The 112,628-nt window shown below is 71.2% G+C and carries 100 protein-coding genes, 4 tRNA genes and 3 pseudogenes; 53 read left to right on the top strand and 54 right to left on the bottom strand.

Features of this window, described 5'->3' with window-relative positions; translation table 11 throughout:
* Positions 1-53 precede the first annotated feature (53 nt).
* Positions 54-731 carry a vancomycin high temperature exclusion protein gene (locus tag CIB93_RS01590; RefSeq protein ID WP_096623233.1) on the bottom strand — a complete coding sequence of 226 codons (678 nt, stop codon included), beginning with the start codon at positions 729-731 and terminating at the stop codon, positions 54-56.
* A 196-nt stretch (positions 732-927) separates the two neighbouring features.
* Between CIB93_RS01590 and CIB93_RS01585 the strand changes: the two are divergent.
* The 5 genes and pseudogenes from CIB93_RS01585 (at position 928) to CIB93_RS01565 (ending at position 8,050) form a co-directional block, all read left to right on the top strand.
* A pseudogene (locus tag CIB93_RS01585) lies at positions 928-1,872 on the top strand (sirohydrochlorin chelatase).
* A 53-nt stretch (positions 1,873-1,925) separates the two neighbouring features.
* A complete protein-coding gene (locus CIB93_RS01580; protein WP_096623229.1) occupies positions 1,926-3,293 on the top strand; it encodes a deoxyguanosinetriphosphate triphosphohydrolase in 1,368 nt (455 codons plus the stop codon).
* A gap of 136 nt (positions 3,294-3,429) precedes the next feature.
* Positions 3,430-4,689 (top strand): NAD(P)/FAD-dependent oxidoreductase, encoded by a 1,260-nt coding sequence (locus tag CIB93_RS01575; protein WP_096623227.1) that lies wholly within the window; start codon positions 3,430-3,432, stop codon positions 4,687-4,689.
* 93 nt (positions 4,690-4,782) lie between these two features.
* Entirely contained in the window at positions 4,783-6,729 is a 1,947-nt protein-coding gene (gene dnaG, locus CIB93_RS01570; protein ID WP_096623225.1) for a DNA primase, read from the top strand.
* Positions 6,730-6,958: 229 nt separating this feature from the next.
* Entirely contained in the window at positions 6,959-8,050 is a 1,092-nt protein-coding gene (locus CIB93_RS01565; protein WP_096623223.1) for an RNA polymerase sigma factor, read from the top strand.
* Positions 8,051-8,068: 18 nt separating this feature from the next.
* Here the strand turns inward: CIB93_RS01565 and CIB93_RS01560 are convergent, their stop codons facing one another.
* From CIB93_RS01560 to CIB93_RS01545, 4 genes are all read right to left on the bottom strand, one after another.
* Positions 8,069-9,997, bottom strand: a complete 1,929-nt coding sequence (locus CIB93_RS01560; protein ID WP_096623221.1) for an ABC transporter ATP-binding protein — start codon at positions 9,995-9,997, stop codon at positions 8,069-8,071.
* Entirely contained in the window at positions 9,997-11,730 is a 1,734-nt protein-coding gene (locus tag CIB93_RS01555) for an ABC transporter ATP-binding protein (protein ID WP_096623219.1), read from the bottom strand. Before CIB93_RS01555 ends, CIB93_RS01560 begins: the two co-directional genes overlap by 1 nt.
* Positions 11,731-11,858: 128 nt before the next feature.
* Positions 11,859-13,310: an FGGY family carbohydrate kinase gene (locus CIB93_RS01550; protein WP_096623217.1), complete on the bottom strand. Its 1,452-nt coding sequence runs from the start codon at positions 13,308-13,310 to the stop codon at positions 11,859-11,861.
* A gap of 64 nt (positions 13,311-13,374) precedes the next feature.
* On the bottom strand, positions 13,375-13,677 hold the full coding sequence (locus CIB93_RS01545) for a hypothetical protein (protein WP_096623215.1): 303 nt from the start codon (positions 13,675-13,677) through the stop codon (positions 13,375-13,377).
* 181 nt (positions 13,678-13,858) lie between these two features.
* Between CIB93_RS01545 and CIB93_RS01540 the strand changes: the two genes are divergently transcribed.
* From CIB93_RS01540 to CIB93_RS39510, 5 genes are all read left to right on the top strand, one after another.
* Positions 13,859-13,931: transfer RNA gene (locus CIB93_RS01540), tRNA-Asn, on the top strand.
* A 5-nt stretch (positions 13,932-13,936) separates the two neighbouring features.
* Positions 13,937-14,009, top strand: a tRNA-Asn gene (locus CIB93_RS01535).
* Positions 14,010-14,239: 230 nt separating this feature from the next.
* Positions 14,240-14,313: transfer RNA gene (locus tag CIB93_RS01530), tRNA-Ile, on the top strand.
* A 1,070-nt stretch (positions 14,314-15,383) separates the two neighbouring features.
* Complete coding sequence (locus tag CIB93_RS01520) at positions 15,384-17,066, top strand: peptide chain release factor 3 (RefSeq protein WP_257001960.1); 1,683 nt, start codon at positions 15,384-15,386, stop codon at positions 17,064-17,066.
* Between the two features lie 236 nt (positions 17,067-17,302).
* The gene (locus CIB93_RS39510) at positions 17,303-17,683 is read left to right on the top strand and encodes an SMI1/KNR4 family protein (RefSeq protein ID WP_107470930.1); all 381 of its coding nucleotides are present in this window, start codon (positions 17,303-17,305) and stop codon (positions 17,681-17,683) included.
* Here the strand turns inward: CIB93_RS39510 and CIB93_RS01510 are convergent.
* Entirely contained in the window at positions 17,677-18,006 is a 330-nt protein-coding gene (locus CIB93_RS01510) for a hypothetical protein (RefSeq protein ID WP_096623399.1), read from the bottom strand. The genes CIB93_RS39510 and CIB93_RS01510 overlap by 7 nt on opposite strands.
* A gap of 156 nt (positions 18,007-18,162) precedes the next feature.
* Between CIB93_RS01510 and CIB93_RS01505 the strand changes: the two genes are divergently transcribed.
* Positions 18,163-18,633: a DUF3592 domain-containing protein gene (locus CIB93_RS01505; RefSeq protein WP_096623211.1), complete on the top strand. Its 471-nt coding sequence runs from the start codon at positions 18,163-18,165 to the stop codon at positions 18,631-18,633.
* Positions 18,634-18,960: 327 nt separating this feature from the next.
* Here the strand turns inward: CIB93_RS01505 and CIB93_RS01500 are convergent, their stop codons facing one another.
* From CIB93_RS01500 to CIB93_RS01485, 3 genes are all read right to left on the bottom strand, one after another.
* Positions 18,961-19,692, bottom strand: coding sequence for a spermidine synthase (locus CIB93_RS01500; protein WP_096623209.1), 732 nt, complete (start codon positions 19,690-19,692; stop codon positions 18,961-18,963).
* A gap of 32 nt (positions 19,693-19,724) precedes the next feature.
* Complete coding sequence (locus CIB93_RS01495; RefSeq protein WP_096623207.1) at positions 19,725-21,410, bottom strand: ribonuclease J; 1,686 nt, start codon at positions 21,408-21,410, stop codon at positions 19,725-19,727.
* A gap of 687 nt (positions 21,411-22,097) precedes the next feature.
* Entirely contained in the window at positions 22,098-22,499 is a 402-nt protein-coding gene (locus CIB93_RS01485) for a MerR family transcriptional regulator (protein WP_096623205.1), read from the bottom strand.
* A gap of 378 nt (positions 22,500-22,877) precedes the next feature.
* Between CIB93_RS01485 and CIB93_RS01480 the strand changes: the two genes are divergently transcribed.
* The 6 genes from CIB93_RS01480 (at position 22,878) to CIB93_RS01455 (ending at position 32,213) form a co-directional block, all read left to right on the top strand.
* On the top strand, positions 22,878-24,380 hold the full coding sequence (locus tag CIB93_RS01480; protein WP_096623203.1) for a SulP family inorganic anion transporter: 1,503 nt from the start codon (positions 22,878-22,880) through the stop codon (positions 24,378-24,380).
* 1,048 nt (positions 24,381-25,428) lie between these two features.
* Entirely contained in the window at positions 25,429-27,552 is a 2,124-nt protein-coding gene (betT, locus tag CIB93_RS01475; protein WP_096623201.1) for a choline BCCT transporter BetT, read from the top strand.
* Between the two features lie 268 nt (positions 27,553-27,820).
* Positions 27,821-29,353 carry a sodium-dependent transporter gene (locus CIB93_RS01470; RefSeq protein ID WP_096623199.1) on the top strand — a complete coding sequence of 511 codons (1,533 nt, stop codon included), beginning with the start codon at positions 27,821-27,823 and terminating at the stop codon, positions 29,351-29,353.
* A complete protein-coding gene (locus tag CIB93_RS01465) occupies positions 29,353-29,490 on the top strand; it encodes a methionine/alanine import family NSS transporter small subunit (protein ID WP_096623197.1) in 138 nt (45 codons plus the stop codon). Before CIB93_RS01470 ends, CIB93_RS01465 begins: the two co-directional genes overlap by 1 nt.
* Positions 29,491-29,702: 212 nt before the next feature.
* Positions 29,703-30,704, top strand: a complete 1,002-nt coding sequence (locus CIB93_RS01460) for a DUF389 domain-containing protein (RefSeq protein WP_096623195.1) — start codon at positions 29,703-29,705, stop codon at positions 30,702-30,704.
* A gap of 243 nt (positions 30,705-30,947) precedes the next feature.
* Positions 30,948-32,213 carry an MFS transporter gene (locus CIB93_RS01455; RefSeq protein ID WP_096623193.1) on the top strand — a complete coding sequence of 422 codons (1,266 nt, stop codon included), beginning with the start codon at positions 30,948-30,950 and terminating at the stop codon, positions 32,211-32,213.
* A gap of 13 nt (positions 32,214-32,226) precedes the next feature.
* Here the strand turns inward: CIB93_RS01455 and CIB93_RS01450 are convergent, their stop codons facing one another.
* Both CIB93_RS01450 and CIB93_RS01445 read right to left on the bottom strand, forming a co-directional pair.
* The gene (locus tag CIB93_RS01450; protein ID WP_096623191.1) at positions 32,227-33,699 is read right to left on the bottom strand and encodes a carboxyl transferase domain-containing protein; all 1,473 of its coding nucleotides are present in this window, start codon (positions 33,697-33,699) and stop codon (positions 32,227-32,229) included.
* Positions 33,689-35,188 (bottom strand): acyl-CoA synthetase, encoded by a 1,500-nt coding sequence (locus tag CIB93_RS01445; RefSeq protein ID WP_096623189.1) that lies wholly within the window; start codon positions 35,186-35,188, stop codon positions 33,689-33,691. Before CIB93_RS01445 ends, CIB93_RS01450 begins: the two co-directional genes overlap by 11 nt.
* A 403-nt stretch (positions 35,189-35,591) precedes the next feature.
* On the opposite strand from CIB93_RS01445, the gene CIB93_RS01440 reads away from it, so the two are divergent.
* On the top strand, positions 35,592-36,023 hold the full coding sequence (locus CIB93_RS01440) for an Lrp/AsnC family transcriptional regulator (RefSeq protein ID WP_096623187.1): 432 nt from the start codon (positions 35,592-35,594) through the stop codon (positions 36,021-36,023).
* Positions 36,024-36,040: 17 nt separating this feature from the next.
* On the opposite strand, the gene CIB93_RS01435 is transcribed toward CIB93_RS01440, so the two are convergent.
* From CIB93_RS01435 to CIB93_RS01425, 3 genes are all read right to left on the bottom strand, one after another.
* Complete coding sequence (locus tag CIB93_RS01435; RefSeq protein ID WP_257001959.1) at positions 36,041-37,645, bottom strand: GAF domain-containing protein; 1,605 nt, start codon at positions 37,643-37,645, stop codon at positions 36,041-36,043.
* A 40-nt stretch (positions 37,646-37,685) separates the two neighbouring features.
* Positions 37,686-38,723 (bottom strand): rod shape-determining protein, encoded by a 1,038-nt coding sequence (locus CIB93_RS01430; RefSeq protein WP_096623185.1) that lies wholly within the window; start codon positions 38,721-38,723, stop codon positions 37,686-37,688.
* A 149-nt stretch (positions 38,724-38,872) separates the two neighbouring features.
* Positions 38,873-39,439 (bottom strand): hypothetical protein, encoded by a 567-nt coding sequence (locus tag CIB93_RS01425; RefSeq protein ID WP_179499916.1) that lies wholly within the window; start codon positions 39,437-39,439, stop codon positions 38,873-38,875.
* Positions 39,440-39,563: 124 nt separating this feature from the next.
* Between CIB93_RS01425 and CIB93_RS01420 the strand changes: the two genes are divergently transcribed.
* Positions 39,564-40,427, top strand: a complete 864-nt coding sequence (locus CIB93_RS01420) for a hypothetical protein (RefSeq protein ID WP_096623181.1) — start codon at positions 39,564-39,566, stop codon at positions 40,425-40,427.
* A gap of 46 nt (positions 40,428-40,473) precedes the next feature.
* Here the strand turns inward: CIB93_RS01420 and CIB93_RS01415 are convergent, their stop codons facing one another.
* Complete coding sequence (locus tag CIB93_RS01415) at positions 40,474-40,914, bottom strand: MarR family winged helix-turn-helix transcriptional regulator (protein ID WP_096623179.1); 441 nt, start codon at positions 40,912-40,914, stop codon at positions 40,474-40,476.
* Positions 40,915-41,061: 147 nt separating this feature from the next.
* Here CIB93_RS01415 and CIB93_RS01410 point away from each other — a divergent pair, with 147 nt between their 5' ends.
* The 3 genes from CIB93_RS01410 (at position 41,062) to CIB93_RS01400 (ending at position 43,586) form a co-directional block, all read left to right on the top strand.
* Entirely contained in the window at positions 41,062-42,081 is a 1,020-nt protein-coding gene (locus CIB93_RS01410; protein WP_096623177.1) for an NADP-dependent oxidoreductase, read from the top strand.
* 230 nt (positions 42,082-42,311) lie between these two features.
* Entirely contained in the window at positions 42,312-42,740 is a 429-nt protein-coding gene (locus CIB93_RS01405; RefSeq protein ID WP_096623175.1) for an organic hydroperoxide resistance protein, read from the top strand.
* A gap of 84 nt (positions 42,741-42,824) precedes the next feature.
* Positions 42,825-43,586, top strand: a complete 762-nt coding sequence (locus CIB93_RS01400; RefSeq protein ID WP_096623173.1) for an EI24 domain-containing protein — start codon at positions 42,825-42,827, stop codon at positions 43,584-43,586.
* A 62-nt stretch (positions 43,587-43,648) separates the two neighbouring features.
* On the opposite strand, the gene CIB93_RS01395 is transcribed toward CIB93_RS01400, so the two are convergent.
* Positions 43,649-45,571, bottom strand: a complete 1,923-nt coding sequence (locus tag CIB93_RS01395) for an FAD-dependent oxidoreductase (RefSeq protein ID WP_096623171.1) — start codon at positions 45,569-45,571, stop codon at positions 43,649-43,651.
* 118 nt (positions 45,572-45,689) lie between these two features.
* Positions 45,690-46,310, bottom strand: coding sequence for a TetR/AcrR family transcriptional regulator (locus CIB93_RS01390; RefSeq protein ID WP_096623169.1), 621 nt, complete (start codon positions 46,308-46,310; stop codon positions 45,690-45,692).
* Between the two features lie 173 nt (positions 46,311-46,483).
* Between CIB93_RS01390 and CIB93_RS01385 the strand changes: the two genes are divergently transcribed.
* Positions 46,484-48,964 (top strand): glycoside hydrolase family 3 protein, encoded by a 2,481-nt coding sequence (locus CIB93_RS01385; RefSeq protein WP_096623167.1) that lies wholly within the window; start codon positions 46,484-46,486, stop codon positions 48,962-48,964.
* On the opposite strand, the gene CIB93_RS01380 is transcribed toward CIB93_RS01385, so the two are convergent.
* The 3 genes from CIB93_RS01380 to CIB93_RS01370 form a co-directional block, all read right to left on the bottom strand.
* Positions 48,952-50,121, bottom strand: coding sequence for an amidinotransferase (locus CIB93_RS01380; protein ID WP_257001958.1), 1,170 nt, complete (start codon positions 50,119-50,121; stop codon positions 48,952-48,954). The genes CIB93_RS01385 and CIB93_RS01380 overlap by 13 nt on opposite strands.
* A gap of 2 nt (positions 50,122-50,123) precedes the next feature.
* Positions 50,124-50,309 (bottom strand): hypothetical protein, encoded by a 186-nt coding sequence (locus CIB93_RS01375; RefSeq protein WP_096623165.1) that lies wholly within the window; start codon positions 50,307-50,309, stop codon positions 50,124-50,126.
* A 120-nt stretch (positions 50,310-50,429) separates the two neighbouring features.
* Positions 50,430-51,368 (bottom strand): SGNH/GDSL hydrolase family protein, encoded by a 939-nt coding sequence (locus CIB93_RS01370; protein WP_096623163.1) that lies wholly within the window; start codon positions 51,366-51,368, stop codon positions 50,430-50,432.
* Between the two features lie 372 nt (positions 51,369-51,740).
* Between CIB93_RS01370 and CIB93_RS01365 the strand changes: the two genes are divergently transcribed.
* Positions 51,741-52,235 carry a DUF3145 domain-containing protein gene (locus CIB93_RS01365; protein ID WP_015608304.1) on the top strand — a complete coding sequence of 165 codons (495 nt, stop codon included), beginning with the start codon at positions 51,741-51,743 and terminating at the stop codon, positions 52,233-52,235.
* 84 nt (positions 52,236-52,319) lie between these two features.
* Here the strand turns inward: CIB93_RS01365 and fabF are convergent, their stop codons facing one another.
* The 5 genes from fabF to CIB93_RS01340 all read right to left on the bottom strand — a co-directional run bounded on the left by fabF (position 52,320) and on the right by CIB93_RS01340 (position 57,221).
* Positions 52,320-53,585 carry a beta-ketoacyl-ACP synthase II gene (fabF, locus tag CIB93_RS01360; protein WP_096623161.1) on the bottom strand — a complete coding sequence of 422 codons (1,266 nt, stop codon included), beginning with the start codon at positions 53,583-53,585 and terminating at the stop codon, positions 52,320-52,322.
* A gap of 76 nt (positions 53,586-53,661) precedes the next feature.
* Entirely contained in the window at positions 53,662-53,910 is a 249-nt protein-coding gene (locus CIB93_RS01355) for an acyl carrier protein (protein ID WP_096623159.1), read from the bottom strand.
* 64 nt (positions 53,911-53,974) lie between these two features.
* Complete coding sequence (locus CIB93_RS01350; protein WP_096623157.1) at positions 53,975-55,006, bottom strand: ketoacyl-ACP synthase III; 1,032 nt, start codon at positions 55,004-55,006, stop codon at positions 53,975-53,977.
* 11 nt (positions 55,007-55,017) lie between these two features.
* Positions 55,018-55,932 carry an ACP S-malonyltransferase gene (locus tag CIB93_RS01345; protein WP_096623155.1) on the bottom strand — a complete coding sequence of 305 codons (915 nt, stop codon included), beginning with the start codon at positions 55,930-55,932 and terminating at the stop codon, positions 55,018-55,020.
* 89 nt (positions 55,933-56,021) lie between these two features.
* Positions 56,022-57,221 carry a CdaR family transcriptional regulator gene (locus CIB93_RS01340; RefSeq protein WP_096623153.1) on the bottom strand — a complete coding sequence of 400 codons (1,200 nt, stop codon included), beginning with the start codon at positions 57,219-57,221 and terminating at the stop codon, positions 56,022-56,024.
* Positions 57,222-57,437: 216 nt separating this feature from the next.
* Between CIB93_RS01340 and CIB93_RS01335 the strand changes: the two genes are divergently transcribed.
* Both CIB93_RS01335 and CIB93_RS01330 read left to right on the top strand, forming a co-directional pair.
* Positions 57,438-58,094, top strand: a complete 657-nt coding sequence (locus CIB93_RS01335; RefSeq protein ID WP_179499915.1) for a pirin family protein — start codon at positions 57,438-57,440, stop codon at positions 58,092-58,094.
* 158 nt (positions 58,095-58,252) lie between these two features.
* A complete protein-coding gene (locus CIB93_RS01330; protein WP_096623151.1) occupies positions 58,253-59,524 on the top strand; it encodes an aminotransferase class I/II-fold pyridoxal phosphate-dependent enzyme in 1,272 nt (423 codons plus the stop codon).
* A gap of 61 nt (positions 59,525-59,585) precedes the next feature.
* Here CIB93_RS01330 and CIB93_RS01325 read toward each other — a convergent pair whose 3' ends face one another.
* Positions 59,586-59,903, bottom strand: coding sequence for a hypothetical protein (locus CIB93_RS01325; RefSeq protein ID WP_096623149.1), 318 nt, complete (start codon positions 59,901-59,903; stop codon positions 59,586-59,588).
* Between the two features lie 202 nt (positions 59,904-60,105).
* Here CIB93_RS01325 and CIB93_RS01320 point away from each other — a divergent pair, with 202 nt between their 5' ends.
* A complete protein-coding gene (locus CIB93_RS01320; RefSeq protein ID WP_096623147.1) occupies positions 60,106-60,540 on the top strand; it encodes a VOC family protein in 435 nt (144 codons plus the stop codon).
* 48 nt (positions 60,541-60,588) lie between these two features.
* Here the strand turns inward: CIB93_RS01320 and CIB93_RS01315 are convergent, their stop codons facing one another.
* The 4 genes from CIB93_RS01315 to CIB93_RS01300 all read right to left on the bottom strand — a co-directional run bounded on the left by CIB93_RS01315 (position 60,589) and on the right by CIB93_RS01300 (position 63,720).
* Entirely contained in the window at positions 60,589-61,359 is a 771-nt protein-coding gene (locus CIB93_RS01315; protein ID WP_096623145.1) for a hypothetical protein, read from the bottom strand.
* Positions 61,343-62,572 (bottom strand): hypothetical protein, encoded by a 1,230-nt coding sequence (locus CIB93_RS01310; RefSeq protein ID WP_096623143.1) that lies wholly within the window; start codon positions 62,570-62,572, stop codon positions 61,343-61,345. The genes CIB93_RS01315 and CIB93_RS01310 overlap by 17 nt, the downstream gene beginning before the upstream one ends.
* Before the next feature lie 70 nt (positions 62,573-62,642).
* The gene (locus CIB93_RS01305) at positions 62,643-62,912 is read right to left on the bottom strand and encodes a DUF397 domain-containing protein (protein WP_096623141.1); all 270 of its coding nucleotides are present in this window, start codon (positions 62,910-62,912) and stop codon (positions 62,643-62,645) included.
* Complete coding sequence (locus tag CIB93_RS01300; protein ID WP_096623139.1) at positions 62,896-63,720, bottom strand: helix-turn-helix transcriptional regulator; 825 nt, start codon at positions 63,718-63,720, stop codon at positions 62,896-62,898. The genes CIB93_RS01305 and CIB93_RS01300 overlap by 17 nt, the downstream gene beginning before the upstream one ends.
* An 84-nt stretch (positions 63,721-63,804) precedes the next feature.
* On the opposite strand from CIB93_RS01300, the gene CIB93_RS01295 reads away from it, so the two are divergent.
* On the top strand, positions 63,805-64,266 hold the full coding sequence (locus CIB93_RS01295) for an ATP-binding protein (protein ID WP_096623137.1): 462 nt from the start codon (positions 63,805-63,807) through the stop codon (positions 64,264-64,266).
* A 118-nt stretch (positions 64,267-64,384) separates the two neighbouring features.
* On the opposite strand, the gene CIB93_RS01290 is transcribed toward CIB93_RS01295, so the two are convergent.
* From CIB93_RS01290 to CIB93_RS01280, 3 genes are all read right to left on the bottom strand, one after another.
* Positions 64,385-65,914: an FG-GAP-like repeat-containing protein gene (locus tag CIB93_RS01290; RefSeq protein WP_096623135.1), complete on the bottom strand. Its 1,530-nt coding sequence runs from the start codon at positions 65,912-65,914 to the stop codon at positions 64,385-64,387.
* Positions 65,915-66,111: 197 nt separating this feature from the next.
* Entirely contained in the window at positions 66,112-66,924 is an 813-nt protein-coding gene (locus CIB93_RS01285) for a serine hydrolase (protein WP_096623133.1), read from the bottom strand.
* Positions 66,925-66,941: 17 nt separating this feature from the next.
* Complete coding sequence (locus CIB93_RS01280; RefSeq protein WP_096623131.1) at positions 66,942-67,433, bottom strand: GNAT family N-acetyltransferase; 492 nt, start codon at positions 67,431-67,433, stop codon at positions 66,942-66,944.
* Between the two features lie 86 nt (positions 67,434-67,519).
* Here CIB93_RS01280 and CIB93_RS01275 point away from each other — a divergent pair, with 86 nt between their 5' ends.
* Together CIB93_RS01275 and CIB93_RS01270 are read left to right on the top strand one after the other, a co-directional pair.
* Positions 67,520-68,032: a MerR family transcriptional regulator gene (locus CIB93_RS01275; RefSeq protein ID WP_096623391.1), complete on the top strand. Its 513-nt coding sequence runs from the start codon at positions 67,520-67,522 to the stop codon at positions 68,030-68,032.
* Positions 68,032-69,045, top strand: coding sequence for an aldo/keto reductase (locus CIB93_RS01270; RefSeq protein ID WP_096623129.1), 1,014 nt, complete (start codon positions 68,032-68,034; stop codon positions 69,043-69,045). Before CIB93_RS01275 ends, CIB93_RS01270 begins: the two co-directional genes overlap by 1 nt.
* A gap of 66 nt (positions 69,046-69,111) precedes the next feature.
* On the opposite strand, the gene CIB93_RS01265 is transcribed toward CIB93_RS01270, so the two are convergent.
* From CIB93_RS01265 to CIB93_RS01235, 7 genes are all read right to left on the bottom strand, one after another.
* Positions 69,112-70,344, bottom strand: a complete 1,233-nt coding sequence (locus CIB93_RS01265) for an acyltransferase (protein WP_096623127.1) — start codon at positions 70,342-70,344, stop codon at positions 69,112-69,114.
* On the bottom strand, positions 70,341-71,399 hold the full coding sequence (locus CIB93_RS01260) for an alpha/beta hydrolase (RefSeq protein ID WP_096623125.1): 1,059 nt from the start codon (positions 71,397-71,399) through the stop codon (positions 70,341-70,343). The genes CIB93_RS01265 and CIB93_RS01260 overlap by 4 nt, the downstream gene beginning before the upstream one ends.
* Positions 71,400-71,542: 143 nt before the next feature.
* Positions 71,543-72,232, bottom strand: a complete 690-nt coding sequence (locus CIB93_RS01255; RefSeq protein ID WP_096623123.1) for a response regulator transcription factor — start codon at positions 72,230-72,232, stop codon at positions 71,543-71,545.
* Positions 72,229-73,590, bottom strand: coding sequence for a sensor histidine kinase (locus CIB93_RS01250; RefSeq protein ID WP_096623121.1), 1,362 nt, complete (start codon positions 73,588-73,590; stop codon positions 72,229-72,231). Before CIB93_RS01250 ends, CIB93_RS01255 begins: the two co-directional genes overlap by 4 nt.
* Before the next feature lie 221 nt (positions 73,591-73,811).
* Positions 73,812-74,675 (bottom strand): DUF4429 domain-containing protein, encoded by an 864-nt coding sequence (locus CIB93_RS01245; protein ID WP_096623119.1) that lies wholly within the window; start codon positions 74,673-74,675, stop codon positions 73,812-73,814.
* Between the two features lie 77 nt (positions 74,676-74,752).
* Positions 74,753-75,970 carry an alpha/beta hydrolase gene (locus CIB93_RS01240; protein WP_096623117.1) on the bottom strand — a complete coding sequence of 406 codons (1,218 nt, stop codon included), beginning with the start codon at positions 75,968-75,970 and terminating at the stop codon, positions 74,753-74,755.
* Between the two features lie 206 nt (positions 75,971-76,176).
* Entirely contained in the window at positions 76,177-76,836 is a 660-nt protein-coding gene (locus tag CIB93_RS01235) for a TetR family transcriptional regulator (RefSeq protein WP_096623115.1), read from the bottom strand.
* 116 nt (positions 76,837-76,952) lie between these two features.
* Here CIB93_RS01235 and CIB93_RS01230 point away from each other — a divergent pair, with 116 nt between their 5' ends.
* Positions 76,953-78,572, top strand: a complete 1,620-nt coding sequence (locus CIB93_RS01230; protein WP_096623113.1) for an MFS transporter — start codon at positions 76,953-76,955, stop codon at positions 78,570-78,572.
* 168 nt (positions 78,573-78,740) lie between these two features.
* A complete protein-coding gene (locus CIB93_RS01225) occupies positions 78,741-79,133 on the top strand; it encodes a peptidase inhibitor family I36 protein (RefSeq protein WP_096623111.1) in 393 nt (130 codons plus the stop codon).
* Positions 79,134-79,212: 79 nt separating this feature from the next.
* Here the strand turns inward: CIB93_RS01225 and aceE are convergent, their stop codons facing one another.
* Positions 79,213-81,945, bottom strand: a complete 2,733-nt coding sequence (gene aceE, locus CIB93_RS01220) for a pyruvate dehydrogenase (acetyl-transferring), homodimeric type (RefSeq protein WP_096623109.1) — start codon at positions 81,943-81,945, stop codon at positions 79,213-79,215.
* Between the two features lie 504 nt (positions 81,946-82,449).
* Here aceE and CIB93_RS01215 point away from each other — a divergent pair.
* The 6 genes from CIB93_RS01215 (at position 82,450) to CIB93_RS01190 (ending at position 87,285) form a co-directional block, all read left to right on the top strand.
* Positions 82,450-82,887: a DUF3052 domain-containing protein gene (locus CIB93_RS01215; RefSeq protein WP_003969400.1), complete on the top strand. Its 438-nt coding sequence runs from the start codon at positions 82,450-82,452 to the stop codon at positions 82,885-82,887.
* A 259-nt stretch (positions 82,888-83,146) separates the two neighbouring features.
* The gene (locus CIB93_RS01210; RefSeq protein ID WP_096623107.1) at positions 83,147-83,605 is read left to right on the top strand and encodes a peroxiredoxin; all 459 of its coding nucleotides are present in this window, start codon (positions 83,147-83,149) and stop codon (positions 83,603-83,605) included.
* A 137-nt stretch (positions 83,606-83,742) separates the two neighbouring features.
* The gene (locus tag CIB93_RS01205) at positions 83,743-84,318 is read left to right on the top strand and encodes a TerD family protein (RefSeq protein WP_096623105.1); all 576 of its coding nucleotides are present in this window, start codon (positions 83,743-83,745) and stop codon (positions 84,316-84,318) included.
* Positions 84,319-84,558: 240 nt separating this feature from the next.
* Positions 84,559-85,134, top strand: a complete 576-nt coding sequence (locus CIB93_RS01200; protein WP_096623103.1) for a TerD family protein — start codon at positions 84,559-84,561, stop codon at positions 85,132-85,134.
* A 70-nt stretch (positions 85,135-85,204) separates the two neighbouring features.
* Entirely contained in the window at positions 85,205-86,368 is a 1,164-nt protein-coding gene (locus tag CIB93_RS01195; protein ID WP_096623101.1) for a DUF475 domain-containing protein, read from the top strand.
* A gap of 182 nt (positions 86,369-86,550) precedes the next feature.
* Positions 86,551-87,285, top strand: a complete 735-nt coding sequence (locus tag CIB93_RS01190) for a Tellurium resistance (RefSeq protein ID WP_096623099.1) — start codon at positions 86,551-86,553, stop codon at positions 87,283-87,285.
* 57 nt (positions 87,286-87,342) lie between these two features.
* Here CIB93_RS01190 and CIB93_RS01185 read toward each other — a convergent pair whose 3' ends face one another.
* Positions 87,343-88,338: a TerD family protein gene (locus CIB93_RS01185; protein WP_096623097.1), complete on the bottom strand. Its 996-nt coding sequence runs from the start codon at positions 88,336-88,338 to the stop codon at positions 87,343-87,345.
* A gap of 211 nt (positions 88,339-88,549) precedes the next feature.
* Between CIB93_RS01185 and CIB93_RS01180 the strand changes: the two genes are divergently transcribed.
* The 4 genes from CIB93_RS01180 (at position 88,550) to CIB93_RS01165 (ending at position 93,933) form a co-directional block, all read left to right on the top strand.
* On the top strand, positions 88,550-89,734 hold the full coding sequence (locus CIB93_RS01180; protein ID WP_096623095.1) for an HpcH/HpaI aldolase/citrate lyase family protein: 1,185 nt from the start codon (positions 88,550-88,552) through the stop codon (positions 89,732-89,734).
* Between the two features lie 10 nt (positions 89,735-89,744).
* The gene (locus tag CIB93_RS01175; RefSeq protein ID WP_179499914.1) at positions 89,745-92,309 is read left to right on the top strand and encodes a phosphoribosyltransferase; all 2,565 of its coding nucleotides are present in this window, start codon (positions 89,745-89,747) and stop codon (positions 92,307-92,309) included.
* Positions 92,306-93,172, top strand: coding sequence for an HAD family hydrolase (locus tag CIB93_RS01170; protein ID WP_096623093.1), 867 nt, complete (start codon positions 92,306-92,308; stop codon positions 93,170-93,172). The genes CIB93_RS01175 and CIB93_RS01170 overlap by 4 nt, the downstream gene beginning before the upstream one ends.
* A gap of 101 nt (positions 93,173-93,273) precedes the next feature.
* Positions 93,274-93,933, top strand: coding sequence for an O-methyltransferase (locus tag CIB93_RS01165; RefSeq protein ID WP_096623091.1), 660 nt, complete (start codon positions 93,274-93,276; stop codon positions 93,931-93,933).
* 114 nt (positions 93,934-94,047) lie between these two features.
* On the opposite strand, the gene CIB93_RS01160 is transcribed toward CIB93_RS01165, so the two are convergent.
* From CIB93_RS01160 to CIB93_RS01150, 3 genes are all read right to left on the bottom strand, one after another.
* Positions 94,048-94,266, bottom strand: a complete 219-nt coding sequence (locus CIB93_RS01160) for a zinc ribbon domain-containing protein (RefSeq protein WP_096623090.1) — start codon at positions 94,264-94,266, stop codon at positions 94,048-94,050.
* Between the two features lie 275 nt (positions 94,267-94,541).
* A complete protein-coding gene (locus tag CIB93_RS01155; RefSeq protein WP_179499913.1) occupies positions 94,542-95,843 on the bottom strand; it encodes a hypothetical protein in 1,302 nt (433 codons plus the stop codon).
* A 255-nt stretch (positions 95,844-96,098) separates the two neighbouring features.
* Positions 96,099-96,899 (bottom strand): DUF4097 family beta strand repeat-containing protein, encoded by an 801-nt coding sequence (locus CIB93_RS01150; protein WP_096623088.1) that lies wholly within the window; start codon positions 96,897-96,899, stop codon positions 96,099-96,101.
* 224 nt (positions 96,900-97,123) lie between these two features.
* On the opposite strand from CIB93_RS01150, the gene CIB93_RS01145 reads away from it, so the two are divergent.
* Both CIB93_RS01145 and CIB93_RS37600 read left to right on the top strand, forming a co-directional pair.
* Positions 97,124-97,198: transfer RNA gene (locus CIB93_RS01145), tRNA-Val, on the top strand.
* A gap of 131 nt (positions 97,199-97,329) precedes the next feature.
* Positions 97,330-97,494 (top strand): hypothetical protein, encoded by a 165-nt coding sequence (locus tag CIB93_RS37600; RefSeq protein ID WP_179499912.1) that lies wholly within the window; start codon positions 97,330-97,332, stop codon positions 97,492-97,494.
* Positions 97,495-97,529: 35 nt separating this feature from the next.
* Here CIB93_RS37600 and CIB93_RS01135 read toward each other — a convergent pair whose 3' ends face one another.
* A complete protein-coding gene (locus CIB93_RS01135; protein ID WP_096623084.1) occupies positions 97,530-97,961 on the bottom strand; it encodes a nuclear transport factor 2 family protein in 432 nt (143 codons plus the stop codon).
* Positions 97,962-98,240: 279 nt separating this feature from the next.
* Here CIB93_RS01135 and CIB93_RS01130 point away from each other — a divergent pair.
* Positions 98,241-98,687: pseudogene (locus CIB93_RS01130) on the top strand (inositol monophosphatase family protein); the annotation flags it as partial.
* Between the two features lie 12 nt (positions 98,688-98,699).
* Here CIB93_RS01130 and CIB93_RS01125 read toward each other — a convergent pair.
* Positions 98,700-99,323 carry a histidine phosphatase family protein gene (locus CIB93_RS01125; protein WP_096623082.1) on the bottom strand — a complete coding sequence of 208 codons (624 nt, stop codon included), beginning with the start codon at positions 99,321-99,323 and terminating at the stop codon, positions 98,700-98,702.
* A gap of 133 nt (positions 99,324-99,456) precedes the next feature.
* On the opposite strand from CIB93_RS01125, the gene CIB93_RS01120 reads away from it, so the two are divergent.
* From CIB93_RS01120 to CIB93_RS01105, 4 genes are all read left to right on the top strand, one after another.
* Entirely contained in the window at positions 99,457-99,675 is a 219-nt protein-coding gene (locus tag CIB93_RS01120; protein WP_096623080.1) for a hypothetical protein, read from the top strand.
* Between the two features lie 98 nt (positions 99,676-99,773).
* On the top strand, positions 99,774-100,118 hold the full coding sequence (locus CIB93_RS01115; RefSeq protein ID WP_096623078.1) for a hypothetical protein: 345 nt from the start codon (positions 99,774-99,776) through the stop codon (positions 100,116-100,118).
* Positions 100,119-100,289: 171 nt separating this feature from the next.
* Positions 100,290-100,754 carry a hypothetical protein gene (locus tag CIB93_RS01110; RefSeq protein WP_096623076.1) on the top strand — a complete coding sequence of 155 codons (465 nt, stop codon included), beginning with the start codon at positions 100,290-100,292 and terminating at the stop codon, positions 100,752-100,754.
* A gap of 124 nt (positions 100,755-100,878) precedes the next feature.
* The gene (locus CIB93_RS01105) at positions 100,879-101,103 is read left to right on the top strand and encodes a DUF2277 domain-containing protein (RefSeq protein ID WP_096623074.1); all 225 of its coding nucleotides are present in this window, start codon (positions 100,879-100,881) and stop codon (positions 101,101-101,103) included.
* A 31-nt stretch (positions 101,104-101,134) separates the two neighbouring features.
* Here CIB93_RS01105 and CIB93_RS01100 read toward each other — a convergent pair whose 3' ends face one another.
* Positions 101,135-102,052 carry a DedA family protein gene (locus CIB93_RS01100; protein WP_096623072.1) on the bottom strand — a complete coding sequence of 306 codons (918 nt, stop codon included), beginning with the start codon at positions 102,050-102,052 and terminating at the stop codon, positions 101,135-101,137.
* A gap of 220 nt (positions 102,053-102,272) precedes the next feature.
* Between CIB93_RS01100 and CIB93_RS01095 the strand changes: the two genes are divergently transcribed.
* Positions 102,273-103,034 (top strand): superoxide dismutase family protein, encoded by a 762-nt coding sequence (locus tag CIB93_RS01095; protein ID WP_096623385.1) that lies wholly within the window; start codon positions 102,273-102,275, stop codon positions 103,032-103,034.
* 254 nt (positions 103,035-103,288) lie between these two features.
* On the opposite strand, the gene CIB93_RS01090 is transcribed toward CIB93_RS01095, so the two are convergent.
* The 3 genes from CIB93_RS01090 to CIB93_RS01075 all read right to left on the bottom strand — a co-directional run bounded on the left by CIB93_RS01090 (position 103,289) and on the right by CIB93_RS01075 (position 106,471).
* On the bottom strand, positions 103,289-103,738 hold the full coding sequence (locus CIB93_RS01090; RefSeq protein WP_096623070.1) for a DoxX family protein: 450 nt from the start codon (positions 103,736-103,738) through the stop codon (positions 103,289-103,291).
* A 90-nt stretch (positions 103,739-103,828) separates the two neighbouring features.
* A complete protein-coding gene (locus tag CIB93_RS01085; protein WP_257001955.1) occupies positions 103,829-105,742 on the bottom strand; it encodes an alkaline phosphatase D family protein in 1,914 nt (637 codons plus the stop codon).
* Positions 105,743-105,826: 84 nt separating this feature from the next.
* Positions 105,827-106,471: an HNH endonuclease family protein gene (locus CIB93_RS01075; RefSeq protein WP_096623068.1), complete on the bottom strand. Its 645-nt coding sequence runs from the start codon at positions 106,469-106,471 to the stop codon at positions 105,827-105,829.
* Positions 106,472-106,703: 232 nt separating this feature from the next.
* On the opposite strand from CIB93_RS01075, the gene CIB93_RS01070 reads away from it, so the two are divergent.
* Positions 106,704-107,438, top strand: coding sequence for an ABC transporter permease (locus CIB93_RS01070; RefSeq protein WP_096623066.1), 735 nt, complete (start codon positions 106,704-106,706; stop codon positions 107,436-107,438).
* 16 nt (positions 107,439-107,454) lie between these two features.
* Here the strand turns inward: CIB93_RS01070 and CIB93_RS01065 are convergent, their stop codons facing one another.
* Together CIB93_RS01065 and CIB93_RS01060 are read right to left on the bottom strand one after the other, a co-directional pair.
* Complete coding sequence (locus CIB93_RS01065) at positions 107,455-108,117, bottom strand: HAD-IA family hydrolase (RefSeq protein ID WP_096623064.1); 663 nt, start codon at positions 108,115-108,117, stop codon at positions 107,455-107,457.
* Positions 108,118-108,373: 256 nt separating this feature from the next.
* The gene (locus CIB93_RS01060) at positions 108,374-109,486 is read right to left on the bottom strand and encodes a peptidoglycan-binding protein (RefSeq protein ID WP_096623062.1); all 1,113 of its coding nucleotides are present in this window, start codon (positions 109,484-109,486) and stop codon (positions 108,374-108,376) included.
* 175 nt (positions 109,487-109,661) lie between these two features.
* Between CIB93_RS01060 and CIB93_RS01055 the strand changes: the two genes are divergently transcribed.
* Complete coding sequence (locus tag CIB93_RS01055; RefSeq protein WP_096623060.1) at positions 109,662-111,749, top strand: MDR family MFS transporter; 2,088 nt, start codon at positions 109,662-109,664, stop codon at positions 111,747-111,749.
* 50 nt (positions 111,750-111,799) lie between these two features.
* Here CIB93_RS01055 and CIB93_RS01050 read toward each other — a convergent pair whose 3' ends face one another.
* A complete protein-coding gene (locus tag CIB93_RS01050; RefSeq protein WP_096623058.1) occupies positions 111,800-112,288 on the bottom strand; it encodes a GNAT family N-acetyltransferase in 489 nt (162 codons plus the stop codon).
* A 105-nt stretch (positions 112,289-112,393) separates the two neighbouring features.
* Between CIB93_RS01050 and CIB93_RS38560 the strand changes: the two are divergent.
* A pseudogene (locus tag CIB93_RS38560) lies at positions 112,394-112,522 on the top strand (serine protease); the annotation flags it as partial.
* Positions 112,523-112,628: the final 106 nt, after the last annotated feature.

The following is a 112,628-nucleotide window of genomic DNA, read 5'->3' as shown; positions in this document are numbered from 1 at the left end:
GCGGCGGACGGGGCGCACCGCCGCCCGCCGTCAGGGTGTCCCGGCTTCCGCCGTCAACGGCCCCCGGCGGCCAGCGCCTCCGTCACGCCCGGTTCCTCGGGCCCCAGGAACCGCGGGTCGGGCCGGAACAGGGCGTCCAGGGCCGCCTTGCCGGAGGCGGCCAGCTCCCGGGCCCCGCCGTAGTACCAGGTCGCGTCCCGTGGCTCGTCGACCGCGACCCCGTACGCGTCGATCCCGGCGGAACGGCACAGCGTGACCGCCCGGTGGATGTGGAAGCCCTGGGTCACCAGCACGGCCCGGTCCACCCCGAAGATCTTCCGGGCCCGGACACAGGAGTCCCAGCTGTCGAACCCGGCGTAGTCGCTCACGATCCGCCCGTCGGGCACCCCGCGCTCGGTGAGATACGTGCGCATCGCGTCCGGCTCGTCGTACTCCACTCGGCTGTTGTCCCCGGTGACCAGGACGACCTTCACCTTCCCCGTCCGGTACAGCTCGGCCGCGGCGTCCAGGCGGTGGGCGAGATACGGGGTCGGGCGGCCCTTCCACAGCCCGGCGCCGAACACCACGGCGACCTCCCGCTCCGGGGCGTCGGCCGTCGTCCCCACCCGGTCACCGGCGCCGAGGCGCATCCAGGTGGCGGGCACGAGCGCGAGCACGCAGGCGACCATCAGCCCCTGTACGAGCCGACGCCGACCCCGTCGGCCGAGCCTTTTCCGTACCTTCGCGCGCACAAGCGCCCCCTGATCATTCGTCCGTTCGTCGTGTCCCCCACCTGACCTGACGACCGGAGGGCCGCAATGGTTCGCCCGGAACCCCAGCTGTGGCGTCCGGCACCGCACACCACTCCCGCCGCATCCGTGAGGCGGCGGAAAACCCCTGTGACCCTCGCGCAACGGCCCGGCAACGTCCGCCCGGCACCATCGGTCCATGACGGAGTCGGCCAAGCAACTGCCTCGCCAGTCCTCCCCGCCCCCCGGGCCTGTCCTCGACAGCACGGCGCAACTCCTCACCCGTATCACCGCCTAGCTCGGCACCCAGCTCAGCCTCGTCTCCCGGAACGGAACCCGCAGGCCCATGCACCGCACCCGGCAGTCCCACCGCCCCGCCCCGGGCGAGCACGGCGGTTCGCCCGCCCCCACCCTGGTCGCCGTCGCGCACGGCAGCCGCGACCCGGCGGCCCTGGGCACCGTGCTGGCCCTCCTGGACCGGGTCCGCGAGCTGCGCCCCGGCCTCGACGTCCGGCTCGGTCACATCGAGCTCAACGCGCCCCTGCTCCCGGACACCCTGAACGGCCTGCGCGGGGCCGACGCCGTCCTCGTACCGCTGCTCCTGGGGCGCGGCCACCACGTCAAGCACGACCTGCCCGCGGCGACCGCCGCCGCCCCCGCCGTACGCACCCGGATCGCCGCCCCCCTCGGGCCGCACCCGCTGCTGGTGGAGGCGCTGTACGGACGGCTCGTCGAGGCGGGCTGGGACCCCGCGGACCGGGGCGGCCGGGGTGCCGCCGTGGTCCTCGCCGCCGCCGGGTCCCGCGACCCCGACTCAGCCCAGGACACCCGGCGCACCGCCCGGATGCTCGCCGAACGTCTCGGGGTCCCGGTCGTCCCGGCGTACGCCTCCGCCGCCGCCCCCACCGTTCCCGCAGCGCTGCGCGCGCTGGCCGACCGGGGCCGCCACCGGACCGCCGTCGCCTCGTACTTCACCGCCCCCGGCCGCTTCGCGAGCGCCGCCGCCACGGACGCCGCACCCCGCATCGCCGCCGCTCCCCTCGGCGCCCACCCCGCGTTGGCCCGCCTGCTGCTGCACCGCTACGACCAGGCGGTCTCGGCGACCGCCCCCGCCGACGCGGTGAGGTTGCTCGCTTCCGCCTGACTTGCGGGCCCGCTCACCCGCCGTTGTCGGTCGCGGTCGCTACTGTCGGGACCATGGACGGCACACAGGGCGCGCACGGGGCAGATCAGACACACGGCACGCACCGGGCATCCGGGGTGCGCGGGGCGCAGGGCGGAGGACCGGTGAGCCCCTACGGCCCCGCCGACACCGAGCGCTTTGACACCGAGCCGGACAAGCGCCCCGGCCGCACCGCCTTCCAGCGCGACCGGGCCCGGGTCCTGCACTCCGCCGCGCTGCGCAGGCTCGCCGGGAAGACCCAGGTGGTCACGCCCGGCACCCGCTCCCTCGCCTGGGACGCCAGCCCCCGCACCCGGCTCACCCACTCCCTGGAGTGCGCCCAGGTCGGCCGGGAGCTGGGGGCCGTCCTCGGCTGCGACCCGGACCTCGTCGAGACGGCCTGCCTCGCCCACGACATGGGCCACCCCCCGTTCGGCCACAACGGCGAACAGGCCCTGAACGACTTCGCGTCCGACTGCGGCGGCTTCGAGGGCAACGCCCAGTCGCTGCGCCTGCTGACCCGCCTGGAGCCCAAGCGCTTCGTCCGCGACCCGCGCACCGGCGAGCTGGTCAGCGTCGGCCTCAACCTGACCCGGGCCGCTCTGGACGCCGCCACCAAGTACCCCTGGCCGCGCGGCGCGCACCCCACCGCCCCGCACTCGGCGAAGTTCGGGGTGTACGAGGACGACCTCCCGGTCTTCGCCTGGGCCCGCGAGGGCGCTCCCGAGGACCGCACCTGCTTCGAGGCCCAGGTGATGGACTGGTCCGACGACGTGGCGTATTCGGTGCACGACTTCGAGGACGGCCTGCACGCCGGGCACATCGACCCCAACTGCCTCGAAGCGGAGCCGGAGCGCGAGGAGATCTGGGGCGTCGCCATCGGCCGGTACGTCCCCGCCGACACCGACCCGCAGGAGCTGGCCGAGGCCCTGGACCGGCTGATCGACCAGGAGTGGTGGCCGCATGGCTACGACGGCTCCGCCGTGGCCCAGGCCCGCCTGAAGGACGCCACCAGCCAGCTCATCGGCCGTTTCTGCACCGAGGCCGAGACCGCCACCCGCGCGGTGTACGGCCCCGGTCGCCTCGGCCGGTACGGCGCGCAGCTGGTCGTCCCGCGCACCGTCCGCCACGAGTGCGCGGTGCTCAAGGCGGTCGCCGACCGGTACGTCATGCAGCGCGCCGAACAGGAAGCCATCCGCGCCGACCAGCGCATCGTCATCGCCGAGCTGGCCGCCGCCCTCACCGCCCGCGCCCCGGAGGGCCTGGAGCCGCACTTCCGCGCGCTGTTCGACCAGGCGCCCGACGACCACGCCCGCAAGCGGGTCCTCGTCGACCAGATCGCCGCGCTCACCGACGCCTCCGCACGATCCCTGCACGCCGCGCTCACCACACGCCACCGCTGACCGGCAGACTGGAAGGGGCCGGACATCTGACCACTGGGTGTGACCTGTCCGGGGCACACCCTCTTTCGCCATCACGCTGCGTGCGGGACGCTCGCAGCCGGGGGCGCAGCGCAGCACAGTACTGAGGAGGCATCAAGTGGTCGACGCACATCGGACGTTCGTCATCGTCGGAGCAGGACTCGCAGGGGCGAAGGCGGCCGAAACACTGCGTGCCGAAGGATTCACCGGCAGAGTGATCCTCATCGGCGACGAGCGCGACCACCCCTACGAACGCCCGCCGCTCTCCAAGGGCTACCTGGAGGGCAAGTCCGAACGCGACAGCGTCTTCACCCACGAGCGCCCCTGGTACGCGGGCGCCGACATCGAGCTGCACCTCGGCCAGCCGGTCACCGCGCTCGACCGCTACGCGAAGACGGTGCAGCTGGGCGACAACACCGTCATCCACTACGACAAGCTGCTGCTGGCCACCGGCTCCGAACCGCGCCGCCTCGACATCCCCGGCACCGACCTGGCGGGCGTCCACCATCTGCGCCGCCTCGCCCACGCCGACCGGCTGCGCAACGTGCTGGCCGCCCTCGGCCGCGACAACGGCCACCTCGTCATCGCCGGAGCGGGCTGGATCGGCCTGGAGGTCGCCGCCGCCGCCCGGGGGTACGGGGCCGAGGTGACCGTCATCGAGGCGGAAGCCACCCCGCTGCACCAGGTCGTCGGCCCCGAAGTGGGCCAGATCTTCACCGAACTGCACAGCGCGCACGGCGTCCGCTTCCACTTCGGCGTCCGCCTCACCGAGATCACCGGCCAGGACGGCATGGTCCTCGCGGCCCGCACCGACGACGGCGAGGAGCACCCCGCCCACGACGTGCTCGCCGCGATCGGCGCCGCCCCGCGCTCCGCCCTCGCCGAGGCCGCCGGACTGGAGATGGCCGAGCGCGCCCACGGCGGCGGCATCGCGGTGGACGCCTCGCTGCGCACCTCCGACCCGCACATCTACGCCGCCGGGGACGTCGCCGCGGCCGCGCACCCGCTGCTGGGCACCCGGCTGCGCGTCGAGCACTGGGCGAACGCCCTGAACGGCGGACCGGCCGCCGCCCGCGCCATGCTCGGCCAGGACGTGACGTACGACCGCGTGCCGTACTTCTTCTCCGACCAGTACGACGTGGGCCTGGAGTACTCCGGCTGGGCCCCGCCCGGCTCCTACGACGAGGTGATCATCCGGGGCGACGCCGGGAAGCGGGAGTTCATCGCGTTCTGGCTGAAGGACCGCCGCGTCCTCGCCGGGATGAACGTCAACGTGTGGGATGTCACGGAGACGATCCAGGAGCTGATCCGGGCCCGGCAGCAGCACGACCCGGAGGCCCTCGCCGACCCGTCGGTCCCGCTGGGCTCCCTGCTCTGAGGACGGCGCCCGGGGGGGCGGGCCCGGAGCCCGCACCCGGGCGGCCCGCCCGCCGTGCGTCCGGCTGTCCGAGCCCACCCGTAGACTTCACGCGTGGCTGGCAGGATCAATGACGACGACGTGAAGGCGGTACGGGACGCGGTCCCGATCGACTCCGTCGTGTCCGAATACCTCCAGCTGCGCAACGCGGGCGGCGGAAACCTCAAAGGCCTCTGCCCCTTCCACGACGAGAAGTCCCCCTCCTTCCAGGTCAGCCCCGGCAAGGGCCTGTTCCACTGCTTCGGCTGCCAGGAGGGCGGCGACACGATCGCCTTCGTGATGAAGATCGATCATCTCTCCTTCTCGGAGACGGTCGAGCGCCTCGCCGCCAAGGCGGGCATCACCCTGCGCTACGAGGAGGGCGGTTACAACCCCTCCCACCAGCGCGGCGAACGCATCAGGCTGATCGAGGCCCACAAGGCGGCCGCCGAGTTCTACGTCGCCCAGCTGGACGGCCCCGAGGCCGAGATCGGCCGGAAGTTCCTCGCCGAGCGCGGCTTCGACCAGGCCGCCGCCGCCCACTTCGGCGTCGGCTACAGCCCGGCCGGCTGGGACCACCTCACCCGCTATCTGCGCGGCAGGGGCTTCAGCGACAAGGAGCTGATCACCTCCGGGCTCTCCCAGGACGGCCGCCGCGGCCCGATCGACCGCTTCCGCGGCCGGCTGATGTGGCCGATCAGCGACACCGCGGGGGAGATCGTCGGCTTCGGCGCCCGCAAGCTGCGCGACGACGACAACGGCCCGAAGTACCTGAACACCCCCGAGACCCCGATCTACAAGAAGTCCCAGGTGCTGTACGGCATCGACCTGGCCAAGAAGGACATCGCCAAGGCCAGCCGGGCCGTCGTCGTCGAGGGCTACACCGACGTCATGGCCTGCCATCTGGCCGGGGTCACCACTGCCATCGCCACCTGCGGCACCGCCTTCGGCAACGACCACATCAAGATCCTGCGCCGCCTCCTCATGGACAACGGCAGCGCCCGGGTGATCTTCACCTTCGACGGCGACTCGGCGGGCCAGAAGGCCGCCCTGCGAGCCTTCGAGGACGACCAGAAGTTCGCCGCCGAGACCTACATCGCCATCGCCCCGGACGGCATGGACCCCTGCGACCTGCGGCTCGCCAAGGGCGACGACGCGGTGCGCGACCTGGTCGAGCCGCGCACCCCGCTCTTCGAGTTCGCCCTGCGCCAGATCGTCGGCCGCTACGACCTGGAGACCCCGGCGGGCCGCGCTGCCGCGCTCGACGAGGCCGCCGCCGTCGTCGCCAAGATCAAGACCAGCAGCGTGCAGCGCGAGGTAGCCGTCCAGCTCGCCGGGTTCGTCGGCATCCTCGACCAGGAGTTCGTCGTCCGCCGCGTCGCCCAGCTCGCCCGCTGGGCCCGCGACCGGGGCGGCGACCACGGGGACCGAGGCGGCCGAGGCGGCCCCCAGGGCGTACGCGGCGGACCCCAGGGCCAACGCGGCGGGGCACCGCAGCACACCGCTCCGGCCGCCCCCGCAGGCTTCTCCGGCCCAGCCCTCAACCTCCGCAGCCCCGCCCACCGCACCGAGCGCGAGCTGCTCAAGCTCGCCCTCCAGAAGCCCGCCCTGGTCTCCCCGGCCTTCGACGCGTACGGCGTGGACGAGTTCACCGCCCCGCCCTACGCGGCCGTGCGCCGGTGCATCGAGGAGGCGGGCGGCGCCGAGCAGGGCCTTGTCGACGACCGGGCCTACCTGGGCGCCGTCCTGGACGCCGCCCCCGACGACACCGTCCGCAACCTCGTCACCGAGCTGGCCGTCGAGATCTTCCACGGCCGGACCATCGACGAGACCTACGCGGGCGTCCAGCTCGTCCACGTCCGGCTGCGCGCCGTGGACCGCCGCATCAACGACGTGCAGGGCAGCCTCGCCCGCCTCGGCAGCCATGTGGCCCCCCCGGAGCTGGCCGCCGCGCAGAACGAGGTCTGGGTGCTCCAGCAGTACGCCCAGTCCCTGCGCACCCACGGCGCCGCCGCGCTCTGACCCGGCGCACCGTCCGCCCGGTCGGGTAATCACCCGGTAACCGACCGGACTCAAAAAGTCACCGCACGCCCCTCGTGGCGGTCGTGTGTCGTACCCCACACTGGAGGGTGCCCGACACCCGGCGGTGTCCGAGCCACCCGGAGCACGCGGTCCGCGGGGAAGACCCCGAGGCCCGGCCCGGTCGGCCCCCACCCCGTCATCCGGCAGCGATCACCTGGAGGTCGCCCCCGTGCAGACCCGGACCGTGACGACCACGACCGAGCCCATCGCGGCCATCCCGGCGCAGCACAGGGCCCTGCACCATCCGGAGACGGCGGCCCGCCCGCCCGGAGACGCACCCGAGGCAGTCATGGTGGAATCGGCGCACCTCCCCGACCCCCCGGAGCCCCGCGGCCGGGCGGACTCCGGCGGCCCCACCTCCGACCTCTTCCGGCAGTATCTGCGCGAGATCGGCCGCATTCCGCTGCTCACCGCCGCCGAGGAGGTCGAGCTGGCCCGCCGCGTCGAGGCCGGGCTCTTCGCCGAGGAACGCCTCGCCACCACCCCGGACCTGGACTCCCGGCTCGCGGTGGACCTGGACCGCCTCGTGGTCATGGGCCGCACGGCCAAACGCCGCCTCATCGAGGCCAACCTCCGCCTCGTCGTCTCCGTCGCCAAACGCTACGTCGGCCGCGGGCTGACCATGCTCGACCTGGTCCAGGAGGGGAACCTCGGCCTGATCCGGGCGGTGGAGAAGTTCGACTACGCCCGGGGCTACAAGTTCTCCACGTACGCGACCTGGTGGATCCGCCAGGCGATGTCCCGCGCGCTGGCCGACCAGGCCCGCACCATACGCGTGCCGGTCCACGTCGTGGAGCTGATCAACCGCGTCGTCCGGGTGCAGCGCCGGATGCTCCAGGAACGCGGCTTCGAGCCGACCGCCGAGGACGTCGCCGCCCAGCTCGACCTGACCCCGGAGCGGGTCACCGAAGTCCTGCGCCTGGCCCAGGAACCGGTCTCGCTGCACGCCCCCGTCGGCGAGGAGGACGACGTCTCCTTCGGCGACCTCATCGAGGACGGCGACGCCGCCTCCCCCGTCGAGTCCGCCGCCTTCCTGCTGCTGCGCCAGCACCTGGAGGCGGTCCTCTCGACCCTCGGCGAACGCGAACGCAAGGTCGTCCAACTCCGCTACGGCCTGGACGACGGGCGGCCCCGCACCCTGGAGGAGATCGGCCGGATCTTCGGCGTGACGCGCGAACGCATCCGCCAGATCGAGTCCAAGACCCTCAGCAGGCTGCGGGACCACGCCTTCGCCGACCAACTCCGCGGCTACCTCGACTGACCGGCCCCCGCGGCCACCTCAGTCCACCTCGGCCAGGGCATCCGCGAACTGGGCGGCGTACAGCCGGGCATAGGCGCCCCCGGCCGCCAACAGCTCGTCATGCGTGCCCTGTTCGACGATGGACCCGCTCTCCATCACCAGGATCACGTCCGCGTCCCGGATCGTGGACAGCCGGTGCGCGATCACGAACGACGTACGCCCGTGGGCCAGGTGGGCCATCGCCTTCTGGATCAGCACCTCGGTCCGGGTGTCCACCGAGCTGGTCGCCTCGTCCAGGACGAGGATCACCGGCTCGGCCAGGAACGCCCGCGCGATGGTGATCAGCTGCTTCTCGCCCGCGCTGACCCCGGTGCCCTCGTCGTCGATCACCGAGTCGTACCCGTCGGGCAGCGTCCGGATGAAGCGGTCGGCATGCGCCGCCCGGGCCGCCTCCTCGATCTCCTCCCGGCTGACCTCGCGCGCAGCGCCGTACGCGATGTTCTCCGCGATCGTCCCCCCGAACAGCCAGGTGTCCTGGAGCACCATGCCGATCGATGAGCGCAGGTCGTCCCGGGACATCTTCGCCACATCGACGCCGTCGAGCGCGATCCGCCCGCCGGTCACCTCGTAGAACCGCATCAGCAGATTGACCAGCGTCGTCTTGCCCGCACCCGTCGGGCCCACGATCGCGACCGTCTGCCCCGGCTCCACACTCAGCGACAGATCCTCGATCAGCGGCTTGTCCGGCTCGTAGCGGAAGGACACCTTCTCCAGCGAGACCCGCCCCGACATCACCTCGGGCCGCTCCGCGTCCACCGGGTCCGGGCCCTGCTCCTCCGCGTCCAGCAGCTCGAAGACCCGCTCCGCCGAAGCGACGCCGGACTGCACCAGGTTGGCCATCGAGGCGACCTGCGTCAGCGGCATCGAGAACTGCCGGGAGTACTGGATGAACGCCTGCACGTCACCGATCGACAGGGTGCCCGAGGCGACCCGCAGACCTCCGACGACGGCCACCAGCACGTAGTTGATGTTCGAGATGAAGAACATCAGCGGCTGCATGAGCCCGCTGGCGAACTGAGCCCTGAACCCGGCCTCGTACAACGCGTCGTTCTGCTCGGCGAAGTCCCGCGCGGACTCCTCCTGCCGGCCGAAGACCTTCACGAGGTTGTGCCCGGTGTACATCTCCTCGATGTGGGCGTTGAGCTTTCCCGTCACCCGCCACTGCCGCACGAACTGCGGCTGCGACCGTTTGCCGACCTGCGTGGCCACGACCACCGACAGCGGCACGGTCACCAGGGCGACCAGAGCCAGCAGCGGCGAGATCCAGAACATCATGATCAGTACGCCGACGATGGTCAGCAGGGAGCTGATGAGCTGGCCCATCGTCTGCTGGAGCGTCTGCGAGATGTTGTCGATGTCGTTCGTCGCCCGGCTGAGCACCTCACCGCGCTTGGCCCGGTCGAAGTACGACAGCGGCAGCCGCGCCAGCTTCGTCTGGAGGTCCTCGCGCAGCTGGAACACGATCCGGTTGATCACGCGGATCGACAGCCGCGTCGAGACCAGCATCAGCAGCCCGGCCCCGACGTAGACCACCAGCGCCAGCAGCAGGACATCCGCCACCGCGCCGAAGTCGATGCCCTCGCCCGGTGTGAAGTCCACCCCCGAGAGCATGTCGGCCATCGAGCCGTTGCCCTCCTCGCGCAGCCCTTCGATCGCCTGTTCCTTACCGGTGCCCTCCGGCATCCCGCGTCCGACGACCCCCGCGAAGACCAGGTCGGTCGCTCTCCCGAGGATCTTCGGGCCCACCACCGAGAGCGCCACGCTGAACGTCACCGCGCCCAGCATCAGCCACAGTGAGGCCTTCTCGCGGCCGAAGCGTCTCAGCAGCCGCTTGGTCGACCCCTTGAAGTCCATCGACCGCTCGGTGGGCGCGCCCCCGGCCATCATCCGTCCGCCAGGACCGGCCATCACGCGGCCTCCGCTTCCGTCAGCTGGGAGAGCACGATCTCCCGGTACGTCTCATTGCCGTCCATCAGCTCGTGATGGGTACCGCTGCCCACGACCCGCCCCTCGTCCAGCACCAGGATGCGGTCCGCTTCGCGGATGGTGGAGACCCGCTGGGCCACGATCAGCACGGTCGCCCCGGCGGTCTCCCGCGCGAGTGCGGCCCGCAGGGCGGCGTCGGTCGCGTAGTCCAGCGCCGAGAACGAGTCGTCGAAGAGATAGATCTCCGGCCGCTGCACCAGTGTCCGCGCGATGGCGAGCCGCTGCCGCTGACCGCCCGACACATTGGTGCCGCCCTGCGCGATCGGCGCGTCGAGCCCGTGTTCCAGCCCCTCCACGAACCCCTTGGCCTGCGCCACCTCCAGCGCGTGCCACAGCTCCTCGTCGGTGGCGTCCGGATTCCCGTACCGCAGGTTCGTCGCCACCGTCCCCGAGAACAGATACGGCTTCTGCGGCACCAGGCTCACGGTCTTCGCCAGCAGCACCGGATCGATCCCGCGCACATCCTCGCCGTCGACCAGCACCTCGCCGCCCGTCACATCGAACAGCCGGGGTACGAGACCGAGCAGCGTGGACTTCCCGCTGCCGGTCGACCCGATGATCGCGGTGGTCTCCCCGGGCCGGGCCACCAGATCCACCGCCCGCAGTACCGGCTCCTCCGCCCCCGGATAGCGGAACTCGGCGCCGCGCACCTCCAGATGCCCGTGGCGCCGCAGCTCCGTGACGGGGGAGAGCGGCGGCACCACACTCGAATCGGTGCCGAGCACCTCCTCGATGCGCTCGGCGCACACCTCGGCGCGCGGCACCATCATGAACATGAAGGTGGCCATCATCACGGCCATCACGATCTGCATCAGATAGGCGAGGAACGCGGTCAGCGCACCGATCTGCATCCCGCCGCTGTCGATGCGGTGCGCGCCGAACCACACCACCGCGACGGACGACAGGTTGACCACCGTCATCACCGTCGGGAACATCAGCGCCATCAGCCGCCCAGTCGCCACCGACACATCGGTCAGTTCGGTGTTGGCCCCCCGGAACCGCCTCGCCTCGTACCCGTCACGGACGAACGCGCGGATCACCCGGTTGCCCGTGATCTGCTCACGCAGCACCCGGTTCACCCCGTCGAGCCGCTCCTGCATCGTGCGGAACAGCGGCCGCATCTTCTTCACGATGAGGCTCACCGAGACGCCGAGCACCGGCACGACCGCCAGCAGGACGGCCGACAGCGGAACGTCCTGCCCGAGCGCCATGACGATGCCGCCGACGCACATGATCGGCGCGGACACCATCAGGGTGAACGCCATCAGGACCAGCATCTGGACCTGCTGGACGTCGTTGGTGGTCCGGGTGATCAGCGAGGGCGCCCCGAAGCGCCCCAGCTCACGCGCGGAGAAGGACTGCACCCGGTCGAAGACGGCGGCCCGCACATCGCGCCCGAGGGCGGAGGCGGTCCGGGCCCCGTAGTACACGGCCCCCACGTTGCCGAGGACCTGAAGAACGCTGACGGCGATCATGAGACCGCCGAATTCCAGGATGTATCCGGTATCGCCCTTGACGACACCGTTGTCAATGATGTCCGCGTTGAGGCTGGGCAGATACAGGGTGGCGCAGGTCTGGAGCAGCTGGAGGAGCACCAGCAGCGCGATGGGTTTCTTGTACGGGCCCAGATGGGCCCGCAGGAGTTTTATGAGCACGCGGGTCTCTCGGGATCGGCGGAGGGCAGAGGCCGCCCCAGTTTCGCGTACGCCGTACTCCGAGAGCGAGCCGTTTTCCTCAAGCCGGGGTCAAACCCGGGGCGGGCGGCCGCGTGCCCACGCCGGTCTCACTCCGGGTGCGCACCCCCGAAGGCCCCGGGGTGGATCTGATCCCGGGTGGCCCGGTACTGCTGACGCACGGCCCCGCCGACCGCCAGCTCATCGCCCGGCTCCAGCACCTGGGCGGCCGCGCCCTGCCAGGCCGGGGGCGTACGCGGATCGAGGGCGCCCTGCGAGACACCGAGCGCCCAGGCGGCCTGCCGGGCCGCGCCGATCGCCGCGTACTGGGCGGGCTGCGGTACGACGACCTGCGTGCCGAACACGGCGGGAGCCAGCGCCTGTACGGCGGGCAGCTCGGCGGCGGCCCCCAGCAGGAACACGCGCCGCACCTCCACGCCCCGCCCGCGCAGGACGTCCATGGCGTCGGCCAGCGAGCAGAGCATCCCCTCGAACGCGGCCCGCGCCAGATGCTCGGGCTTCATCGACTCGCGCCGCAGCCCGCTGAGGGTGCCCGCGGTGTGGGGGAGCTGCGGGGTGCGCTCGCCTTCCAGATAGGGCAGCAACACCAGTCCGGAAGCCCCGGGCGTGGACTTCAGCGCCAGCGCGGACAGCTCGTCCAGCCCCTCCACCCCCAGCATCTCGGCGGTCCCGCGCAGCGCACGTACGGCGTTGGACGTGTGGACGACGGGCAGATGCAGCCCTGTGGCGTCGGCGAACGAGGTGATCATCCCGGTGGAATCGGCGAGCGCCTCGTGGTGCACGGCCATCACGGACCCGGAGGCCCCCAGCGACACGACCGCGTCGCCCACCGCGACCCCGAGCCCGAAGGCCGCGGCCATGATCTCGCCGGTGCCCGCGGAGATCAGCAGCCCTTCGGGCGTCGTCCCGGCGGAGTCGGCGGGCCCGAGCACCTCGGGCAGCGCGGCGGAGTGCCCGAGGGCGAGCTCCACCAGATCGGGCCGGTAGGACGCGGACCCGGCCGACCAGTACCCCGTACCCGAGGCGGCGCCCCGGTCGGTGGTCCGGCGGGCGGGCCGCCCGAGCAGCTGCCACACGAGCCAGTCGTGCGGCTGGAGCACGGCGGCCACCCGCTGGGCGTTCTCCGGCTCGGTCCGCGCCAGCCACCGCAGCTTCGCCACGGGCTGCGCGGCCTGCGGTACGGCCCCGACGGCCTCGGCCCAGGCCTGCCGCCCGCCCAGCGAGTCGACCAGATCGGCCGCCGCGACCTGCGCCCGCCGGTCGTTGCCGAGCAGCGCGGGACGTACGAGGTTGCCCTGCTGGTCCAGCGGTACGAGCCCGTGCTGCTGGGCGGCGACCCCGATGGCCTGCACCCCTTCGAGCAGCCCGCCGGAGGCCGCCTCGCCGAGCGAGAGCAGCCAGGCCTGCGGATCGACCTCGGCGGCCTTGGCCTCGACCGGATGCGCGGCATACCCCTGCCGCAGCACGGCGCCCGTGTCCGTGTCGCAGACGACGATGTGAGTGAAGGCGGAAGAACTGTCCAGCCCCGCGACTATGCCCATGGGGAGATTCTGCCGCACGCCGCGAGTTTCCCGTAACGACCGCCGCGGGCCGCGGGGCCCTGAGCTAGGTGTTGGTGGTCCCCCAGTCGTCCTCGCCGTTCTGGCTGCTGCGGTCCCGCAGCGACCGGACCCGGTCGGCGACGGAGGCGGGCACCTTGTCCCCGACCTTGTCGCTGACCGAGTGGTACGCCTTGCCCGCGATGTCCCGGCCGCTGTGCGCGGCACTCTCGGCGGCGTTGCGCACGGCGGGGTTCTCCGCGAACTGCCGGACCGACTTCTTCAACTGCTCGTAACGCTCGCGCCCGGCTCGCGTGCCGAGCACGTATCCGAGCGCCACTCCGGCGATGAACGTGAGCCGGTACCGCATGGCTGCCACCCTTCCTGCGCTTGGTGCGACGTGTGCAGCCCGCCTACCCGTGAGCACCCGAGATCATCCCGGGCGATACCGATTGGCGGAGCACCCCCCTGCTTGCGCTAATGTATGTGTCGCAGCGAACGCGCGCCGCCCGGCAGCCGCCAGGCAGGTACGATTCGAGGCACCGCAGCAATCCCCTGTAGCTCAATTGGCAGAGCAGCCGGCTGTTAACCGGCAGGTTACTGGTTCGAGTCCAGTCGGGGGAGCGCGATCCCCTGTAGCTCAATTGGCAGAGCATTCGGCTGTTAACCGGAGGGTTACTGGTTCGAGTCCAGTCGGGGGAGCGATGCGGAAGAGGACCCTTCGGGGTCCTTTTTCGCGTGCCCACTCGCCGCCTGGCGACCCCCGAGCCCCGCGGAATGACACTTTCGGGTCACCTCGCCCTCACCCGGAACCGGGCAGCACGCAGCGCCGTCCTCAAGATCAGGCGAAGTCGGCCATCCGAAGCAAGAGATCGTATGACCGGCTATGCTGCGGCAGACGGGGCGCACACTTGTACGCGCCACGCCGAAACGGGGCGGTAGCTCAGCCGGTTAGAGCAGCGGACTCATAATCCGTCGGCCGTGGGTTCGAGTCCCACCCGCCCCACACAAGCGGTCGCTGGCAGGAACGTTCCCACCAGCATCGGAGCGCCCCAACTGGGTTGGACCAGGGTGGGGCGCTTCCGCGTTTCAGGGGCCCCGCGTGAGCGGTGCGTGAGCGGCTGTGCCGGAGCCCCCCCTCGAACGGGGCGGGGCACGGGGAGCGGCCGACTCGGCCTTCCTGGCCACCTCCTGGTCGACCTGGGGCGGCAGGCCCGTGTACGTGTCGCCTGCCAGCTGGATCGTCCCGCGGTACGTGGACATGGTGGCCGCATGGAGGGCCGGGCGGAAACCGGACTCCCGTGACCCGCAGGAGCCCCGACCGATGCGGGGGTTCCTGGTCCCCCAAGCCCGAGGCGTAGCCCGCCCAGATCGACCGAGCGGCCCCTGCCTCGCGCGCGGCAGGGGCTGCTTCGTGTTCACCACTGCCGCGCACGGCGGGTCGCGAGACGATGGCGGACAACCCCCGTCGGCGCGGGGACGACGAGGTGCAGCGCGGCTGTCCGTACCCGCGGCTGCGAGCTACCCCCGCGCCCGCAGGGGTAGCTCGCAGTGCTGCCGGGCGAACTCATCGGCCTCGTGCAGGAGTCCACCCGCCGTAGTCGACGCCTTCTCCCTGAGCCGACAGCGCCGCGATCGCTGCAAAGAGCTGATCGAACAGCACGGCTGTCGCTGGGAACTGGTTCACCTGCATGCGCCACGGAATACGCTCAGAAATCGACTGCGGGTCCGTAACGGCTACACAGGCGCGGTGGGGAGCCCATGGCAACCTCCGCGGTGATTCGGGGACGCCGGCGGGGCAGGGTCTTCGAGCAGGATCGAGGGAGGCGCAGCCGGATGGAAACGGGCGGCCATGCCCGCCGTTTCGGCGTCTCCGCAGGTGAGAGGCGTCACCCTGCTGGTTCGAATCCCGCTTACCGTGCTTGCCGGGACGTTCTCGTGCAACGGACGCTGTGTGGAGGTGCGGCGAACGCGGCCCTCGGCCCATCCGAGGCGGGACGACGTGACAGCGGTGGCGGCCCGTGGGTGGCGCTCGTTGCGGCCATCATCAACCTACCTTCACGTCACGGTAGATTCGTGGACGGCGAAGATGCCGGACGGGAGACCCGAGGCGATGGAGCCGTGGGCGAACGGCTGATGAGGATCGGAGGTGGCGCGGTGAACGCCAGGAGCGAGTGGGCCGCCGGTGAGGCGGCCAGGCGGCGTACGTTCGCGGTGATCAGTCACCCGGACGCGGGCAAGTCGACGTTGACCGAGGCGCTGGCGCTGCACGCGCACGCGATCACGTCGGCGGGGGCGGTGCACGGCAAGTCCGGACGCCGCGGTGTGGCGTCGGACTGGATGGAGATGGAGAAGGCCCGTGGCATCTCCGTCACCTCCGCCGTTCTGCAATTCGCCTATCGGGACTGCCTGCTGAACCTGCTGGACACTCCGGGGCACGCGGACTTCTCCGAGGACACCTACCGGGTGCTGGCGGCGGTGGACTGCGCGGTCATGCTGATCGACGCGGCCAAGGGCCTGGAGGAGCAGACCCGCAAGCTCTTCGACGTCTGCCGCCACCGCGGCATCCCCGTGATCACGTTCATCAACAAGTGGGACCGGCCCGGCCGTGAGGCCCTTGAGCTGCTCGACGAGATCGAGCGCGAGTTCCGGCTCAGGCCCACCCCGGTGAACTGGCCGGTCGGCACGGCCGGATACCTGCGCGGTCTGGTCGACGTACGCGAGCCGGAGCGGATGCTGCGTTACACCCGCACCCCCGGCGGCGCGCACGAAGCCTCCGAAGAGGTGGTTCCCGCCGAGCGGGCGGCGTTCGAGGAGGGTGCCGACTGGGAACAGGCCGTGGAGGAGCTCCAGTTGCTGGAGGCGGACGGCGCCCAGTTCGACCGGGCCTCGTTCCTGGCGGGCGGCTCCACACCGGTGTTCTTCGGCGCCGCGGTCTCCAACATCGGCGTACGGCTCCTCCTGGACGCCATCGTCGACCTCGCCCCGCCACCGGGGGCGCGAGAACTCGAAGGCGGTGGCAGCAGGTCCGTCGACGCCCCGTTCTCCGGGCTGGTGTTCAAGGTGCAGGCGAACATGGACCCGGCCCACCGGGACCGGATCGCCTTCCTGCGCGTGTGTTCGGGCGTCTTCGAGAGAGGCGCGACCGTCACCCGCGCCGCGTCCGGGAAGCCGTTCGCGACCAAGTACGCCCACAGCGTCTTCGGCCAGGACCGCTCCATGGTCGACACCGCCTACCCGGGCGACGTCGTCGGACTGGTCAACGCCGCGGCCCTGCGCGTCGGGGACACCCTCTACGACGGTCCGCCGGCCTTGTTCCCGCCCATGCCGACCTTCGCCCCCGAACACTTCGCGGTCGCACGACCGGTCGACATCAGTCGCTCCAAGCAGTTCCGCCGTGGCATCGCCCAGCTCGACGAGGAAGGCGTCGTGCAGGTCCTCGTCAGCGACGCACGCGGCGACCAGGCCCCGGTCCTGGCGGCGGTGGGGCCGATGCAGTTCGACGTCGTCTCCGCCCGGATGGCGGGGGAGTTCTCCGCACCCGTACGCCTGGAAGTGCTGCCCTACCACCTGGCGCGGGCCACCGACGCGGCCGGAGCGGACACCCTCAACCGCTCCCAGCTCGTCAAGGGCGAGGCGCTGAGCAGAATCCGCGACAAGGCGCAGCTCGCGCTGTTCCCCGACCGCTGGCAGGCGAACTCCTTCCAGCGGCAGTTCCCCGACGCCAGCCTGGAAGCCCTTCTGGCCGCCCACGAGTAACACCCCCTCCGGATGCCGCAGGGCGGGGACGACCTGCGGCTGCCTGCCGCACGGGTTCGCGATCAAGGGGCCCGAGTACGCCGGGGTCTTCGGCACCTGCACCTGGCTCAGCGACGAACCCGCCGGGAAGGCCGCCGTCTCACTGGCGGCCGCGATCGCCGTCACCCTGATGTGCACCGCGCCGGTCAGGCGCGCCCTGCATGCGGTGACCGAACCCGACATGGCCTGGGCACTCCGTGAGAAACAGCCCTTGGAGAGGGCTCGTAGGCTGGTCAGCACACCAAACGACCGGAGGTTCAGTGTCCAGCCGTCCCGGCGTACGCGCGCTGTCAGGCCTGCTCGCGCCATGCAGACAAAGCAGCGAAGGAGCCCCCCATGATGTGGCCGGAGTAGCAGAAGCTGAACGGCGGCTCGGGATACGGCTGCCCTCGGACTACATCGCCTTCATAGAGACCTACGGGGCTGGCGGGATCGGCGGAGACTCGCTGTGGATACCCCCGCCATACCGCGCAGCCGGAGGCGACAGTGTGGTCGCCATGGCCGAACTCTTCTGGGAACAGGCCCCCGAATTCGAGGTCAAAATAGACACAAAAGAACATGAATCACGGCCTCAGTAGGCGAACTCAGGTGCCTGGTAGGGAGCCCACCAGCTCGTCAGACCCCAGATCCCCAGGGCGATCGCGGTGACCGAGACCAGGGCGGCGAGCCACGGGCGATGGAACCGGCGCAAGGCGAGCGACCAGAAGGCGAGCGCCACCAGGGCGCCCCCCGCGGCGACGAGCGGTAGGTCCACGTAGAGCACGCTGAGGTCCTGGTGACGCCCATCGAATCCGCCCTCCACATTGACCCTCGCCAGCGGTGCCCAGGCCAGCAGCGCCACTGAGGAACCCAGACCGGCGACAAGGAAACCAGCAAGACCCTTCTCCGGTACCCCGTTCATGACGGTGTCGTTCTCGGTGGCCACCACGGTGTGGAGTAGCCCAGGCGCCGCTCGGACACGGCGACCAGGTCCCCGAGCGGGTCCTTGGGACCCAGAGGCGCGACGCCGAACAGCGAGCAGATCGTGCGCAAGCCGGACAAGCCCTGGAGGAGCAGCATGCGCAAACCGTCCGCCGATCGTGTGCTGACGGCACTGATGGGTCTCGTCTCCCTGTTCGTCGGCGCGTCTCTCGCCCTGGTGGCCTACGTCCTCGCCGGCAAGATCGGTGAGGACCACCGCGCGACCCTGGACCGCCGGGTCACCGCGGTGGTCTTCGACAAACGCGTGGTGAACGAGGGCGGCGGACCGAACGGCGGCACCCGGACGGACACCCTGGTCAGATACGAGCTCGGAGACAAGCGCTATACCTCCAGGCTCAGACGCGGCAGTTCGGGCGGCGAGGTGGGGGACACCGTGGAGGTGGCCTACGACTCCGAACGGCCCGATCGCCCGTACACCGTCGCCTACGCCGAGTCCGAACCGCCGAGCGACGCGTCACGCATCACGGGTGTCGTTCTCTTCTCGCTCTTCGCCCTCGCCATGCTCGGCGGAGGGGCTCTCCTCCTCTTGACCGGCGGAGACCTCTGACCGACCGGGGCAGAGGCCGCCCCGCCGCGTGCAGCGGGTCGGCGCATGCGACGGGACGCATCGTGAAGGAGTTCATCACAGCCTCCGACCGCCCCTCGTGCCCCCGCAACCGATTCAACCGTGAGGACTCGTCGAAAGCCCCCGGTACGTGGACGGGCGGATGAAGGCGGCTCGACCGAGTGGGTACGGAAGCGCACAGGGGACACCCGGCGCAGTGACAGGGCGCGAGAGGCTATGGACGACGTCGGAGTTCCCGGACCGGCCGTTCGGAAGGCCGGACATACCGGTGACCCCACCTGCGACCAGGAGGCCGAGCAGTGAGCGCCCTCATCGACCGGTGCTGCCCTTGACGGCCACGTAGACGGTGTTGGTCGAGGTGCCGCCTCGCAGCGGGTTGGGGAACTCCACCACGTGGGCGGCGGTGTTCTGGAAGGCGCTGGCGAGGAGGGAGGCGAAGTCGTCGTCGGGCGGGTCGTTGGACCACAGGGCGAAGACGCCTCCGGGGTGGAGGAGGTTGGAGAGGGCGCTCAGGCCCTCCGGCCGGTAGAGAGCGGCATGGCTCGAGTGCAGCACATGGCGGGGGGAGTGGTCGACGTCCAGCAGGATGGCGTGGAAGAGGCGTTCCTCCGCTTGCGGGTCCAGCCCACGGCCCTCACGCACCATGGCGAAGAAGTCGCCCTGCACCAGTCGGCAGCGGTCGTCCGAGCCGAGCGCCGTGCCGAGCGGTACCAGACCGCGTCGGTGCCAGTCGATGACCTCGCCGAGGGTGTCGACGACGATCAGCGAGCGGACGCCCGGCTCCTGTAGTGCGGCGTGTGCGGTGTACCCGAGGCCGAGGCCGCCGACGGCGACATCGAGGCCGGGGCGGTGCGCGAGCGGGGCGAGGCCCAGTCGGGCGAGGGCGATCTCGCCCTCGGTGAAGAGGCTGGACATCAGGAACTCGTCCCCGAGCTTCACCTCGTACACGTCGTCCCCCGACGAGGGGTCGCGTCGGCGCCGCAGGCTGATGTCGCCGATCGGTGTCGGCTTCCAGTCGAGTTCCTCGAAGCGGGTGGTCATGGTGGGGGTCTCCTCCGGTCGGCGACGCGGTGTCAGGCGTCGATGACGACGGGGATGATCAGAGGCTTGCGGCGGTGGCTGCGGAAGGCCCAGGAGGCGACGGCGCGAGCGATGCGCTGTTCGAGCTGGTGGTGGTCGCCGATGCCCTCTTCGGCCGCCGCGGCCAGGGTCTTCTCGATGAGCGGGATCACGGGCTCGAAGGTGGTGTCGTCGTGCTCGAATCCGCGGGCGAGGAAGTCGGGTGCCTCGGCGAGCCGCCCGGTGTCGGCGTCGACGATCGCCACGATGGTGACCACGCCCTCCTCAGCCAGGACGCGGCGGTCCTTCAGGGACGCCTCGGTCGCGCCTCCGACCGTCATCCCGTCGACGTACACATAGCCGGCCGGGACCTTTCCGGTGATCGAGGCGCGCCCGTCGACGAGGTCGACGACGACACCGTCCTCGGCGATGATCACGCGGTCCGGTGCGACGCCGGTGCGGATGGCGAGGTCGGCGTTGGCCCGCATGTGCTTCCACTCGCCGTGGACGGGCATGACATGGCGGGGCTTGACGATGTTGTAGCAGTAGACCAGTTCACCCGCGCTGGCGTGGCCGGAGACGTGGACCTTGGCATTGCCCTTGTGGACGACGTTGGCGCCCCAGCGGGTCAGCCCGTTGATCACCCGGTAGATGGCGTTCTCGTTGCCCGGGATGAGGGAGCTGGCGAGCAGGACGGTGTCGCCCTGCCCGATCCGGATCGAGTGATCGCGGTTGGCCATGCGGGAGAGGGCGGCCATCGGCTCGCCCTGCGAGCCCGTGCAGACCAGGGTGATCTTGTGGTCGGGCAGCTTCTCCAGCTCCCTTGCCTCGACCACGAGACCCGGCGGCGTCCTCAGATAGCCCAGTTCGCGGGCGATGCCCATGTTGCGGACCATGGACCGGCCCACGAAGGCGACCTTCCGACCGTGCTGATGCGCGGCGTCGAGGACCTGCTGGATACGGTGGACGTGGCTGGCGAAGCTGGAGACGATGACCCGGCGCGGGGCGGTCCGCATCACGTGCTCGATCGCGGGGTTCAGCTCGCGCTCGGACGTGGTGAAACCGGGCACCTCGGCATTGGTGGAGTCGGTCAGGAACAGGTCGACACCCTCCTCACCGAGCCGGGCGAACGCGCGCAGGTCGGTGATGCGGTCGTCCAGCGGGAACTGGTCCATCTTGAAGTCACCGGTGTGCAGGACCATCCCGGCACCGGTGCGGATGGCGACCGCGAGACCGTCGGGGATGGAGTGGTTGACCGCCACGAACTCACAGCCGAAAGGCCCGAAGTCGCGCCGCTCCCCTTCCTTCACCCGCACCGTCGTGGGCTTGATGTGGTGTTCCTTGAGCTTGGCCTCAAGGAAGGCGAGCGTCAGCTTCGAGCCGATGACGGGGATGTCCCGGCGTTCTCGCAGCAGGTAGGGCACGCCGCCGATGTGGTCCTCGTGTCCGTGGGTGAGGACCACGCCGACGATGTCGTCCAGACGGTCCCGGATCGACGTGAAGTCGGGCAGGATCACGTCGACGCCGGGCTGGGTCTCCTCGGGGAACAGCACACCGCAGTCGACGATCAGCAGCTTGCCGGCGTACTCGAAGACGGTCATGTTGCGGCCGATCTCTCCCAGACCGCCCAGGGCGACGACCCTCAGCCCTCCTGAGACCAGAGGAGGGGCGGGTTTCAGATCAGGATGTGGATGGCTCATACGCTGACGCTACCGGAGAGTTACGGGGATGATCCATTACAGTGCGGGACTCCGGCCTCCTTACGGCCCACGCGAGGGGAAGAGGACTCGGGACCGTCCACGTCGAAGCCGCTGGTGATGAGGCGCTGGGGGCGCGCTCGGCCGAGGCATCACGACAGGCCTCAGCACTCGGGCCCGGGCGCGTGACCCTGTGCGGCCAGGTCGACGCCGATCGCGGTACCGCCCCTGTCGGCTCCGCGCGCCAGCACCTCGCAACGTGTCGCCCAGAGCCTGGCAGCGGCCGTCGCGGGGCTTGAGCCGATGGAGGGCTTTCTCCACCTCGACAGCACGTATCCCCTGGGGGCGTTCCACGGGGATACGTGCTCGGGAGTGTGTGAGCACGGTGCTGTCCAGGGTGATGCCTCGGCTGTTCAGCAGAGACGGACGCACGCCGGCGATCGCTACGCGGCCGGCTGTCTCAATGCGCGCGTTCACATCGGAAGGCGCAAATCTACCCTCACGAGAGGGTAGTGTGGAGTCGGTGGCGGCCTACGCGGCTGGTTCCGCCGGGGGAGCTGCGTTCGAGGCGGAGGCGGTCGTGGGGTGAGCGGCATCCCTCGGCGTCATCGATGCCGGTCACATGCCCGTAGGGGGTGAACGGTAGGAATCGGTGCGGGGAACTGCATCCAGCCCCAAGAGGTCGTGCCGTCAGGAGCTCTGGGCATCGAGCCTGCGGCGCAGTGTGGCGGCGAAGTCCTCCGCGGCCATGAGCTGGGCGCGCAGCGTCTCGCAGCGTGCGTCGGCCACCTTGCGGTACGAGTCCAGCCGCTCGTGCAGACGCTCCCGCTCCTCGGCCGTGGGTGCGTCGTCCGCTGCGATGCGGTCGACGATCTCCAGGAGGTCCCGCATCTCCTCCAGCGAGAAGTCCAGCGGCTTCATGCGGCGGATCACCATCAGGCGGCCGATGTCCGTCTCGGTGTACAGACGGAAACCTCCCTTGCTGCGGGCGGAGGGGATGACCAGACCGACTTCCTCGTAGTGCCGGATCGTGCGGAGCGACAAGCCGGTCCGCTCAGCCACCTCGCCGATCTGCATCTGCCGCTCTGCCATCTCCGCGCCTGCCTCCTCTGTAACCGGCTGCCCTTCGAACGTTCGAAGAGCAGTCAGCATACGTGTCCGGAATCACATGATCCTCAGACGTATTTACCTGCGTTTCACAAGCCGCAACTCGCACTCTGCCCTCACGTCAGGGTACGATTTGCGCAGAGCTGAGACCGCTGGGCAGACCTCGCTGTCGCTTGAGCCCCGGCCAGGGCCTCACAGGCTTATCGGGCAATGATGCCCGACTGTCAGCCACGAAGGCTGCCACCCGATCCGGCAGAGCCCCATCGACGCTGGGCTGCCGGGATTCCGCCCTCTGTGCGGAGTCGAGAACGATGCGTGCGTGTCCAGACTGGTGGATGTGTGCGCCCGAACAGAAACGGTTGCATGTCTACACCGCTGTCCGCGGCTCCCAAGCTGCGTATGTCCAGGCCGGACTGGCTCGCCTCCCCGAAGGTCTTCCGTACCGAGGTGCTGGCGGGCCTCGTGGTGGCTCTGGCGCTGATCCCCGAGGCGATCTCCTTCTCGATCATCGCGGGTGTCGACCCGGCAATCGGCCTCTTCGCCTCCTTCACGATGGCCGTGGTCATCTCGATCGTGGGCGGCCGCAAGGCCATGATCTCCGCCGCCACCGGCGCCATAGCCCTGGTCATCGCACCCTTGAACCACCAGTACGGGCTCAGTTACCTGATCGCCGCCGTCATCCTCGGCGGCCTGATGCAGGTGGCTCTGGGCGCGCTCGGGGTCGCCAAGCTGATGCGGTTCGTGCCGCGCAGCGTGATGGTCGGCTTCGTCAACGCCCTCGCCATCCTGATCTTCATGGCGCAGGTCCCGGAGATGCGGGACGTTCCGTGGGCCGTCTACCCGCTGATCATCGGCGGTCTGGCCCTCATGGTGTTCTTCCCGAAGATCACCACGGTGATTCCCGCGCCCCTGGTCGCCATCGTCACGCTGACCGTGATCACCGTCGCCGCCGGCATCGCCGTTCCCAACGTCGGTGACAAGGGCGATCTCCCGTCCTCACTGCCGGTCCCCGGTCTGCCCGACGTGCCGTTCACCATGGACACCCTGACCACCATCGCCCCCTATGCCTTCGCGTTCGCGCTGGTGGGGCTGATGGAGTCGCTGATGACCGCGAAGCTCGTCGACGACATCACCGACACCCACTCGAACAAGACCCGTGAGTCCATCGGCCAGGGCATCGCCAACGTCGTGACCGGGTTCTTCGGCGGCATGGGCGGCTGCGCCATGATCGGCCAGACCATGATCAACGTGAAGACCTCCGGAGCGCGGACCCGCCTGTCCACCTTCCTCGCCGGTACCTTCCTGATGGTCCTGTGCATCGCGTTCGGCCCGGTCGTCTCGGACATCCCGATGGCCGCTCTCGTCGCGGTGATGATCCTGGTCTCCTTCGCCACCTTCGACTGGCATTCCATCCAGCCCAAGACGCTCCAGCGCATGCCGGTCGGCGAGACCGCCGTCATGGTCGTCACCGTCGCCGCGGTGGTCGCCACCCACAACCTCGCCATCGGCGTCGTTCTCGGCTGCATCACCGCGATGGTGATCTTCGCGAAGCGGGTCGCCCACATCGCCGAGGTCTCCGGGGTCCTCGACCCGGACGGCAACCAGGTCGTCTACGCGGTCACCGGCGAGCTGTTCTTCGCCTCCTCCAACGACCTCGTCTACCAGTTCAACTACAAGGACGACCCCGACGACGTGATCATCGACCTCACCGATGCCCACATCTGGGACGCCTCCTCCGTCGCAGCCCTCGACGCCATCGAGACCAAATACGCCCAGCGCGGCAAGAAGGTCACGATCATCGGCCTGAACAAGGCCAGCGCCGAAATGCACGGCAAGCTCGCCGGCCGGCTCACCGCCGGCCACTGAGAAGACCGACAAGCCGCCCCTGACCGCCCCGGCAACGGACCGCGGGCAGGGGCGGCTTTGCCGTGCGAGGACTTGCGCCAGGCGCGCCGCGCCGTCCGCGAACCGCACACGGCCTCCGTGAGGCAGTCGCCGGCCTCCGTGTCGCAGTCGCCGGTCCGGGCATCGAAGGGCGTGCCGTCGCCACGGCCACCGGCGGGCGGCTGCCCGGGCACAGCGCGCCCGGCCCACCCGCCGTCGAGGCCGAGGCGGGGCTGCGCTGTCTGACCGGCCGGACAGGGCAGTCGTACCGTTCGGCGAGCCCTGTGACCACTTCCCGTAGCACGGTCGCGTTGTTGCGCGGCGCGGTGTCCGGGTGGACGAGCCTCCACTCCTTCCGGCCGGGCCGGAACCCCGCCGACACCGTACCGGCCGATGCGCCCCGGGCCTACGGCACTCCACTGTCCCGGGGACCGCGGCCGCCGCACCGCAGCGGTGGTGTCACGTGATGGTCGTTAGCCCGCCCGGGGTGCCTGGGGCACGAGCTCGGCGCTGCGGCGGTGCGCCCCGTGGACCGACGGCCCCCGTACGGCCATGTTGCTGACACCGAGTCGATCCGCGCGGCACCGGCTGGAGGTGAAGGAGACCCGCGATGGGTGGGTGGGCTGTGCATCCGCGGTGAGTGGCCATCGGCGGCGTGAGGTGGCAGGCCCCTGCGGTGACGCCGCCGTCGAGGCGGCCTCCGAGGAGGACCGTGCTGTGCGCGGCGCCTGGCGTGCCTTGCCGACGAAGAGCGGGCGGGCGCGCCCGGTGCCGCGCCCGTCTCCCGTTCCGCGTGTGCACGTTCCTGCTGAGCGGCAAGGAGGAGGCGCTCCGCACCGAGTCCGTCGGGGGAGTGCCGGGCCCTGGTCGTGGGTCCCGCCGTCGCCTGGGCGTACGCGCCGCCACCCCTCGGACCCGGCGTGACCATGCGCCTGGCCGCCGTCGGGCCGCCGCCCTGATCGAAGAATGACCCGGCCTCCGGCGCACCGGAGGCCGCACCATTACCGTTCTGGCAGGAAAGGAGCCGACCATGTCGGCCGTAGGAGGCAAGGGCCCTGTGCCCGACACGGACGATCCGCAGGTTGAGCCCGGTACGGAAGGGGCGGGCTCGCTCAAGCCGATGGTCTTCTACGGGTCCGCGACGCTCATCCTGGCCATCTCGATCTGGGCGATTGTCACCCCCTCCGGCGCCGAGAAGGTCATCGGCGTGGTGGTCGACAAGATCTCCGGCTGGTTCGGCTGGTACTACTTCCTCGCCGCGACCCTGTACCTCGTGTTCGTCGTCTTCATCGGGGTGTCGAAGTACGGCACGATCAAGCTCGGCCCCAAGCACTACAAGCCCGACTACGGGCTTTTCGCCTGGGCGGCGATGCTGTTCGCCGCGGGCATCGGCATCGACCTGATGTTCTTCTCCGTCGCCGGACCGGTGAGCCACTACCTGGTGCCGCCGGAAGGGGACCCCGAGTCACTGGAGGCGGCCCGGCAGGCCGTGGTGTGGACGCTGTTCCACTACGGCATCACCGGCTGGGCCATGTACGCGCTGATGGGCATGGCGCTCGCCTACTTCGCCTTCCGTTACAAGCTGCCGCTGGCCATCCGGTCCGCGATCTACCCGATCATCGGCCGTCGGATCCACGGGAGGATCGGTGACGCCGTCGACCTGGCGGCCATCATCGGTACCGTCTTCGGAATCTCCGTGTCCCTCGGCATCGGCGTGGTGCAGCTGAACTACGGGCTCAAGGTCCTCTTCGGCGTGCCTGAGGGGCTGCCCGCGCAGATCGGGCTCATCGCCCTCGCCGTGGTGATGGCCACCGTTTCAGCGGCCGCCGGGGTCGACAAGGGCATCCGTCGGCTGTCGCAGCTCAACGTGCTCCTCGCCGTACTGCTGATGTTCTACATCCTGGTGGTCGGCGAACCGTTCCGGCTGCTCAACGCCCTGGTTCAGAACGTCGGCGACTACCTCAGCGGATTTCCGTCGATGACGCTGAACACCTTCGCCTACGACCAGCCGACCGAATGGCTGGACGCCTGGACGCTGTTCTTCTGGGCCTGGTGGATCGCCTGGGCGCCGTTCGTCGGGCTGTTCCTCGCTCGGATCTCGCGAGGCCGCACGTTGCGTCAGTTCGTCGCCGCGACCCTGATCATCCCGTTTCTCTTCACCGGCCTCTTCCTGGCCGTCTTCGGCAACAGCGCACTGTTCGTGGTGCGCGACGGCAACTCCGCTTTCGGGGAGACCGCACTCAACTCCCCCGAGCAGGCCTTCTACGGCCTGCTGGAGCAGTATCCCGGGGAGATGTTCAGCGCGGGACTCGCGACCTTCGTAGGGCTGCTTCTCTACGTCACCTCCGCCGACTCCGGAGCCCTCGTCATGGGCAACCTCAGCTCTCACCTCCCGACACCGGTGACCGACGCGCGGACCTGGCTCCGCGTGTTCTGGGCGGTGACGACAGGCCTGCTCACCCTCGCCATGCTCCTGGTGGGCGGAGTGCAGGCTCTCACCGACGCCACGATCATCATGGGGCTGCCCTTCTCGTTCGTGATGTTCCTGATCATGGCGGGGCTCTACCTCGCGCTACGCTCCGACCGGATGCGCGAGGAGGCGCTGACCACCACCCTGCCGGGGTCCCTCTCCGGCCGGACAACGCAACAGGGGCCTTCCGGGGCGCGGAACTGGCGGCAGCGGCTGTCGCGGGCGATGTCGTTCCCGGGCAGGCGGGCAGCCACCAGATTCGTGGAGGACGTCTGCCGGCCGGCGTTCGAGGAAGTCGCTCAGGAACTGCGGGAGCAGGGTGTGGAGGCGGAAATCCTCTCCGGCACCGACGAGGAGAACGGCCTCCCGCACGTCGGCCTCGCCGTACCGATCGGCCCGAAGGACCAGTTCGTCTATCGGGTCTGGCCCGTCGAACGGCCGACACCGGGATTCGCCACCCGGTCGGTCAGCACCCACGACAACTACGTGCGCTTCGAGGTCCAGCTGGCCGAGGGCAATCAGGGTTACGACGTCATGGGCTACACCAGAGAGCAGCTCATCGGCGACACCCTCGACCAGTACGAGCGGCATCTGGAGTTCCTGCGGCTCCACCACGAGGCGACGTCGGGGTCGGCTCTCCCCGATCACCGCCCTGACGCCCCGGACGCTGACCAGTCGGTGTAGCGGTCGGTGCAGCAGTCGGACCTCGGCCCGGTGGCCGGGGTCGGTGTCCGGTCGGTCTCGGTGGATGGACGACCCTCTCTACGAGGTGAACCACTGCCGAGACCCTGTCCGGCCCCCTTCCTCAGGGCTCACCCTGTCCTGCTGACCGAAGAGCAGTGTGTTGTGCCTGTCATCTGCCGGGCCCTGTCACGGCGATTTCGAGGGCACTTCACGCTAACGTGCCATCAGTTTCGTTCGTAGTGCCAAGAGAAGACCCGAGGAATTGCATATGGCAGAGCAGCCACGTGAGCAATGGGGCACACGCGCTGGTTTCCTGCTGGCCGCCATTGGTTCGGCCGTCGGGCTCGGCAATATCTGGCGGTTCCCCGCCATCGCCTACGAGAACGGTGGTGGCGCCTTTCTGCTGCCGTACCTCATCGCGCTCCTTTCGGCGGGCATCCCCCTGCTGATCATGGAGTACGCCATCGGGCGCAAGTACCGCATGTCACCCCCCGCCGCTCTGCGCAGGATGGCCCGGCCGGCCGAGGTCATCGGATGGTGGCAGGTCGCGATCTCCTTCGTGATCGCCACCTACTACGCCGTCATCATCGCCTGGGCCGTGCGCTATGTGGGATTCTCCGCCGGTCAGCAGTGGGGTGATGACCCGGAGGCATTCCTCTTCGGTGATTTCCTGCGGGCACCGGATTCACCGGGATTCCTGGACGGCTATGTACCGGGCGTGTTCTGGCCGCTGATCATCGTTTGGGTGGTGGTGCTGGTCGTCCTGGCGTTCGGTATCCGGCGAGGCATCGAACGCGCCAACAAGATCTTCATTCCGTTGCTGTTCGTCCTGTTCGCCGCGCTGGTGATCAGGGCGCTCACGCTGGACGGTGCGGCCACCGGACTGGACGCGCTCTTCACGCCGAACTGGTCGGAGCTCGGCAACGGCAGTGTCTGGGTCGCCGCATACGGGCAGATCTTCTTCTCCCTGTCCATCGGCTTCGGCATCATGGTGACGTACGCGTCGTACCTGGGCCGTCGGGCCGACCTGACGGGCTCCGCGATGGTGGCGGGCTTCGCCAACAGCTCGTTCGAGATCCTCGCGGGCATCGGCGTCTTCTCGACCTTGGGCTATCTGGCGGTCGCCTCGGGGGTCGGCGTCGACGAAGTCGCAGGCGCGGGCATCGGTCTGGCGTTCGTCGCCTTCCCCGCGGTGATCTCGGAGATGCCGCTCGGCGGCCTCTTCGGTGTGCTGTTCTTCAGCTCCCTGGTGATCGCGGGACTCTCCTCGCTGATCTCCATCGTGCAGGTGGTCGTCTCGGCCGTGCAGGACCGGACCGGCATGCGGCGCAGGCCCGCGGTCCTGGGCATCGGCGGTCTGGTCGCGCTGGTGTCGATCCTGCTGTTCCCGACCGAGTCCGGTATCTATCTGCTCGACGCGTCCGACCACTTCATCAACCAGTACGGCATCGCGCTGGCAGCTCTGGTCGGGCTGATCGTGATCGTCTGGGTGCTGCGGCAGCTGCCCAGCCTGCAGCGGAACGCCGACGCCACCTCCGCCATCCGGCTCGGCCACTGGTGGCGCATCTGCCTCGGTGTCATCACGCCGCTCGTGCTCGGCTGGATGATGGTCGACAGCCTGCGGACCGAGTTCGACGAGAACTACGAGGGCTATTCGACCGGGTTCCTGCTCGCCGCGGGCTGGAGCGTCGCCATCGGAGCACTGCTGGTCGGGGTGATCCTCTCTCTGATTCCGTGGCCGGCCGGTGGCGAGGACATCGACCTGGACATGGAGTCGCCCGCCGACCGGAAGGACCGCTGATGTCTGCCAGCGCGATCGTCATGATGGTCATCGCCATGCTCATCGTCTGGGGTGGGCTGATCACCGCCATCCTCCGGCTGAGGAGCCACCCGGAGCCCCCGGAACCGATGCCGCCCGGTACGCACCCGGCCGAGTGAGCGAGCCCGGTCCCCGCCTGGTTCCGCAGTGGACCGGCTGCGACCCGTCGTCGCCCCGGAGGCCGGTCCGTTCGCCAGTCCCTCCTGGCCCCGGTGGGCAGGAGGGACTGGGCGCACTCGCGCTCAGGTAGAGGCAGACGCGGGCAGCGACATCAGCCCCCCGGGGCCGTGTCCTTGCCGTACTCACAGGGGCGGGTCCGGATACTGGGCACATGCCCAGCCAACTCCGCGACAGGGTCCTGCCGGCCCGGCAGCGCCGCGGCCTGGAAGATCTCCAGCAGGACCTGGATCCGTCGTCGGGAGACGTCCAGGCGAAGCGCTCGGCCTTCTGGACCATGCTCACGCTGTCGTCCGTCATCGCCGCGGGCGGGATCCTGACGGACTCCACGGCCACCGTCATCGGTGCGATGATCATCGCACCGCTGTCCACGCCGATCATGGGTATCGCCCTCGGCGCCGTACAGCGCCGTCGCACCACGGCCGTCACCTTCGTCACGCTCGGGTGTCTGCTGGTGATCCTGACAGGCGCGGTGGCCTCGCTCGTCGTACCCCAATCGTACGACCTCCTGACGAACAGCCAGATCTCCGGCCGGACATCTCCAGGGCTCCTGGACCTGATCGCCGCGGTGGCAACCGGCTTCGCCGGCGCCGTGGCGCTGTCCCGCAAGGACGTCGCCGCCGTCCTGCCGGGAGTGGCCATCGCCATCTCCCTCGTTCCGCCCCTCGTGGTCACCGGTGTCTGCGCGGGCCAGGCGCAGTGGTGGCTCTCCCTGGGCGCACTGGTGCTCTTCATGTCCAACCTTCTCGCCCTCGTCTTCGCCGGCATGATCGTCTTCGCTTCCCTGGGATACGCCCGGGCGGCCGGGCAGCGCGCGGAGCGGGCGCCGCGCCGCGCCTACCTCATGCTCGGACTGCTCTTCCTGGCCGTACTGCTCCCCCTGGGAGCCAACACCGTTACCACTGTGCTGCTCACCACCTGGACGGCCCGGACCAAGGAATCCGCGGAGCGGTGGCTGTCGAAGAGCCCGGGCGCGATGGTCACCAGCGTCGATGCCCGGTCCAGAACTCTGTACGTCCATGTCCGGGGCCCCAGCGACCTGCCTCCGATCGAGATTCTGCTCAGCGACCTCGAAGGGAGAATCCCCGATGGCATCCCCATCGTGGTCGACACCACACGAGGCCGACAGATCACCGCGGGGAAGGTCGGGGGCTGAGGCCGCTGAAGCCGCGTGTTCCTGGACACGACGAGGGCCCTGAGGCCGCGTGGTCCCGGACGCGGTGAGGACGCTGAAGTCTTGGGCGCGGAGCCCCTGCCGCTCGACGTCGCCGGCGACGACGCCCCCGGCCCGGCCGCCGTGGTGGCTGCGGTACGGACGTTTCGCGGCTGACGGGTTCGGAGGGGGCGGGGCGGAGAGGCCGGTCGGGGCGTCGGGGGAGGGGCGCGGCTACCATCCCCTGTGACCGAAACAACCGAACCGCCTGTACGCCGCACCCGGATACTCGCCGACCTCACCCCGCTGCGGGTCTCGCCGGACTACCGGCGGCTCTGGTTCGGGAACACCGTCTCCTGGGTCGGGCAGGGCATGACGGCGCTTGCGGTCTCGCTCCAGGTCTACGACATCACCGGGTCCGCGTTCTCCGTCGGGCTCATCGGGTTCTGCTCGCTGGTGCCGCTCATCGTGTTCGGGCTGTACGGCGGGGCCGTCGCCGACACCGTGGACCGGCGCAAGCTGGGTCTTCTCAGTGCCGCCGGGTCGTTCGTCCTGGCCCTCGTGCTGGTGGGTGCCACGGCCGCCGGGGTCGAGAACGTCGGCCTGCTGTACGCGGTGGTCGCCCTCCAGGCCGTGTGCTTCGCGCTCAACGCGCCCGCCCGCTCCTCGATGATCGCCCGGCTGCTCCCGGCCGAACAGCTGCCCGCCGCCAACGCGCTGAACTCCATGACCAGCACCACGGGCGCGCTCGTCGGGCCGATGCTGGGCGGGCTCATCGTCGGCTGGTGGGGGTACCACGCCGCGTACACCGTGGAAGCCGTCTGCTTCACCGCCTCCCTGTACGCCATGTGGAGGCTCCCCTCGATGCTGCCCGACCGGCAGGAGGGCGGGACGGGCAAGCGGGCCTCCGTACGGGACGGGCTGCGGTTCCTCGGGACCCGGCCGAACCTGCGGATGACCTTCTTCACCGACCTGTGCGCCATGGTCCTCGCCCACCCCCGCGCCCTCTTCCCGGTCATCGCCGTTCTCTGGTACGGGGGTGACGCGCGGACCACCGGAATGCTCGTCGCCGCCCCGGCCCTCGGTGCGCTCCTCGGCGGGGTGTTCTCCGGCTGGCTCGGCCGCATCCGGCGGCACGGGCTCGCGGTCCTGCTGGCCGTCGCCTCCTGGGGCACCGCCATCGCCGTCTTCGGCCTCACCCGGAACCTCTGGCTCGGGTTGCTCTTCCTGGCGCTCGCCGGGTGCGCCGACACCGTCTCCATGGTCTTCCGCAACACGATGCTCCAGGCGGCCGTCCCCGACGAGATGCGCGGCCGCCTCCAGGGCGTGTTCATCGTCGTCGTCGCGGGCGGGCCCCGGCTCGGGGACTTCCTGGCCGGTTCGGTCGCCGACCTCGCCTCGCCCGCCGTCGCCGTCACCGGCGGCGGCATCGCGTGCGTGGTCGCCGTGGCCCTGCTCGCGTCGAAGTGGCGTGCCTTCGCCCGTTACGACGCCCGCGACCCGAAGCCGTGACCGAGGCCTTCCCTCAGCCGACGACCGAGCGGGCCACCCCCAGCTCCAGCAGGTCCTGCGGGCGCAGCCACAGCTGGTCGGCCGTGGCGCCCGTCTCCGACGGCGGCCGCTTGAGGATCGCCGCCGCCAGCTCCGGGGCGATGACGGAGAAGTAACTGTCCGCCGTGACGTGGGTGTTGTCCGGCGCCGCGAGCGCCAGCGCCCCGCCCGAGCCGCCCTCGCCGATCACCAGCGTCGTCACCGGGACCCGGGCCGCCGCGATCGCCGCGAAGGTGTCCGCGATGGCCGCGCCCGCACCCGCCCGTTCCGCCTCCGCGTCGTTGGCGGCGCCCGGGGTGTCGACCAGCGTGAGGACGGGGACGCCGAGCCGGTCCGCGAGCCGGATCGTCCGGGCCGCCGTACGGTATCCGGCCGGGCGGGTCGGGGTCCCGCACTGGGCGACGTACGCGACCGGCTGCCCGTCCGCGCGCAGCCCGAAGCCGCACAGCAGCCCCGGGTCGCTGCCGCCGCACCGGTCCCCGTGCAGGGGGAGCCGTACGGCGAAGTAGTCCGCCAAGTACGCCTCCGCGCGCGGGCGCTGTGTGGCGCGGGCCCGCTCCACCGCCTCCCGGCCGGTCTCCGGAAGCCGGGTCGCCGACAGCGCGCGAGGCACTGGGGCGACGGGCAGCGCCCCGTGCGGGCCGGTGCCGGACGGCCGGGGTGCGCTGGACGTGGCGGGCGGCCAGGGTGCGCCGGGTGCACCCGACGCACCTGGCGCCGGAAGTGAACCGGGCGCCCCGTGCGGGCCCAGCGCGGTCAGCCACTGTGCCACCGTGCGCGCCAGCTCCCCGGCAGGGACCACCGCGTCCACCTGGCCCGCCGCGAACTGCCCCTCGGCGCTGTACGCGTACGGCTCCGCTTCCGGCGGCCGTACCCGGGAACCCGCGAAGCCGACCTGCGCGCCGGGCAGCGCCAGGATCACGTCCGAGCCCGCTCCCACGGTGGCCCAGCCGCCGCCGGTCGTCGGGTCGCGGACCACCGCGACCTGCGGGAGGCCGGACGCGCGCAGCCGGGTGGCTGCGGCGGCCACCCGCTGGAGCTGGGTGAGCGCGACCATGCCCTCCTGCATCCGGCTGCCTCCGGTGGCGACCAGTGAGACCAGCGGGAGGCGCCGGGTCAGGGCCAGGTCGTACGCGGCCTCCAGCCGGTCTCCCGTCAGCCGGCCCAACGAGCCGCCCAGGAAGCCGAACTCGAAGGAGAGGAGCACGCACCGCCGGCCGCCGACGGCCCCGGTCCCGTACACCACGGACTCGCTCTCGCCGGTCCGTTCCGCCGCCCGCTCCCGTGCCGCGTCGTACCCCGCCCAGCCGAGCGGTCCGTCGGCGGGCAGGGTGCGCGGCGCCGGGCGGTGCTCGGTGAAGCCCGTCGCGCCGGTCAGCAGGGCGATCGTCTCCCGGGCCGTCATCCGGGCGGGGGAGGGGGTGGTGTCGGCGGAGTCACTGGACATGGAGCGACCTCTTCATGATCTTCCCCAGGTCGTTGCGGGGCAGGGCGTCCAGGTAGTGCACGGTACGCGGGCGCTTGTGGGGGGCCAGCTGGGCGGCCACGTGGTTCGCCAACTCCTCTGTGGTGGGCGGGGATTCGGGGCTCGTCGTCACCACCCACGCCACGACCCGCTCGCCGAGGTCCGGATCCGCCTCGCCGGTGACGGCGGCCTCGCGGACCCCGGGGTGGGCGAGGAGCGCGTTCTCGATCTCGCCCGCGCCGATCTTGTAGCCGCCGCTCTTGATCAGGTCGGTGGCCCTGCGCCCGACGATGCGCACGTACCCGTCCTCGTCCACCGTGCCGACGTCACCCGTGCGGAACCAGCCGTCCGCCGTGTGCGCGGCGGCCGTGGCGTCGGGCCGGTTCAGATAGCCGGTGAACAGGTTCGGGCCCCGGACCTGGATCTCGCCGATCGCCTCCGGCCCCTCCAGTACCGTGCCGTCCTCCTCCACCAGGCGCAGCTCCACCCCGGCGAGCGGCGGGCCGACCGTGCCGGGGCGCGGGGCGCCGTCCGCCCGGATTCCCGTGTTCATCAGGGTCTCCGTCATGCCGTACCGCTCGATCACCCGCCGCCCGGTCGCCGCCGCGATGCGTTCGTGGTCGTGCACGGGCAGCGCCGCCGAACCGGAGACCAGCAGCCGCGCCCCCGACAGGGCTTCGGCCAGCGCGTCCCGCTCGCCGCTGCCCGTCGGGGCGTCCAGCGTCTCGGCGAGCCGGTGGTACATCGTCGGTACGCCGAAGAGCATCGTGCCCCCGGAGCCCAGCTCACGGGCCACGCCGCCGGGTGAGAACTTCCCCAGGTGGCGCACGGAGCCGCCGCGCCGCAGCGGGCCCAGAACGCCCAGGATCAGCCCGTGTACGTGGAACAGCGGCAGCGCGTGGACCAGGACGTCGTCGCCGGTCCAGCCCCAGGCGTCCTCCAGCGCGTCGAGTGACGCGGCGATCGCCCGGCGGGGGAGGACGGCGCCCTTGGGCGGGCCGGTGGTACCGGAGGTGTACACGATCAGGGCGGGGGCCTCGGGCGCGCCCTCGCCCGGCGCGTAGCCGTCCGTGCCCTCGTCCGTGCCCTCGGACGCCCGCTCGGACGCCCGCGCGTCGACCGTCACCCGTCGCGGCTTCTCCAGCGCGGGCGGCAGCTCGTCGTCCGGTCCCGCCAGCACCGCCGTGGGCTCGCTGTCGGCCAGGATGTGCGCCAACTCGCGCTCGCCCGTACGGGGGTTGAGCGGCACGGCCGGTACCCCGGCCCGCAGCGCCGCCACCACCGCGATCACCGTCTCCGGCGTCGGTGTGGCCCAGACGGCGACCCGGCCCGCGTCCGCGATCCGGGCGGCGAGGGCGGTGGAGGCCTCGGCGAGTCGGCCGTAGGTCAGGGAGAGGTCACCGAAGCGGACGGCCTCCCGGGAGGCCGCCGGGCCGGTGGGGGACTGGAGTGCGGGAAGAAGGGGGGTCACGCCGGGAAGCCTAGGGCTTCGGGGCGGGGCCCGCCGGGTGATGCTCGCCTCATTGCCGCATGGGGCGCCGAAGTCACGGCGGCGGCACGGCCTGGACAACTGGTTCTGCGTCGCCGGTTCGCAAAAGGCCTGCTTGACAAGGAAGTTGAGTTGCCTCTGGGGGGGAGAGGTGCCTGCGCCTGTGCATTTGTGAGCCCGTGCTTCGTCGCAGTCGTCGCGTGCCCGCACGCCCGCACATCCGCTGTCTGCGGACGAACATCGGCTTCGTCCCCTGCCTGTCGTCAGCGCGCCCGCCGGGGTCCGGCCGGGCGACCCGACCGGCACCGGCACCGGCACCGGATATTCCATCGGGGCGAGCCAGGCCCCCTCGGCCGATATCGCCGCAACCTGGGACAATCGTGGTATGGATCGGCTGGACAGGGAAATCCTCGGCATTCTCCAGGAGGACGCGCGGATCTCGTACCGGGATCTGGGCGTACGGGTGGGGCTCAGCGCCAACGCGGCGGGCGACCGTGTCCGCCGGATGCGCCGCGACGGGGTGATCCGCGGCTTCACCGTCATCGTCGACCCGGCCGCCGACACCCGATCGGGCCTGGTGGTCTTCATCGATGTGACGCTGCGCCTCGACACGACGAACGAGGAGTTCGAACGCTCGGTGCTGATGCTGCCCGGGATCACCGAAGTGGTGCATGTGACGGGCGGCCACGACTACCTCGTACGGGCCACCGCCGCCGACCCCGGAGCGCTGGACTCCCTGCTGCGCCGGCTGAAGCGGGAGGCGGGCGTCGCCCACTCCACCACCCGGATCGCGCTGCGGGCGGCCCCGAAGCACTGACCGGCGGGCTCCTCGTCTCAGAGCGGCGCCTGCCAGGTCACCGTCGTCGACCGGCCGCCGTCCTCGCCGCGCCCGTCGTCCGCGACCACCAGCCGCACCCCGCTCCGCCCGTCCGGCAGCCGGACCGTGGCGTCCACCTCCACCTCGATGGCCGAGACGCCGGGCCTGCGGTGCGCGGCGGCCAGTGCCCCGCGCAGCGCCGCCAGCAGCTCCCGCCCCGTCTCCTCGCCCACCAGCGCGTCCACCGCCCCGCTGAACTGCACCGACGGCGGAAAGCCCAGCAGCGCCGCCGCGCCCCCGGTCTCCCGCAGCACCCGGCCCCGGAAGGTGCTCGGGGCCTCGGCGGGCGGCTGCTGGAGGGCGAAGATCGCGGTGCGGACCTCCTGGATGGTGGAGTCCAGCTCGTCCACGGCCCGGCCCAGCAGCTCGGCCGTCCCGTCGGCCGCCGGGTCGCCGGTCTCCTCCGGCGTGGCCCGACGACGGGTCGACTCCAGCATCATCTCGGTGGCGAAGAGCCGCTGGACCACGAGATCGTGCAGGTCACGGGCGATCCGGTCACGGTCCTCGTACACCGCGAGCTGCTCCCGGTCCGACTGTGCGTCCGCCAGCACCAGCGCCAGCGCGGCCTGCGAAGCGAACTGGGTCGCCAGCAGCCGGTCCACGTCCGTGTAGGGGGTGTCACCGCGCCGCCGGGGGAGGGCGAGGGTGCCGATGAGGCGCCCGCCGCTCTGGAGCGGCAGCATCATGCTGGGCCCGAAGCGGGAGCGTACGCCGGTGGTCATCCGGGGATCGGTGGCGGAGTCGTCGATGAAGACCGGTTCGCCGCCGAGCAACTGGACCAGCACGGGCGAGCCGGGCTCGATCACCGTACCGACGATGCCCGCCGGATCGTCCGGGGTCGAGGCGGTGACGATCTCCATCCCGCCCGCCTCCGTCGGCTGGAGGATCACCCCGGCCGAGGCGCCCGCGAGCACCCGGGCCCGCTCGGCGACCGTCATCAGCGCGTCGGCGGCGTCGGTGCCGGTCAGCAGGGCCGTGGTGACGGCGGCCGCCCCCTCGATCCAGCGTTCGCGCTGCCGGGCGCTCTCGTAGAGCCGGGCGTTGCCGATCGCGATGCCCGCCTGGGCGGCGAGGACCCGCAGCAGGGCCATGTCCGTGTCGGCGAAGGGCCCCGACCGTTCCCCGGAGAGGTGGAGATGGCCGAACACCTCGGTGTGCACCCGGATCGGGGCCCGGAGACAACCGCGCACCGGCGGACGGCCCGGCGCGGCCCCGGCCCCGGCGGCGGGCAGGGCGTCGGGGGGCAGCGGGCGCGGGTCCTCGGTCAGGATGCCCGGCGCGCCCGGCGTACCGAGCGGGAAGCGGTCGAGGCGCTGCCGCTCCGCCGCCGTCATCCCGGCGGTGTACAGCTCGCCGACCCCGTCCCGCTCCGGCTCCAGCACACTGAGCGCCCCCTGACGAGCCCCGGTCAGGGCGGTGGCGGTGTCCACGATCTGCTGGAGGGTGGCGCCCAGTTCGAGGTCGCTGCCGATGCTGAGGACGGACTCCAGGAGCATCGGCAGCCGCCCGGCCGCGGGCGGGCCGCCCTCTTCGGCCACGGGCCGCTCCGCCTCGTCGGTCATCCGCATCGTCCGTCCCACCGCCCGGCTTCCGCCCAAGGGCTCAGCCCGCCAGCGGATTGAGGACCATCGGCTGGATCTTGCCGTCGAGCATCGCGCCGAGGCCCAGGACCGAGCAGACGTCGGGGCGCTCCGCGATGTGCACCGGCATGCCGGTCGCGTCGCGCAGCATCTGGTCGAGGCCCGGGAGCAGCGCGGTGCCGCCGACCATCATGACCCCGCGCTCCGCCAGGTCGGCGACCAGGTCGGGCGGGCAGTCGCGGAGGACCTTGCCGACCCCGTCGAGCATCGCGGTGAGCGGGGTGTTGATGGCCTGCCGTACGGCGGCGGTGTCGACCTGCACCGTGCGGGCGAGGCCGGTCGCCACGTCGCGGCCGTGGATGTCGGCGAGGGCCGGGCCGGTGAGCTGGAGGCCGTTGCCGTGCAGCGCCAGTTGCAGCGGGCGCACGGACTGGCTCGGGAGGATCAGGGCGTGGCGCTGGCGCAGATGCTGGATCACCGCCTCGTCGATCGCGTTGCCGCCCACCGGAATGCGGACGGCGGTCACGATCGAGCCGAGCGAGAGCACCGCGATCTGGGTGGTGGCCGCACCGCACACCATGATCATGGTGGCGGTGGGCTGCTCGACCGGAAGCCCGCAGCCCACGGCCCCCGCGATCAGGGTGTCCACCAGCTCGACCCGGCGGGCGCCGAGCCCGACCAGGGTCTCCACCGTCGCGCGCTGGGCCAGCGGATCGGCGTCGTGCGGGGTGCAGGCGGCGGCGCGCAGCCGGGGCTTGCGGCGCAGCTGGCGGCGGAGCTTGTCGCCGAGCAGATGGCGCAGCATCCGCTGGGCCATCTCGATGTCGACGACGGTCCCGCCGGACACCGGGCGGGCCACCCGGATGTACTCGGGGGTGCGGCCGGTCATCTGCTCGGCGAGCGCGCCGACGGCGATGAGCGAACCGGTACGGGTGTTGACAGCGGCGACGCTCGGCTCGTCGACGACGAGTCCGAGGCCCTTGACGTACACACGGGTCCTCGCGGCCCCGAGGTCGACGGCGACATGGCAACGCTGCAACTGCTCAAGGCTGACGGTCACGGCGAGTTCTCCCGAGAGCGCGGACGGGGGCCGGCGGCCGCCGGCTTCTCCCTGCATGGTCCCGCCGTCCGGCCCGTCGCGCGCGCTGGGATGCGCCGTCGGAGGTGCAGGGGCTGACGGCCCGCCAGATTCGGGGGTGTCCGGTCGGCTCAGCCCGGAAGCAGCCGCTGGAACAGGCCCCAGGTGAACTCGGCGACGTAACGCTCCCCGCTGCCCGGGTCGGTGACGGCCAGCGCCCACCGGGTCGGCGCGCTGCCCTCCATCGGCCGTGCCGGGGGAAAGGCCCGGGCCACCTCGTCCACGGTGCACGACCAGGGGCGCAGTGCCGTTACGGAGGTGAGTTCCGGGCCCGCCGTGCCCGGGGCCCGTACCAGCCACTCGTTCCACACGGCTCCGCCCGGCCCGGCCGTCACCTCGAACCGCAGCTCCGGCCAGAGCGGCACCGGCCACAGCAGCGCCTCGCATTCCAGGTCCCCGACCCGGCGCCGCAGCGTCAGCTCCGGCTCCCCGAGAGCCGAGCGGTAGCGCCGCAGCGAGCCCCGCCCCCGCGGTGCGCGCACCATCGCCTGCCAGCGGCGGTTGGCCTCCCGCATCTCGGCGAGCGAGGCGCTCAGCTCCTGCCGGGCGTCCTCGACCAGGCCGGGCTGGTGATCGGCCATCCGGCGGAGCAGGACCAGCTGGAACTGGAGGGGGCCGAAGGGGGTGGGAGCGGTCATGTGGCCCATCCTCCCGTGTGTCAGGCGTATCGGACCGCCCGTCCCCGGAATCCGGTCTTCCTCACAGGATCCTCACCTGCGCGGCTTCCTTCGTTGATCCACGCACGTCTAGCCTGCGGGCGCCATGGATTACTGCCACCCGTGCCGACGGCATCTCAACGGAGCCCTGGCCTGCGCCGGGTGCGGGACTCCCGCCGAGGCGCTGGGCCCCTACGCCGTGCCCGGGCCCACCGCGTACGTACCGGACGAAACGGCCGCACCGTCGTCCGCACCCGTCGGCCGCCGCAGACGCACGCGCGGACGCGAGCACGAGCGCGGACGCGAGTCCGTGCGCGATACGGCCGCCACCGTGTGGCACCCGTCCGACGAGGCCGGTCATGCAGAGGTCGCTCACCGCCCTGCCGACCCCGTACGCGGACGGCGCCGCGAGGAGCGGCGTGGGCAGCGCCGCGCCGGGTCCGGTCGGGGGAGCCGGGGCAGCCACCGCCGACGCGGCCGGGCCGTGCTGCTCGCGGCCCTCGGGCTGCTGCTCGCGGCGGGCGTGCTGAGCCTGGCCGAACTGGCCCGGGAGCCCGGGCGCGACAACACCGCCGCCGACTACGTACGCGAGGCGCCGGGCGGTCCCACCGAGCCGGTGCCCGAGCCCCCGGCCATCGAAGAGCCCCGGGACCCGGGCCCGGTCGGCACCCGCACGGGGGCGACCGGGAATCCCGCTGCGGGCGCCTCACCGACGGGCGCCCCCGATGGCGCCCCCGCGAAGCCGCCGAGCCCCGAAGCGTCCCGGACGACTCCGCCCGCCGCCTCACCGGACCCCGAGGAGTCCGGTGCGCCCGAGCCGTCCGACAGCCCGCCCGCCGACTCGCCCGCCCCCGGCGAACCGGAGGAGCCGACGACGGCCCCCGCGTCCCCACCGCCCCCTCCGGCTGAGCCGACGCCCGCCCCCACGCCGTCCCCGACCTGCACCCGGTTCCTCTGGTGGTGCGTGTAGCGGCGCCGGGCGCCGTCAGCCGGTGGGCGGGGCCGGGCGGGCGTGATCAGGCGCCGGGGCCCGGCTCCTCGCCCAGCATCCGGCGCAGCAGGTCCCGCAGCACCGTGCGCTCGGTGCCGGAGAGCCCGGCCAGCGGCTCCCGGGCGAAGTCCAGCGCGTCCCGCAGCTCCCGGGCCGTACGCCTGCCCTGATCCGTCGCGGCGGCCAGCTTCACCCGCCGGTCGGCCGGATCGGGCCTGCGCTCGACCAGTCCCCGGGTCTCCAGCCGGTCGATGATCCCGGTCACGTTCGACGGCTCGCACTTCAGCTTGAGGGCGATCTTCCGCATCGGCAGGGGCTCCAGGGAGAGCAGCCCGAGCACCCGTGCCTGCGCCCCCGTGAGGGCGTGCTCGGCGGCGGCCCGGTCGTACTCCTCGTGGTAGCGCGCCACGACGGTGCCGATGAGCTCGACGACCTCAAGGGTCACGGTGTCTGTGCGGTTGGTCATGGAGAACAGCCTACCGAGTTACTTGACAACATGAAATATCCAGGAGCATGGTTGTTTCAGGTAATGAACCTTTTCCGGTGGGCCTTCCCCGTACCGGTAGACCTTCCCCGTAGTTTCCCCGTAGGACATTGAGGAGAACCCGAGCCCATGTCTGCTGCACTTCCCACGACCAGCCGCGAATGGCACCTCGTCGCCCGCCCGCACGGCTGGCCCAAGGCCGAGGACTTCGCGCTGCGTGAGGCCGCGGTCGCCGCTCCGGCCGAAGGGCGCATCCTCGTCCGCAACAAGCACTTCTCGGTCGACCCGTACATGCGAGGCCGGATGAACGACGTGAAGTCGTACACCCCGCCCTTCAAGCTCGGCCACCCCATGGACGGCGGCGCGGTCGGCGAGGTCATCGCCTCCAACGCCGAGGGCTTCGCCGTCGGCGACCACGTCCTGCACGGTCTCGGCTGGCGCGAGATCGCCGACCTGCCCGCGAAGCACGCGGTGAAGGTCGACGCCGACCTCGCCCCGCTCTCCGCCTACCTCGGCGTGCTCGGCATGCCCGGACTCACCGCCTACGCGGGCCTGTTCGAGGTGGCCTCCTTCAAGGAGGGCGACGCGGTCTTCGTCTCCGGCGCCGCCGGGGCCGTCGGCAGCCAGGTCGGCCAGCTCGCGAAGATCAAGGGCGCCTCCCGGGTCATCGGCTCGGCGGGCTCCGACGAGAAGGTCAAGCTCCTCGTGGAGGAGTACGGCTTCGACGCCGCGTTCAACTACAAGAACGGGCCCGTCCGCGACCAGCTCGCGGAAGCCGCCCCCGACGGCATCGACGTCTACTTCGACAACGTCGGCGGCGACCACCTCGAAGCCGCGATCGGCGCGCTCAACGTGCACGGCCGCGCCGCCATCTGCGGCATGATCGCCCAGTACAACGCCACCGAGCCGACCCCCGGCCCGCGCAACATGGCGCTGATCATCGGCAAGCGGCTGCGCATCCAGGGCCTGCTCGTCAGCGACCACGCCGACCTCCAGGGGCGGTTCGTCCAGGAGGTCGCGGGCTGGCTGGCCTCGGGCGAGCTGAAGTACCGCGAGACGACGGTCGAGGGCATCGAGAACGGCTACGACGCCTTCGTCGGCCTGCTGCGCGGCGAGAACACCGGCAAGATGATCGTCTCGCTCGCCTGACCCACGCCGGTACGGTCCGGCCCACGTCCGGTGCGGTGCGGTCCGGCCTACGTCCGGTGCGGCCCGATCCACGCCCGGTGTGGCCCGGCCCACGTCCCGTGTGGCCCGGCCCACGTCCCGTGCGGTCCGGCCCGCGCCCGGCCCGGGGATGTCACCCGTTAGGCTCATCCCCAGGCCGTCGCGATCGTGGGCGCGAGTCGCGGCGCACCAACCGGAGGAATCCTCACATCATGGCCATCCAGAAGATCGACGTCGCCTACACCGCCGTCGCCACCGCCGAGAACGGCCGCGACGGCCGCGTCTCCTCGGACGACGGTCAGCTCGACGTCGTCGTCAACCCGCCGAAGGCCCTCGGCGGCAGCGGCGCGGGCACCAACCCGGAACAGCTCTTCGCGGCCGGTTACAGCGCCTGCTTCCAGGGAGCGCTGGGTGTCGTCGCCCGCCAGGAGAACGCCGACATCTCCGGCTCGACGGTGACCGCCTCGGTCGGCATCGGCAAGAACGAGGCGGGCGGCTTCGGTCTGGAGGTCGCGATCACCGCCTCCATCCCGAACGTCGACCGGGCCACCGCCCAGGCGCTCGTGGAGAAGGCCCACCAGGTCTGCCCCTACTCGTCCGCCACCAGCGGAAACATCGAGGTCGGGCTCGCGGTCGCCTGACCGGCAGGAGCTTCGCACGAGGACCGCGCTCCTTCCCGGAGTGCGGTCCTCGTCCCGTTCCCGCACGCCAGTACGCTGACACCCATGAGTGATCTGGGGGCGGGTTTCGGTTATCTGGTGAAGGGGCAGCGCTGGGCTGTTCAGAACGGGCGCTGGCTCGGATTCGGCCTGTTGCCCGGACTCATCACCCTGGTCATCTACGCCGGGGCCCTCATCGGACTCGGTTACGGCGCCGACGACTTCGTCGCCTGGGCCACCCCGTTCGCCGACGCCTGGTCCTCGCCCTGGCAGGGACTGCTGCGCACCGGGCTGACCGCGCTCGTCTTCGTCCTCGGCCTGTTCCTCGCGGTGATCACGTTCACCGCCGTCACGCTCCTGCTCGGCCAGCCCTTCTACGACTCGCTGTCCGAGGAGGTCGACCGCGGCGAGGGCGGCGAGGTACCCGAGTCCGGGCTGCCGCTCTGGCGCGAGCTGTTGATCTCCGCCCGTGACTCCGTCCGCATCCTGCTGCGCGTCGCCCTGTACGGGATCGCCCTCTTCGCCTGCGGTTTCATCCCGGTCGTCGGGCAGACCGTCGTGCCCGCGATCGGCTTCTGCGTCTCCGGATACTTTCTGGCCCAGGAGCTGACCGGAGTGGCCCTCCAGCGCAGGGGGTTCGCCCTGAAGGAGCGGCTCGGGCTGCTGCGCCCCCGCAGGCTGCTGGTCCTGGGCTTCGGGGTCCCGCTCGCCCTCTCGTTCCTGGTCCCGTTCGTCGCGGTGTTCCTCATGCCGGGGGCCGTCGCCGGGGCCACCCTCCTCGTCCGCGACCTGGTCGACCCGGCGACGGAGCCGGCTCCCGCCCACTGACCCGCCAAGACGCCGCAACGTGCGTGAGCGGGCGGGACCGGGCGGGGCGGCCGGGCCCGCGCTCAGGCGCTGTGGACCTCCAGCGCGGTACGGACCGCCGACTCCAGCGCCCCCTCGATCCAGGCGGGCTTGACCGAGGTGTGGCAGCCCCCGAAGTGCAACGGCCCCTCGACCGTGCGGACATCGCCGAACAGCTCGGTGTGCTGACCGGGCAGGAGAACGGACGCCTCGCCGTACGCATACGGGTCACGCATCCAGGACTGGGTACGCCCGACACCCGTGTAGAAGACCTCGATGCGCTGCCCGTACACGTCCTGCATCCCGCCCAGAGCCCTCGGGTAGCGCTCGGCGTCGTCCAGGGAGTCCCACTTCAGCGCGTCGTCGGCCCAGCTGTACGAGGCGAGCACGACACCGCCCGTGCTGCCCTCGACCGGGTAGGAGGGCTGGAACATGAAGCGGTTGGCGTTGTCGGTCACCGAACCGCCGCCGATGACCCGGGCGGCCTCCGGCTGGTCCCGGGCCGTCGCCCGGCAGGCCGCGTAGTGCACCCGCTGGTCGGCCGGGATGTGCCCGTCCGGGACAGAGGGGTGCGAGCCGAGCAGTGAACCGTCCGCCGGGGCGCGGCCGAGCCGGTAGTCGTCGTAGAGCCCGGGGCGTACGGCGTCGAGCTGCTCCTTCCACTCCTCCTCGGACAACTCCCACCAGCGCAGGCCGAATTCGAGCAGCACCTTGGTCGCCGCGTCGTAGTGGATCTCGGTGACCGCCCGGCGCTTGCCGTACGACATGGCGGGCAGGACCGGGATGTGGCGCAGCCCCGAGAAGGGGACCGTGACGATGGCCCGGTCCCCGGTGAACGTCTCCCGCACCACCGGGGCGCCGCGCCCCTCGGATACGGTCTCGATGCTGACCCCGTCCGGCCCGTGGCTGATCCGGGTGGCCCGGCGGTCCAGCCGCACCAGGTCCTCGACCCGCTCGTACATCGCGTCCACCAGGGTGGCCGTACCGTCGGGCAGCTCGAAGAACGCGGTGTCGGGGCTGATCAGCGAGGCCCCGATGAAGCTGTGCACAAAGGCGAGATGGAGCCGTGAGGTCATGTTCTCGACCGTGCCGATGAGGTCGACGGTACGTTCGTCGAGCCCGGCCTCCTCGGTCAGGAAGCGGAACATCGACCAGTGCCCGTAGTCCCGGATCACCTCCGCCCAGCCCTTGACCAGCTCGGAGCCCTCCTTGCCCGTGATCTTCGCGCGTGCGGGGGCGAGGGCCTCCCGAACGATCTGTGAGGCGGGCTTGTCCTCGAACTCCGCCGGTACGCCGAAGGACCGGTTGACCGCCTGCGGCTTCTGCGCGTAGTCGGCGCGGCGGACCCGGACGCCGTTGACGTGGATCCAGGTGCGGCCCACGGGCTTGCCGTCGGCGTCCACATCGACCAGGTGGAAGCGGCGGCGCTTCAGGCCGAAGCTGTCGATCAGCTCCGTGACCAGCGGATGGCTGTCCGGGATGCGCATGGCGCCGGCCTCGGCGTACTGCTTCGGGTCGGCGAAGGCGGCCTCGGCGTTCTCGTGGCCGCCCTTGCGGAAGGTCTTGATCCGGCCGCCGACCCGGTTGCCGTTGGCCTCGATGACGGTGACCGTGTGCCCGGCCCGGCGCAGCAGGTGCGCGGCGGTCAGTCCGGCCGGACCCGCTCCGACGACGAGGACCTTCTTGCGGTCCTTGCCGGTGCGCGGCAGGCCCGAGCCGAGCAGGACATCGCGGTAGCCGGGCACCAGCGGCTCGTCGTTGTCGTCGTACACGAGGATGGCGCGAGCAACAGCCAGACAGGCGTCCCAGTCCGAGACGGGTGCGGGCGCGGGGGTCGCCGCGGCCGCACGGGCCGGTGCGACGCTCACCGCGGCCGCGGTGAGGGCGGCGGCGCCGGCGGCGGTCCCGGCGATCACCGAACGGCGGGACGGCAGGGCAGGCGAGGGTTCGGCAGGGGTGAAGTGCATGGTGATCACCCTGGCCCCCAGCGGGCGGTGCCGTCGCATGGAACGCGCCAGGACCCCGACGAATCACTCTCAGGGGGGCACTTGATGATCTTGGGTTGGCGGTTCTGCGGTACCCTGGTCAGCTCAAGTCGGCATTCTTCCCCGGTGACTTGGGCGACTTGGGTGACGCGGGCGGCTGAGCGCGCAACAGCGCCAGGAAGTCCGCGAACGCCTCCGGCATGTCCACCGCCTCCGGGTCCAGCAGCCACTGGTACTGGAGCCCGTCCATCACGGCCACCAGCAGCACCGCCGCCCGCTCCGGGCTCAGCCCGCCCGGCAGCGTCTCGCCGTACTCCGCGCGCAGTGTCGCCGCCATGGCGGCCCGGACCTGGGTGTAGCGGCGGGTGAAGAAGTCCCGGGCCGGGTGGTCCTCCGTCACGCTCTCGCCCAGCAGTGCCGAGAAGGTCTGCACGATCCCGGGGCGCATCGCGTTGTACTCCACCAGCGAGCCCAGCAGGTCCAGACGCCAGGAACCCTCCTCGCGGGGGCCGCCGCCGGTGTCCCAGCGGTCCCGGTCCGCCAGCACCGCGACCAGCAGCGCCTCCTTGGTCGGGAAGTAGTGCAGCAGCCCCTGCTGGCTCAGACCCACCCGCTCGGCGACCGCGCCCAGCGTCGCACCCCGGTAGCCGCGCTCGGCGATCACTTCGAGGGTGGCGTTCAGGATGCCGGCCCGCCGCTCCTCGCTCCTGGCCCGTGCCATCGCAGGCCCCTTCCGTGCCGCCGGCCCCACGCCGGAGCCCGTCAGCAGGACCGTACGTCATCACCCGGCCCCCGCACCCCGGTATCGTAACGAGAGTATAACGAAACCTACCGTGCTACCGGTCGCCGAGTCACCATGGAGACCACCATCGGGCTCGACCAGGAGGTACGGCCGTGGCAGCCGCGTCCAGCACCAGCAACTCCGATGCCCTCCGCCGGGAAGCCGTCGATGCGGCGCTCGCCGCCCTCTCCCTCGACGACAAGGCCCGCCTCCTGGCCGGTCAGGACCTGTGGTCGCTGCCCGCCCTGCCCGCGATCGGTCTGCGCTCGCTGGTGATGTCGGACGGCCCGATCGGAGTCCGGGGCGTGCGCTGGACCGCCGCCGACCCCTCGGTCGCGCTGCCCTCGCCCACCGCGCTCGCCGCCGCCTGGGACCCGGAGCTGGCCCGCCGCGCCGGTCGGCTGCTCGCCCAGGAGGCCCGCCGCAAGGGCGTCCACGTGCTGCTCGCCCCGACCGTCAACCTGCACCGCAGCCCGCTCGGCGGCCGCCACTTCGAGGCGTACAGCGAGGACCCGTACCTCACCGGCGAGATCGGCACCGGTTACGTCCGGGGAGTCCAGGACGGCGGAGTCGGCACCACCGTCAAGCACTTCGTCGCCAACGACGCCGAGACCGACCGCTTCACCGTCAACAACGTCGTCGCCCCGCGCCCCCTGCGCGAGCTCTACCTCGCCCCCTTCGAGCGGATCGTCAGAAACGCCCACCCCTGGGGCGTCATGGCCGCCTACAACCAGGTCAACGGCTCGACCATGACCGAGCACCGCTACCTCCAGAACGCCGTCCTGCGCGGCGAATGGGGCTTCGACGGCTTCATCGTCTCCGACTGGCTCGCCGCCCGTTCCACCGCCGGGGCCATCACCGGCGGGCTGGACGCGGCCATGCCCGGCCCGCGCACGGTCTACGGCGAGGCGCTCGCCACCGCCGTCCACGCCGGGGAGGTGGACGAGAAGATCGTCGACCTCGCCGTACGCAACGTCCTGCTGCTCGCCGCCCGCGTCGGCGCCCTGGACTCCGCCCCGCCCGCCGTGGCTCCCGCCGAGCTGCCCGCGCCCCTCGACGGCGCGGAGCTGGCCCGCGAGATCGCCCGCCGCTCCTTCGTGCTCGCCCGCAACGAGGCCGGGGCCCTGCCGCTCGCACCCGGCGGCTCCGTCGCGCTGATCGGGGCGCTGGCCCGGGACGCCCGGGTGCTCGGCGGCGGCTCCGCGCTCGTCTTCCCCGGCAACGTGGTCTCCCCGCTCGACGGCCTCACCGCCGCCCTCCCCGAGGGTGCCCTGACCTACGCCGTCGGCGCCGACCCCAGCGGTGAACTCTCCATCGCCGACGCCGGGTTCGACCTCGGAGCCGTCTGCCGCGACGCCTTGGGAGCCGTCCTCGCCACCGTCCCCCTGCCCACCGGGCAGATCCAGTGGATCGGGGCCGACCTGCCCGACGGGGTCACCCATGAGACCCTGCACAGCGTCGAGATCACCGGCACGTTCACCCCGCGAGAGAGCGGCGAGCACACCTTCGGCACACGGGGCTTCGGAGGGTTCACGCTCACCGTCGCGGGCCGCACCCTCCACGACGGCACCCAGGACCGCGCCCCCGGCACCGACCCGCTGGGCGCGTTCTTCAGCGAACCCGTCGAGCGCGGCCGCATCGCCCTGACCGCCGGCGAGCCCGTCGAGGTCTCCCTGACCCACCACCCGGTCCCGGTCCCCGGCCACGCGTTCAAGGGCGTCTCCTGCTGCCTCGTCCACCTCGGCCCCCAGCGCCACCCCGACGAACTGATCGCCGAGGCCGTCGGGGCGGCCCGCGCCGCCGACACCGCGATCGTGGTCGTCGGCACCACGGAGCACGTCGAGTCCGAGGGCTTCGACCGCACCGACCTGAAGCTCCCCGGTCACCAGGACGCCCTCGTCCACGCGGTGGCCGCCGCCAACCCCCGTACGGTCGTCGTCGTCAACTCCGGTTCCCCGGTGGAGCTGCCCTGGCGGAACGAGGTCGCCGCCGTCCTGCTCAGCTGGTTCCCCGGGCAGGAGGCGGGCCACGCGCTCGCCGACGTGCTGCTCGGCGCGCACGAGCCCGGCGGCCGCCTGCCCACCACCTGGCCCGTCACCCTGGCCGACGCCCCGGTCACCGCCACCACCCCGGTGAACGGCGAACTCCCCTACACCGAGGGCGTATTCATCGGCTACCGCGCCTGGGAGAAGGCGGGCACGGCCCCCGCGTACGCCTTCGGCCACGGACTCGGCTACACCACCTGGGAGTACGACGCCGTCTCGGCCACCCCCGAGGCGGTCACCGTCCGCGTCCGCAACACCGGCCCCCGCACCGGCAGCGACACCGTCCAGATCTACCTGGCCCCCGGAGCCGCCGCCGACGCCCCCGAACGCCCCGCCCGCTGGCTGGCCGGATTCGCCCGGGTCACCGCCGCCCCCGGCGAGAGCGTCGAGGTCACGATCCCCGTAGAGCCCCGCGCGTACGAGACCTGGGAGGAGTCCGAGAACGGCTGGAGGGCGGTCCCCGGGACCTACGAGGTCCAGGCGGCCCGGTCCCTCACCGACGTCCGTGCGACCACCTCGGTCGAGGTCCCGGCGGATCAGTCGAAGTAGCACTCCAGCGTCCCGCGCCGCCGCACATCGAGCGTCGCGCAGTGGAAGGAGCCGCCGAACGGCGCGTAGTGCAGCAGGTCGCAGGGGATCGGCTCGAAGCCCCACCCTTCGAGCGCCCGCAGCATCCCGGTGTGGTGCCGCTCCGCGATGACCCGCGTCTCGTCGACCATGAGGATGTTCATGCTGAGCCACCGGCCGCACAGCGAGGTCATCCTCAGCAGCCGCTCGTCGATGGGATCGGGCTCGGGCGCCACCAGGATGTCCCAGGAGTCCAGCACGGCGGGCAGCCGGTCGACGTCGATGTACTCCGGATTGACCAGCGCCTTGCCGGGAGCGAGCACGAGGAACGTCGTGTCGATGTGCATGGGCGTACGGCAGCGGCTCTCGATCTCGTGGATGCGGTAACCGGGACCGAGGTGGCGGCGCAGCCACTCGATGCCCATGGCGTTGGTGACGTTGCTGCGCGTCACGAACAGATCGCGCCCCGCCCGGACGAAGTCCGCCGCGTCGAAGACCGGCTCGAACTCGGTGAGGATGTAGCGCATGGGCTCGTCGGCCGTGGGGGTCCGGAACTCCTTCTCGAACAGCTCGTCCGTCAGCTCCGGCTTCGGCGCGGCCGTCCAGCGGGCCCCGCGCCGGAAGTAGTCCTTGAGGATCCGGCGATAGGAGTGCGTCTCGAAATAGCGGCACGGCCACGCCATCGGGGTCTCGATGATCTCGTCGCCGATGACCAGCATGCTGTCGCGCGGGCAGGTGTTGCAGAAGCCGCGCGAGGACCAGTCGGGAGTCGCGAAGCGCCGCCGGTGGTCGACCGGGTCGGGGCGGACGACGGTGATGCCGAGTGTCCGAAGGAGTTCGACGAAGCCGTCCAGCTCCTGCCGCGCCGGCTCGATCAGCCGGCGCGGGTACTTCCGACCGGCGGCGAGCCCCTGGAGGCGGGCCGCCCAGGGCGGGATGTTGCAGGACACCACGGGATGGCTGGAAGGGATCGTCGCATCGTCGAGACGCCCGACGATGATCTCCTCCAGCGGGTCCCACTCGTTGTGGGAATTGACCGGTGAGACGGGAGTGGCCGTGTCCGGGGCGGGTGGCGTCCTGCGGATCGGGGCAGGGTCCGCGTCCACCGCCGTATCGCAGGGCCTCCGCTCCACGGCCATGATCAACCACCTTCGGTCGCCGACGGGCACGTCACGTTACCCATGGTGAAGGCGGAGTGCGGGTTCGCGCCACCGGTCGGCGCCGTCTCGCGGTCGTCGGCGCACGCCGAACCCGTACGTCGTGACGGCCGCCCGTCGAAGTGGTCGGCCGTGTACAGCTGGAGCCCCGGCTCGGTCGTCCCGGCCACCGGGGCGCCCCCGCCGTCACCGAGGCCGCGTCCACCTGCGCACGGGCTACCCGTCCGCGAGAGCGCCGGAGCTTTCGGCGGAGGCGGCTGTTCCGGTGCCGGTGGCCATGGTGAACGGTCCTACGCGGGCGGTTCCGCGGCCGTGATGTTGCGGTAGGCCATCTCCGCCAGCCGGGCCTGACCGTCGCGGCTCGGGTGGAACCAGTCCCACGGGCTGAGCTGCGTACGCGTGAAGCGGAAGCCGAACACCGCCCCGCCGTCGTACCGGCAGTACCGGTCCTTGGCGCAGACCTCCCGCAGCACCTCGTTGTACGCCACCACCCGCTTCCGCACCGCGTCCCGCCGGGCCACCGCCGCGGGCCCCAGGTCGTCCGCGTCGGCCAGCATGGACTGGCAGATCCCGAGGTCCCAGATCTTCTTGCCCATCTCGTTCGTCCGCCCGGTCGACCAGAGCCGCTTCAGATCCGGCACGCTGGAGACGTACACCCGCGCCTTCGGCGCCCCGGCCCGCAGCTGACGCATCGACGCCTCGAACGAGGCCCGGAAGTCCGCCACCGGTGTCATCAGCCGCACCGATTCCCGGCAGGCGTCGTTCGCGCCCATCATCACCGTGACCAGCTCCGGCCGCTCCTTCGCCGCCAGCGCCATCTGTTCGGGCAGCTGCACCATCCGGGCCCCCGACACGGCGTGGTTCCAGCTGCGGTCCGCCGCCTTCGACGCCCCGAGCAGCCGGACCGCGAGACTCCGCACCGAACTGTCGCTCCCGGTCGCCCACGACACCTCGGGGCAGTCCGCCAGCACCGAACAGGCGTCGAACCCCCGGGTGATGGAGTCCCCGACGGCCGCGACCGACCCAGGCCGCGGATTCCAGTCCGGTGTGGTGGGCGTGGGGGAGGGGGACGGCGCGGCACTGCGCGGGGCGGCGGGCGCGTTCCGTGACACGCCGTGGTCCTGGCCGCCACCGCCGCACCCGGCCAGCGCGGCCACGCCGACGCACGAGAGCGCCGTCAGCGCGGCGGCGGTCCTGCGCGTCCGAGGGTGTGTCGCACGCTCCGCCATTCGCTCTTCCCCTCCGGTCACCCCTGGCTTATGCCTCTGGACATGCCCCCCGGCACGCTCCGCGTCCCCAGGTCAAAGGCGTGCGCGCCCTGCCGGGTGAAGCTGGGCGAATCAGGGGCCCAGGACCGACGGTACGTCACACGGACGGCCCCGGCGCACGGTAGCTTTTCCCCGTCGAACCAGTGGTGCTCCGCCCGCCCGCGTACACACGGGTGGCTCCGGTACATTACGTCACGTCACATACTGTCCCTTTTCAGGAGATTAACTCCCGATGCTGTTTACTGATGACAACCTCGGGAGCCGGCCGGAAAGAGGCGGTACGGGCGCGAGGCCGCTGGGGAAGGCGTACCTCGTCCCACACGGGAGGTTCCGGTGACGACACGTGGAGTCCTGTACGTTCACTCCGCACCGCGCGCGCTGTGCCCACATGTCGAGTGGGCAGTGGCGGGCGTCCTCGGTGTGCGGGTCCAGCTGGACTGGATCAGACAGCCGGCCGCGCCCGGCACCTGGCGGTCCGAATTCTCCTGGAAGGGCCGGGCAGGCACCGCCTCGCAGCTCGCCTCCGCCCTGCGCGGCTGGGATCTGCTGCGCTTCGAGGTGACCGCGGAGCCCTGCCCCACCGCCGAGGGCGAGCGCTACAGCTCCACCCCCGGCCTCGGCATCTTCCACGCCGTCACCGGTATGCACGGCGACATCCTGATCCCCGAGGACCGGCTGCGCGCCGCCCTGGCCCGCTCGACGCGCGGCGAGAGCGACCTGGAGGTGGAGATCGCCTCCCTCCTTGGCAAGCCGTGGGACGACGAGCTGGAGTCCTTCCGCCACGCGGGCGAGGGAGCCCCGGTCCGCTGGCTCCACCAGGTCGTCTAGTTTCCCGGAGCCCCGAAGAACGACGAAGCCCGCCTCCCGGGACCCCGGGAAGCGGGCTTCACCCTGTCTTCACTGTGCAAGGCTTCAGACGGACCGGAACGCCAGCACCACGTTGTGACCGCCGAACCCGAACGAGTTGTTGATCGCCGCGATCGGCCCCTCGGGCAGTGCCCGCGGCTCCCCGCGCACGATGTCCGCGTCGACCTCCTCGTCCAGCTCGTCGACGTTGATCGTCGGCGGAGCGACCCGGTGGTGCAGCGCGAGCACGGTGGCCACCGTCTCGATGCCGCCCGCGCCGCCGAGCAGATGACCTGTCATCGACTTCGTCGCGGAGATGGCGACATGGTCGAGGTCGTCGCCCAGCACCCTGCGCAGCGCCTTGATCTCCGCGACGTCACCCTGCGGCGTCGACGTGGCGTGGGCGTTGAGGTGGACCACCTCGGACGGCTTGAGGTCGCTGGAGTCCAGCAGGTTCTGCATCGCGGCGGCGATGCCCCGCCCGGTGGGCTCGGGCTGCGCGATGTGGTGGGCGTCGGCCGACAGGCCCTGGCCCAGCACCTCGCAGTAGACCCTCGCGCCACGCTTGGCCGCGTGCTCGGCGGACTCCAGGACGACGACGCCCGCGCCCTCGCCGAGGACGAAGCCGTCCCGGCCGGTGTCGTACGGGCGCGAGGCCTTCTCGGGCTCGTCGTTGCTCTTGGACATCGCCATCATGTTGGCGAACGCGGCGATCGGCAGCGGGTGGATGGCCGCTTCGGTACCTCCGGCGACGACCACGTCGGCCCGGCCGGTACGGATCATCTCGACGGCGTAGCCGATGGCCTCGGCGCCCGAGGCGCACGCGGAGACCGGGGTGTGGACACCGGCCTGGGCGTTGACCTCCAGGCCGACGTTGGCCGCCGGGCTGTTGGGCATGAGCATGGGAACGGTGTGCGGGGAGACGCGGCGTACGCCCTTCTCCTTGAGCACGTCGTACTGGTCGAGCAGGGTGGTCACGCCGCCGATACCGGAGGCGATGACCGAGCCGAGACGCTCGGGGCGGATGGTCTCGTCCTCGTCACCGGCCTTGCCGGTGTAGCCCGCGTCCGCCCATGCCTCGCGGGCCGCGATCAGCGCGAACTGCGCCGAGCGGTCCAGCTTGCGGGCCAGCGGACGGGGAAGTACGTCGCCCGGGTCGACGGCCGCGAGGGCGGCGATCCGGACAGGCAGTTCGGCGAAGCGCTCACCTTCGAGAGGCTTGACGCCGGACCGGCCGGCCATCAGACCTTCCCAGGTCGATGCGGAGTCGCCACCCAGCGGAGTGGTTGCGCCGATACCGGTGACGACCACGGTGCGATTGGTCGAGTTCACTGGAAAATCTTCTCCACGTGTAGAGGGTCGTGAATCAGCGGCGCCACCGCCGGGTGGCGACACAGCCGGGCTGGGATCAGCCCTGGTGCTTCAGGATGTAGGCGGCGGCGTCGCCGACCGTCTTGAGGTTCTTGACGTCCTCGTCGGGGATCTTCACGTCGAAGCGCTCCTCGGCGGCGACGACGACCTCGACCATGGACAGCGAGTCGACGTCCAGGTCGTCGGTGAAGGACTTGTCCAGCTGGACGTCCTCGACCGGGATACCGGCGATCTCGTTGACGATCTCGGCGAGACCGTTGACGATCTCTTCCTGCGTGGCGGCCATCTTGGCGCTCCTTCGGTGGGTTTCTTCAGGGTTCGTGCATACGGACCGATACGGTCCGGTGTGCCTAGGGGAGGGTAACGACCGTCGCGGCGTAGACGAGACCCGCCCCGAAGCCGATGACGAGCGCGGTGTCGCCGCTCTTCGCCTGACCGGTCGCCAGGAGCCGCTCCATCGCGAGCGGGATCGAGGCGGCGGACGTGTTGCCGGTGGACTCGATGTCACGCGCGACCGTGACGTGTTCCGGCAGCTTCAGGGTCTTCACCATCGAGTCGATGATCCGCATGTTGGCCTGGTGCGGAATGAAGACGTCCAGGTCTTCCGGGGCGATCCCGGCCGCGTCCAGCGCCTGCTGGGCGACCTTCGCCATCTCGTAGACGGCCCAGCGGAAGACCGCCTGGCCCTCCTGCGTGATGGCCGGGAACTTGACCTCGCCCTTCGAGTCGAGAGGCAGCTGGGAGACATCGCCGAGGCGGAAGTCGTTCCAGCCCACCGTCTGCTTGATGGTCTCGGACTTGTCGCCCTCGGAGCCCCACACGGTCGGGCCGATGGCCGGTTCCTGCGAGGGGCCGACGACGACCGCGCCCGCGCCGTCACCGAACAGGAAGGCCGTCGCGCGGTCCTCCAGGTCGGTCAGGTCGCTGAGCCGCTCCACGCCGATGACGAGGACGTACTCCGCCGAGCCCTCGACGACCATGCCCTTGGCGAGCGTGAGGCCGTAGCCGAAGCCCGCGCAGCCGGCCGAGATGTCGAAGGCGGCGGGCTTGCCCGCGCCGATCTTGTGGGCGATCTCCGTGGCGACGGCCGGGGTCTGCTTGAAGTGCGAGACGGTCGAGACGACGACCGCGCCGATCTGCTCGGGATCGATGCCCGCGTCGGCGATGGCCTTGCCCGACGCCTCGATGGACATCGCGGCCACGGTCTCCTCCTCGGAGGCCCAGTGGCGGGTGACGATGCCGGAGCGGGAGCGGATCCACTCGTCGGAGGAGTCGATCGTTTCGAGGATCACCTCGTTCGGCACGACCCGGGTCGGGCGGTAGCCGCCGACCCCGAGGATCCGTGCGTACGGGGCGCCCTTGCTGGGCTTGATCTTCGACATGCTCGGGCTCCTTAGGCGCCTGCGTGCTCGGAGATGAGCGCGCGGGCGGCGTCGAGGTCGTCGGGGGTCTTGAGCGCGAGCGTCTTGACGCCGGGCAGCGCCCGCTTGGCGAGCCCGGTGAGGGTGCCGCCGGGGCTCAGTTCGACCAGCGCCGTGACGCCGAGCTCCTGGAAGGTCTCCATGCACAGGTCCCAGCGGACCGGGTTGGCGACCTGCCCGACCAGCCGGGCGATGACCTCGGTGCCGGTGGCCACGGTGTGGCCGTCGGCGTTCGAGACGTACGTCACGGTCGGATCGGAGACCGTGAGGTCGCCGACGGCCGCGCGCAGCTTCTCCACGGCCGGGGCCATGTGGTGCGTGTGGAAGGCACCGGCCACCTTCAGCGCGACGACCCGGCGCACGCCCTCGGGCTTGTCGGCCTCCAGGGCGGCGATCTGGGCCGCGGTGCCCGCGGCGACGATCTGACCGCCGCCGTTGACGTTGGCGGGGGTCAGCCCGAGCTTTTCCAGGTGCGGGACGGTCACGGCGGGGTCGCCGCCGAGGAGGGCCGCCATACCGGTCTCGGTGACCGCGGCGGCCTCGGCCATGCCGAGCCCCCGGGTGCGGACGAAGCGGAGTGCGGCCTCGTCCTCGATGACGCCGGCGATCGAGGCGGCGGTGATCTCACCGACGCTGTGGCCCGCGACGACGGACGGGGAGGCGTCCAGGGCGGCTGCCGACAGCAGTCCGGCGGCCACGAGGAGCGGCTGGGCCACGGCCGTGTCGCGGATCTCGTCCGCGTCGGCCCGCGTGCCGTAGTGGGCAAGGTCGAGCCCGATGGCATCGGACCAGGCCGCGATGCGGTCGGTGGCACCGGGGAGGTCGAGCCAGGGAGTCAGGAAGCCGGGCGTCTGAGCGCCTTGGCCGGGAGCGACGAGTACGAGCACCCTCACACTCTCTCTTGTGGACGGCTCCGCACGCCCGTGGGGACAGGGACGAAGAACCGTCGGGGGAATTGTTGGAGTACGACAAAAGTCTAGGACTGGGGATCCGCCGCGGCCAAGCGCCCCAGGATCAGGGCGATCCGCAGCGTGAACGCGGAGCGCACATCGGAAGGTGACCATCCGGTGACGTCGGTCACACGTCGCAGCCGGTAGCGCACGGTGTTGGGGTGCACGAACAGCATGCGTGCCGCCCCCTCCAGACTGCTCGCCTGCTCCAGATAGACACTCAGCGTTTCCAGAAGAGCGGAACCGGCCTCCTCCAGCGGTCTGTAGATCTCCTCCACCAACTGGTCCCGCGCGGCCGGGTCCCCGGCCATCGCGCGCTCGGGGAGAAGATCGTCCGCCAGTACCGGGCGCGGCGCGTCCTGCCACGCCGAGCACGCCTTCAGCCCGGCGGCCGCGGCCTGCGCGGACCGGGTGGCCGCCAGCAGGTCCGGTACGACGGGCCCCGCGACGACCGGCCCGGCGGCGTACGGGCCGATCAGGCCCTTGGCGACCTGGAGCGGGTTGTCGCTGCCGCCCGCGATGACGACCAGGCGGTTGCCGAGGACCCCGGTGAGGACCTGGAGCTTGGCGTGCCGGGCGGCGCGCCGGATCGCCTCCACGGTCAGCTCGCTGTCCCCGTCGGGCGCGGTGCCGAGGACGACGCAGACGTGCTCGGGCGAATTCCAGCCGAGCGCGGCGGCCCGGGACACGGCCCCCTCGTCGGCCTCGCCGGACAGCACCGCGTTCACCACGAGCGACTCCAGCCGGGCGTCCCACGCGCCCCGGGCCTCGGCGGCCTGGGCGTAGACCTGGGCGGTGGCGAAGGCGATCTCCCGCGCGTAGACGAGCAGCGCCTCCCGCAGCACCGACTCGTCGCCGGGGGCGGCCACCTCCTCGATCGCGGCCTCCATGACCTCGATCGTGGTGCGCACCATCTCCACGGTCTGCCGCAGCGTGATCGCCCGGGTCAGCTCGCGCGGGGCGGTGCCGAACACATCGGTCGAGATCGCCTGCGGAGTCTCGGGATGCCGGAACCACTCGGTGAACGCGGCGATACCGGCCTGGGCGACCAGGCCGATCCAGGACCGGTTCTCCGGGGGCATCGCCCGGTACCACGGCAGCGATTCGTCCATACGGGCAATCGCGTTCGCGGCCAGCCGGCCGGAGGACTGCTCCAGCCGTTTCAGGGTCGCGGCATGCAGGTGGGCGTCGTGGGCGGCGGACTGCTCAGGATCGGGTCGGGGCACGAGGACAAGACTGCCTTATCGGGCCGGTGGATCGGTGGGGTGGGGCGAGGGGTGCTCCGTACCGGTGGGTAGGGGAACACCTGGCGGGGTATCCCGGCAGGGTGCCCGGTGCCCGGTGCCCGGTGCCCGGTGCCCCGTGCCCCGTGCCGCGCCGCACCGACCTCCCGATCCCGCCGCCCGGAGCCGCGCGGGCGTTCCCCGGGCTACCGTGGCCGGGTGATATCCGTGCACCGGTCCGAGGACCGCTACCGGGGCGGCGACGCGGCCGCCGGCATCGACACCCGGCACGCCCTCTCCTTCGGCCCCTTCTACGACCCGGACAACCTCCGCTTCGGCCCGGTCCTGGCCTGCAACGAGGAGCGCCTCGCCCCGGGCGCGGGCTTCGAGGAGCATCCGCACAGCCATACGGAGATCGTCACCTGGGTCGTCGAGGGCGAGCTGACCCACCGCGACTCGGCCGGTCACTCCACGGTCGTCCGTGCCGGGGACCTGGCCCACCTGAGCGCCGCCTCCGGGGTCCGCCACGTCGAACGCAACGACGGCACGGACCCGCTGACCTTCCTCCAGATGTGGCTGGCCCCCCTGGAACCCGGCGGCGAACCCTCGTACACCGTCGTCCCCGGTATCGCGGACTCCACTCCGTACGCGCTGCCCGCCGCGGGCGCGATGCTCCACATCCGCCGCCTGACCGGGGGCGAGCGCACGGCCGTCCCGGACGCGGTGCGCTGTTACGTCCACGTGGTGCGGGGCCGGGTCGCCCTGGGCGGCGAGGAGCTGGGGCCCGGCGACGCGGCCCGGATCACGGACGCGGCGGGCCTGGAAGCGGTCGCGGTGACGGCGGCGGAGCTGCTGGTCTGGGAGCTAGCGGGCTGACCGCGCCACCGCGAAGCAGGTGAGTCGAGGCGGGCCGACCCGGTGGCGGGCGGGTCGCCGGTGGGACCTTTGTAAGGTGCTGGCAACGTCATATTTTCGTATGTCGCTTTCCGTACGCCGCGTATTCGCCTGCGAAGGAGATCCCCATCAATCCCATCGTGCCCAGCCCCGACGCCCTGGCCGCCCACCGAGACCGCGCGCAGCAGGACTATGCCGAGCTGGTGAAGCGGGGTCTCTCCCTCGACCTCACGCGCGGGAAGCCGGCCGCGGACCAGCTCGACCTTTCCGGACCGCTGCTCTCCCTGCCGGGCGACACGTACACCGACGCCGATTCCGTGGACACCCGCAACTACGGCGGCCTCCACGGCCTGCGCGAACTGCGGGAGATCTTCAGCGGCCCGCTCCAGGTCCCCGTCGAGCAGCTGGTGGCCGCGGGCAACTCCAGCCTGGAGCTGATGCACGACAGCCTGGTGCACGCGATGCTGAGCGTGATGCCGGGGGCCGCCTCGCGCTGGGTGGACGAGGAGCGCATCGCCTTCCTCTGTCCCGTACCCGGGTACGACCGCCACTTCGGCGTGTGCGAACGCCTCGGTATCGAGATGATCCCGGTCCCGATGACCGACCAGGGCCCGGACATGGACACCGTGGAGCGGCTCGTGGCCGAGGACGCCTCGGTCAAGGGCATCTGGTGCGTCCCGAAGTACAGCAACCCGGACGGGATCAGCTACAGCGACGAGGTCGTCGCCCGGCTCGCCGCCATGCCCACCGCCGCCCCGGACTTCAGGATCTTCTGGGACAACGCCTACGCGGTGCACCACCTGACCGACGAGCGGGTCGAGATCGCCGACCTGCTCGCCGCCTGCGCCGACCAGGGCCACCCCGACCGGGCCTTCGTCTTCGGCTCCACCTCCAAGATCACCTTCGCCGGAAGCGGCGTCGGCTTCTTCGGCGCCTCACCCGACAACGTCACCTGGCTGCTCGGCAACCTCGCCAAGCGCACCATCGGCCCGGACAAGGTCAACCAGCTGCGGCACGCGCTCTTCCTCAAGGACGAGGCGGGCGTACACGCCCACATGGACCTCCACCGCGCCAAGCTGCGCCCGAAGTTCGACGCCGTCCTGCGCCTCCTCGAAGCCGAACTGGGCGGCACCGGCCTCGCCACCTGGACCGAGCCCAAGGGCGGCTACTTCATCACCCTGAAGGTCCTCGACGGCTGCGCCCGCGAGGTGGTGCGCCGGGCCGCCGAGGCGGGCATCGTCCTCACGCCCGCGGGCGCCACCCACCCCCACGGCCAGGACCCGGACGACGCGGTGATCCGGATCGCGCCCAGCTACCCCACCCCCGAGGAGCTGGAGAAGGCCATCGCGGGCGTCACGGCCTGCGTGCGCCTCGTCGGCTACGAGAAGCTGCTGACGGAAACGGCGAGCTGACCACCGGTCAGGCTGCTGCCCCGCGGGGCAGCAGCCTGACCCGCAGGGCTCCCTGAGCCCCTCAGGAGTGTTCCGACCGCTTCTCCTTCTCCCGCTCGACCGCCAGCCGGTCCAGCTCACGCATCGCCTGCGAGTGCGCGCTCATCCGCCGGCTCACGCTGCCGGTCGTGAACAGCGCCGTACCCACGAGCGCCACGGGAATGGACAGCACCAGAGCGGCCAGCGCCTCGGCGGTGCGCGTCCCGACCGTGTCGTCGGTCAGCAGCAGGACCGCGCACCAGCCCCACAGCAGGGTCGCCAGGAGCAGGAGACCGGTTCCCCAGCCACGTATACGGGCGGACCGCTCCCGGAATTCGAGGTCGTACTCTCGTGATCGCATCGGATGAATCTAAGGGCTGCCACGTAACCCGAGCTTCGGCACGCAACCACGCGCCAGGGTTGCGCCGTTCGCGTGGCCTGTTCGGTTTGATCACCAGGTGTCCGATCCGGACCAGGTCTCGGCGGGGGCGGGTCGGCATCTCGACGGCATGGGGATTCACCTGGGGAAAGGGGCAGCGGAGCACCCTTGGTAGGGTGCGCCGATGCCAACGATCAAGCAGATTCAAGTGACTTTCGACTGCGCTGAACCTGCGCGCCTCGCCGCCTTCTGGTGTGAGGTGCTGGGGTACGTCCTGCCGGCGGTCCCGGAGGGATTCGCCACGTGGGAGGAGTACCACCGCTCGCTGCCGCCCGAGGAGCAGGTGGTCTACTTCGCGTGCACCGACCCCTCGGGTGTGGGTCCGCGCGTTCTCTTCCAGCGAGTTCCCGAGGGCAAGGTCGTCAAGAACCGGCTGCATCTCGATGTGCGGGCCGGTATCGGGCTCGTGGGTGAGGAGCGCCTCGCCACACTTGAGGCCGAGTGTGCACGACTGGTCGCGCTCGGCGCGGTACATGTGCGAACGATGCGTGCCGACGGCGAGAACGAGTCCTGCATTGTGATGCAGGACCTTGAGGGCAACGAGTTCTGCCTCGACTGAATTTCTTCCGGGTCTCTTCCGAGACCGTGAGGAAACCGACGGGCGGGGTCAGACGGGCGGCATCAGATCACTCTCGCTGACGGTGTACGTCAGCAGGGGATAGCGGAAGTCGACTTCCGTGTTCTCGCGGCGCCGCAGCCGGTAGAACTCGTGCCTCTGCTCATCGTCGGCCGCCATGAGGCGCGCACCCTGCGGGAGGTACGCCTGGCCGTCGATATACCGGACGAAGGTCTTCGACGTTCGGAACGTGACGCCCAACCACTGGTTGTCCGCCGTTTGAGCGGGCGCGTCCAGAACGATTCTGTGCTTGAGCCGCCGATTCGATTCGACGGAGAACGCGACGATTCCGTGGTGGGCGAGAGGGACCTCGAACGTCCCGCCATTCGCTTCCTTCGACTCGACGATCAGCTTCCTCGGCGGGCCCGCTTCGGGATGCCGGTAGCAGGAGAAGACGGCGATAAACGACTCGTCGGCCAGATCGAGGGCCTGGTCGGAGTGGCTGCCCATGGTTCGGTAGGCGTTCGTGTAGCTCTCGATGAGAGCGTTGTTGAAGCCGACGGGAAGTGCCGCGCGTTCCTGGATCTGCTGCGCCAGCCGTTTATGCACGGCACGGAAACGCTGCGCCGGGCTGCTGTACCGAGTGGTGGTACGCACGAGAGGCACCCCGCCCGCTTCACCGATCCTGGTGAGCGTGGCACCCCTCCGGCCTTTCCCCACGTCTTCCAGGCGAGCCGACGCGGACAGCTCCGCAAAGAGGTTCTCCTGGGCCGGTAGATCGTACGAAAGGATCTCGTCCGAGATCTCAGGCGCGGGGGGCAAGATAGTCTCCCGAGTTCATGCTGAAGAGGAAATCATCGCCGTAGTCGATGAAGGACGAGGTCTTGTTCTCCTCCGCGTACAGCCTGCGCAGCTCGTCCATGCCGTCCGGTGTGGGCGGCCCCAACTTCACCAGGCCTCCGGCCGCTTTGAGGAACGTGTCGCCGTTCTTGTGAACCGCTTCGGCGTCCGAGCAGCGCACCACGTACCCCAGGCGGGTCGGGAGCAATGCGGCGTCCAGGGACGAGGGCCGGATCTCGTGCGTGTACAGGCGGTTGGTGGACAGCGGCATGAAGAACACCGACCCGGGGTGGAGAGTCACGCTGAACCGGGAGGGAAGAGCGGGCCCGCTGCCTTCCCCGGCCGGTTCCTTGAGGCGGAAGTGGAGTCGGGTCAGCCCGCTGACGCCCTTTACGCCGTAGTCGAAGGCGTCGTCGGTCAGGGGCTGTAGCTTGTCGAGCCCCTCATAGAAGGTGCAGAAGGCCATGATGCCGTTGACGGGCATGTCCTTGGTCTTGTCCGCATGGGACGAGATCCTGGCCTTGGACTGCTTGCGCTCAGGTGCGGCAAGGGTGTTGTGGTAGATCTGGGCGAGGACGTGATTGAGCGGTGCCTGGTTCCGGAAGACGGCGGCGGCCTCACGGTTCAGAGCCTCGACGATGTGTGTGTCGGTCGGGCGGAATGTCTCGGTCGGCCCCGAGAAATTCGTCGAACACCGGAGCAGGCGGAAATGCAGTTCGTCACCGTCCCGCGTGACGGGCGTCAGATAGATTCCGCTGCGATGAGCTGTTCCCGGCTTGGTGGACTCCGTCAGGGACTGGAACGCGTGCTCCGCACGAATCCGTCCGAAGTGATCGGCATCCAGCTCGAAGAAGCCGCGGTAGTACACGCCCACACCGTGTACGTGGAGAGGGAGTTGGCCGAGGCCGACGAGGGCCCACGGTTCTGCGATTCCCTCGGGATCGACCTGTGACAGCTCCCGGATGACGCATACCCGGGCAGCCGAACGCAGTTGGCGTTCGCTGATCCCGGATATGTCGCCACACAGGTAGACGGTCTTCTGCGCGAGGTCGGGCGAACCGGAAGCCAGATCCTGCGGCGTGACCGTGGACCCGAAGAAGTCCCTGATCACGTCTTTGTCTTGCAGCATCGACGGCGCGACCAGGATGTTGCCCGCATCCTCGATGCGGGCTTCTTCCGGCTCTGTCATGTGCATCGGACGGTGCCCTGCCCTTCGCAGATCCCGGGCTCGGAACGCCCTCTCGACGGTCACCGGACGTGGTGCGTCAGCGCAGCCCGTCCACGAACGCCTGCCAGGCGGGGGCCCCGAGGACGATGGCGGGACCGGCAGGGTTCTTGCTGTCGCGGACGGGGACGGAGCCGCAGGGGGAGGCGGCGGCGACCTCGACGCACTCGCCGCCGGTGCTCCCGCTGTACGAGGCCGTACGCCAGGCGGCCCCGCCGGTCACGGTGCACTCGACGCAGTCGCCGCCGGTGCTCCCGCTGTAACTGGACGTGCGCCACTCCGCGTTCGTCAGGTCAGGGCCGGTCTCCATAACGCTCCTCCATCACGCGGCTGATCCGCGCCACCGATTCCTCGACGGAGAGTGCGGTGGCCTGGAGGTGAGCGTATCGGAGCGAAGCCTCCCTGATGGTTTCGGGGTTGGCCGTCATATGGCCGGAGATGCGGTCCTCGGTGTAGATGACATCCGGGTCGTCGTCGAAGCGCAGGAGGTTGAACGAGCCATCCAGGCTCGCGTGTTCGCCCGCCTCGAACGGCAGCACCTGAATCCGCATCCAACGGTGCGCCGAGCAGTCCAACAATCTCTGGAGTTGGGCCCGCATCACCTCATGGCCGCCGATTGGCCGACAGAGCACCGCCTCGTCCAGGATCGCCCAGGCCAGCGGCGCCTTCTCCCGCTCCAGGATGCGCTGGCGTTCCATCCGGGCCGCGACGAGCGCCTCCAGGTCGTTCGGCATGCCGGTGGCCAGCACCGCCCGCGCGTACTCCTCCGTCTGCAACAGCCCGTACACCACCTGCGCCTGGTACGTGGAGATGTACGCGGCCTTGGCCTCCATGTCCGCGTACGGCTGGAACCACGTCGGCAGCTGGCTCCGCAGCACCAGGCCCACCAGGCGGGAGAACACCCCGTCCGTGCCCAGCGCCGCGTCCACGCGCTCCGAGAAGTCGCGGGTGGGGATCTTCTTCGTCGTCTCGATCTGGCCGATCAGCGAGCCCGTGCAGAAGATGATGGTGCCCAACTGCGGCTGTGTCAGGCCGTGGGCCTCGCGCTGGCGGCGTAACTCGGAGCCGTAGTAGGCGAGTGGGGAGGCGTCGGGATCGAGGGTCTGGATGTTGGCCACGGCGCGGACCTCCGGTGTGCAACGCCTCGCGGCGTTCGTTTCCGTACGTAGCCGAGCGTAGCCACCGCATCGCAGCCTGGTGACATGAATCACGTACTCATCCCCCGGAGGGGCCCCGGGGAGCCCGTCTACCGCGCCGACTTCGCCCTGGGCGAGCACTCCGCCCGGCATCTGCGCCGCGTCCTGCGGCTCTACCTCGTCGCCTGGGAGCTGCCGTATCTGGCCGACGCGGCGGAACTGGCGCTCACCGAGCTGGTCTCCAACGTCGTGCGGCATGTGCCCGACCGGCGCGGCCAGACCTTCATCTACCGGCTGCCACGCCACGAGGGCGTACGCGTGGAGGTGGTGGACAGCAGTCCGGTCGTGCCCCTCGCCATCAAGGGCGACCCGCTGGACGACGGGGGGCGGGGGCTGATCCTGGTCAACGCCGTGACCGACGACTGGGGCATCGAGAAGCGGTGGGACGGCAGCGGGAAGACCGTCTGGTTCGAGTGCCTGACGCCGCCGGAGGAGGGCGGCAGCCGGTTCCGGACCGTGGGGCCGTGAGGCCGGAACCGGCTGCCGCGAAAGCCTTGGCGCCTGGTGCCGCGAAAGCCCCGCCCCCGTCCCCGCCCCGCGTCGGGCGAAGCGACGCGGGGCGGGGTGCGGAGTGCGGGGCCAGTGGTCAGCTGATGGACTTGATGCCGTGCCAGCCGCTGCTGCCGACCTGCGTGCTCGGGCCGTCGACCGGGCCGTTCGCCGAGGTGGCGCCCTTGTAGAACTTCAGGGTGCGGTCGCCCGCCGTGGCCCACATGTCTGCCACGCCGTCGCCGTTGGCGTCGGAAGCCCCGGCGATCAGGGGGCGGTTGGTGACGGTGTACGACTTCCCGTACTGGGTCCGGCCGCTGAACGTGCCGTCGGTCCGGCCGCGGTAGAGCCACAGGACGCCGTCGCGGGTGTCCCGGGCGAGCAGGTCCACCAGGCCGTCCCGGTCGGCGTCGCCCGGTGCGGTCACGCTCATGACGTCCCAGCCGCCGGTGCCGATGAGCACGGGCGCTGCGACGGACGGGGTGGGGGCGGACTTGCCCTTGTACAGGTACAGCTTGTTGCTGTGCTGGACGACGAGGTCGGGGTGACCGTCCCGGTTGACGTCCCCGGCGCCCACGACCTGGGCGTCGGTGGGCAGGCCGGTGCCGATCCTGATCGGGGAGCCGAGCGTGCCGTTACCGCGGTTGGGGTAGACGCGCAGTTCGCTGCCGACGCGGGCGACGACGTCCTCCATGGCGTCCCCGGTCCAGTCGCCGCGGTGCGTCACGGACGCACCCGTCCAGCCGCCGGTACCGATGAGGGTGTGGTTGTCGATCGCGCCCGTGCCCCTGCCGGCGTACAGGCGGAGCTTGCCCGTGTCGTCGACCGCGACGAGGTCGGGCTTGTTGTCGCCCGTCATGTCGCCCGGGGCGGCGAACGCGGTGCCGGTGATCCAGGACCGTACGTCGTCCACGCGGGTCGCGACGGCGCCCGTACGGGTCTCCGTGTCCGGCATGCCGAAGCAGCCGCCCATCCAGGACCTGCTGGCGACGGCGACCAGTTCCTGCTTGCCGCCCGTCTCGCGCAGCACCGGGCCGCCGGAGTCCCCGTGGCAGATGACGGCGTCGCCGACGGCCGTCAGGGCGATGTCCGCCGAGGCGTCGCCGTTCGCGGTGAACGAGCCGGTGTGCAGCCGGTCGGGCACCCAGGTCGTCTTCGTCCGTCCGAATCCGGCTGCCTTCACGGTCTCGTCGGCCGCCGTGGGGGTGGCCGCCAGGGCCACCGGCTTCACGGTGGCGACGCCGACGTTCAGCTTCACCATGACCAGGTCCCGGTCCGGGTGCGGGACCAGCTCGATCGCGGTACGGACGGCCCCGCCCGTGGTCTGGGACAGATCGGTGCGGCCGACCGTGACGGTGGTCGTGGCCTTGGGCTTGCCGGGCTGGACGACGCCCGTCGCGTCCGCGAAGCAGCTCGCGGCCGAGAGGACCCACCGAGGGTCCACGAGCGTTCCGGTGCAGGAGCGGTCGGACTCACCGATGACGATCCTCGCGCTGTGGCCGAAGGAGGCGGCGTCGGCCGGGGCCCCCTGCAAGGCCATGGCGGGCGAGGTGACAAGGCCTCCCGCCATGGTCGCGGCGACGGCGACGCCGCTGATCCAGAATCTGTGCCTGTGCGTTCGAGACATGCTGTGTTCCCCCACTGATGTTCGTCGTCTGTAGGCTGAAAAGCCCGCAAGTTACGGGATTCAAGCACGACTTGATCATCAGTGATACGCCTGGATCGGGCACAAGGCGCATACTTCACCGGAGGTTCTGTGGAGTATGTCACTACAACCATTGCCCCTCCGCGAGGACGCGGAAGGGGCCGAGGGGCGGCAGCCGGTCAGGACAGTTCGGCCAGAACCGCGTCCGTGAACGGCGTCCAGGCCTCCGCGGCCCACGGCCCGAAGGCGCGGTCCGCCAGCGCGACACAGGCGGCCCCCGCCACCGGGTCGATCCACAGGAACGTACCCGACTGGCCGAAGTGGCCGAAGGTCGCCGGGGAGGACGTGTTGCCCGTCCAGTGCGGGGACTTGGAGTCCCGGATCTCGAAGCCGAGGCCCCAGTCGTTCGGGTTCTGGTGGCCGTAGCCCGGCAGGACGCCCTTGAGGCCCGGGTGGACGACGCTCTGGGCCGCCAGGACCGTACGCGGGTCGAGGAGGCGGGGCGCCTGTACCTCGGCGGCGAAGCGGACCAGGTCGTCGACGGTGGAGACGCCGTCGCGGGCGGGCGAGCCGTTCAGCGCGGTCGACGTCATGGCCAGCGGCTCCAGGACCGCCTGGCGCAGGTACTCCGCGAACGGGATGCCGGACGCCTTGGCGATGTGGTCGCCCAGCACCTCGAAGCCCGCGTTGGAGTAGAGGCGGCGCTCGCCGGGAGGGGCCGTCACCCGGTGCTCGTCGAAGGCCAGCCCGCTGGTGTGCGCGAGCAGGTGGCGCACCGTGGAGCCCTCGGGCCCGGCCGGCTCGTCCAGCTCGATAGCGCCCTCCTCGTACGCCACCAGCGCCGCGTAGGCCGCGAGCGGCTTGGTGACCGAGGCGAGGGGGAAGCGGTGGGCGGTCGGCCCGTGCGTACCGAGAACGGTGCCGTCCGCCCGTACGACGGCGGCAGCCGCAGTCGGGACCGGCCAGGTGTCGATGATCCGCAGGCTCTCCATGGACCCGAGCCTAACGTTCACAGGCGGAGCCTCATCGCCGGGTCCGGAGTGCGGGCGAAGCCGAGCGAGGCGTACAGCGGCTCGGCCTCGACCGATGCGCGCAGGTCGACCTGTGGCACCCCGCGCTCGCGGAACCAGCCGAGCAGCGCCTCCGTACAGGCGCGGGCGTGGCCCCGGCGGCGCTGGTCGGGGTCGGTGGCCACGCTGAAGACGTAACCGGTGGTGCCGCCGGGGTTGCCGGGGCCGCCGAGCCGGTACTCGATCGTCCCGACGGCGCAGGCCGCCAGGCCCGTACCCGCCGGGCTGTCCACGACGAACGCGGTGAGGTCGCCGTCGGGGTCGTTCAGCTTGCCGCGCAGCGTCTCCACGGCGACCGGCCGCCAGGTGGTGTCCGGGTTCGCCCCAGGGCGCTTCGGGAGTGAGTCGAGCATGACCGTGCGCAGGCGGACCAGCTCCTCGGCGTCCTCGGCGGTGGCGCGGCGTGCGGGGTTCGGGCGTGTGGTGCTCATGAGCGGGGAGGTTAGTCGCCCCGCCCGGGAAACTCCTCCCGTTTCCGCTTGCTTCGAGTGCGCTCCAGGGATCTAGCGTGGAGGCCATGACGGTGATCGACGGAACTCCCGTAAGCAATCCCGCGACCAGCACACAGTCACAGCCTCAGCCGGAGCCCTCCGCAGGGGGCAACGCCTGCACCGCCCCTCCCAAGGCCCACCCCCGCCCCTCGGGGCAGGACAGCTACACGATCAGCGAGGTCGCCGCCTTCACCGGGCTCACCGCGCACACCCTGCGCTGGTACGAACGCATCGGGCTGATGCCGCACGTCGACCGTTCGCACACCGGGCAGCGCCGGTTCAGCAACCGCGACCTCGACTGGCTGGCCCTCGTCGGCAAGCTGCGGCTGACCGGGATGCCCGTCGCCGACATGGTGCGCTACGCGGAGCTGGTGCGCGCCGGTGAGTCCACCTTCGAGGAGCGGCAGGAGCTGCTGGAGGCCACCCGCCGCGATGTGATCGCGCGGATCGCGGAGCTCCACGACACCCTCGCCGTCCTCGACTACAAGATTGATTTCTACGGTGGCGCCCGCCGGGCGCCGGAAAGGCACACCGCCTGATGACTGTCGACAGAATCCCCACCGTGGAGCTGGGCAACGGCGGACCGCGGATCGGCGTCCAGGGCCTCGGCTGCATGGGCATCAGCGAGTTCTACGGAGACACCGACGAGCTGTCCGCCCGGGACACCCTGGATGCCGCGCTGGAAGCGGGCGTCACGCTCCTCGACACCGCCGACGCCTACGGGCGCGGCGCCAACGAGGAGTTCCTCGCCCCGTTCGTCGGTGCCCACCGGGACGAGATCACCCTCGCCACCAAGTTCGCCATCGAGCGGACGGACGACCCGCACCACCGGGGCGTACGCAATGACCCCGCGTACATCCGCACCGCCGTCGAGGCGAGCCTGCGCAGGCTGAGGACCGACGTGATCGACCTCTACTACATGCACCGCCGCGACCCCGCCGTCCCGCTCGCCGAATCGGTCGGCGCGCTGGCGGAACTGGTCCAGCAGGGCAAGGTCAAGCAGCTGGGACTGAGCGAGGTGACCGGAGCCGAGCTGCGCGAGGCGCACGCCGTGCACCCGATCGCCGCCCTCCAGTCGGAGTGGTCCCTCTTCAGCCGCGACGTGGAGAGGAGCGCCGTCGGCGCGGCCGCCGAGCTGGGCGTGACCCTCGTGCCGTACTCGCCGCTCGGCCGGGGCTTCCTCACCGGCTCCTTCACCGACGCGGGCAAGGACCTGTCGGAGGGCGACTTCCGCAAGCACCAGCCCCGCTTCAGCGGTGACAACGCCCGTAGGAACGCCGCCCTGCTGGAGCCCGTCCACAAGACCGCCGCCGCGCACGGGGTGACCGCCGCGCAGGTGGCCCTGGCCTGGGTGCAGCAGCGGGCGCGGGTGCACGGGCTGACCGTGGTGCCGATCCCCGGCACCCGCAGGCGCGGCCGCCTGCTGGAGAACGTGGCGGCGACCCGGCTGACCCTGACGGCCGACGAGCTGGCCCTGCTGGAGCCGATCGCCGGGCAGGTGGCGGGGGACCGGTACCCGGACATGAGCAGTACCTCTGAGGCGCGGGAGTAGCCGGGAGGCGTTTCGAGGCGATCGCGTGGTTCATGCGGTCCATGGCGACCACGCGGCATCGCCCCCTCACGCCAGCCCCAGCGCGAACACCGCGAACCCCGCCGCGAGCAGCCCCGCCAGCGTGCGGCGGGCGTTCGCCGCGCGGGTGCCCGCCTTCCACGGGGCGTCGAAGCGGCGCGCGTACCGGGCGATCAGCACCAGCAGCCCCGCGAACACCGGCAGCCAGGCGATCCGGGCCAGAATCCAGCCGACCGTGTCCGGCCCGGTCGTCAGCCCCGCCACCGCCGCCGTACCGTCGCCCAGCAGCGAGGCCGGTACGGCGGCCGCCAGCATCGCGCTCTGGTGCCAGCACAGGATCGTCATCGCCGACAGGTTGATCACCACGACCGGAGCCCACAGCAGCGGCCTGCGCAGCAACCGCCCGATCCGGTCGCGCAGCAGGATCGCCGCCCCGCTCTGCGCCGCCGCCAGCGCCACCACCAGCAGCGACGGCGGATGCGAGTTGGTCCGCGCCTCGCCCGGCACGCCGACCATCGACGGCGGGTAGTGGAAGGCCAGCAGCAGTACGGCGAAGAGGGCCCCGCCCCCGACGAGCAGCAGCCGCGCACCCCGCTTCCCGATCCGCCCCTCGCCCCACGAGACACCGAGCTGATACGCGAAGAGCCAGCCGGGCAGGACGTTCAGCACGCTCAGCCAGGACGGCACCGCCTCCGCGAAGGGCCCGTAGCGCAGGAAGTCCACCACCGCGACCGATACCACCAGCGGCAGCGCCGCCCATCCGCCGAGCCGTCGCGCCAGCCGTACGCAGACCGGGGTCAGGGCCGTGACCACGGTGTACACGCCGACGAACCAGAGCGGCTGGATCACCAGCGTCGACGCCGTACGCAGGGTGTCCCCGGGCACCCCCAGCGCCGACAGCACCGCGAGCAGCACCGCCCACACGGCCGCCACCCCCAGCACCGGCCTGCCGAGCCGGACCAGCCGGCCGCGCAGCCAGACGGCCGTGGTCGACGTCCGGCGGCGGTAGGAGAGGACCGAGGCGTACCCGCCGACCAGGAAGAAGATCCCCAGCATCTGGAGCACCCAGCTGAGCGGGGCGAGGGCGCCGAACGCCGAGAGCGGGCTCGCGTTGTGCAGGCCGTCCGCGTCGAGCCGGAAGCCGCCCAGCATCCAGTGCCCGAGCGGTACGGCGAGCAGCGCCAGGGCCCGCAGGCCGTCGACGGCCCGGTCCCGGTGGGCGGGGGTGGCGGTGTCGATACGGGCGGCGAGCCGGTGCGTCTTCGTGAGCATCGCGTTCATCGGGCCGCACCTTCCACAGCCGTCCCCCGTGCGATCGCCGCGAAGGCGCGCAGCGAGTCCGTGCCGGGTTCGAAATAGCCGCTGTGGCCCCGGGCGTCGTCGGCCGGGACCCGGCGGGCCCCGAACGCCGGGTCCGTCGGGTCGGTGCCGTGGCCCAACCCCGCGAACCGCACGCTCGGCACGTCGTCGATCCAGTCGGTCGGGTCCTTCGCCGCCCACACCCGGGCCTTCGTCCGCAGCGCGTCCACGTGGTCCGCCCGCATGCCGGGGGAGCCGAGGACCACCACGTCGGTGGCGGGTAGACGGGGTGCGGCGAGGCCGCAGACGACGGAGCCGTAGCTGTGGCAGAAGACGGCGGGCTCGGGCAGCCCGTCGGCGGTCAGCCCCTTCGCGAACCGGGTCAGCCGCCCGGCGCCCGCCTCGGCGAGCCGCCCGGTCGCGGCGTCGATGCCGAAGCCGACGGGGGTGGTGTACCCGGCCCAGGCGATGACGGCGGTCCGGGCGCCGGCCGCCTTCTGCAGGGTCCTGGCCATACCGGGCGGGGCCCCGTGGGCGGCGGCCTTCCGGTCGAAGGTCCCGGCGTCGTTGTCGGAGCCCGGCACCACCACGGAGACCCGGTGCGCCGAGCGCAGGTCCCCGAAGACCTCGGCGACCTGGCCGCGCCCGCGCGGATCGAACGCCAGGATCTGCCGGCCGGGGGCGGCGAGCGAGCGGTAGCGGGGGTCGTCGTCCGCGGAGAGGACGAGGGCGTTGGCGCGGTAACGCAGCTCAAGCGGCGCGCCGTCGAGGTTGCCCACGACGGACGGGTGGCGCAGGAGCAGGAGTTGCTGCTGCTCGTCGCTCAACCCGGCGAAGAAGGCCGCCACTTCGGCGGGCGTGGACCGCTCGGGGTCGGGCAGCTCCACTCCCGGCGCCCGGTCCGCCCGCCACTGCGCACTGCCCGGGGGCGGCCCGGTCAGCGCCTGCTGCGCGTCCCCCGAAACCCATCCCGCGGTACCCGTCACCGCGCTGGTAGCCAGTGCGAGCGCGACCAGGGTCCTCGCGTATCGGCGCATCGTGCCTGCCCTCCTTGTCCCCTCCGCGCCGGTCGGTGCGGAGGGGAGGAAGGTAGGAAGGCGACGGGTGACGCGGCGTCACACCGGGGAGCCAACCGCCCAGTGATACCGGGGTAGGGGGTGGGCCAGGCCCTGGCCGAGGGCTACGCCCCCGCGTCCCCCGGCGTCACCAGCCCCGACTCGTACGCGAAGATCACCGCCTGCGCCCGGTCCCGCAGGTCCAGCTTGGCCAGCACCCGCCCGATGTGCGTCTTCACGGTCTGCTCGGCCAGCACCAGCCGCCCCGCGATCTCCTGGTTCGACAAGCCCCGGGCGATCAGCTCCAGCACCTCCGTCTCACGCGGGGTGAGCCCGTTCAGCCGCAGCGCCTGACCGCCCCGCGTCGCCCCCGTCGGCCGCTGCGCCGCGAAGTCCGCGATCAGCCGCCGGGTCACCGAGGGCGCCAGCAGCGCGTCCCCGGCCGCCACCACCCGTACCGCCGCGATCAGATCGGCGGGCGGGGCGTCCTTCAGCAGGAACCCGGATGCCCCGGCGCGCAGCGCCTCGTAGACGTAGTCGTCCACGTCGAACGTCGTGAGCATCAGGACCTTGGGCCGGTGCACGACCCCCACCGGCGGGTTCAACAGCTCGCGGGCGGCGGCCAGTCCGTCCATCTCCGGCATCCGGACGTCCATCAGGACGACGTCGGGATGCTGGTGGCGGCTGACGTCGACGCCCTGGCGGCCGTCCGCCGCCTCGCCCACCACGTCGATGTCGCTCTGCGCCGACAGCAGCGCAGCGAACCCGGCCCGCACCATGGCCTGGTCGTCGACGATGATCACGCGGATGGTCACGGGTCCTCCGGAGTCGGGTGGGTGGCCGGCGCGTCGGCCGGAGGCAGCGGCATCCGGGCGGCCACCCGGAACCCGCCGTCGGGCAGCGGCCCGGTGTCCAGCGTGCCGCCGGTCAACCGTACGCGCTCCCGCATCCCGACCAGCCCGTGCCCGGTCCCCGCCGTCTCCAGCGGCGAACCCGGCTTCGCGGCGGGCCCGTTGACCACCAGCACGTTCAGATGGCTCATCGACGCCCGGACCGAGACCTGCGTACGGGCCCCGGGCGCGTGCCGCACCACATTGGCCAAGGCCTCCTGCACGATCCGGTACGCCGACAGATCCACCGCAGGCGGTACCTCGCCCAGGCCCGCGGCGAGCGACAGCTGTACGGGCAGCCCGGCCCGTACCGTCGCCTCCACCAGCTGCTGGAGCCGGTCCAGGCCGGGCTGCGGGGCCCGGTCGCCCTCGGTGCCCTCACTGCGCAGCACCGACAGCAGCCGCCGCATCTCGCCCAGCGACTCCCGCGCCGCCGCCGCGATCGCTGTGAACTCCTCCTCGGCGGCCTTCGGCAGCCCGCTGATCCGGTACGGCGCGGAGTCGGCCTGCACCGTGATCACCGACATGTGGTGCGCGACCACGTCGTGCAGCTCCCGGGCGATCCGCGTCCGCTCCTCCAGCAGCGTGCGCTGGGCCCGTTCCGTCTCGCTGATGGTCTCCTGCTCGGCCAGCCGCCGGGTCGCCTCGCCGCGCTCCCGTACCGCCCCGCCGATGACCAGGACCACCGCACCGAGGATGGGCAGCAGCAGGGCGCTGCCCGTGTCGCGGTCCGCCGGTGCGATCAGGTGCAGCACCAGCCCGGCCGCGCCCGTCGCCACCCACACGGCGACCACCGTCCGCCGGGTCTCGCGCAGACCGAGGGCCAGCAGCAGGAAGAGGTACGCGATCAGCACCGGGGGGATCCACGGCCAGACGTCGTGCCGATCGTCGGGGTAGGCCAGCAGCACCAGCGCGCCCGCGATGTCGGCCGGGAAGATGATCCACCACGCCTGGAGGGGACGATGGGCCAGCATCAGCAGGGGGGCCGTCTGGGCCACCCCGAGCGCTCCGGCCAACGCGCCCGGCACGCCGTACTGCGTGGTCAGGACGGTGATGGTGACCGGGATGAAGGTCGCGGCCAGGGCGAGGACCACCGCGTACGGCAGCAACCGCTGCCACCGCTTGGGGGCTTCTGCCAGCAGCGGCGTGGACGGATGGGACGCGTGGGACAGCCCGTGGGCGAGGTCGCGCAGATTGCGGCGGGCGGCGCTCAGCAGGCCGTCGGCGGGCGGGGGGCCGGTGGGGCCGACGGGTGTGGGGGAGGGGGAAGGTGAAGTCGACATGGCCCGGTCAGCCTAGGCAGCCGATGGCCGTCCGTGCGTCATACCGGGGTTCCGACCCACCCACGGGCCACCTCATACTCCGGTACGGGGTGGGTCCTGTGCGCAGTGGGTCCGGTGCCGATCTGGCCCGGTACGGAGTAGGTCCGGTACGGAGTAGGTCCGGTGCCGAGTGGGTCCTGTGCGAGTGGGTCCTGTGTGAGTGGCCAAGGCCAGGGCCCGCCTCACAGCTCCGCGAGCAGCTGGGCCTTCTTCGCGGTGAACTCGGCGTCCGTCACCAGCCCCGCCTGATGCAGCTCACCGAGGTGATGTATCCGCTCGGCGATGTCCGCCGGATCCCGCCGTCCGGCGCTCACCAGGACCGGGGCGGGCTCGGCGGGCGCGGGCTGGCTGCGCCGCACGGACTCCAGTACGGCGGCGGCGAAGGGCAGCGACTCGTGCACCGGCCCGTAGCCCAGGCCGAAGATCACGGCTGCCGGGTCCTGGTCCGCCTGGGCCACCGGGGCGGCCGTGCGGGGCACCAGCCGCAGATAGCCGTCCAGTGCCTCGGGCGAGCGCCACTCGATTCCGGCCAGTTCGCTCACCCGGTAGGTCTGGTCGCCGGCCTTCCACTTGGCGCTGGACGCCCCGGTCCAGGACCACCGGAAGGAGACCCGCTCGCCGTCGAAGCCGGCCCGTCCGTCGTACGCCTTGAAGTTGACCGGGGCCTCCGGGGCGGCGACCAGGAAGCGGTCGGCGGGCTCGTCGCAGGAGGCGCCGAGCAGCGCCCGCAGCTCGTCGGCGTAGTACTCCGCGAGCACCTCCCGCTCCGCCGGAAGTACCAGGCGGTAGGGGTCGGACCCCTCCTTGAGCTGCCCTGCGGCAGCCTCCATCAGGGGGTCGGCACCTGGTCGGGGCACGGCACGCAGAACCACCGTGCCCCGCTTGCCCGGAGTCAGCGTCACCGATGACAGCGCCGCATACGGGATGCGGCGTTCCCGCAGGCTCTGGAAGAGCTTCGGTGCGCGGATACCCCGTTCGAAGCGGATGAGCACGGAGTCGGTGTCGAACTCCCAGGTGGCATGAATTCCGGCCAGCACATCACCCATGTGCCTCATCGTATGCGGCACAGGCCCGCACGTCCCCCCTCGGAGTAAGTCCCAGTTAATCCGCCCGTCACGCCCTTCTACGCGCGTCGGCCGTCCCGTTCACCGTGAATACCGCTGTGACATGCGCTGTCGGCACCCGCGCAGCGGACCGATCCGTAGGCCCCGACGCCGATCGCGGCGAAGTTGTCCAGGCTCGCGGTGCCCGGTTCGAAGTAGCCGCTGTGCCCGGCCGCCCCGGCCGCCGAGACGATCCGGGCGCCGAAGTCCGGGTCCACCGGGTCGGCCCCGTGGCCGATGCCGCCGAACTCCAGATGCGGTACGTCCCCGATCCAGTCGTCCTGGTCCCGCATCGCCCAGATCCGGGCGTCGGTGTCCAACTGCCCGGCGTTCGCGGCCCGCATGCCGGGGGAGCCCGCGACCGCGATGTCGGCCACCCGGCCGGGTGCCTCGTCCGCCGCCACCCCGCAGACCACGGAGCCGTAACTATGGCAGAACAGCGAGACCGTGGAGGTGCCGGGCAGCGCGCCGACCATCGCGTTGAGCCGCACCGCGCCGTCCGCCGCGAGCCGGCCGAGCGCCGCGTCCATGCCGAGACCGGCCGGGGCGGTGTAGTCGGCCCAGGCGATGACCGCGGTACGGGTGCCCGGGGCGGCCGAGCGCTCCGCCCCGTACAGGGACTTCGCCATGCCGACGGGGGCGGCGTTCGCGCCCCGGGTGCGCTCCATGGTCAGGAGATGGGTGTCGACGCCGGGGACGATCACGGAGACCCGTGCGGCCCGGTCGAGATCCCCGAACACCTCGGCCGCGCGGCCCTTCCCGGATGGGTCGAAGGCCAGGATCTGACGGTCGCCCGCGAGCAGCGACCGGAAGCGGTTGATACGCCGTACCGCCTCGTCGCGGCCGTCCGCGGAAAGGGCCGCGCCGTGCACGCGCCGCTTCTCCGCGGCGGCGGCCTGCTTCAGGGCCAGCCGGTTGGCGTGGTAGCGCAGGGTGACCGGCGCCCCGTTCAGATTTCCCACCACTGATGGGTACTTGCCCGCGAGCGCGACCTGCTGTCCGGAAGTGAGTGTGGCGAAGAAGTGGGCCAGCCGGTAGGCCGGCGCGTCGACGTCCGGCAGCGCACGGCCCGCTATCCGGTCCCGTGCCCAGGAGGCGAGGGCGAGTGTCCGTCCCTCGTCGGAGCGCTGATGGTGTACGGCGCTCCAGCCGGTCGTCGCCAGCATCACGAACACCACCGCGACGGCGAGCAGCGCGCGCCAGGCGGTCAAGGTGGGGGAGGTGTCAAAAGAAGTCACTGCGCCACACCCTAGGAGACGTGCCACGAGGACCGTGATCCAGGTGACGTACATCACCCGTCCGCGAAGGATTCACCCGCGATTTCTCACGCAGCGTCACCTGTCCCTCGTCAGGGTCACCCGTCCGTCGGCAGAGCCCCCTGTCCCTCGGCGGCGTCATCTGCCCCTCGGCCGGGTCACCGGCCATCCGGCAGGCGCACCGGTCCTCAGGGTGCGCCCTGTCGCCACTCATGGGCGAGCGCCGGGCCGAGCTGGTCGAGGTAGGTCTCGGTCAGCTCACGCAGGGCCTCCACGCTCGTGTCCTGCCCCTGGCCCCAGAGCTGTCCGGTCACCCGGATCACTCCGGAGAACGCGGCGACGGCGACCCGCGGGCGGGGGTCCCGGTCCACGTCGAGCCCTTCACGCTCGGCGATCAGCCGCGCGATCTGCTCCTCCATGGCGACGCCGCGCCGCATGTGCGCGGCGAGCAGGGAGGGCGTCGACTCGATCATCCGGTACGTCCGCATATGGAGGTCGACCGTGACCACCTCCTCGATCGCCTCGCCGATGCTGTTCCAGGAGCACAGCACCGCCCGGCGCATCGCGTCGAAGGGGGCCTCGTCGGCGGGGCGGTGTCCCAGCTCCGCGAGGAAGTGCGACTCGACCATCTCCTGTATGGCGAAGGCCGTCTCCTCCTTGTTCGCGAAGTAGCGGAAGAAGGTGCGCTGGGAGACCTCCACGGCGTCGACGATCTCGTCGACCGTGGTGCGCTCGTATCCCTGGGTGGTGAACAGTTCGAGGGCGGCGAGCAGCAAGGCGTCGCGAGTGCGCTGCTTCTTGCGTTCGCGTAGTCCGGCTCGGGGCTCCACTGCCTGCCCGTCGGTCACGTACTGGTCCCTCTTTCCTGTCGTTTGTCCAGCTCAGCTTACCTGTGAGCTATGTGACAGTTACTGACTTGTGAAATCGTTTGTCAACTGTCAGCGGCTGTCATTAGTCTCCGCGTATGACTAGTCAGACCACCGTCGAGAAGGCGCCGCGGGAGCCCGCGGACAACGCTGTTCCCGCCCCGGCCAAGGGGCTCCGCGGCCACCCCTGGCTGACCCTCTTCGCCGTCGCCATCGGCGTGATGATGGTCGCGCTCGACGGCACGATCGTCGCCATCGCGAACCCCGCCATCAAGAAGGACCTCGGCGCCACGCTCGCCGACGTCCAGTGGATCACCAACGGCTATCTGCTCGCCCTCGCCGTCGCCCTGATCACCGCGGGCAAGCTCGGCGACCGCTTCGGTCACCGGCAGACGTTCCTGATCGGCATCGCGGGCTTCGCGGCCTCCTCCGCCGCGATCGGTTTCTCCAAGGAGATCGGCCTGGTCGTTCTCTTCCGCGTGCTCCAGGGACTCTTCGGCGCCCTGCTGATGCCGGCCGCGCTCGGTCTGCTGCGTGCCACCTTCCCCGCCGAGAAGCTGAACATGGCGATCGGCATCTGGGGCATGGTCATCGGCGCGTCCACCGCGGGCGGTCCCATCGTCGGCGGTCTGCTCGTCGAGCACGTCAGCTGGCAGTCGGTCTTCTTCATCAATGTGCCGGTCGGCATCGTCGCGCTCGCCTTCGGCCTGGTGATCCTCAAGGACCACCGCGCCGCCAACGCGCCGCGCTCCTTCGACATCCTCGGCATCGTGCTGCTCTCGGGCGCGATGTTCTCCCTCATCTGGGGCATCATCAAGGCCGGTGAGGCCTGGGGCTGGGGCGACGGCCGCACCTGGGCCTGGCTCGGCCTGGCGATCCTGCTCTTCGTCGCCTTCGGACTCTGGGAGACCCGGGTCAAGGAACCGCTCGTTCCGCTGGGGATGTTCCGCTCCGTCCCGTTGACGGCCGGGACCATCCTCATGGTGCTGATGGCCTTCGCCTTCATGGGCGGCCTGTTCTTCGTGACGTTCTTCCTCCAGGGCGTCCACGGTCTGAGCCCGGTCGACAGCGGTCTGCATCTGCTGCCGCTCACCGCCATGATGATCGTCTCCTCGCCGGTCGCCGGTGTGCTGATCACCAAGTTCGGCCCGCGCGTCCCGCTGGTCGGCGGCATGGTCTGCACGGCCACCGCGATGTTCGGCATGACGACGCTCACCGACTCCACCGGCACCTTCGCCATGTCCCTCTGGTTCGCGCTGCTCGGCTGCGGGCTCGCCCCGGTCATGGTCGGCGCCACCGAGGTCATCGTCGGCAACGCGCCGCTGGAGCTCTCCGGTGTGGCGGGAGGTCTCCAGCAGGCCGCCATGCAGGTCGGCGGGGCGCTCGGCACCGCCGTCCTCGGCGCGGTCATGTCCTCCAAGGTCAGCGCCGACTTCGCCGGGAACTGGGCGGCGGCCGGCCTGCCCGGCGAGGCGGACCCGAAGCTGGAGGAGGCCGCCGAGTTCGGCATGGTCCCGGTGGAGGAACTCTCCAAGGCCCCGGGCATGACGCCGGACCTCGTCGACCGCATCGGCGGGGTCATCCATGACACGTTCCTGTCCGGCATGGGCCTGGCTTTCACCGTCGCGGGCGTCGTCGCCGTGGTCGCCGCCCTGGTCGCCACGCTCACCAAGCGCGGTGCGAACGCCGAGGCGGGCGCCGGAGTCGGCCACGTCTAGCACCCCCGTACGCCGTCAACCCGGCGCACACCACAGCCCCGCCGAATCCTTTCGGCGGGGCTGTCGCCTATCAGGGTGGCCCGGGCCGTCCCCCTCTTCCGCGCACCCCGCTCGGTGACTCAGAGTGAGCGGCAGAAGAACAGCACCAACCACGGGGGTTGATCCACCATGCGTACGACCGTTCTCGCGGCGGCCGCCCTGGCCGTCACCGCACTCGTTCCCCAGGCCCTCGCCGACGACCGGGCCGCGGCCCCTCCCGGGCCGTCGTCCGACATCCGCCTCGGGAGCTGCGAGGCGGGCAGCCTCTGCCTCTGGAAGAAGCCCGACTTCACCGGAGCCCGGCAGACCTACGAGCTCTCCGGCGTGGACATCGAGAGCTGCACCCCGTTGCCGAAGGGCGGCGACGCCCAGTCCCTCGCCAACCGCACCGGCCGACCTGTCACGACCTACCAGTCCGCCGAATGCGCGGAGACCGGCGAGTTCGAGACGTATCCGGGCGGCGGGACCTGGCTGCCGCGCTCCCCGTACCAGGTACGCGCCTTCAAGATCTGGGAGAACTGAGCGCATGGGCCCCCGGACACGCCGAGGGGCGGCGACGCACACGCGTCACCGCCCCTCGGATCCGTACGGAAGCCCGCGGCTACGCGTCGCCGCCCGCCGCGCCCGGATCGGCCGCGGCCACATCCAGGAGCTCGTAGCGGTCCACCGCCGTCTTCAGGGCCGACCGGTCGATCTTGCCCTCCTTGGCCAGCTCCGTGAGCACCGCCAGCACGATCGACTGCGCGTCGATGTGGAAGAACCGGCGGGCCGCGCCACGGGTGTCCGCGAAGCCGAAGCCGTCGGCGCCCAGCGACTGGTACGCCCCCGGCACCCAGCGCGCGATCTGGTCCGGCACCGAACGCATCCAGTCCGAGACCGCGACGAACGGGCCCTGGGCCCCTTCGAGCTTCTTGGTCACATACGGGACGCGCTGCTCCTCCTCCGGATGCAGGAGGTTGTAGCGCTCGACGTCCACGGCCTCGCGGCGCAGCTCGTTCCAGGAGGTCGCCGACCAGACGTCCGCCTTGACGTTCCACTCCTCGGCGAGGATCTTCTGCGCCTCGACGGCCCACGGGACCGCCACGCCGGACGCCAGGATCTGCGCCGGGATCTCGCCCGCCTCGCCCTGCTTGAAGCGGTAGACACCCTTGAGGATGCCGTCCACGTCCACGTTCTCGGGCTCGGCCGGGTGCTGGATCGGCTCGTTGTAGACGGTGAGGTAGTAGAAGACGTCCTCGTTGGCCTCGCCGTACATCCGGCGCAGCCCGTCCTGCATGATGTGCGCGATCTCGTACCCGAAGGCCGGGTCGTACGCGACGCAGCCCGGGTTCGTCGAGGCGAGCAGCTGCGAGTGACCGTCCGCGTGCTGGAGACCCTCACCGGTCAGCGTCGTACGCCCGGCGGTCGCGCCCAGCACGAAACCGCGCGAGAGCTGGTCGGCCATCTGCCAGAACTGGTCACCGGTGCGCTGGAACCCGAACATCGAGTAGAAGACGTACACCGGGATCAGCGGCTCGCCGTGCGTGGCGTACGCCGAACCGGCCGCGATCAGCGAGGCCGTGCAGCCGGCCTCGCTGATGCCGTCGTGCAGCATCTGCCCGGTCGGGGACTCCTTGTACGCGAGCAGCAGCTCCCGGTCGACCGCCTCGTACTGCTGGCCGAGCGGGTTGTAGATCTTCGCGCTCGGGAAGAACGCGTCCATGCCGAAGGTGCGGTACTCATCGGGCGCGATCAGCACGAAACGCTTGCCGATCTCCTTGTCCCGCATGAGGTCCTTCAGGATGCGGACGAACGCCATGGTGGTGGCGATCGACTGCGAACCTGATCCCTTCTTCGCGGCCGCGTACGTCTTCTCCACGGGCTGCGGCAGCGGCTTCGCCCGCACGACCCGGGTCGGGACGTAACCGCCCAGACTCTGGCGGCGGTCGTGCATGTACTGGATCTCCTCCGAGTCACGGCCCGGGTGGTAGTAGGGCGGGTAGCCCTCGTCCAGCTGCTTGTCGGTGATCGGGATGTGCAGCCGGTCGCGGAACCGCTTGAGGTCCTCGACCGTGAGCTTCTTCATCTGATGGGTCGCGTTGCGGCCCTCGAAGTTCGGCCCCAGCGTCCAGCCCTTGACCGTCTGGGCGAGGATCACCGTCGGCTGGCCCTTGTGCGCCTTGGCCGCCGCGTAGGCCGCGTAAACCTTGCGGTGGTCGTGACCGCCGCGGCCCAGGTGCAGGATCTGCTGGTCGGTCATGTCCTTGACCATGTCCCGCAGCCGCGGGTCGTCGCCGAAGAAGTGGTCACGGATGTACGCGCCGGTCTCCGTGGCGTACGTCTGGAACTGGCCGTCCGGCGTGGTGTTGAGCTTGTTGACCAGGATGCCCGTGCGGTCCTGCGCCAGCAGCGGGTCCCAGGAGCGGTCCCAGACCAGCTTGATGACGTTCCAGCCGGCACCCCGGAACTGCGACTCCAGCTCCTGGATGATCTTGCCGTTGCCGCGTACCGGGCCGTCCAGCCGCTGGAGGTTGCAGTTGACCACGAAGGTCAGGTTGTCCAGGCCCTCACGGGCGGCGATGGACAGCTGGCCCAGCGACTCCGGCTCGTCCATCTCACCGTCGCCGAGATAGGCCCACACATGCGACTTGGAGGTGTCGGCGATGCCGCGCGCCTCCATGTAGCGGTTCATCCGCGCCTGGTAGATCGCGCCGAGCGGGCCGAGACCCATCGAGACGGTCGGGAACTCCCAGAAGTCCGGCATCAGCCGCGGGTGCGGGTAGCTGGACAGGCCGTTGGGGGCCTTCGACTTCTCCTGGCGGAACGCGTCGAGCTGGGCCTCGCTCAGCCGGTCCAGCAGGAACGCGCGGGCGTAGATCCCCGGGGAGGCGTGCCCCTGGAAGAAGATCTGGTCGCCGCCGTCGCCCTCGTCCTTGCCCCGGAAGAAGTGGTTGAAGCCCACGTCGTACAGCGAGGCGGAGGACGCGAAGGTGGCGATGTGGCCGCCGACGCCGATCCCGGGGCGCTGCGCCCGCGAGACCATCACGGCGGCGTTCCAGCGGGTCGCGTTGAGGACCTTGCGCTCGATCTCCTCGTCGCCGGGGAAGAACGGCTCGTCCTTCGTGGCGATCGTGTTCACGTAGTCCGTGCTGCGCATCTCGGGCACCGCGACGCGCTTCTCCCGCGCGCGCTCGATGAGCCGGAGCATCAGATAGCGGGCCCGCTCACGGCCGCGCTCGTCGACGGCGGCGTCGAGGGAGTCGAGCCACTCCCGGGTCTCCTCGGGATCGAAGTCCGGGACCTGGCTCGGAAGGCCGCCAATGATGATCGGGTTGCGATCGGATCCGGAAGCCACACTGTTCCTTCGCTGTTCGGTGGTGCTCTACGGGGCCTGTTACGGGGAATGTAACCCCGGACAGCTCTGTCAACTCTGTGCGCGCCGTCTCCATCGTGCTACCGCGAGGGTCCAAACGTCATCTCTACCGTTGGGTAACCCCGAGGGTTGCGAAAACTCGTCCGCGGGGCACGAGTATGGGCAGTACGCGGCTGGGTACGGGCAAACCGCAACCTTACGCCCAAGGCGTCCAAGCGTTCCCAAAGGCTGTTCGACTCCGATTGGCGGATCGAAACGGCATAAGCTGAGGAAGGACGTAAACGGATGGAGCGACCCAGGGGCGACCCGGGGGAGCCGCCGGAGAGACATGCCGGAGCTTGCGGTGACGTGGCAGGGAACGTCACCGTTTCGGCGGTCTCGCACGCTGGGTACTTGCGCGATTCGCCGGGCCCGTGTGGACTACGGCCTACGCCCCGCGCACGCGCGTGGGCAGCATTTTCCGAAGACATGATCAGGAGGCAACCCGTGAGCGCGACCGCGGACCACGCGGAGGAGCGGACCAACCCGGCAGCACGCCTGGGGTTCGAGCCCGGACAGGTGGTCCAGGAGATCGGCTACGACGACGACGTCGAGCTGGAGCTCCGTGAGGGCATTGAGGCCACTACCGGCCAGGAACTCGTCGACGAGGAGTACGACGACGTCGCAGACGTCGTCCTGCTCTGGTTCCGTGACGAGGACGGCGACCTTACGGACGCGCTGGTGGATGCCATTGGTCTGATCGAGGACGGCGGTACGGTCTGGCTGATGACGCCGAAGACCGGCCGTGACGGATACGTCGAACCGAGCGACATCAATGAGGCTGCCCAGACAGCCGGTCTCGCCCAGACCAAGAGCATCAGCGCGGGCAAGGACTGGACGGGCAGCCGTCTGGTCACCCCCAAGGGGGCCAAGGCCAAGCGCTGAACCACTCTCTGCACCACCCCGGGGCCCCCACGGGCGCACAACACTGTGCTCGTGGGGGCCTTCGTACGCCTGTGGCCGTGGAAGCCTTCGTATGTCCCGGGTCTTCGGCGGCCCCGGGCCTTCGGATTGCCCGCGGCCGGGGTCGGCGGGCGGAGGCCACGGGTGCTTGGAGACCGGCCCGCGGCTCTGCGTAGGGTGGGTGTCACCCGGACGGCCCCCGCCCGGGACGCGGAGAAGCGGCGAAGGGATGCGTGTTTCCATGGCGATCGAGGTCGGCACCGAGGCCCCGGACTTTGAACTCAAGGACAACCACGGCCGGACCGTGCGGCTCTCGGAGTTCCGCGGTGAGAAGAACGTGGTGCTGGTGTTCTACCCGTTCGCCTTCACCGGCGTCTGCACGGGCGAGCTGTGCGAGCTCCGCGACGAGCTGCCGCGCTTCGAGAACGACGACACCCAGCTGCTCGCCGTCTCCAACGACTCCATCCACACCCTGCGCGTCTTCGCCGAGCAGGAGGGCCTGGAGTACCCGCTGCTGTCCGACTTCTGGCCGCACGGCGAGGCCTCGCGGGCCTACGGTGTCTTCGACGAGGGCAAGGGCTGCGCGGTGCGCGGCACCTTCGTCATCGACAAGGCGGGCGTCGTCCGCTGGAGCGTCGTCAACGGCCTCCCGGACGCACGCGACCTGAAGGACTACATCAAGGCGCTCGAAGCGCTCTGAGACGATCTCCTGGCGGCGCCCGGCCATAAGCTGTTTCGGCCGGGAACCGGTCACTAGGATCCAATCGTTGATCCGATGCCAACGAACGACGGGGACGCTGGTGTCTGCCGGCCCCTGAGAAAACTACTGGAGGACTCGTGGGAGTCAGCCTCAGCAAGGGCGGCAACGTCTCGCTGACCAAGGCCGCGCCCAACCTGACCGCGGTCATCGTCGGTCTGGGCTGGGACGCCCGCACCACCACCGGCGGAGACTTCGACCTCGACGCCAGCGCGCTGCTGGCGAACGCCGAGGGCAAGGTCGCGGCGGACGGCAATTTCGTCTTCTTCAACAACCTGAAGAGCCCCGACGGCTCCGTCGAGCACACCGGTGACAACCTCACCGGTGAGGGCGAGGGCGACGACGAGGTCATCAAGGTGAACCTCGCCGGTGTCCCCGCCGACGTCGACAAGATCGTCTTCCCGGTCTCGATCTACGAGGCCGAGACCCGCCAGCAGAGCTTCGGTCAGGTCCGCAACGCGTACATCCGCGTGGTCAACCAGGCCGACAACACCGAGCTGGCCCGCTACGACCTGAGCGAGGACGCCTCGACGGAGACCGCGATGGTCTTCGGCGAGCTCTACCGCAACGGCGCCGAGTGGAAGTTCCGCGCCATCGGCCAGGGCTACGCCTCGGGTCTGCGCGGCATCGCGCAGGACTTCGGCGTCAACGTCTGAGGCTCTGAAGCAGCAGCAGGAGCTCTGGGGCTCGCAGAAGCAGCAGAAGCTCTGAGGCTCTGAGCAGCAGCAGAAGCTCTGACGCTCGCAGCAGCAGAAGTACGGAGCGCTCACAGCGCTCCCGCACCACCGCGTCCGGCGCCGCATGCATATGCGGCGCCGGACGCGCTCGGGGGGTGTCCGGCGGACCGTGTCCGGGGAGCCCCCTGGCAGCGTTCACACGACTAGGGGAGGACACACATGGGCGTCACGCTCGCCAAGGGAGGCAATGTCTCCCTCTCCAAGGTCGCACCCAACCTCACACAGGTGCTGGTCGGGCTCGGCTGGGACGCACGCTCCACCACCGGAGCGGACTTCGACCTCGACGCGAGCGCACTGCTGTGCCAGTCGGGCCGGGTGCTCGGTGACGAGTGGTTCGTCTTCTACAACAACCTCACGAGCCCCGACGGCTCCGTCGAGCACACCGGCGACAACCTCACAGGTGAGGGCGACGGCGACGACGAGTCCGTCATCGTCCGCCTCGACCAGGTGCCCGCCCACTGCGACAAGATCGTCTTCCCGGTCTCGATCCACGAGGCGGAGAACCGGGGGCAGGCGTTCGGCCAGGTCAGCAACGCCTTCATCCGGGTGGTCAACCAGGCCGACGGCCAGGAGCTGGCCCGCTACGACCTGAGCGAGGACGCCTCCACGGAGACCGCGATGATCTTCGGCGAGCTCTACCGGTACAACGGCGAGTGGAAATTCCGTGCGGTCGGTCAGGGGTACGCGTCAGGGCTCCGCGGCATCGCTCTAGACTTCGGCGTCAACGTTTCATAGCCGCGCACGGCGCGGGGGAGCCCCCGAAAGACACCAGGGGAGACCCTTACACAACACGATGGGGTAGGCAGTGGTTCTGAAAACCTTCGGCTGGTCGTTCGCGGTCACCGCGCTCGGCCTGGTTGCGGCGTTTTTCTACGGGGGGTGGCAGGCCTTCGGTATCGTCGCGATCCTGTCGATCCTGGAGATCTCGCTGTCCTTCGACAACGCGGTGATCAACGCCGGAATCCTGAAGAAGATGAATGCCTTCTGGCAGAAGATCTTCCTCACCATCGGCATTCTCATCGCCGTCTTCGGTATGCGGCTGGTGTTCCCCGTCGTGATCGTGGCCGTGAGTGCCCAGCTCGGTCCGATCGAGGCCATCGACCTGTCCTTCAACGACCCGGACAGATACAAGGAACTGGTCACGGACGCCCATCCGTCGATCGCCGCCTTCGGTGGCATGTTCCTGCTGATGATCTTCCTCGACTTCATCTTCGACGAGGACCGGGACATCCACTGGCTGCGCTGGATCGAGCGTCCGCTCGCCAAGCTCGGCAAGGTCGACATGCTGTCGGTCTGCGTCGCGCTGATCATCCTGCTGATCACCGCCATGACCTTCGCGACCAACGCCCACCAGCACGGTGGCGGGCACGTGGACAAGGCGTCGACCGTCATGCTCTCCGGCATCGCCGGTCTGATCACCTACCTCGTCGTCGGCGGGCTCTCCGGATTCTTCGAGAACAAGCTCGAAGAGGAGGAGGAGCGTGAGCACGAGGCCGAGGAAGAGGCCAAGAGGAAGGGCAAGCCCGTCACCGGGGTCGCCCTCGCCGGAAAGGCCGCGTTCTTCCTCTTCCTCTACCTGGAAGTCCTGGACGCCTCGTTCTCCTTCGACGGCGTCATCGGCGCCTTCGCGATCACCAACGAGATCGTGCTCATGGCCCTCGGCCTCGGCATCGGCGCCATGTACGTCCGTTCGCTCACCGTCTACCTGGTGCGCGAGGGCACACTGGACGACTACGTCTACCTGGAGCACGGCGCGCACTACGCGATCGGTGCCCTGTCGGTCATCCTGCTGATCACCATCCAGTACGAGATCAGCGAGATCATCACCGGTCTGGTCGGCGTCGTCCTGATCGGGCTGTCCTTCTGGTCCTCCCTGCGCCGCAACAGGGCGCTCGCGGCTGCCGACGGGGGTGGTGGGAGCGACGGCCCCAGCTCCGGTGCCAAGGCCGAAGTCACCTCCGGGGTGTGACCCGGTAGGGATTGAGGAACGCTCTCTGCGGGGCGGCCACACGGCGACGGCTCTCCGGGATCTCCCGGACCCGGCCCGGGCGGCCGCCCCGCAGCGATGTCCGGGTGCTGTCATGCGTGCGGGCGCGAGAGCAGGCGCGAGAACGAGCACGCCGACAGGCGCGCCAACAGGTGGGGGTTGGAATGGGATTCTTCGACGGCTTGCGACCGCTGCGCGCGGCACAGTTCGACTCGGGCAATGCCACGTCGAGCGCCATCGAGCTGACCAAGCGGAACGCGACGATCTCGCTCACCGAACAGGGCGCCCTGTCGGGCAATCTCCGGGTCAACCTGTCCTGGCGGATGCGGACCTCGGACATCGAGGGCCGCTCCCGACAGAGCGGCCGGCTGCGCCGCCCTCTCAAGCTCTTCCAGCCCGAGGTGGTCCAGGCGCACACCCAGGGCGTCGTCGACGTCGACCTGGACCTCGGCTGCATGTACGAGCTGACGGACGGTACCAAGGGGGTCGTGCAGCCGCTGGGCGGCCTGGTCGGCGACCTCAACGCCCCGCCGTACATCCGGCTCAGCGGCGACGACCGGTTCGGCGCGCCTTCGGGGGAGACGGTCTACGTCAACCTCGATCAGCGCGAACAGATCAAGCGGCTGCTGTTCTTCGTCTACATCTACGACCAGACGCCCGCCTTCGACCGTACCCACGCGAAGATCACGCTGTACCCGGGGCACGGGCCGCGCATCGAGATCGACCTGGACGAGCGCGCACCGCAGGCCCGGTCCTGCGCGGTGTTCACCGTCGACAACACCAAGGGCGAGCTGATCGTGCGCCGCGAGGTGAAGTTCGTCTACGGATTCCAGTCGGAGCTGGACCGGCTGTACGGCTACGGCATGCAGTGGGGCCGCGGCTACAAGTCCCGTACCTGAGCCGCTCCCGCACCTGAGCCGCCGGACGCGGGCTTCGCGGCCCGGGCGCCCGGATCGTCAGGCCCGGATGAACTGCGGACCTTGGGGGGGCAGCACGAAATGCGGGTCGGGTGCGTGCGCGGCGGCCGCCGCGGGCTGGGGATAGCCGTACGCGGGCGGCGCGGCGGCGGGCTGAGGGTAGCCGTACGCAGGCTGGTGGGCCGCCGCGGGAGGTGCGGCGGCAGGCGGGTAGCCGTAGGAGGGCTGCTGATGCAGGACCGTGGCCTGGGAGTCCGGACCACCGGCCCCGGCGGCCGCGGGCATCGGAGCGGGCCGCGGAGGCACGGGCGGCGCCGGGGGCACGGCCGCCGGGGCAGGCTGAGCGGACTGCGCCCCAGACGGGGGCTGCGAGACCTGCGGCTGAGGCTGCGGGGCCGACGACTGCGGGGCCTCGGGCCGGACGGCGGAGGGCTGGGCCCCCGCCTGCGCGGCGGCCGCGCTCTCGTCCTCCCCGCCGGCCTCCGAATCGTCGACCGAGATCCCGAAGGCGGTGGCCAGTCCGATCAGCCCGGTGGGATAGCCCTGGCCGACCGCACGGAACTTCCACCCCTCACCGCGCCGGTACAGCTCGCCGCAGATGATCGCGGTCTCTTCGCCGGTCTCCGGCCGCACGTCGAACACGGCCAGCGGCTCGCCCCCGGCGGACGCGGCATCGAAGAGAAGTATCCGCAGGTCGGGAACCTGCTCAAAGGCGGCGCCGTCCGAGGAGGCAGCGATGACCACCTGGTCCACGGAGGCGTCGAGCGCGCCGAGATCCGCCTCGACCGTGTCCGTCAGCCCTTCCGGCACACTGCGCTTCGGCAGCCGCCGGACCAGGCCGGAGGGGTGCCGGGGCTGGTTGTAGAAGACGAAGTCCTCGTCGGACCGCACCCGGCCGGACGCACCGAGGAGCAGGGCGGAGGCGTCCACGTCGGGAACCCCGGCGCCCGGGGTCCAGCGCAGCACGGCCCGTACGGCCGCGGCATCGACGGGGACGTTCGAGCCCTTCAGCATCGTGTGCGTCATGACCGTCATCCTGCCTGCTGGGGGCTTGTGTGGACAACGCGGGGGCGGCACGTCTGTGCCCGGAGACCGCGCCGGCAGGGCGGGACGGTACCGCGGGAGGAGGGCGGGTGACTGCCGGGTAACCGGAAATTCATGTCCTTGCGGAACTGTTGACACCCGTCCGTACGTACTATTACCGGCCATACGTTGTCCGGCCGGTCAGGCAGTTCGGGGGAAACTCATGCGTCACTTCGGGCACATAGCGCCCGCGACCCGGGAGGGTCTGTTCTTCCGGGAGCCCTGCGACTTCAGCACGCGCTCCCCGGCGCGGCTGCTCTCGGTCGCACTGGGGGCCACGCTCTACTCCCCGGCCACCCGCCCGGCCCTGGCCGACGACGTGCTGAAGCAGGCCGGGCGCGGCGTCGTCTCCATGGTGCTCTGCCTGGAGGACTCGATCGACGACGCCGAGGTGGTCGCCGCCGAGGCCAATCTGATCAGGCAGTTCGCCGCCCTCGCCGCCCGGTCCGAGTCCCCGGGCCCCACCGCCCCCGACGTGCCGCTGCTCTTCATCCGGGTCCGCGAACCGGCCCAGATCACCGACCTCGTGGAGCGCCTCGGCGACGCGGTCCGGATGTTGTCCGGTTTCGTACTTCCCAAATTCACCGAAGAGCGTGGAGCCCTGTTCCTGGAGGCTCTCGCCGAGGCAGAAAGCGCCTGCGGACAGCGGCTCTTCGCCATGCCGGTCCTCGAATCGCCCGAGCTGCTCCACCTGGAGACCCGCGCCGAGATCCTCCAGGGCATCGCCCGCAGCGTCGACAAGTACCGGGACCGGGTGCTCGCCCTGCGGCTCGGCGTCACGGACTTCTGCTCGGCCTACGGACTACGCCGAGCACCCGACATGACGGCGTACGACGTCCAGATCGTCGGCTCCGTGATCGCCGACGTGGTCAACGTGCTGGGCCGCGCCGACGGCACCGGCTTCACGATCACCGGCCCTGTCTGGGAGTACTTCCGGCGCCAGGAACGCATGTTCAAGCCCCAGCTGCGCCGCAGCCCCTTCCTGGAGGGCCGGGCCGAGGAGCTGCGTACGGCACTCATCGAGCACGACCTGGACGGCCTGCTGCGGGAGATCGAGCTCGACCGTGCCAACGGCCTGCTCGGCAAGACCTGCATCCACCCCTCCCACGTGGCGCCCGTGCACGCGCTGTCCGTGGTCAGCCACGAGGAGTTCACGGACGCCCAGGACATCCTGCGGCCCGAGCGCGGCGGCGGCGGCGTGCTGCGCTCCGCGTATACGAACAAGATGAACGAAGTGAAGCCCCACCGGGCCTGGGCCGAGCGCACGCTCCAGCGGGCCGAGGTCTTCGGGGTGGCCAGGGAAGACGTCGGCTTCGTGGACCTGCTGGCCGCAGGCCTGACGAACTGAGCGCGTATCGATGAGCGAGCGCGCGGCGGGACAAGAGACCAGAGAAGAGACCGTGGACGTGGTGTGGTCGGGCAGCTGGGTGGCGGAGCGGCTGGGAGTCGCCCTGGAAGGCGACGGGGAACTCCGGGAACTGCTGGGACTCGCCCTGCGCCGTAACCCCAAGCGGGCACATCTGCTCGTGTCGAACGTGCTGGGCAAGCACGTGCCCCAGCGACCCTCCGTCGTGTACGGAGAAGGCTTCGCGCTCGGCGAGCGGGTGCGGGAGCTGCTCGGCGCGGAGGAGGCCCGCCGCGCGGTCGTCCTCGGGTACGCGGAGACGGCCACCGGCCTCGGCCACGCCGTCGCGGACGGCCTGCGGGACGCCCCGTACCTCCACTCCACCCGGCGCCCGGTGCCGGGCGTCGAACAGGCGGGCGGCTTCGAGGAGTCCCACTCGCACGCCACCTCGCACCTACTGCTGCCGGAGGACCGGGAGCTGCTGGCGGGGCGCCCGGATGCCGGTGCGGAGGCAGGTGCTTCCGTTCTGGTCCTGGTCGACGACGAGTTCTCCACCGGCAACACGGTCCTGAACACCATCCGCACCCTGCACGACCTGCACCCGCGCGAACGGTACGTGATCGTCGCCCTGGTCGACATGCGCTCACCGGAGGACCGCGACCGGCTGACGGCCTTCGCCGCCGAGATCGGGGCCCGGGTGGACCTGGTGGCCCGCAGCAGCGGCACGGTCGCCCTGCCGGACGGCGTACTGGAACACGGACAGGCCCTGGTGGCGGCGCAGGAGGCGGAGGCCCCCGTCTCCCCGCCGCGCTCCGCACAGGTCCCCGCTCCCGTCACCCGCGTCGATCTCGGCTGGCCCGCAGGCGTCCCCGACGGCGGCCGGCACGGCTTCACCCCGGTCCACCGGGCGGCCCTCGAATCGGCGCTTCCGGTTCTGGCGGAGCGGATTGCGGGTGCCCTGGGAAGCGACGTCCGCCGGGTCCTCGTCCTCGGCTTCGAGGAGCTGATGTACGCGCCGCTGCGCCTGGGCACCGCACTGGAAGAGGTGCTGGGAGCCGACGCGGCCGACACCGAGGTCCGCTACTCCACCACCACCCGCTCCCCGGTCCTCGCCGTCGACGACCCCGGCTACGCGATACGCACCCGCCTGGTCTTCCCGGCCCACGACGACCCGGCTGACGGACCCGGCGACCGGTACGCGTACAACGTGGCGGGCGCGGGCTTCGACGCGGTGGTCGCCGTCGTCGACTCCGCCGCCGACACCCCCGAACTGCACGCCCCCGACGGCCTGCTGGCCCGCCTCGCCGAGCACACCGGCCACGTACTCCTCGCGGTCATCCCCTCGTACACCCCCGCCCCCGCACCCGTCCCCCACCGGCAGGAGCCCTCCGTGCTGCCCGAGCCCCTCCGAGGCCCCGACTTCTCCAGTTACGCACCGGAGGACGTCGGCTGGCTCCTCCAGGACCTCTCGGACACCGAGCTGGAGGCGCCCACCGAGGAGCGCGAGGAGGCGATCCAGAGCGGCGGCGCGCACTACGCGGAGTCACTGCCCGTCGAGTACCAGCCGAGCCCCGAGTACCAGGCCCTGTTCACGGCCGCCCTGGACACCTCCGCCGCCCGCATCGCCCGCGCGGTGGGCACCGTCACCGAGACGGTCCTCGCCGAACGCGGCCCGCGCCCGGTCCTCGTCTCGCTCGCCCGCGCCGGAACGCCCGTCGGGGTGCTGATGCGCCACTGGGCCCGCCACCGGCACGGGCTGGACCTCCCGCACTACGCCATCTCCATCGTCCGGGGCCGGGGCATCGACGCCAACGCCCTGCGCTGGCTCGCCGCCCACCACGACCCGGCCGACGTGGTGTTCGTCGACGGCTGGACGGGGAAGGGTGCGATCACCCGCGAACTGGCAGCGGCCATAAGTGAGTTCGAGGCGCAGGAGAGGGCTGAGGGCGCCACGGGTCCTGGCGGCCGCGCCGGCTTCGACCCGGAGATCGCGGTGCTCGCCGATCCGGGCGGCTGCGTCCGCACGTACGGCACCCGCGAGGACTACCTGATCCCTTCCGCCTGCCTCAACTCCACCGTCTCCGGCCTCATCTCCCGTACGGTGCTCCGCGCCGACCTGGTCGGCCCCGACGACTTCCACGGCGCGAAGTTCTACCGCGAGCTGGCGGGGGCCGATGTCTCCGGCGACTTCCTGGCGGCGGTGGCCGCGCGCTTCGACGAGGTGGCGGACCAGGTCGACGCCGAGGCGAAGGAGCTGCTCGCCGCCGACCGCGCCCCGACCTGGGAGGGCTGGGCGGCCGTCGAGCGGATCAGCGAGGAGTACGGCATCCACGACGTGAACCTGGTCAAGCCCGGCGTCGGCGAGACCACCCGGGTGCTGCTGCGCCGGGTCCCCTGGAAGATCCTCGCGAAGCGTGGAGCAGGCACGGACCTGGAGCACATCCGGCTGCTGGCCGAGCAGCGGGGCGTCCCGGTCGAGGAGGTCGACGACCTCCCGTACAGCTGTGTCGGTCTGATCCATCCCCGGTTCACGCGCGGTGCGACGGGCGCGGACGGCAAGGCGGTGCAGGGCGCATGAGCGTGAGCGAGACTTCACCGGTCACCCTGGTGGCGAGCGACCTCGACCGTACGCTCATCTACTCGGCGGCCTCACTCGACCTGTCGATGCCGGACGCGGAGGCCCCCCGGCTCCTGTGCGTGGAGGTGTACGGCCACAAGCCCCTCTCGTACATGACGGAGACGGCGGCCGCACTGCTCACCGAGGTGGCGACCTCGACGCTCTTCGTCCCGACCACCACCCGGACCCGCGAGCAGTACCACCGCATCCACCTCCCCGGCCCCACCCCCCGGTACGCGATCTGCGCCAACGGCGGCCACATCCTCGTCGACGGGGTCTCCGACCCGGACTGGCAGGCGCGGGTGGAGACCCGCATCGCCGACGAGTGCGCCCCCCTCACCGAGATCCGGGCCCACCTCGCCACGACCGCCGACCCGGCCTGGCTCCTCAAGGACCGCGTGGCCGAGAACCTCTTCGCGTACCTCGTCGTCGAGCGCTCCCTCCTCCCTGAGGAGTGGGTGAAGGAACTGGCGGCCTGGGCGCGGCCCCGCGGCTGGACGGTCTCCCTCCAGGGCCGCAAGATCTACGCGGTCCCGGCACCGCTCACCAAGAGCGCCGCGATGCACGAGGTGGCCCGCCGCTCCGGCGCCACCCGCACGCTCGCCGCCGGGGACTCTCTCCTCGACGCCGACCTGCTGCTCGCCGCCGACCTGGGCTGGCGCCCCGGCCACGGCGAGCTCGCGGACGAGGGCTGGCGGGCCCCGCACGTCGAGGCACTGGAGGCGAGGGGAGGGGCAGCAGGGGAGGAGATCCTCCGCCGCTTCCTGACGGCTTCTTCCGCCGCGTCCGCCGCGTCCTCTGATTCCTCCGCTTCCTCTGCGTAGGGGCGCTGGTTGCGCGAGGCTGGGGTGGAGAGCGGCGGACGGGCGCGGAGGCCCCGACAGCTCTTCTTCACGGACGACACGACAGAGGGAAGCGCACCCGGATGACCAAGGGCAACGAGACCACGATCACGGACGAGCTGTACGCGTACATGCTGGCCCACAATCCGCCGCTGGACCCGGTCCAGCGGGAGCTGGTGGACACCACGTACGCCCGGTTCCCCGACCACGCGGGCATGGTGTCGGCCGAGGAGCAGGCCCCGCTGCTGGCGTTCCTCGTCCGGCTGGTGGGCGCCCGGCATGTGGTGGAGGTCGGGACGTTCACCGGCTTCAGCGCACTGGCGATGGCCCAGGCGCTGCCCGCCGACGGCAGGCTGATCGCCTGCGACATCTCGGAGGAGTGGACGGCGTACGGCCGGGAGGCCTGGGAGAAGGCGGGCGTCGCGGACCGGATCGACTTGCGGATCGCCCCGGCCCTGGACACGCTGCGCGCGATGCCCGCCGAGCCGCACATCGACTTCGCCTACCTGGACGCGGACAAGGGCGGCTACATCGCGTACTGGGAGGAGCTGGTGCCCCGGATGCGGCAGGGCGGGGTCATCGCCACGGACAACGTGCTCTTCCACGGCGGCGTGACGGACCCGGAGGCGACGGGCCCGACAGCGGCGATCAAGGAGTTCAACGACCACGTGAGCGCGGACGACCGGATGGACAGCGTGCTGCTGACGGTCGCGGACGGCCTGACACTTTCCCGTAAGAAGTAGCGCTCACCAGGCCGTCCGGCTCAGGTCCGGCGCAGGTCCGGCACAGTTGGGGTGCGGGTGCGGGTGCGGGCGCGGGTGGCGGCGGGGTAAGGCTCGGGTGGGGCGGGCTACGGTTCAGCCGCAGCACCCACCGCCGCAGCAGCCCCCGCCCCCTCCGCCGCCGGACGAGTCGGGCGCGGCCCCGGCGGCACCACCCACGGCCACGGCGGACAGCAGCTTGACGGTGTCGTCGTGGCCGAGGGGACAGGAGGCGGGGTCCGAGGACTGGGCCATGGGGCGGCTGACTTCGAACGTGTCGCCGCAGGTGCGGCAGCGGAATTCATAGCGAGGCATGGGCCAAGGCTAGAGCCACCCGCGCCCGCACGGCTACGACGAGGGCTATAGGCCTCGGGCAGGCGGTGGGCAAGGCGGGAAGGTGCAGCGCATCGCGACGTACGCCACGGCGCGAGCAGGCACCGCGTCGCGAGCCCGGCACGGCCCGACACGACCCGACACGGCGCCCGAGGACCTCGCACCGTATCGCGAGCCGGGCACGGCAAGGTACGGCACCAGACAGCCCTGCAACGCACGGCACGCAGCTACGCCGCACGCAGCTACGCCGCACGCAGCTACGCCCCGGCGCCGCTGCCGCGCTCTTCGCGGATGTCGGAGACGACGCGGGCGGCGGTCCGTCGGACGGCTTCGGTCTCGGTCAGGAAGTGCCAGTAATCGGGGTGGCGCCCTTCCAGGCCGGTGATGGCGCGCTCCAGCCGGGCCACGGAGTCGTCGAGCGGCCGCGCGTGCCGGGGATCGGGGGTGTGCCGCCCGGCCATGGCGAGGCGCTGGGCGTCCCGGACCGCGAACCGGGTCCGCTCGATCTCCTGCTGCGGGTCTTTCGCCACGGCATCGAGCCGCTGCAACCGGTCTCCTGCGGTGGAGACCGCCTCGTCGACGGAGTTGAGGAGGGCCCGGACGGTGGAGAGCCGCGAGGTGGCGTCCGCCCAGCGCTGCTCATCGCGCGCCTTGGCTGCCTCGGCGAGCTTGTCCTCGGCCTGTCGTACGTTGACGGCGGCCTGCTCCGGGATGGGCTGGAGGTCCTGCCAGCAGGCGGCGGAGAAGCGACGCCGTAGTTCGCTGAGGACCGGCTCGACCGACCCGGCGCGAGTGGTGAGGGCCTGGGCGCGGGTACGAAGGGAGACCAGGCGCCGGTCGATCTCGGCGGCCCGCTCGGGCAGCCGCTCGGCTTCGGTACGTACGGCCTCGGCGTCGCGCAGTACGACGTCGGCGCGCTGGAGTGTCTCGGCGACCCCGTGCTTTCCGGCACCCTGGTTCAGCTTGGTCAGCTCCGGGGCGAGCGCGGCGAGCCGGGCGGCGAGCTCATCGGCCCGCAGCCCCGCGGCCCGTACGGCATCGAGGGCGTTGCTGGCGGCCAGGAGCGCCTGCCGGGCCCGCTCCACGGCGGGGGCGAGCCGGGCGAGCTGGGTCTCCGCAGTGCCCAGGAGGGGCCCGAGCCCCTGCGCGAACCGGTCCAGCTCGCCCTTGACCCGGACGAGGTCGTCCTTGGCCCGGGTGAGCTCGGTGCGGGCCCGGGAGGCGACGGAGGGCTCCAGATCGTCCCGGTCCAGGTCATGGGAGTCGACGGCGGTGATGTACGCGTGGCTGACCGCGTCGATGCGGTGGCTCAGCGCGGCGAAGTCCTCGGAGGCCTTGCGGCCGCGCGAGGAACTGTCCACGGCGTTGATGGTCTCGATGGAGATCCTGAGATCGCGCTGGGCGCTGTCGAGCTCGTAGAAGGCCTCGGCGGCGGCGTCCTTCGCGGCCTGCGCCTCGGCCCGCTGATTCTCACCACGCCCGCCGAACCACCGGCGCGTACCGCCCCCGGCGAAGGCGGCGGGCAGCGCGGCAAGCAGGAGGGGCACGGGCAGCAGCACAAGCGCCAGCAGATCCCGCCCCCCTTGGCCACGCCCCCCTTGACCACGGCCCCTGGGGCGGCCCCCTTGGACACGGTGCGCGCCCCGGCCCTCCTGGCTTTCGCGGGCTCGGGCTCGCTGATCGCCCTTGACGGCGGAACTCCCACCCGCTCGTGCCTCTGGCCGCGTGTGCGTCGCCGTCACATCCCTCTCCCGTGCTGTTCCGCCCCTGCCCGGTACATTCTCCCACCAGGTAAGGACGAACACACGGGTCGGTTAGTTCGCGCTTCGCACGGTGACTTGACCATTGTCGCTGCGGGCCTTCACCACGTGAGCGCTGTCGTCGCTGCGCGGCACGCCGATCGAGACGTCGCCGTTGTCGGCGGAGGCGCTGACGGCGTACTTCTTCCCGCCCGCAGGCAGGTCGATGGTGATGCCGCCGTTGTCGCTCACAGTGTCCACGAGATCGGGCACGGTGTTGAAGTCCAACCGGACCTCGCCGTTGTCCGACCTGGCGACGACGGAGGCGGAGGATATCCGTTCCGCCAGCACCTGCCCGTTGTCGCTCTGCAGCTTGAGCGTCCCGCTCACGTCCCGGACGTGGACTTCGCCGTTGGAGGAGGACAGCTCCAGCGGCCGGTCGAACCCGGTGGCGCTGACTCTCCCGTTGTCCGCCACCGCCGTCACGCTCACCCCGCGCGGCACCTTCACCCGGTGCCGGGCCTCGCAGTTGTTGATCATGGCCTTGCACTTCATGTGCAACGTCAGGGTGTCTGCGTCCACAGCCCACACAGGATCGGGCCCACTGCCGAACATCACCCATCCGTCGACCTGCCGCTCGACCTCGACCTGCTCCACGTCGGCGGGCACGAGCTCCACGGAGCTGTTCTCGGCGTCGATGGTCAAGGTCTTCCCCTCCAACGCGAACGTCTTCCGCTCCACAGGCGCGTCATCCACGTTGGTCCCCCCGCACCCGGTGATGCCGAGCGCCAGCAGCGCGACCCCACCCCCCAGGGCGAGAACCCGACCGCGCACCCCGCGACGGGTTCGGTTCGGTGCGCTCGAAACGATGTCCACGGTGATCGATCCCCCAGTGAGTACGGCCGGACGGTGCCACCGGACGTCCCGCCCGGTTCCCTCAAACCGTATGCACTGGAAGCCCCCGACGGGATCCGGGCGGCCACCGTCTCCGGGGTGGGGTTATCCCCCGGTCCCCGGCGGCCCGGAGCCGCCGCCGACCGGTCCCGCCGAATCGGTTTATGAGCAGGGCCCCCGTCCATGTACGCTGTTGCCTCATCCACGGGTGCGTAGCTCAGGGGTAGAGCGCTGCTCTTACAAAGCAGATGTCGGCGGTTCGAAACCGTCCGCGCCCACCAGACACGAAGGCCCCCAACTGATCATGGTTGGGGGCCTTTGGTGTCCACCTTGCCATCAAGGGGAAGTAGTGGCCGGAGCCGCCGAGTTGTTCGCACAGTTCGGCGTGGGTGGAGGTGTGCAGGATCAAGGCGTGCCGCCCGTTGTCGACGATGTGCGACGGGGCCAGGCCGACGCTCAAGGCCGTAACAGCCGTGGCCGTCTCGTCGCCGAGACCGCGAACCGGCCCGCCGACGGGCTTCTGTCACAGGACGGCCTCGGCTGGCTGCGTATGGCCCTGGGCGTGGGCGACGCCTGATCCGGGCATGCCGACTTTCCGGAAGCTACCGGTGGTCAACCGGCCTTCCGGTCGCTCACCGCCTCCGCGATCGACAGGCTGTTCTCGTAGAGGTGGTGCCGGGTGATCCGGCCGTTCTCGACGGTGAGCCGCAGCGCGAACGGGCCCTCGAAGGATCTGCCCGTCGCGCGTACGGTCCCCGACAGGTGCCCCATCAGTACGGCGTCGGCGCCGTCCACGAGGAAGGTGCCGACGGAGGCCCGGGCCTCCTCGGGGACCGTATGCTCCATCAACTCCCCGAACTGGGCCGCACATTCGGCGGGCGTGGAGCGTGGGCGGATCCAGGGGACTGTCGGGTTGTCGGCCAGCTGCCAGTCGACCTCGTCGGCGAAGAGCGCGGTGAGCGCCTCGGTGTCTCCGGCCAGTCGGGCGGCGAGGAACTTCTGGACGACCGCCCGGGTGGCGTCGGCGGGGGATGCGGTGGGCATGCGGGCCTCCTTGCTGTTGGTGTGCCTCTTGTCGGTGGGGTTTCCCTCGTTGGTGGTCGATGCTGCCGGGGGGCGGGGCGGCGCGTCGATTACTCCCGAGGTAATGGGGCGGCGGGGCCGGGCTGTGCTCACGATGATGGAAGCGGATGACGTGCAGCGAAAGGGCACTTCATGGGGCAGACCCTGGCCGGAGATGCTGGACGATGCCGCTCGTGGGCGGTTTCCGGAGGCTGATGGACGTACGACCATGGTTGCCGCTCCCAGTGCCCGGGATGCGGGGGTGAGGTCTTCTTCACCGATGGCACGGCCGCCCGGCTTCGGCGGCAGGGGGACGAGGGGGCGGGCGACGGCGGCGAGGTCTTGGTGCCTGCCTCGGACAACCGGCTTGTGGATGCGAACCTGGATCCGCCCTTTCCTGGCGCGCCGGGGTTCAGGGCCGTGGACCTGCTCGCCCACCCCGCCTTCGTCGAGCGCTTCCGTCCCCGGGTCGTGTCCACCACCCTCGCGCTCGCCTGGGTCGCGGCGGGCAAGCGTGCCGCGTACGTCACCGACGGCGGTGACCTGCGCGAGAGCGTGCACTTCGCCGCGGGCATCGCCCTCTGCCGGGCTGCTGGATGCGTCGTCACCGGAGTCGACGGGGCTCCGCTCGGGCCGGCGGGCCGCGGCCTCGTCGCCGCTGCGGACGCCGAGACGCACGCGTCGCTCCTGTCGATGATCCGTAGCTGACGAGTGCAGTTCTCAGACGTGCAGTTCGGGCGGGAAGCCGGTCCAGCGCAGGTCCCTCGGGAGGTGGCCGGTGTCGTTGAACAGGAGGACGGACGCCGGGCGGTCGGGGGCGTAACGAATGACGGTCAGCGCCGCGTTGGCGTGATTGATGCCCAGCCAGCGCCACTTCGGGGCGTCGAGCGCTGCCCGTACGAGCCAGCCGACCAGGAAGTTGTGGGTGACGAGGAGATGGTGGCGGGGCTCGTCCCCCTCCACCGGGCCGGTGAACCGTGCCAGGGCCTCCTCGGCCAGCTCCGGGCCCTTCTCGCGTTCCTCCGCCGGGAAACCCGCCAGGCGTGCGAGCGTCGCGTCCGCCGACTCCGGGGGCAACTCCTCGCGGCGGGGTAGGTGAGGGATGTAGTCGCCGGCGGCTTCGGACCGCAGCAGCGGTACGTTGGTGAGCTGCTCGCCGATCAGCCGTGCCGTCTGCTCCGCGCGGGCAAGCGGGCCGTGGTGGACTGCCGTGAGGGGCACCCTGCCGAGCCGATCCCCGAGCAGCGCGGCCTGGCGGCGGCCGTTCTCCGTCAACGCGCTCTCGTCCGACGACGCCTCACCGTGACGCGTGATGTACAGGTAGCGGGCAGCAGTTGCCGTCATCGGCGCGTCCTCCGTCGGGCGTCGGATTTCATGATCGTACGAAAGGGTGGACGCCGGGTTGTTCCAGCCCGGTTCCGTACGCGTTCCCGCCTCCCGGGATGCGCGCGCGCAGTCGTCGGGGCACCGTGGAGGCATGGCCGAGCACCCGCCTGTCATCGTTCACCCGCCGTCCACGACCGGGGGGCGGCGGGTGACCGTGCGCGGGCAGATCGTGGGGCTGGCGCACGGACGGGGTGAGGTGGCCGCAATGCTGCGGGCCGCGGGGCTTGCTCCGGGGCCGGACGAGGCCGTCGAGCTGGACCGGCCCGAGCTGATCGAATGGCGCGGCGGTGATCTCGATACGTGGGGATGATCCCTTGACGTGACACGTGGGATGCGGTGCGTCACGTGCGGGTCCCGTGAGGCGAAACCTAGGGGTGGTCCCGTGAGGCGACACATGGGGGTGGTCCCGTGAAGCGTCGTCGAACGGCGCCCGAGAGCGCATCGATCGAGCCGCCTCCCGGCTATTACGCCGCCGCGGGTGAGCCCCCCGATGCCGCGCAGCGCGCGCTGATCCTGGACTGGGTGGTGAGCCGGCGCATCGCCGGCGGCTGGCGGGTCGAGTCGCGGTCCGGGAGCCAGGTGGTGCTGGTGCGCGGGCAGCCGGTGAACCATGTGCTGCACGCCATCCTCACCGTCTTCTCGTGCCTGGTCTGGGGGCTTGTCTGGGCCGGGGTCTCCCTGGTCAACCGCGTGGAGCGCGTAGCCCTCACCGTCGACGCCCAGGGGCGCATCGTCCAGGTCAATGCGCCGTGACGTATCACCCGTACGGGTGTATCCAGGGGGCAGCCACCTGGATACACCCGTACGGGTGTATCCAGGTGGCTGCCCCCTGGGGCCGGGAGGAACGTCGGAGCTGATCTGCACGCACCACCAGGGCAGATCAGGACAGCAGGCGCCCGCGCCTGTTCCGGTTAAGGAGTCCTCATGTCGCAGCCCAGTGAGCCCACCCCCGGGACCTCGCGCCCCGCCGACCCGCGCCCGGCCGGAGGGTCCGGCAGTGCGTGGGCGGCGGGGGGAACGGTGTTCGCCGGTGTCCTCCTCCTCGTGGACGGCATCCTCGGAGTGCTGAAGGGCATCGCGGGGATCGCCTCCAACGACGTGTACACGCGGATCAACGACTACGTTTTCAAGTTCGACGTGACTTCGTGGGGCTGGATCCACCTCGTCCTCGGCGTGATCCTCATCTTCGTGGGCTGGGGCATCCTTTCGGGCGCCACCTGGGCCCGGGGCGTGGGCATCGTGCTCGCCGCGCTGAACCTGATCGCCAACTTCATGTGGCTGCCGTACACGCCGGTCTGGGCCCTCGTCACCATCGCCATCGACGTCTTCGTCATCTGGGCCCTGTGCACGGACCGGTCGAATCCGAGTGACTCGGTCCGGAACGGCTGAACCTGTCCGGCCGGGGGCCGGTGGGCGGGGTGGCAGGCGTCCGGTGTCCCGGCCGTTCAGTGTCCGGTGCCCGGGCGTTCAGTGTCCGGTGTCCGTTGTCAGTGGTGCGGTCCACACTGGAGACATGTGCCGCAGCATCAAGACGCTCCGCCCACCCGCCCTCCCCGAAGAGGCCACCGAGGAGGACATGCGGGCCGCCGCCCTTCAGTACGTACGCAAGGTCTCCGGGTTCCGCGCGCCCGCCGCGCACAACCGGGAAGTCTTCGACCGCGCCGTCGACGAGATCACCGCAGCGACGATGAAGCTGCTCGATGGTTTGGAGATACGCGGGGCGGCGGCCCGCCGCTGAGAGACGAAGTCCGGGACCGGGCGGCCGCCGCTCAGGGGGTGACAGGCGTCGGTGCCGATACCTGGGTCGGTACGGTCACGGGGCCGGGGGCCGGGGCGGACGCGGGCGTCGGTACGGAGACCTGGGACGGGGGCGCGGGCACGGCCGCAGTGGGAGTTGCCTTCGGGGCGAGGGCGTTCGGCGCTCGCACCGCCTCTGGTGATTCTGCTGCCTTCGCCGCGTTCGCCGTCTTCGAAGCGTTCGCCGCCTTCGGTGACGGTGGTGGAGCCGTCCCCTCGGCCGTCAGGGATTTCACAGCCCCCGCTGCCCCCGTCTCCGCGGTGGCCCGCGCCACCGTCGGGCGCTTGACCACGAACGCGGCCAGCGCACCCGCCATGAACAGGGCCAGCACGGAAACCGCCGTGCCGAACCAGGTCGAGCCCAGCCACCGGCCGCCGAAGTAGCCGAGCCCCACGCTGTAGCAGGCCCAGGCCAGGCCTGCCAGTGCGGACCAGGGCAGGAAGTCCCGCACCCTGCGGCGCGCGGCGCCCGCGCCCAGGGAGACCACGGACCGGCCCGCCGGAGCGAACCGGGCGATGACGACGAGTGCCCCGCCGCCCCGGCTCAGCGCTGCGCCGAGACGTTCCTGCGCGGTGGTGAGGCGTCGCGAGCGGGCGATGGCCCGGTCCAGCCGGTCGCCCCCGCGCCAGGCGAGCCGGTACGCGACGAGGTCACCGAGCACCGAAGCGGTGGTCGCGCAGAGGATCAGCACGATCAGCGAGGGCACCTGCCCGGAGGTGCCCTCCCCGGCGCCGCTGACGGTGGTGGAGCCCGCGGCGGTCGCCGTGGCGGCCGTGATCACGAGTACGCCGCTGGGCAGCAGAGGGAGGAAAACGTCCAGGAGTACGGAGAGGGCGACCACCGCGTAGATCCATGGGCTGCTGGTCAGCGCGCCCACACTCTCTAGCACCGTCTACTACTCCCCGGTCGTGTCAACGCCGCGACGTCGCAGGGGAGCGGCAGGGGCGGCAGGTTCAGCTGTACAGCGTACGCGTGAGGGTTCTCCGGCCATCGACCAGGGCGGGTGATGTTGTGCACCTCACGTACACCTGGCGGGCCTTGTGCCGTTATGCGGGGGGAGTGGCCGGCGCGAGCGAGGAGCAGTACAGCACATGAAGCAGACGGAGCACATGACGGCATGGATCGTACGGACGGGGAGCGGGGCGGCGCACTCGAATTCAGGTGTGCGGAGGGCGGCATCGCGGGTGGGCGGTGCGTTGCCGGGGGTGCCGGGGGCTCGGGGCGTTCTGCGGGCCCCCGCCGTGCTGGCGGGGGCGTTGGCCCTGCTGGCGCTGGCCGGTGGGTTCGGCGTCGCCCACGGTGCGGGCGATGACGGAGCGTCCGGCGCGCATGGCGCCCATGCGACGGGGCCCGCGGCGGCGGTCCCGGCCGGCGGCGACCCGGGTCCCTCCGACGAGGCCGTCACGCGGGGCGGCGGCTTCTGGATGCGGGCCGCGGGAGTGTTCTCGCCGCCCGGCTCCTTCGTCCCGTCCGAGGCCCTGACGTACGACACCGTTCTGGTGCCGGCGGGCGCGCGGATCGAGGTCATGGAGTACGCGGACGGGGCCGGCACCCGGGTCACCGCCCGGCTGCGGGGGCTCGTGCCGAACCGTGCGTACGGGATGCACGTGCACACCTCCCCGTGCGGCGCCGATCCCGCCGCGGCCGGGCCGCACTACCAGCACCGTCCGTCGGCGACGGCGGACCCGGTCAACGAGGTGTGGCTGGACTTCCGGACCGACGCGGACGGTGCCGGGCGGGCCGGGGCCCGGCACCGCTGGGGATTCCGCGAGGGCGGAGCGGGATCGGTGATCATTCACGACCGACAGGGTGGTGCGGGGGAGCGGGCGGCCTGCTTCACGGTGCCGTTCGGTCCCATGAGGCGAGGCTGAGGGCGGGCCTGAAGGGGTCTGAGCGTTCCGATGTGCCTGGGTGTTCCTGGGTGTTCCTGGGTGTGCCTGGATGTGCCTGGATGTGCCTGGGTGTGCCCGCTGTGCCCGTTGTACCCGCGGGTCTCATCTCTACTTCGCGGTCTCTGCTGTGCCTGGTCTACCCGCTGTACGCCGATGACCCTCACCTCTGGGGCAGGAGGTGAGGGCCACCGTCGTATCGGGCCGTCAGGCGCGCGGTGGGGCCTGACGGCGGGTCAGGCCGTGACGGCCGAGGCGTCTTCGCGTCGGGACGCGTCCCCGGACGGATCCTCGGCGCTCCGCGCGCCGAAGAGGCGATCCACTGCCACGGCGCCAGGTCCGGTGAAGACCAGGAGCAGGAACGCCCAGCAGAACAGCGCCGACAGTCCGCCGCCGTTCTCGATCGGCATCAGCCCGTCGGGCTGATGCACCTTGAAGTAGGCGTAGGCCATCGAGCCCGAGGCGAGGAAGGCGGCGGCGCGGGTACCGAGGCCGAGGGCGACGAGAACGCCGCAGACCAGCTGGATCAGGGCGGCGTACCAGCCGGGCCAGGCGCCGGTCTCCACCTGGTTGCCGCCGAGCACTCCGAAGAGCGAGGAGGCGCCGTGGCAGGCGAAGAGCAGGCCGATCACGAAGCGGAAGAGGCTGAGCGCGTAGGGCTGGGCATGGTTCAGGCGGATGAGCATGGGGGGCGGGCTCCTTCGGTCGAGGTGGGGACGGGAACCGACTGGATGCCTCAGGTTAGGGAAACCTCACTAGTACTTGCAACTTCAACATTATGGCGAGTGGCTGAAAGTCGACCCATCCTCAGGGGTGAGTGAACGCTCAAGAACCGTTTCCAGCTGGGCTCCTCGTCTGCCTGCTGTGGCCTGTGCCAATGCCAGCGCAGACTTCCGGCCACGCAACGTCAGCGTCATGAGCTGGTTACCGAACCAGGGGCCACTGGCTCTGCTCCAGGTCACCGGCGACGCTTGCGTACGGCCGTGGCGTGCCAGCAGGCCGCCGAGGCGCCGGCCCGTCCGGCTCCAGCCGAAGCGGAAGGCGGCGCGGAGCGGGCGGGGGACCGCGTTGTGCGTGGGGGAGCAGGTCAGCTGGAGGACGCGGGCCCGTGGTGCGCTCGCGGCGCCGGTGGCGGACCATCGGGGCTCGGCGATGTAGGCGTGGTGCACATCGCCCGAGAGCACGCATACCGTCGCCGGGGCGTCCGGCCCGCTCCCGGCCTTCCGCAGCAGTTCCGTGAACCGGTCGAAGGAATCCGGGAAGGCGGCCCAATGCTCCAGGTCCGACGCCCGGCGCAGCTTCTCGCCGAACCGGGCCCAGCGCTCCCCGCGCACGCCGGCGCACAGGGCGGCGCTCCAGCGTTCCGCGTCGTGGACGAGCGGGGGCAGGAGCCACGGCAGGGAGCTGCTGATCAGGAGGTGATCGTATGAAGCGGGGTCGCCCAGAGCCGCGTCCCGTAGCCAGCGGTCCTCTTCGGGGTCGAGCATCGCGCGCTTCTGCTCGGCCAGGACGCGGGCCGCGCGGGTGTCCACCATCAGCAGCCGTACTCGGCCGAAAACACGCTGGTAGCTCCAGCGGGTGCGGGTGGGGTCGGCGTTGGTCTCGGCCGCGAAGCGGCGCAGCGCCTCGGTGCCGTCGGGCGAGGCCCGCACCGCCGTGTACACGGGGTCGGCGGCCAGTTCGGCGGGGGAGAGATTGCCCAGATGCTGGTGGACCCAGTACGACATGAGCCCGCTGACGATCCGCTCGTGCCACCAGGAGGTGGCGCGAATCCGCTCCTGCCAGACGGAGCTGGTGTTCCAGTCGTCGATGACGTCGTGATCGTCGAAGATCATGCAGCTGGGAACCGTCGAGAGCAGCCAGCGCACCTCCGGGGCCCGCCACGATTCGTCGTAGAGGAAGGTGTACTCCTCGTAGTCGGCGACCTCCGCGCCCGGCGGCTCGCGCAGGTCGCGGCGAGCGGCGAGCCTGCGCCGGGTCGCCCGGGAGGTCTTGTCCGCGTACACCTGATCGCCGAGGAGGAGCAGGACGTCGGGGCGTTCGGCCGCCGGATCCGCGGCGAGCCGGGCGGCCAGGGTGGCCAGTGCGTCCGGTCCCGCGGGGTCGTGCCCGCCACCGGGCGCTGCCGCCCAGCGGCACGAGCCGAACGAGACCCGCACGCCTGGCTCCTCCGCCCCGGCCGCCGGTTCCGCCGCTGTGCCGTGTGCTGTGCCGTGTGCTGTGTCGACCCTCGTGCCTGTGTCGGCCCTGGTGTCCGTGCCCGTGCCCGTGTTGGTGCCCGTACCCGCCCTCGTGTCCGTGACTGTGCATGTGCCCGTGGCGGAGGTCTTGGCCCTGCCCGTGTCCGTGGCCCTGCCTGTGTCCGTGGCTGTGGCCGTGCCCGTCGCCGTGGTCGTGGCCCGGGGTGTGGTGATGGTGCTCGGCGGGAGGCGTGACTCCTTGGGAGGCCAGACGCGCCGGTTCCCGATCAGCACTTCGTACGTCGTCGTGGACCCGGGCGTCAGCCCCTCCACCACCACCAGGGCGTAGTGGTGCCCGGCCACCGCGAAGGTCCGCGACGCCCCCGAAGCGCCGTCCGCGCAACGGACGTTCACCGTGCACGGACGGCTGGCCTCGACCCAGACCGTCGCGGTGGAACCGGACTCCCAGTCGACGTACCGCAGCAGCGGACCCAGACGCAGTCCCGCCATGTGATGCCTCCTCGCGACGGCGTCAGGGGTGTCTGCTGAACGACCGGGGAGGGGCGTGGGTTCCGGTGGTGGGCCCGCGGGCCGTCAGCAGCCGTTCAGGGCCGTCTGCAGGGCGCTCTTCTCGGCCTGGTCCACGCTCAGGCCGTAGTGGTGCTTCACGTGGACCCAGGCGCGGACGTACGTGCACTTGTACGCCGTGCGCGGCGGCATCCACTCGGCCGGGTCCCTGTCGCCCTTGGACTGGTTGACGTTGTCGGTGACCGCGATGAGCTGGGGGCGGGTCAGGTCGTTCGCGAACGACCGGCGTTGGGTGGTGGTCCAGCTGCTCGCGCCGGAGCGCCAGGCCTCGGCGAGGGGGATCATGTGGTCGATGTCCACGTCGGACGCGGCGCTCCAGGTGGCGCCGTCGTACGGCGAGTACCAACTGCCGCTGATCGCGGCGCAGGCGGCGTTCTGCTGGACGTTCGTGCCGTCGCGCTTGAGGACGACCTCGCGGGTGTTGCAGGTCCCCGACTGGGTGATCCAGTGCGGGAACTTGTCCCGGCTGTAGCCGCTGGACGAGCCCTCCGCGCCGACGGTGAGCTGGCCGAGGTACGTGCGTGCGGTCGCCGCGCTGACCGGGGTGGGCATGGCGGCCTGCGCGGACGGGGCGGTGAACAGGGCGGATGTGGCGGCGAGCGCTGCGGTTGCGGCGACGACGGAGAGCCGACGCGCGTAGACACCGGACATACGAACTCCCTTGACGCGGGGGGTGATTGGGCGGGCGGTGGGTGGAGCCCGGCCATCGTGGCGACGCCAGGTTTCTCGGGGATGGGCGTCAGGTGACAGGGTGACGACATGTTCACGTCACATCAAGGGGTGTGCAAGGCGTGTGCAAGGGGTGCGCGGAGGGTGGTACGGGTGTCCGGCGCGCCTCTGTCGGGGCGGCGGAGTGTTCTCGTCACCGGCTTATCGTTGCCGCGTGCTGCTTCCGGTCTCGGCCACCCTCGGAGTCGTCCTCGCCGTCCTGCTGGTCCTCGCCGCCCTCGTCGCGGCGTGGGCGTCGCTCGGCCGCTCGCGCGAGATTCTCGTCGCGGGCGTGCGGGCTGCGGTCCAACTCGCCGCCGTCTCCCTGCTCATCGGCTGGGTGGCCCGCTCCCTGGCGCCGCTCCTCGGGTTCGTGGTGCTGATGTTCGCCGTGGCCGTGTGGACCGCCGGGCGCCGGATCACCGGCAATCACACCTGGCGGTGGGCGGCCCTGCCGATCGGGGCGGGCGTGCTTCCCGTGGTCGGGGCCCTGCTGCTCACGGGGCTCGTCCCGGTCCGGGGTCTGGCCCTCATCCCGGTCGCGGGCATCCTCATCGGCGGGGCGCTCACCGCGACCGTGCTCGGTGGGCGGCGCGCCCTGGACGAACTCGCCACCCGTTACGGGGAGGTGGAGGCGGGGATGGCGCTCGGGATGCTCGACCGGGACGCCCGGCTGGAGATCGTCCGGCCGACGGCGTCGGACGCGTTGCTGCCGGGTCTCGACCAGACCCGGACGGTCGGGCTCGTCACGTTGCCGGGGGCGTTCGTGGGCATGCTGCTGGGCGGCGCCTCACCCGTGGAGGCGGGCGCCGTGCAGCTCTTCGTCCTGGTGGCACTGATGGCCGTGCAGGTGGTGGCCGTCGCGGTGGTGCTGGAGCTGGTTGCCCGCGGGCGGCTGCGGCGGGGGTGACGGCTGCCGAGCGGTCTCAGACCTCGCTGATGTGCAGGCGGATCGAGCCGTCGCCCGCCGCCTGAACCCGTACCCGCGTCAGGTCCTCGACGTGTACGTCCGGCGCCAGGGCCGCAGCGCGCGGGCCCACGCCCACGACGCGCATCCCGGCCGCCCGGCCCGCCGCGATACCCGCCTCGGAGTCCTCGAACACGATGCAGTCCGCCGCGTCGAAGCCCAGCTCCGCCGCGCCCTTGAGGAAGCCCTCGGGGTCCGGCTTGCTCGCGCCGACCTGCTCCGCGGTGACGCGGACGGCGGGCATCGGCAGGGCGGCCGCGCCCATCCGGGCCGTCGCGAGCGCGGCGTCGGCGGAGGTCACCAGCGCGTGCGGCAGATCGGCGATCGAGGCCATGAACGCGGGCGCCCCGCCGATCGGTACGACGCCCTCGACGTCGGCGGTCTCCTCGGCGAGCATCGCCCGGTTGTCCGCGTAGTTCTCCTCCACCGGGCGGTCCGGAAGCAGGACCGCCATCGTGGCGTACCCCTGGCGGCCGTGCACCACCTTCAGCGCGGCCTCGGGGTCCAGTCCGTGCTTGATCGCCCAGCGGCGCCAGCAGCGCTCCACCACCGCGTCGGAGTTCACGAGGGTGCCGTCCATGTCCAGCAGGAGGGCTCGTGCGGTGAGGACGGTTGCCGACATCGGCTGGCTCCAGGACGCGGGGGACGGTGGTGCGGTACAAGAGCAGCCCCGCCCGCCGGTCAGGGAGTGCGGGCGGGAGCTACTTTGTTCCACGAACATACAAAAACCTGGACCGGAAAGCCAATCAGCCTGGTCCGACCCGGTCCGACCCGGTCCGGGAGTCTTCACCACTCCGCTCCGGGGCCCTGCCTTCATGGCGGTCCGGGGGCTTCGCCCGCTCCGCAGCCGGCCGGTCAGCCGCTCCGGGGTCGGCCGGTCAGCGGCGGCCCCGTCCGCTCGTCTCCGCCTCCAGTGCGCGCCGCGTGTTCGGCCCGTACACCCCTGCCGGGTCCCCCTGGATCGGCTTGTACGACTGGTAGACGGTCACGGCGTTCTCCACCCGGTCCGAGTAGTGCGCGTCCGGCGGGCCCCCGTAGAGCCACACCTCCATGAGCCGCTTCTGCAGCTCGGCCACCTCCGGGCCCCGGTCGCCACGCCGGAGCGAGGGTCCGGCCAGGTCCGCGGGCGGGGCGGCGGACGGTGGCCCCGGGGTCGCACTGCCCGTCGCCGGGGCCGACGGGGTGCCCGCCGTCGGCGTCGCCGGGGCGGTGGCGGTCGGGGTCGGCTCCTCGCTCCTCGTCGGCGACGCGGACGCGGACGGTGAGGGGGGCGGGGCGGGCGAGGGTGAGGCGGTACGGGACGGGGTCGCCGACGCGGAGGGCGACGGGGCCGCCGACGCCGCCGGTCCGCCCCCGGTGTCAGGGGCGCTCGTGGTCGCCTCCGGCAGTGCCTCGTCCTGGCTCCCGTCGCCGCCGAAGAGTCCCCCGGCGAAAGCTGCCGTGCCGATCACCGAGGCCACGGCCGCCCCCACGGCGAGGGCCGCGAAGGGGCGCCTGCGGCGCGGCTGCACGGGGTCGTAGCCCGCGCTCATGGTGGCGGAGATGGCAGTGGGGGTGGTGCGCCGGCGGCTCTCGCCCGACACGGAATCCGTGCCGAAGCCCGCAGCCGTGCCCGTGCCCGTGCCCGCACCCGTGTCCGTACCGAAGCCCGCACCCATAGCGGTACCCGCATTCGTACGCGCATCGGTACGCGGTTCCGTCGCCGTGGCCCGTCCCTCGGTGTCCAGGAACAGCGGCATGGTGGTGGCCGCGGCGCCCGGAACGTCCTCGGGCGGCGCCGAGGAGTCGTCCGTCAGCTTCACGTACGGCCTGATCCGCAGCGGGTCGAAGTCCTCGGCCGCCGCGATCTCCGCCGTGCGGGCGGCCCGCTGCTCCTCCTCCGTGAGCGGCGCCGGACGTACGCCCGCGCCGCACCGGCACGGCACCCGGTGTTCCGTACCGGGCTCCCCGGTCGTCCGTCTCCCGCACTCCGGGCATGCCTGTCCGGTCATCGTGGGTCCCCTCCCCTTGAGCTGCCTGCGATTATGCAGCCCGCTCCGGGGAAGCCCAATGCCCTGCCGGGAGCCCCCAGGTGCCCTGCCGACGCCTGGCAGGGCACAACAGGCCATAACGGAGGAAAACGGCCAGGATGGGGGAGTAGCGGATCAGCGGACCGAGGAGACGCCCATGGCCCAGCAGCTGAGCCCGCCCCCGCTGGCCCCCGGCGACGGACAGTCCCGGCGGACCGTCATGGTGGCGATCGGCGCCCTGCTCCTCGGCATGCTGCTCGCGGCACTCGATCAGACCATCGTCTCCACGGCGCTGCCGACCATCGTCAGCGAACTCGGCGGCATGGACCATCTGTCCTGGGTGGTCACCGCCTACATGCTGGCGGCGACCGCGGCGACCCCCCTCTGGGGCAAGCTCGGCGACCAGTACGGCCGCAAGAAGCTCTTCCAGACCGCGATCGTCATCTTCCTCATCGGCTCCGCGCTCTGCGGTATCGCCCAGAACATGCCCCAGCTGATCGGCTTCCGCGCCCTCCAGGGGCTCGGCGGCGGCGGGCTCATGGTGCTGTCGATGGCGATCGTCGGCGATCTCGTCACGCCCCGCGAACGCGGCAAGTACCAGGGCCTGTTCGGTGCCGTCTTCGGTGTGACCAGCGTCCTGGGGCCGCTGTTGGGCGGGTTCTTCACCGAACACCTCAGCTGGCGCTGGGTGTTCTACATCAACCTGCCGATCGGTGTCGTCGCCCTGCTCGTCATCGCGGCCGTGCTGCACATCCCGGTCCACCGGGAGAAGCACACCATCGACTACCTGGGCACCTTCCTCATCGCGTCCGTCGCCACCTGCCTGGTCCTCATCGCATCGCTCGGCGGTACGACCTGGGCCTGGGGTTCGGCGCGGATCATCGCGCTCGCGGTGCTCGCCGTCGTCCTGCTCGTCGCGTTCGTCGGCGCCGAGCGGCGGGCGGCCGAACCGGTGCTGCCGCTCAAGCTGTTCCGGATTCGGACCTTCAGCCTCGTCGCCGTGATCAGCTTCGTCGTCGGCTTCGCGATGTTCGGCGCGATGACCTACCTGCCGACCTTCCTCCAGGTGGTGCACGGCATCACGCCGACCATGTCCGGCGTGCACATGCTGCCGATGGTCCTCGGCATGCTGCTCACCTCGACCGGCTCCGGGCAGATCGTCAGCCGGACCGGCCGCTGGAAGGTCTTCCCGCTGGCGGGCACCGCCCTCACCGCCGTCGGCCTGCTCCTGCTCCACCGGCTGGACCCGGCCAGCTCCACCTGGGCGATGAGCGTCTTCTTCTTCGTCTTCGGCGCCGGACTCGGCCTCGTCATGCAGGTCCTCGTCCTCGTCGTGCAGAACGCGGTCTCCTACCAGGACCTGGGTGTCGCCACCTCCGGAGCCACCTTCTTCCGCTCCATCGGCGCCTCCTTCGGCGTGGCCATCTTCGGCACCGTCTTCACCAACCGGCTCACCGGCCAGCTGGAGAGCGCTCTCGCGGGCCGCTCCCTGCCGCCGGGCGTCGACGCCGACCGGCTGGCGGCCGACCCCCGGGCCATCCAGATGCTCCCGGCCGACCTGCGCCCCTCGATCCTCGACGCGTACTCCACCTCCATCACGGACGTCTTCCTGTACGCGGCACCCGTCGTCCTCATCGCCTTCGTCCTCGCCTGGTTCCTCCGGGAGGACAAGCTCCGGGGCTCGGTGACGGCTCCCGACACCAGCCAGACCCTCGCGTCCAACCCCGTGGAGCGTTCCTCGTACGACGAGTGCGCCCGCGCCCTGTCGGTGCTCGCCACCCGGGAGGGGCGCCGCGAGATCTACGAGAAGATCACCGCGCGCGCCGGGTACGACCTGCTGCCCGCCTCCAGCTGGCTGCTGCTGAGGATCAAGCGGCACGGCATGGTCGAGCCCGCCCGGCTGGCCGAGACGGCCCCCGTACCGCTGCGGGTGATCACCGAGGCGGCCCGTCAGGTGGAGGAACGCGGACTGGCCCGTCGCGAGGGGCTGCAGATGATCCTCACCGACGCGGGGGGCGAGGCGGTCGTCCGGCTCTCCCAGGCCCGTGAGGACTCCCTCGCCGAACTGCTGGGCGACTGGTGGGGGCCCGAGCGCCCCACCGACCTGGTCGCACTCGTCGCCGAGCTGGCGGCGGAGGCCGGCGGTTCGAGCGAGGAGCGCCCGCACTCGCCGGAGCCTCCCCGCGACCACGAGGCCCACTGGAGCCACGGCCACCACGACCGTCCCCACCCGCCGTCCGCCTGAGCGGCGCGCGGGCCGGGGCGCGGCTTCCCCCCCCACAGCTCCTCGGCGAATCACAGCTCTTTGGCGAACCAGACCTCCGCGTACGGGGTGCGGCGGTGGAACGCCGGCACCTCCCGATACCCGTGCTTCGCGTACAGCCCGCGCGCCTCGACCAGGTCGGTGCGGGTATCCAGCCGCAGCAGCCGGACGCCGAACGCCCTCGCCGCCTCCTCGACCGCGGCCAGCAGCACCGCACCGCCGCCCGTACCCCGGAACGCCGGGCGCACGTACACCCGCGTCAGCTCCGCCGTCCCCGGCTCGGCGGCCTCCGTCAGCACCAGCCCGGCACAGGCTGCGGCCTTGCCCTCGTGGCGGCCGACGACGAACTGCCCGGTCGGCGGGGTGAGCAGATCGGCGCCGTCGTCCGTGAGACCGTCGGCGATCTCCTCGGCGGTCGCGGGCCGCTGCCAATAGCGGCTCGCGACCTCGTCGTAGTAGTCGCGGCGCAGCGCGGTCGCGTCGGGGGAGTCGAATCGTTCGGTGGTCACGGTCCAGGTCATGTGGGGCATTCTTGCTCGCGCACAGCCGTGCGGCGACGCAATTGCGTGCAGGGGGGGCAGCAGTGAAGGGGGGGCGGGCGACGGCCGACAGCGCGACGGTGGCGGACGGTGGCCGCGATGGCCCCCGGAAGCGCCGCACCGCGACCGCGGCGGGTCCGGCACATCGCCTTCGACCGGCCCTTCGGCATCGTCGTGCTGGGCGGGGCCGACGACGTACCGCTCCTCACCTCCTAATGATGTTGTCAAGCCGCGACCGTGACAGGGAGTTCGCGTTGGAAGCACCGTCCGTCACGTATCAGGGCCCACAGGACGTTGACCCGTCGTCGGGCCAGCGCGAGGA

The organism is Streptomyces sp. WZ.A104 (genome assembly GCF_002382885.1).
GTDB lineage: Bacteria > Actinomycetota > Actinomycetes > Streptomycetales > Streptomycetaceae > Streptomyces.
Note: the sequence above shows the minus strand (reverse complement) of the source record. Positions and strands in the feature narration are given on the sequence as shown.

What these genes read in the sequence shown, in the direction of transcription:
- CIB93_RS01105 (WP_096623074.1), top strand. Translation starts at nt 100,879, where the DNA reads ATGTGCCGCAGCATCAAGACGCTCCGCCCACCCGCCCTCCCCGAAGAG.
- CIB93_RS01095 (WP_096623385.1), top strand. Translation starts at nt 102,273, where the DNA reads ATGACGGCATGGATCGTACGGACGGGGAGCGGGGCGGCGCACTCGAAT.
- CIB93_RS01285 (WP_096623133.1), bottom strand. Translation starts at nt 66,924, where the DNA reads ATGGAGAGCCTGCGGATCATCGACACCTGGCCGGTCCCGACTGCGGCT.
- CIB93_RS01190 (WP_096623099.1), top strand. Translation starts at nt 86,551, where the DNA reads ATGGGATTCTTCGACGGCTTGCGACCGCTGCGCGCGGCACAGTTCGAC.
- CIB93_RS01460 (WP_096623195.1), top strand. Translation starts at nt 29,703, where the DNA reads ATGCCCAGCCAACTCCGCGACAGGGTCCTGCCGGCCCGGCAGCGCCGC.
- CIB93_RS01470 (WP_096623199.1), top strand. Translation starts at nt 27,821, where the DNA reads ATGGCAGAGCAGCCACGTGAGCAATGGGGCACACGCGCTGGTTTCCTG.
- CIB93_RS01135 (WP_096623084.1), bottom strand. Translation starts at nt 97,961, where the DNA reads ATGCCCACCGCATCCCCCGCCGACGCCACCCGGGCGGTCGTCCAGAAG.
- CIB93_RS01350 (WP_096623157.1), bottom strand. Translation starts at nt 55,006, where the DNA reads ATGTCGAAGATCAAGCCCAGCAAGGGCGCCCCGTACGCACGGATCCTC.
- CIB93_RS01465 (WP_096623197.1), top strand. Translation starts at nt 29,353, where the DNA reads ATGTCTGCCAGCGCGATCGTCATGATGGTCATCGCCATGCTCATCGTC.
- CIB93_RS01160 (WP_096623090.1), bottom strand. Translation starts at nt 94,266, where the DNA reads ATGCCTCGCTATGAATTCCGCTGCCGCACCTGCGGCGACACGTTCGAA.
- CIB93_RS01485 (WP_096623205.1), bottom strand. Translation starts at nt 22,499, where the DNA reads ATGGCAGAGCGGCAGATGCAGATCGGCGAGGTGGCTGAGCGGACCGGC.
- CIB93_RS01400 (WP_096623173.1), top strand. Translation starts at nt 42,825, where the DNA reads ATGAGTGATCTGGGGGCGGGTTTCGGTTATCTGGTGAAGGGGCAGCGC.
- CIB93_RS01370 (WP_096623163.1), bottom strand. Translation starts at nt 51,368, where the DNA reads ATGGCGGAGCGTGCGACACACCCTCGGACGCGCAGGACCGCCGCCGCG.
- CIB93_RS01410 (WP_096623177.1), top strand. Translation starts at nt 41,062, where the DNA reads ATGTCTGCTGCACTTCCCACGACCAGCCGCGAATGGCACCTCGTCGCC.
- CIB93_RS01325 (WP_096623149.1), bottom strand. Translation starts at nt 59,903, where the DNA reads ATGCGATCACGAGAGTACGACCTCGAATTCCGGGAGCGGTCCGCCCGT.
- CIB93_RS01185 (WP_096623097.1), bottom strand. Translation starts at nt 88,338, where the DNA reads ATGACGGTCATGACGCACACGATGCTGAAGGGCTCGAACGTCCCCGTC.
- CIB93_RS01120 (WP_096623080.1), top strand. Translation starts at nt 99,457, where the DNA reads ATGGCCGAGCACCCGCCTGTCATCGTTCACCCGCCGTCCACGACCGGG.
- CIB93_RS01085 (WP_257001955.1), bottom strand. Translation starts at nt 105,742, where the DNA reads ATGGCGGGACTGCGTCTGGGTCCGCTGCTGCGGTACGTCGACTGGGAG.
- CIB93_RS01415 (WP_096623179.1), bottom strand. Translation starts at nt 40,914, where the DNA reads ATGACCAACCGCACAGACACCGTGACCCTTGAGGTCGTCGAGCTCATC.
- CIB93_RS01175 (WP_179499914.1), top strand. Translation starts at nt 89,745, where the DNA reads ATGAGCGAGCGCGCGGCGGGACAAGAGACCAGAGAAGAGACCGTGGAC.
- CIB93_RS01580 (WP_096623229.1), top strand. Translation starts at nt 1,926, where the DNA reads ATGGACGGCACACAGGGCGCGCACGGGGCAGATCAGACACACGGCACG.
- CIB93_RS01545 (WP_096623215.1), bottom strand. Translation starts at nt 13,677, where the DNA reads ATGCGGTACCGGCTCACGTTCATCGCCGGAGTGGCGCTCGGATACGTG.
- CIB93_RS01510 (WP_096623399.1), bottom strand. Translation starts at nt 18,006, where the DNA reads ATGAACGGGGTACCGGAGAAGGGTCTTGCTGGTTTCCTTGTCGCCGGT.
- CIB93_RS01290 (WP_096623135.1), bottom strand. Translation starts at nt 65,914, where the DNA reads ATGTCTCGAACGCACAGGCACAGATTCTGGATCAGCGGCGTCGCCGTC.
- CIB93_RS01310 (WP_096623143.1), bottom strand. Translation starts at nt 62,572, where the DNA reads ATGCACATGACAGAGCCGGAAGAAGCCCGCATCGAGGATGCGGGCAAC.
- CIB93_RS01250 (WP_096623121.1), bottom strand. Translation starts at nt 73,590, where the DNA reads ATGTCGACTTCACCTTCCCCCTCCCCCACACCCGTCGGCCCCACCGGC.
- CIB93_RS01280 (WP_096623131.1), bottom strand. Translation starts at nt 67,433, where the DNA reads ATGAGCACCACACGCCCGAACCCCGCACGCCGCGCCACCGCCGAGGAC.
- CIB93_RS01450 (WP_096623191.1), bottom strand. Translation starts at nt 33,699, where the DNA reads ATGTCCAGTGACTCCGCCGACACCACCCCCTCCCCCGCCCGGATGACG.
- CIB93_RS01305 (WP_096623141.1), bottom strand. Translation starts at nt 62,912, where the DNA reads ATGGAGACCGGCCCTGACCTGACGAACGCGGAGTGGCGCACGTCCAGT.
- CIB93_RS01110 (WP_096623076.1), top strand. Translation starts at nt 100,290, where the DNA reads ATGTCGCAGCCCAGTGAGCCCACCCCCGGGACCTCGCGCCCCGCCGAC.
- CIB93_RS01055 (WP_096623060.1), top strand. Translation starts at nt 109,662, where the DNA reads ATGGCCCAGCAGCTGAGCCCGCCCCCGCTGGCCCCCGGCGACGGACAG.
- CIB93_RS01170 (WP_096623093.1), top strand. Translation starts at nt 92,306, where the DNA reads ATGAGCGTGAGCGAGACTTCACCGGTCACCCTGGTGGCGAGCGACCTC.
- CIB93_RS01420 (WP_096623181.1), top strand. Translation starts at nt 39,564, where the DNA reads ATGGATTACTGCCACCCGTGCCGACGGCATCTCAACGGAGCCCTGGCC.
- CIB93_RS01295 (WP_096623137.1), top strand. Translation starts at nt 63,805, where the DNA reads ATGAATCACGTACTCATCCCCCGGAGGGGCCCCGGGGAGCCCGTCTAC.
- CIB93_RS01270 (WP_096623129.1), top strand. Translation starts at nt 68,032, where the DNA reads ATGACTGTCGACAGAATCCCCACCGTGGAGCTGGGCAACGGCGGACCG.
- CIB93_RS01060 (WP_096623062.1), bottom strand. Translation starts at nt 109,486, where the DNA reads ATGACCGGACAGGCATGCCCGGAGTGCGGGAGACGGACGACCGGGGAG.
- CIB93_RS01505 (WP_096623211.1), top strand. Translation starts at nt 18,163, where the DNA reads ATGCGCAAACCGTCCGCCGATCGTGTGCTGACGGCACTGATGGGTCTC.
- CIB93_RS01065 (WP_096623064.1), bottom strand. Translation starts at nt 108,117, where the DNA reads ATGTCGGCAACCGTCCTCACCGCACGAGCCCTCCTGCTGGACATGGAC.
- CIB93_RS01260 (WP_096623125.1), bottom strand. Translation starts at nt 71,399, where the DNA reads ATGCGCCGATACGCGAGGACCCTGGTCGCGCTCGCACTGGCTACCAGC.
- CIB93_RS01405 (WP_096623175.1), top strand. Translation starts at nt 42,312, where the DNA reads ATGGCCATCCAGAAGATCGACGTCGCCTACACCGCCGTCGCCACCGCC.
- CIB93_RS01500 (WP_096623209.1), bottom strand. Translation starts at nt 19,692, where the DNA reads ATGACCACCCGCTTCGAGGAACTCGACTGGAAGCCGACACCGATCGGC.
- CIB93_RS01200 (WP_096623103.1), top strand. Translation starts at nt 84,559, where the DNA reads ATGGGCGTCACGCTCGCCAAGGGAGGCAATGTCTCCCTCTCCAAGGTC.
- CIB93_RS01390 (WP_096623169.1), bottom strand. Translation starts at nt 46,310, where the DNA reads ATGGCACGGGCCAGGAGCGAGGAGCGGCGGGCCGGCATCCTGAACGCC.
- CIB93_RS01275 (WP_096623391.1), top strand. Translation starts at nt 67,520, where the DNA reads ATGACGGTGATCGACGGAACTCCCGTAAGCAATCCCGCGACCAGCACA.
- CIB93_RS01435 (WP_257001959.1), bottom strand. Translation starts at nt 37,645, where the DNA reads ATGACCGACGAGGCGGAGCGGCCCGTGGCCGAAGAGGGCGGCCCGCCC.
- CIB93_RS01320 (WP_096623147.1), top strand. Translation starts at nt 60,106, where the DNA reads ATGCCAACGATCAAGCAGATTCAAGTGACTTTCGACTGCGCTGAACCT.
- CIB93_RS01425 (WP_179499916.1), bottom strand. Translation starts at nt 39,439, where the DNA reads ATGACCGCTCCCACCCCCTTCGGCCCCCTCCAGTTCCAGCTGGTCCTG.
- CIB93_RS01125 (WP_096623082.1), bottom strand. Translation starts at nt 99,323, where the DNA reads ATGACGGCAACTGCTGCCCGCTACCTGTACATCACGCGTCACGGTGAG.
- CIB93_RS01560 (WP_096623221.1), bottom strand. Translation starts at nt 9,997, where the DNA reads ATGGCCGGTCCTGGCGGACGGATGATGGCCGGGGGCGCGCCCACCGAG.
- CIB93_RS01245 (WP_096623119.1), bottom strand. Translation starts at nt 74,675, where the DNA reads ATGGGTGATGTGCTGGCCGGAATTCATGCCACCTGGGAGTTCGACACC.
- betT (WP_096623201.1), top strand. Translation starts at nt 25,429, where the DNA reads ATGTCGGCCGTAGGAGGCAAGGGCCCTGTGCCCGACACGGACGATCCG.
- CIB93_RS01440 (WP_096623187.1), top strand. Translation starts at nt 35,592, where the DNA reads ATGGATCGGCTGGACAGGGAAATCCTCGGCATTCTCCAGGAGGACGCG.
- CIB93_RS01210 (WP_096623107.1), top strand. Translation starts at nt 83,147, where the DNA reads ATGGCGATCGAGGTCGGCACCGAGGCCCCGGACTTTGAACTCAAGGAC.
- CIB93_RS01380 (WP_257001958.1), bottom strand. Translation starts at nt 50,121, where the DNA reads ATGGCCGTGGAGCGGAGGCCCTGCGATACGGCGGTGGACGCGGACCCT.
- CIB93_RS01225 (WP_096623111.1), top strand. Translation starts at nt 78,741, where the DNA reads ATGCGTACGACCGTTCTCGCGGCGGCCGCCCTGGCCGTCACCGCACTC.
- CIB93_RS01075 (WP_096623068.1), bottom strand. Translation starts at nt 106,471, where the DNA reads ATGTCCGGTGTCTACGCGCGTCGGCTCTCCGTCGTCGCCGCAACCGCA.
- CIB93_RS01050 (WP_096623058.1), bottom strand. Translation starts at nt 112,288, where the DNA reads ATGACCTGGACCGTGACCACCGAACGATTCGACTCCCCCGACGCGACC.
- CIB93_RS01090 (WP_096623070.1), bottom strand. Translation starts at nt 103,738, where the DNA reads ATGCTCATCCGCCTGAACCATGCCCAGCCCTACGCGCTCAGCCTCTTC.
- CIB93_RS01550 (WP_096623217.1), bottom strand. Translation starts at nt 13,310, where the DNA reads ATGGGCATAGTCGCGGGGCTGGACAGTTCTTCCGCCTTCACTCACATC.
- CIB93_RS01165 (WP_096623091.1), top strand. Translation starts at nt 93,274, where the DNA reads ATGACCAAGGGCAACGAGACCACGATCACGGACGAGCTGTACGCGTAC.
- CIB93_RS01230 (WP_096623113.1), top strand. Translation starts at nt 76,953, where the DNA reads ATGACTAGTCAGACCACCGTCGAGAAGGCGCCGCGGGAGCCCGCGGAC.
- CIB93_RS01265 (WP_096623127.1), bottom strand. Translation starts at nt 70,344, where the DNA reads ATGAACGCGATGCTCACGAAGACGCACCGGCTCGCCGCCCGTATCGAC.
- CIB93_RS01180 (WP_096623095.1), top strand. Translation starts at nt 88,550, where the DNA reads ATGCGTCACTTCGGGCACATAGCGCCCGCGACCCGGGAGGGTCTGTTC.
- CIB93_RS01480 (WP_096623203.1), top strand. Translation starts at nt 22,878, where the DNA reads ATGTCTACACCGCTGTCCGCGGCTCCCAAGCTGCGTATGTCCAGGCCG.
- CIB93_RS01395 (WP_096623171.1), bottom strand. Translation starts at nt 45,571, where the DNA reads ATGCACTTCACCCCTGCCGAACCCTCGCCTGCCCTGCCGTCCCGCCGT.
- CIB93_RS01495 (WP_096623207.1), bottom strand. Translation starts at nt 21,410, where the DNA reads ATGAGCCATCCACATCCTGATCTGAAACCCGCCCCTCCTCTGGTCTCA.
- CIB93_RS01355 (WP_096623159.1), bottom strand. Translation starts at nt 53,910, where the DNA reads ATGGCCGCCACGCAGGAAGAGATCGTCAACGGTCTCGCCGAGATCGTC.